Below are 112,130 nucleotides of genomic sequence, written 5' to 3' on the forward strand. Positions count from 1 at the left end.
CATGCCGTTGATCTCGGCGGTGGGACGGGACCACAGCATCTCCAGCGCGGTGCGGTCCTTCTCGCCAGCGGGAACGGACAGGCCGACCGCGCCAAGGAAGCCGGCGGCGTCGAAGCCGAGCCCTTCCCACTGCCGCCGCAGCGCATCGGGTAGTTCCGGCACGCCATCATAGAAGCCCGGGATGGTGACGCGCCCGTCCGCGTCATGAATGTCGGCCAGGATGCGCGCAAGGACGCGGTTCGGGTTGGCCGCGGCGGAGCCGAACATGCCTGAGTGCAGGTCCTGGTTGGCGGCGTGGATCACCACCTCCTCGCCACACAGGCCGCGCAGCATGGTAACGATGGCGGGGGTCTCGTTGTCCCACATGCCGGTGTCGCAGATCAGGCCGAGATCGGCCTTCAGTTCCGCCGCGTGCTCACGCAGGAAGGGCGGGAGGTTCACGCCGCCCGATTCCTCCTCGCCTTCCAGCAGGATGGTGAGCGGGATGGGCAGGCTGCCCGTCTCCTCGCGCCAGGCGCGGCAGGCTTCGAGGAAGGTCATCACCTGCCCCTTATCATCCGCTGCGCCGCGCGCGCGGATCACGGTGCGTCCATCCGGCAGCGTGTCCAGCGCCGGCTCGAAAGGGCCGCGCTGCCAGAGCGAGAGCGGGTCCACCGGCTGCACGTCGTAATGCCCGTAGAATAGCGCCGAGCGCCCGGGGGCCGAGCGGTCATGCCCCACCACGACGGGATGGCCGGGCGTCGGGTGCGACTTCGCTTCGAAGCCGAGATCGGCCAGTTCGCGCGCCAGATGCTCGGCGCAGCGTGCGCAGTCCGCGGCAAAGGCAGGGTCGGTGGAGATGGAGGGAATGCGCAGAAGCGCGAAGAGCCGCTCCAGCGCTGCCTCCGCATTCGCGTCCGCCCGCGCCAGCACCCGTTCCGTCACATCCATTCCATCATTCCCTGTTGCGCGCGTGATGATCCGTGACAGATGGGATGGGGCCAAGCCAATCGTCGCGCCGGATAGTCCAGAGTTCGTATGCCGGCGGCCAGAGGCTGGTCTCGTCGAAGGAGCCGTGGTGCAGCTCCATCTCCCCCGGCTCACTCTTCGCAAGGCGCCCGAAGACCTGGGAGCCGCAGCGCGGGCAGAAGGAGCGCACATAGCCGGGCTGGCTCTCGAAGCTGCTCGCCTCTCCGGTGATCGTGACCTTGCCCTCGGGAAAGACGACGAAGGCCATGAAGGGCGCCGCGTGCAGCTTGCGGCAGTCGAAACAGTGGCAGAGGCCCGAACGAATCGGCTCGCCCTCCGTGCGGAAGCGCAGCTGCCCGCAGCAGCACCCGCCCTCGCGGGTCATGCCGCTTCCTTCCGCGCCGCACGAGCCAGCTTGGCGAGGTTGGTCACGAGGCCGCGCGCCGCCTTCACGCGCTGGGCGAAGGGCATCTCCTTCAGCAGCATCACCTTGCCGTCGGGCCGCAGCGTGATGAGGCCCTTCTGGTTCTGGGACCACTCCACCAGCCCGACCGGGTTGTCGAAGCGCCCCCGGTGGAAGGTCACGACGATGCCCTTCGGCCCCGCATCCACCTTCTCCACATTCGCCTCCTTGCAGCGCAGCTTGATGGCGACGACGGCGAGGAGGTTCTCGACCTCCTCCGGCAAGGGGCCGAACCGGTCCACGAGCTCCGCGCCCATCGCATCCACCTCCGCCTCGCTGCCCAGTGCACCGATGCGGCGATAGAGGCCGAGGCGAACGGGCAGTTCCTGCACGTAATTCTCGGGGATCAGCACGGCGAGGCCAAGGTTGATCTGCGGCATCCAGGCGGTGTCCGACTCCTCGCGCTTGCGGGAGCCGGCGCGGAGGTCCGCCACCGCCTCTTCCAGCATCTCCTGGTAGAGCTCGATGCCCACTTCACGGATCTGACCCGACTGCTCCTCGCCCAGCAGGTTGCCCGCGCCGCGAATATCGAGGTCGTGCGAGGCCAGGGTGAAGCCGGCGCCGAGATTGTCCAGCGTCTGCATCACCTCCAGCCGCTTCTGCGAGGTGGGCGAGAGGCGGTGATGCGCCGGCCAGGTCAGATAGGCGTAGCCGCGCTGCTTGCCGCGACCGACGCGGCCGCGCAGCTGGTAGAGCTGACCCAGCCCGAACATGTCGGCGCGGTGGATGATGAGCGTGTTCACCGCCGGCATGTCGAGGCCGGATTCGACGATGTTGGTGGCCAGCAGGATGTCGTATTTTCCGTCGCCGAACTCCGTCATCACCTGCTCGAGCTCGGTGGCGGCGAGGCGGCCATGCGCCTGCACCATGCGCGCCTCGGGCGCGATTTCGGCCAGGCGCTCGGCCATCTTCGCCATGTCCTCGATGCGCGGGACGACGCAGAAGATCTGCCCGCCGCGGAAGCGCTCGCGCTGGATTGCCTCGCGCAGCACCAGCGGGTCCCATGGCATGATGAAGGTGCGGACTGCCAGGCGGTCCACGGGCGGCGTCGCGATCACGCTCATCTCCCGCACGCCGGACAGTGCGAGCTGCAACGTGCGCGGGATGGGCGTGGCGGTCAGCGTCAGCACATGGACGCCGGCCTGCAGCTCCTTCAGCCGCTCCTTATGCTTCACGCCGAAATGCTGCTCCTCGTCCACGATGACGAGGCCGAGATCGGCGAACTCGATCCCCTTGCCGAGCAGGGCATGGGTGCCGACCACGATGTCCACGTCGCCCCGCGCCAGGGCCTCGCGAGTCTCCTTCGCCTCCTTCGGCGTCACCATCCGGGATAGCTGGGCGATGCGGATCGGCAACCCGGCGAAGCGGGCGGTGAAGATGCGGTGGTGCTGGCGCGCCAGCAGCGTGGTCGGCACCACCACCGCCACCTGGGAGCCCGCCATGGCCACGGTGAAGGCGGCGCGCAGCGCTACCTCCGTCTTGCCGAAGCCCACGTCGCCGCAGATCAGCCGGTCCATCGGGCGGCCCGCCGCCAGATCCTCCAGCACGTCGGCGATGGCGCGGGACTGGTCCTCCGTCTCCACATAGGGGAAGCGGGCGCAGAACTCCTCCCAGGCGCCCTCGGGCGGGGCGATGACCGGGGCGTCGCGGGTCTTGCGCTGCGCCGCGATCTTGATGAGCTGCGCCGCCATGTCCGCGATGCGCTGCTTCGCCTTGGCCTTGCGCGCCTGCCAGGAGGCGCCGCCCAGCTTGTCCAGCGTGACGCCCGCCGTCTCCGAGCCGAAGCGCGACAGGATCTCGATATTCTCGACCGGGACGTAGAGCTTGGCGTCGCCGTCATAGGTCAGCTTCAGGCAGTCATGCGGCGCGCCGCCGGCCTGGACCGTTTCCAGCCCCTCGTAGCGGCCCACGCCGTGCTCGGCATGGACCAAGAGGTCTCCGACCTCGATCTGCGTGGCATCGGCCAGGAACTGGTCGGCGCGCTTGCGCTTGCGCGGCGGGCGGGCGATGCGCTCGCCCAGCAGATCCTGCTCCGCGGTGACGGAGATGCCGTCGCCGATGAAGCCGCGCTCCAGCCCCAGATGCGCGACGGCCACGACACCCGCGGGGAGCGAGCGCGCGGCATAGCCATCCTCGACCGGCTCCGCCGTGACTCGGTTCTCGCGCAGCAGCGTGACCAGACGCTCACGTGAGCCGCGAGTCCAGGCGGCGAGGACGGGACGGCGGCCACGGCCAATCTCGCTCTCCGCGTGGGCGGCATAGGCGTGGAACAGATTCTCGCCGGCCTGCCGTGCCTCGCTGAAGATGCGGCCCTGGCGGCCACCCGCGTCGATGCCGGGCGACCCTTCCGGCTTGTGGAAGGGTGAGAAGCGCAGGAGAGGCCCGCCGGCCAGCATCGCGTCCCAGGCCTTGCGGTCGAGGTAGAGGCGGTTTGGCGGAACGGGGCGGTAGGGAACCTCGCCTTCATTGATGCGGGCGGGGATGCGGCGCGCCTCGTAATGGTCGGCGATCATCTCCAGCCGCGCGGCCAGTGCATCCTCCGCTTGGTTGTCGAGGCTGACGGAGGCGCCGGGCAGGTAGTCCAGCAGCGTCTCCATCGTCTCGTGGAACAGCCCGGCCCAGTGCTCCATCCCCGGGTGGCGCCGCCCGGCGGAGACGCTGACATAGAGCGGGTCTTCCGAGGCGGCGGCGGTGAAGAGGTCCCGGTAGCCGGTGCGGAAGCGCTCGATGCTGGCGGGGTCGAGGAAGACCTCGCCCACCGGGCGCAGCACCAGGCGGTCCACGTGCTCGCGCGAGCGCTGGGTCTCGATGTCCAGGCGGCGGATACTCTCCACCTCGTCGCCGAAAAAGTCGAGGCGCAGCGGGTCGCTCATCCCTGCGGGGTAGAGGTCCAGGATGCCGCCGCGCACGGCATACTCGCCGGGCTCCATCACGGTCCCAGTGCGGCCATAGCCGTTGGATTCCAGGAACCCGACCACCTGCTCGATGCTGGCACGGCCGCCCTTGCGGAGCGAAAGCGCGGCCCCGGCGAAGGCGGCGCGAGGCGGCACCTTCTGAACGAGCGCATTCACCGTGGTCAGCACGATGCGCGGGCGGGTCGGCGCCTCCGTCAACTCCGCCAGGGTGGCGACGCGTTCGGCGATGATCTCGGGGTTGGGGGAGACGCGGTCATAGGGCAGCACGTCCCAGGCCGGCAGGCGGAGCACCTCCGCCTCGGGCATGAAGAAGGCCAGCGCCTCGGCCATTCGGGCCATGCGGGCATCGTCGCGGCAGACATGGAGGACGGGCGCCTGCGTCTCGGCCCGCCGGGCGCGCAGCAGGAGCGCGTCGAAGCCCTCGGGCGCGCCATAGACGTCGAGTGGCGCGCTCACCGGGCGTATCCGGGGCGTCCGGCGCCCGGGAGGGACATCTCGGCGGTGATGCGCTCCAGCAACGGGCCGCGCGCCTCCGCCGGGATAGGCCGGCGGCCGCTCAGCCAATCCGTGAGGTCCACATCGGGCATCTCGAGGATTGCCTCCAGCTCATCTAGCTCGGACTGGGAAAGCGTGGCGAGATGGCGCTGCACGAACCCCCCCAGCATCAGATCGCATTCCTTGGTCCCGCGGTGCAGGGCGCGGAACAGGAGGCGGCGGTGGCGAGGGGTCAGGTCGTCGTCTGCGGTCACGGGTGCCATATAGGATGCGTGAGCGGAACCGTCAGCCTCGAAGCCCTGCTGGAGCCCTTCTCCGGCCTGCCCGGAATCGGCCCGCGCCGTGCCGCCCTGCTAGCCAAGGCGACGGGCGGCACGCGCGTTGTGGACCTCCTGTTCCACCTGCCCGACCGCATTGCGGCGCGGGTGCGGGTGGACCATCCCGCCCGCGCACCCGCGGAGGTGGATGCCGTCCTGCCCGTCACGACCGTCTCGCTGCGCCCCAAGCGCGCCGCCAGCACCAACCGCCCCTATGTCGAGATCCGCACGGAAGAGGGCGTCACCATCCGCATCCTCAATGGCTGGCTGCAAACCGCCGAGCGGCAGTTCCCGCGCGGCGAGGTACGCTGGGTGTCGGGCAAGGTGAAGCCGGAGGGCGATGGCTGGTCCATGGCCAATCCGGATGTGGCGCGCGACCCGGATTCCTTGCCCGTGCTGGAACCCATCTGGCGCCTCACCGAGGGGCTGCACCGCGCCACCATGTCCGCTTCCATGCGGGAGGCCTTGGCGCGCCTGTCCAGCGGCTTGCCGGAATGGGCCGACCCACCCCTGCTGGCGCGCGAGGGTTGGCCGAGCTTTCCCGACGCGCTGCGCGCGCTTCATGTGCCCACCGTGCCCCCGGGTGCCGCGCCACGCGAACGCCTCGCCTATGACGAGGCCCTGGCCGGGCAGGTTGCCATGGGCCTATTGCGCCGGCGGCATCGCGCCTCCTCCGGCCGGGCGCTGCGCGGCGACGGGACGCTGCGCCGTGCCGCGCTGGCCGAGTTCGGCCTTGCCCTGACGCCCGACCAGGCCCATGCCCTGGCGGAGATCGAGGCCGACTTGGCCGCCCCGCACCGGATGCTGCGCCTGCTGCAGGGCGATGTCGGATCGGGCAAGACGCTGGTGGCGGTGCTGTCCATGCTGCAGGCGGTCGAGGCAGGTGCCCAGGCGGCGCTGATGGCACCGACCGAGATCCTGGCGCGGCAGCACCTCCGCACCCTCGCCCGGCTTTGCGGCGCGGCGGGGGTCGAGGTCGCCCTGCTGGCGGGCAGCGTGAAGGGGGCGGAACGGCGGCGCGTCCTCCAGGGCTTCGCCGACGGTTCCATTCCAATCGCCGTCGGCACCCATGCGCTCTTCCAGGAGGGGGTGGAGTTCCGCGACCTCGCCCTGGCCGTGGTGGATGAGCAGCACCGCTTCGGCGTGGCGCAGCGCCTGGAACTCGGCCGCAAGGGCGAGGATGCGGACATGCTGGTGATGACCGCCACCCCCATCCCCCGCACGCTGCAGCTGACGCAATGGGGCGAGATGCAGGTGAGCCGCATCGAGGGAAAGCCCGCCGGGCGCCAGCCCATCGCCACCCGCGTCGTGACCACCGCCCGGCATGCCGAGATCGTGGAACGCCTGGGTCAGGCCCTGGAGCGCGGCGAACGGGCCTATTGGGTGGTGCGTGCCATCACCGGCGGCGACCACGACGACAGCGTCGCCGCCGAGGACCGATTCGCGCAGCTGTCGCGCCGCTTCCCTGGCCAGGTGGGCTTGGCCCATGGCGAGCTCGACATGGAGGTGCGCGAGGGCGCGCTGCGCGACTTCGCGGAGGGACGCACGCGGCTTTTGGTCGCCACGACGGTGATCGAGGTCGGGGTGGATGTGCCGGAGGCGACGATCATCGTGATCGAGCAGGCGGAGCGATTCGGGCTTTCCGCCCTGCACCAGCTTCGCGGCCGCGTCGGGCGCGGCAGCCGGCCCTCCTCCTGCCTGCTCATTCATTCCGAGCATCTTTCGGAAAAGGAGAAGGAGCGCCTGCTGATCCTGCGCGACACGGAGGATGGCTTCCTCATCGCCGAGGAGGATCTGCGCCTGCGCGGCGGCGGAGAGGCGCTGGGAACGCGCCAGGCAGGGCAGGCACAGCTTCGCCTCGCCCTGCCGGAGGAGGACATTGCCCGGCAGAGCGACCTGATCGACATCGCCCATCGCGACGCGGAGGCGCTGCTGGAGCGAGACCCCGGCCTCGCCTCGCCGCGCGGGCGCGCGGTGCGCTTCCTGTTGCGGCTCTTCGGCAAGGAGGATGCGGCGGCCTATTTGAAGGCCGGCTGAGCCTTGCTATCCCGGTCGGCAGACCGGGAGTACAGCCGAACGTGAACGCGCTGATCGAGATCGAAGGCCTCTCCAGGCGCTTCGGCGCCTTCACCGCCGTGGACGGGGTGAGCTTCTCCGTTGAGCGGGGCGAGGTGGTCGGGTTCCTGGGGCCCAACGGGGCCGGGAAATCCACCACCATGCGGATGCTGGCGGGTTTCCTGCCGCCCAGCGCCGGGACGGCCCGAATCGCGGGGCATGACGTGCAGACGGACGGCGTGGCCGCCCGCCGCAAGCTGGGTTTCCTGCCCGAAGGCGCCCCCACCTATCCCGAGATGACCGTCGAAGCCTTCCTGCGCTTCTGCGCCCGGGTTCGCGGCTGCAATCTGGCCACCGTGCCCGCCGCCATGGCGATCACCCAATTGGAGGAGGTGCGGCTGCAACCCATCGAGACCCTCTCCAAGGGGTTCCGCCGCCGCGTCGGCCTTGCCTCCGCGCTGCTGCACGACCCGGACGTGCTGGTGCTGGACGAACCGACGGACGGGCTCGACCCCAACCAGAAGCACGAGGTCCGCAACCTGATCACCGCCATGGCGCCGCGCAAGGCGATCATCATCAGCACCCACATCCTGGAGGAGGTCTCGGCCGTCTGCACCCGCGCCATCATCATCGCGCGCGGGCGGGTGCTGGCCGATTCCACGCCAGAGGCGCTGACGGCGGATGGGCGCGACCTCGACACCGTGTTCCGCGCTCTGACCCTGGGCGAAGGAGAGGTCGCATGAGGGCGGTCTGGGCCATCGCGCGGCGGGAATTCGCGGGCTACTTCGCCACCCCCGTCGCCGCCGTATTCATCGTCATCTTCCTAGTGCTCGCAGGCGCACTCACCTTCACCCTGGGCGGGTTCTTCGGCCGCAACCAAGCGGATCTGCTGCCCTTCTTCGGCTTCGTGCCCTGGCTGCTGCTGTTCCTGGTGCCGGCGCTGACCATGCGCCTTTGGGCGGAGGAGCGTCGCCTGGGCACGATCGAGATGCTGCTGACCCTGCCCATCGCGCCCTGGCAGGCCGTTCTGGGCAAGTGGCTGGCCGCCTGGGTCTTCTGCGCGGTGGCGCTGGCGCTGACCTTCCCGCTGGTCATCACGGTGAACTGGCTGGGCGAGCCGGATAACGGCGCCATCCTCGCCGGGTATCTCGGCTGCGTGCTGGTGGCGGGGGCCTACCTGGCGCTGGGCGCCGCCGTCTCGGCGATGACGCGCAATCAGGTCATCGCCTTCGTGCTGGGCGTCGCGGGGTGCTTCGTCTTCGCCGCCGCCGGATCGCCCATCGTCTCGGACTTCCTGTCCAACCGGCTGCCAGTGCTGGGCGAGGTGGCGCGCGGCTTCTCCGTCGCAGAGCATTTCGGCAGCTTCGTCCGTGGGGTGATCGCCGTGCCGGACCTCGTCTTCTTCGCCGCCTTCACCGGTTTCTGGCTCTTCGCCAATGCCGTGATCCTCGAATGGCGGAGGGGTGCGTGATGCGTCGCGCCGCCTCGCTCCTCGCCCTCCTCTTCGCTGCCGCGTTGGCAATCGGGGCCGTCCTGCTGGCGCAGCGCGCCGTGCCGCAGGCGCGGCTCGACCTGACGGAAGACCAGCTCTACACGCTCGCCCCCGGCACGCGGCAGGTGCTGTCGGGCCTGCGCGAACCGGTGACGCTGCGTTTGTTCTACTCACGCCGCCTGGGGACGGAGGCGCCGCAATTCGGCGCCTATGCCGAGCGCGTGCGCGCCCTCCTGCGCGAATACGCCGCCGCCTCGGGCGGCAAGCTGCGGTTGGAGGTGCTGGACCCCGAGCCCTTCTCCGACACGGAGGACCGCGCCCTGGCGCTGGGGCTGCAAGGCGTGCCGCTGAACGAGGGCGGCGAGCAGGTCTTCTTCGGCCTAGCCGGCAGCAATGCCCGCGACGAGGAGCGGAACATCGCCTTCTTCCAGCCGGATCGCGAGCGCTTCCTTGAGGCCGATCTCACCCGCCTCGTCTTCGAGTTGTCCGCGCCGGAGAAGCCGGTGATCGGGCTGCTGACGCCGCTGCCGCTGAACGGCGATCCGCGCGCCATGATGCTGCGCCAGCCGGCCCTGGCGCGGCCGCAAGTGGTGATGCAGCAATTGCGCGATGCCTATGAGGTGCGCGAGGTCGCGCCCGATGCGGCCGTGATCCCCGCGGGCATCCGCATCCTGCTTCTCGCCCACCCGCAAGGGCTTTCCGACGCGACGCAATACGCGGTGGACCAGTTCGTGATGCGCGGCGGCCGCCTCCTCCTGCTCCTCGACCCGCAGAGCGAGATGCAGGCGACGCGGCCCGGCCCGGATGGGCGCCCGCCCGCCGATACGGCCTCCAGCCTCGACCGGATCCTCAATGCCTGGGGCATCGAGGCGCCGGCCAACGAGGTCGTGCTCGACCTGCGCGGCGCGTGGCGGGTGCGGGCGCGGCCCGGCGACCGGGTCCAGGCGGTGGATTTCCTGTCCTGGTATTCGCTGCAGGGGGACAGCCTGAACCGGAGCGAGGTGGCGACTGCCCAGCTCGATCAGGTCACCGTCGCCTCGGCCGGATATCTGCGTCGCCGGGAGAATGCGCCGGGCGAGTGGACGACGCTTCTGCAAAGCAGCGGGCAATCCATGATCGTCCCGGCCGCGCGCGTCGGGCGCGAGGCGGATCCGGTGCGGCTGCTGGCGGATTTCCGCGCCGATGGCGAGCGGCGGGTGATCGCCGCGCGGCTGCGCGGCGCCCTGCCCAGCGCCTTCCCCGACGGCCCGCCCGTCCAGGCCGAGGGGCTGCTGCCGCATCTCGCGCGCTCCGAGGGGCAGAGCAACCTCGTCGTCATCCATGACACGGACATCCTGGATGACCGGTTCTGGGTGCGGGTGCAGGAATTCTTCGGCCAGCCCGTCGCCACGCCCTTCGCGGGGAATGGCAGCCTGATCGTCAACCTGGCCGACACGCTCTCGGGCACGGATGCGATGATCTCGCTGCGCTCGCGCGGGGAGTCGCTGCGCCCCTTCACCCGCGTGGAGGAGATCCGCCGCGCCGCCGACGCGCAGTTCCGCGCCAGCGAGCGGCAATTGACCGAACGCCTTCAGGGCTCGGAGGCGCGGCTGCGCGAGTTGCGACAGGGCACGGGCGGCGAACGCAACGCGGCCCAGGCCGTCATCACGCCGGAGCAGCGCGCCGAGATCGACCGCGCGCGCGAGCAGATCGCCGCGACGCGGCGGGAGCTGCGCGCCGTGCAGCTCGATCTTCGCCGCGACATCGAATCGCTGGAGACCGCGTTGCGGGCCTTCAACATCCTGCTCGTTCCTGGGCTGCTGGTGCTGGCGGCGGCAGGGCTGGCCTTGGTGCGTGCGCGGCGTCGCGCGGCGGCGCGGCCGTGATCGGGCGGCGTGGACTCGCCGGGCTGGGCGCGGCGGCAGCGGCGACGCTGGGCGCGGGAATCTTCCTCGCCCCGCGCGAGGAAGCGGCACCGACAAGCGGCGCACTCGCCTTCCCCGGCCTGGCCGAACGCCTGGGCCGAGCCGCACGCGTGGAAATCCGGCGCCACGATGGCGGCGTGACCTTGTCGCGCGATGGCGAGACGTGGCGCATCGCCGAGCGTGCCGGCTGGCCCGCCCGCCCCGCCAAGGTGCACGAGACGCTGACCGCCCTCACCGAGCTTCGCCTCCTGGAACCGCGCGATGCCAGCGCCAGCTTCGGCACGGACGACCCGATGCGACCCGGCGCGACGGGGGCGCTGCTGCGCGTCCTGGACGCCTCCGGTGCGCCGCTCATCTCGGTGATTCTCGGCACGCGGCGTTCCCGCGCCCAGCCCGGTGTAACGGACTCCATCCATATCCGCCGCCCGGAGGAAGCGCAGGGCTGGCTCGCCGAAGGCAGGCTGACCGCCGAGGCCGATCCGGCGCTCTGGTTGCTGCGCGACCTTGTGGACCTGCCGGCCCAGCGCCTGCGCCGCGTGGAGGTGCGCCGCGCCGGTGACGAGCCTCTCGTGCTGGAACGGCCCGGCGAGGTGGACGCGCCGCTGGTGATCGTCGAGCCGCGCGACCCGCCCCGCCCCGATGCCGTGGCCCTGGACGAGGCCGGCCGCGTCTTCGAAGGCCTGACGCTGATCGAGGTGCGGCGCGACGACGACGCCCCTGGCGAAGCGCTCGGCGAGGCGCGCTTTACCTTCACCGACAACCTCGCGATCCAAGCCTGGGGCCGACGTCAGGAAAGCGAGTTCTGGGTCACCCTCCGCGCCGAAGGCGATGCCGAGGCGGCGCGGCTGAACGCACTCTGGAATGGCTACGCGTTTCAGCTTGGGCAGTGGAAGGAACGCGCCATGCTCCCGCGCCTCGAAGATTTGCTGGAGCAGGGATGAGCAACAGCCGCGAGTATCCCGACCGTCCCTGGATCGGCATCGGAGTCATTGCCTTCCGTGGTGATACCGTCCTGCTGGTCCGTCGCGGCCGGCCGCCGCGCATGGGTGCCTGGTCCCTTCCCGGTGGGGCGCAGCACGTGGGCGAGGGGGCGCAGGAAGCGGCACGCCGGGAGTTGCGCGAGGAAGCAGGCATCGAGGTCGGCCCGCTGCTCCTCGCCGACGTGATCGACTCCGTGACGCGAGACGAGAATGGACGCGTCCGGTTCCACTACACCATCGTGGATTTCTGCGGCGAATACCTCTCCGGCGAGACGGTGGCGGGCGACGACGCGGCCGAGGTTCGCTGGGCGCCTCTCGATGCGCTGGAACCCTTCGACCTGACGCCCGAAGCGCGCGCCGTGATCGCATTGTCCCGCCGCCGCCTGGACGAGGCGCGCGGCTGAGACCTCAGTAGATCGTCGCCCCGAGCGGGACACCCGAATGCGGCGAGAGCAGGATCACGCGCCCCCGCTCGTCCCGCGCGCCGAGGATCAGCACCTCCGACCGGAACCCGGCGATGTTGCGGGGCGCGAAGTTGCAGACGCACACGACTGCCGTCCCGACTAGCTCAGCAGCGTCGTAATTCGTGATCTGCGCGCTCGACCACCGCGTGCCGAGCGGCCCTAGATCCACCTGAACCTTGTATGAGGGGTTGCGGGCGCGCGGAAACGGCTCGACGGCGATGATCCGCCCGACGCGGATGTCGAGCTTGGCGAAGTCGTCATACGCGGCTTCCGGCTTCGCCGCCTGAAGGTCGCTCGTGGTCAATGCTCGACGCTCCCGAAGTGCCCGGGCGGACTAGCCGCCGGGCCCTGGGCTGTCGAGCCATCAGGCCCAGAGGCGCTCGCGCTCCATCCCCGTGTAGAGGCCGCCGACCCATTCGCCATAGCCGTTGAAGATCCGCGTCGGCACGCGCTCGCCGCTGCCCAGCAGCCGCTCGGTCGCCTGGCTCCAGCGCGGATGCGAGACCTCCGGATTCACGTTCGCCCAGAACCCATACTCGCTCGCCTGGATGGCGGGCCAGAAGGTGCGCGGGCGCTCCGCGGTCAGGGTGATCTTCACCACCGACTTGCCGGACTTGAAGCCGTATTTCCATGGGAAGACCACGCGCAGCGGGCCGCCATTGCTTTGCGGCAGCGGCTTGCTGAACAGCCCGACCGGCATGAAGGTCAGCTCGTTCGCCGCTTCCTGGATCGTGCAGGCCTCGACATGCGGCCAGGGATACCAGCTTTGCCGCAGCCCGGGCATGACGCCGGGAATGGCGGCGGTCTCGAAGGCGACGTAGCGGGCATTCGATTTCGGCTCCACCAGCTTCAGCAGCTCGGAAAGCTGGAAGCCGCTCCAGGGCACGGTCATCGCCCAGGCCTCGACGCAGCGCAGGCGATAGACGCGCTCCTCGATCGGCATCAGGCGCAGCAGGTCGTCGATCTCGAACTCGCGCGGCTTGTCCACCAGCCCGCCGACGGAAAGGCGCCAGGGCCGCACCGGCATGCGCGACGCGGCGGAGGAGATGCTCTTGCTCGTCCCGAATTCGTAGAAATTGTTGTAGGTGGAAACGTCGCGCTCGGGGCTGAGGGCGCGCTCGGGACGGTAGCGCATGTTGCGCGCGTGCTCGGGCAAGGGCGGGGCCTGGGTGATGCCCTGCGCCGCGGCGATGCCGGGCAGGAGCGCAGCACCCGCCCCCATCAGGGCACGGCGGTTCAGCACCAGCGCCTCGGGCGTGACCGCGCTTTCCGGGGCGTTCCAGGGTCGATGGCGGAGGATGCGCATCTGTTTTCACCTTCGGCTGTCCCCCGAATGTAGGACGCCACGGCGCTACGGGAAGCCTCAAGGCGTGGGCGGTACCACCCACAGCCCGTCCACTCGCCGCAGCGAGGCCGCCATGCCCTCCCGCGCCGCCTCCAGCGCGGCCTCGTCGCGCAGCACGTAGATCACCCCCGGCTCGGGATCGCCCCTCCGCAGCCGGTCGAGCACTGTCTCGGCCAGGCGGGCGGCGACGCCGGCATCGGCACGGGCGAGGTAGGCGGCATCGGTGGCCAGGCCGTGCCGCGCCGCCAGCACCGCCACCTCCTCCCAGAAGGGCCCCAGATTCGCGGCGGGGACGGCGCGGATGGCATGGGCGTTGCGCGTTGCCTCCGCCCAGAAGGGATTGGACAGGCGCAGGGGCAGCCTAGCCTCCGTGGGCGGGAAGAAGCCGCCCAGCCGCGCGATTCCGGGGCGCAGATCCACGGCCTGCACGACCAGCAGCGCGGCAAGCGCGAGGCCCGACTGGCGCAGCCCGAGCCAGCGCGCCAGACCGGCCATGCCGAGCAGCAGCAGCGCATAGGCGAGCGGCCAGAAGAACCGCTCCGAGGCGCGCAGCGCACCCGCGAGTTCAACCAGGGAGGGAGGAAGAGAAAGCAGCGTGACCTGCACCCCCGCGACGGAAGGCCGGTGCGTCACCGCGAAACCCAGCATCAGCAGCAGCACGATCGCGAGCGGCCCGGAGAAGCGCCGCCAGGGCGCGCGCAACAGGAAGGGCAGCAGCAGCAGGCCGCCCAGGCCGAGATAGGAGCCGCCCACCTCCGGATGCTCAGGCCCGGGCAGCGTGGGCAGGAGCGCGCTCCAGACCCCGCCATCGAAAGGAGCGAGGAGGTCTAGCTGCATCGCGCCATAGCCGGCGCCGCCATGCCCGGCCCGCAGAAGGAAGAATCCGGCCGCCCAGAGCGCAACCAGCGCGGCGCCGACCACCAGCGGCGTCTCAAGCCAGGCGCGGCGGCGCCATGCATCTGCGAGCCAGAGCGCCAGCACCATAGGCAGGATGTAGGAGTGGATCAGCGCGGCCGCCGCAGCCAGCAGTACCCATCCCCAGGGACGGCGCGTCGTCGGCGGGGCGAGGTGCAGCCAAAGCCCGGCCAGCAGCAGCCATTGCCCCGCCAGGGCGAAATGCCCGCCCATGCGGTTGAGCAGCATCGGTTGCAGGACCAGCAACCCCGCCCCCATCACTTGGCCCAGCGCGCCAAGGCCCAGGCGCCGCAGCGCCAACGCGCCGAACAGCCCCTGCAACGCGCCGCAGAGCAGCAGCCAGATCCCCCAATACTGGTCCACCGCCAGCACCGGTCGGAGCGCCTTGAACAGGAAGGCCAGCAGCGGGATGGAGTCGGTGAAGAAGATGGAGGAGCCAAGCTCCATCCCGAAGCGCGGCGAGAGGCCGGGCGGCAGGCGCCACGCATCGTCGCGAAAGAAGGCCCAGCCCAGCCAGTACTGCACCGGGTCCGGACCGAGCGTGCCCGAGAGCATCCAGTCAGTATGCCCGGGCGGCACGATGCCCCACCCGAACACCACCATCACCAGGGCCGCCCCCAGCAGCGCCGCGACGGGGGCCGCGCCCCGGTCCGGCCAGATCGGCGATTGCCCCGGCATCATCGCCGGAAAGAAACCGGCGATGATGGCAAGGTTGCGGCGGCTCAGCCTTCCTGCGGCACGTCCACCCAGCGCAGATAGGGGCGGTCGGCCTTCCAGCCCTGCGGGAAGCGGATCTTCGCGTCCTCGTCGGACAGGCTGGGGACGATGATGGCCTTGTCGCCCTTCTGCCAGTTCACCGGCGTCGCGACCTTGTGCTTGTCGGTGAGCTGCAGGCTGTCGATCACCCGCAGCACCTCTTGGAAGTTGCGGCCGGTGGAGGGCGGGTAGGTCAGCGTCAGCCGAACCTTCCGCGCCGGGTCGATCACATAGACGGTGCGAACGGTGATGGAGGGGTCGGCCTCCGGATGGATCATCCCGTAAAGCTTGGACACCGAACGGTCAGGGTCGGCGATCATGGGGAAGTTCAGCGTCGCACCCTGCGTCTCGCGGATGTCCTCAACCCAGGCGTCATGCCGGTCGAGCGGGTCCACGGACAGGCCGATCACCTTCACGCCGCGCTTGTCGAATTCTGGCTTCAGCTTCGCCGCCTCGCCCAGCTCGGTGGTGCAGACCGGGGTGAAGTCCTTCGGATGGGAGAAGAACACCACCCAGGAATCCTTGCCCCACTCGCTGAAACGGATGCGGCCTTGCGTGGTGTCGGCCTCAAAATCGGGCGCCACCTGCCCAAGGGAAAGCTGCTGCGACAAATTAGTCTCCTTCCAGTCTTCGATGATCAGATGAGCCGCGCCAGGAGCGCGACCAGGGCGAGGACGCCGAAGCCGATTCCGGCAACCTCTGGCGCCGGAGCCCAGGTCTCGTCAGCCAGTCCGCCGAACTCAGGCATGGGCGGCCTCCGCCGGCAAGGGGAGGTCCAGCGTACCGGCCAGCGCAGCCGCCTCGCCGATCACGACCAACGCGGGGGCGGGCACTCCGGCGCGGCGCGCATCGAGGGTGCAGGCGCCCAAATTCGTCCGCAGCACGCGCTGCGTCGGCAGGCTGGCCTCGGAGATGATGGCGACGGGCGTGGCAGGGGAGCGCCCGCCTGCAAGCATCCGCGTCGCGACCTCATCCAGCCGGGTCAGCGCCATGAAGGCGACCACCGTGCCGGGCAGCGCGCCCCATTCCAGCGCCGGCAGGCTGCCCGCCTCGTCATGCGCGGTGAGGAAGGTGACGGCCGAGGCGATGCCGCGCTGCGTCAGCGCGATCCCTGCCGCTGCCGGCGCCGCGAGTCCGGACGAGACGCCCGGCACCACGCGCCAAGTCACCCCGGCCGCGTCGCAGGCCGCCGCCTCCTCGCCACCGCGCCCGAAAATGAAGGGGTCACCGCCCTTCAGCCGCACCACGCGCAGCCCCGCGAGCGCACCCTGCACCAACCGCTGGTTGATGCGCGCCTGCGGCACCGGTGCGGCGCCCTTGCGCTTGCCGACGGCGATGATCTCGGCGCCGCGGCGGACGTGCCTCAGCACGGCGCGGCCCGGCAGCGCGTCGTGCAGCACGAGGTCGGCGGCCTCCAGCGCCTGGACCGCGCGCAGGGTCAGCAAGGACGGGTCGCCAGGGCCGGCGCCGACCAGCCACACCTCGCCACGGGCAAAGACGGGCCCGGCGAGGCGGCTCGCGGATTCCACTTTCATATCGCGGCCAACCCCCTCAGTAATGCTTGCGACGATCGTAGAATCATGTTTTCACTCTTGGCAAGCGCACTGAAAGGACGAAGCGATGAAGGCGAGCGAAGTCGAGGCCATCAAGTCCGAGAGCCAAGGGCTGCGCGGGTCCATCGCACAGGAAATCGGCAGCCGCGACACCGTCGGCGGGCTGAGCGAGGCCGCCTATACCTTGTTGAAATTCCACGGAACCTACGAGCAATCCGACCGCGACACCGCCACCGCACGCAAGCAGGCGGGGCAGGACAAGGACTGGTCCTTCATGGTGCGCGTGCGCGCCCCGGCGGGCCGCCTTACCGGCCCGCAATGGCTCGCCCTGGATGCGTTGGCGGAGAGCCACGCTGATTCCACGCTGCGAATTACCACGCGCCAAGGCGTGCAATTTCACGGTGTTCTGCGCGAAAACCTGCGCGGGACCATCGCCGGAATCCACGAAGCGCTGCTGACCACCCTGGCCGCTTGCGGCGATGTGGTCCGCAACGTCATCACCTCCCCCGCGCCGCGTCGCGACGCCATCCATGCGCGGCTGGAACAGGAGGCCTTCCGCCTCTCCTCCGCCTTGCTGCCGCGCAGCCGCGCCCATCACGAGATCTTCCTGGGCGAGGAGCAGGTGGCGGGCGAGGCGGAGGATTCGCTCTACGGCGCCGCCTACCTGCCGCGGAAATTCAAGATCGCTCTGGTCCACCCGGAGGACAACTCGGCGGACGTGCTGGCCAACGACCTCGGCTTCATCATGGTGCCGGAGGGGTGGATCGTGACGCTCGGCGGCGGCATGGGAATGACGCACAACAAGCCTTCCACCTTCCCGCGCCTCGCCGACCCTGTGGCGCTGATCGGTCCGGATGAGGTGTTGGAGGTGGCGGAGGCGGCCGTGCGCCTCCACCGCGATTTCGGGCGGCGTGACGACCGCAAGCAGGCGCGGCTGAAATACGTGCTGCACGAGAAGGGCGCGGATTGGGCACGGGCGCAGCTTTCCGCCGATCTGGGCCGCCCCCTCGCCCCGCCCCCTCCCCTGCCGAAGCTGCACGTGCCGGAGCATCTGGGCTGGCACGAGCAGGGCGATGGCAAGCTCTGGCTCGGCCTGTCCGTGCCTTCGGGCCGGGTCGCCGGACCCTGGCGGGAAGCTCTGCGCGAGGTGATCGCCCTCACCGGCGCAAACCCGATCGGGACGCCGCAGCAGGATCTGCTGCTGTCCGACATCGCGCCGGGGCAACGCGCGGCAGTGGAGGCGGTGCTGGCGCGGCACGGCATCCCCCTGCCCGAGTCCCTGTCGCCCCTCCGCCGGGCCACCCTGGCCTGCGTTGCCCTGCCCACTTGCGGCCAAGCCCTCGCGGAGGGCGAGCGCGTGCGGGAGGAGATCGTCACCGCCATCGAGGCCGAACTCGAAGCGCTGAAGCTGCGAGGCGAGCGGATCAGCCTGCGCATCACCGGCTGCCCCAATGGCTGCGCCCGGCCCTATCAAGCGGAGATCGGCGTAGTGGGCCGTGCACCTGGCCTCTACACCCTGTTCGTCGGCGGCGCCTTCGAGGGGACGCGGCTCAACGAGGCCATCGCGGACAAGGTCCCGCTCGACCGCATCGCCGAGACGCTGCGGCCCGTGCTGGAAGCCTGGGCGGCGTGGCGTCAGCCCGGTGAGGGCTTCGGTGATTTCTGCGCGAGGCTCGGCCGCCTGCCGGTCCAGCGCCTGCTGGAGCCGGCGGCGGCCTGACGCGGATCAGAACCGGTAGCGGACCGACGCCCCGATGACGAAGGGATTCACGTCGGCCCGCGCCCCGATCAGCCCGCTATTCACGCTGACATCCGGCTGCATCAGGATCCACTTGGCGTCGAAATTGAGCAGCCAGTTCGGCGCCACCTCGTAATCCAGGCCGATATTGGGCGCGACGCCAACGGTGTTGCGGACCCGCACGCGGTTCACCGGCGGCGTCATCGCACCGCCATGGCCGTAGAAAAAGGTCGCGTTGAGCCCGATGCCCACATAGGGGCTGAGGCGCGACTGCGGCAACGGGTGGTACTGCACGGTCAGCGTCGGCGGCAGCGCCCAGACACGGCCCAGCTTCAAATCGCCCAGCGCGGAGCCGGACACGCGCAGATCATGCCGGGTGGCGGCGGCTATCAGATTCGCCGAAAGGTTCGGCGTGAAGAAATAGGTGAAATCCAGCTGCGGACTGGCCGCGTTGCTCGCCTGCGGCGTGCCGCCGATGAGCCCCACGCGCCCGCCATTCGTGGGCAGCACGCCGATCGCCCCCAGCCCCACGGTGAAATCTCCGGCGCGCTTGCCGCGCGGCGCGTCCTGCGCTGCCGCCTGCGCCACGCTCAATGCCAGCAGCCCCGCTGCCAGCAAACCCAATTTTTTCATTACATCCTCGCGCGATCTGATTCGTGTTGCGCGAGGACAGGGCTATTCCCATTGATGCGACGCGTCGTTGCGCCGCATCAACGCTCTCAGCATGGAGTTGGGCCGCTACTCGGCGCGGATATTCGCGGCGCGCACCACCTCGCGCCACCGGCCGATCTCGGCCTCCTGGAAGCGGCGGTAATCCGCGGCGCTGCTCGCCACCACGTCGAAGCCGATGCCGTTCAGGCGCTGCACGCTTTCCGGGTGGCGCAGGCTTTCGCGGCACATCGTCTCCAGCCGCGCCAGCACCGGCGCAGGCACGGCGGCAGGCGCCATCACCGCCTGCCAGGAGGTGACGACGAAATCGTCGAGGCCGCACTCGCGCGCCGTCGGCACGTCGGGGATGGTCGGATGGCGCTCCGCGCTCGTCACCATCAGCGCGCGCATGCGCCCGGCCTGGATATGCGCCGCCACGGTGCCGAGGTTCTGGAAGGTCATCTGCACGTCGCCTGCCAGAAGCGCCGTCGCTGCCGCCGCGCCCCCCTGGTAGGGCACGTGCTGGATGTCGCTGCGCGTGCGGAGCTTGAACAGCTCCATCGTCATGTGCTCGGAGGAGCCAACGCCGGAGGTGGAGTAGGAGGCGCGGCCGGAATTGGCGCGCAGCCATTCCATCATGCCGTTGAAGTCGCGTGCCGGCATGGCGGTCGGGTTCGCGATCAGCACGTTGGGCGTGGTGACGGCCAGCGTGACCGGCGCGAAGTCACGCACGGGGTCATAGGGCAGGTTGGGCCGCAGCGCGGCGTTGATGGCAAAAACGCCGATGGAGCCCGTCAGCAGCGTGTGGCCGTCCGGCGCGGCGCGGGCCAGCGCCTGGGCGGCCACGGCGCCGTTCGCGCCCGGCCGGTTCTCCGCCACCACGGGCTGGCTCACCATGCCCGCCATGCGGGTCGCAATCAGCCGGGCGACGATGTCGGACGGGCCGCCCGCCACGAAGGGAACCAGCATGGTCACCGGCCGCGTCGGCCACGCCGCCTCCTGGGCGCGCGAGAGCGCCGGCGCGGCGATGAAAGGGGCGGCGAGAATCGCGCCGCGACGGGTGACCTGCATGGGTTTCCTCCGGACTCTTGTTTTCGGTGCGCGCATCCTGCCGCCGGGTCGCGCCGCTTGTCCAATCCCGCCGCCGCCGTATACCGGGATGGCTACGGGGGAAGCCGCGTCCATGTCCATTGACCTCGAAATCGCCCGCGCCGCGAAGCTGCGGCCCATCGCCGCCATCGCCGCGCGCGCCGGCATCCCGGATGAGGCGGTGGAACCCTACGGCAAGCACAAGGCCAAGATCTCCCTCAGCTTCGTGGAGGAGACGCGGCGGGAGCGCCCCAAGGGCAAGCTCGTCCTCGTCACCGGCATCAGCCCCACCCCGGCCGGCGAGGGCAAGACGACCACTACGGTCGGCCTGGGAGATGCGCTGAACCGCATCGGCCGCCGCGCGGTGATCTGCCTGCGCGAGCCCTCGCTCGGCCCCTGCTTCGGCGTGAAGGGTGGCGCGGCCGGGGGCGGACACGCCCAGGTCGTGCCAATGGAGGACATCAACCTCCACTTCACCGGCGACTTCCACGCCATCACGGCCGCCAACAACCTGCTGGCGGCGATGCTGGACAACCACATCCACTGGGGCAACGCGCTGGGCATCGACCCGCGCCGGGTCTCCTGGCGTCGCGCCCTCGACATGAACGACCGCGCGCTGCGGCAGGTGGTCCAGAGCATGGGCGGCGTGGGCAACGGCTTCCCGCGCGAGGACGGGTTCGACATCGTGGTGGCGAGCGAGGTGATGGCCGCCTTCTGTCTCGCCGACAGCCTGGACGACCTCCAAGCGCGGCTCGGCCGCATCATCGTGGCAGAGACGCGCGACCGCCGCCCAATCACGGCGCGCGACCTGAAGGCGGATGGCGCCATGGCCGTGCTGCTGCGCGACGCGCTGGCGCCCAACCTAGTGCAGACGCTGGAGGGCACGCCGGCACTCGTGCATGGCGGGCCCTTCGCCAACATCGCCCACGGCTGCAACAGCGTGATGGCCACGCGACTTGGCCTGCACCTGTCTGACGTGGTGGTGACGGAAGCCGGGTTCGGCGCCGACCTGGGCGCGGAGAAGTTCCTCGACATCAAATGCCGCCTCGCCGGCCTCGCCCCCGATGCCTGCGTGATCGTGGGCACGGTGCGGGCGCTGAAGATGCATGGCGGCGTCGCCAAGGCCGACCTCGGCCGGGAGGACCTGCAGGCGCTGCACCGGGGCGTTGCTAATCTCGCCCGCCATGTCGAGAACATCCGAAAATTCGGCCTCCCGCCCGTGGTCGCGATCAACCGCTTCACCTCCGACACCGAGGCGGAGCTTGCGGCGGTGCGCGAGGCGATGAAGGAGATCGGCGTCGAGGCAGTGCTGTGCACCCACTGGTCCGACGGCAGCGCGGGAACCGAGGCGCTGGCCCATGCCGTCACCCGCCGCCTCGATTCCGGGGAGGCGCATTTCGCCCCCCTCTACCCGGACCATCTTCCGCTCGCGGACAAGATCCGCGCCGTGGCACGGGAGATCTACCGCGCAACGGACATCGCCCTGCCCGATGCGGTGGCCGCCCGGCTGCGCCGCTTCGAGGAGCTGGGCTTCGGCCATGTCCCGGTCTGCATCGCCAAGACGCAATATTCCTTCAGCGCCGACCCGACCCTGCTGGGCGCCCCCACCGGTCATACCCTGCCGGTGCGGGAGGTTCGGCTTTCCGCCGGGGCTGGCTTCGTGGTAGCGATTTGCGGCGAGGTGATGACCATGCCCGGACTGCCACGTGTCCCGGCTGCGGAGGCAATCCGGCTTGACGCGAATGGACGGATCGAAGGCCTATTCTGACGGGAATCCCCGGCAACCGCCTTGCGTCGTTGGCTTTCCGTCCCTGATGTTTGCTATCGAATGGAAGGCCGCGCGCTCCCGACTCGGCGGCGGCCCGGAGGATTGCCGGCCCGCGCCATGACTGCCCATCGCCCCGCCCCCCTGTCCCGCCGCCGTGCCCTGCTCGCCGGGCTGATGCTGCCGCCCTCCCTCGCGGGATGCGGCGGCCCCGCCATCGCCCAGCGCGGCGGGGCTGCCGCCCTGCCCGATTTCGCCGACTTGGCGGAAAGGGTGCTGCCCGCCGTGGTCAACATCTCCGTCGCCTCGGAGACGCAGAGCGCCATCCCCCCGGAATTCCGTGGCACCCCGTTGGAGCGGTATTTCCGCGGCCGCCGCGAGCGGACGATGGGTGCCGGCAGCGGTTTCATCATCGATCCGGGCGGCTACATCGTCACCAACAACCACGTGGTCGGCAATGCCAGCCGCGTAACCGTCTCGATCCATGGCGGGCAGGAGCTGCAGGCCCGTGTCGTCGGCTCCGACGAGCTGATGGATCTTGCCCTGCTGCGCGTGGAGCCGCGTACCCCACTGGTTGCCGTCCCCTGGGGATCGAGCGGGGCGCTGCGCGTCGGCCAGTGGGTGCTGGCGGCGGGCAATCCCTTCGGACTCGGTGGCTCCGTCACCTCGGGCATCGTATCGGCCCGCGGCCGCGACATCGGTGCAGGGCCCTTCGACGACTTCATCCAGACCGACGCCGCGATCAACCCGGGCAATTCCGGCGGCCCGCTCTTCAACGTCGCGGGCGAGGTGGTCGGCATCAACACCGCCATCTACTCGCCCTCGGGCGCCAATGCCGGCATCGGCTTCGCCACTCCTTCCGATCTCGCGCGGCCCGTGATCGAGGGCCTGCGCCGTGATGGGCGGGTGGAGCGCGGCTGGCTCGGCGTGCAGGTGCAGGACTTGGTGGCGGAGGATCCGCGCGCCGGCCGCCGCGCCGTGCTGATCGCGGGAGTCGAGCGCAACGGGCCGGCCGCGCGGGCCGGGCTGCGCTCCGGCGACGTCGTCCTGTCCATCAACGGCCAGCCTGCCGAGACCTCGCGCATGCTGGTCCGCTCCATTGCTGCCGTGGCGCCTGGGCAGACCGTCCGGTTGACGGTGCTGCGCGACGGGCGCACGCAGGATCTCTCCGTGCAGGTCGGGCGGCGCCCCGGCGGCACTGGATGAGGTGCTGGAGCGGCATGGCGCTGGGGCATCCCGCCCCGATGGAAGGCAGGAGCGTATGATGCGAATCCTCCTCGTCGAGGACGATGTGGAAGTTGCCCGCTTCGTGAAGAAGGGCCTGCAGGAGGCTGGCCACACGGTCGAGCACGCTCCGAACGGGCGAGAGGGCCTGTTCCTGGCCGCCAGCGAGTCCTTCGACATGTTGGTGCTGGACCGGATGCTTCCTGGTGGCGTGGACGGGGTGCGCCTCGTCGAGACGCTGCGAGGCCAGGGGAACCGGACGCCCGTCCTGTTCCTTTCCGCTCTATCCGCCGTGGATGAGCGCGTGAAGGGACTGAAGGCGGGCGGTGACGACTATCTCGTGAAGCCCTTCGCCTTCGCCGAACTCCTGGCCCGCGTCGAGGCTCTGGGCCGCCGCCCCTCCTCCGAGGCCCCTGTCACCAAGCTCCGCGTCGCCGACCTGGAGCTGGACCTCTTGAGCCGCACCGTGACCCGGTCCGGCAAGCGCATCGACGTACAGCCGCGCGAGTTCCGCCTGCTGGAGCATTTGATGCGCCATGCCGGCCAAGTGGTCACGCGCACCATGCTGCTGGAAAAGGTGTGGGACTACCATTTCGACCCGCAGACCAACGTGATCGACGTCCATGTCTCGCGGCTGCGGCAGAAGCTGGACAAGGGCTTCGACAAACCGCTGATCCATACGGTCCGCAACGCGGGCTACATGATCCGCGCCGAGGGCTGAGCACGGCGAGGACGCGATGAGCGAACGCCTCGCTCGCCCCCCGCCGCCGCGCCTGCTGCAATCGGCGGCTTTCCGCTTCGCGTTGCTGTTCATGGTGATCTTCTCGGTCGCCGCCGGATTGCTCGTGGCGGTGCTCTGGTGGGGCACGGCGGGTGCCATCGACCGGCAGACCGTCGCCGCCATTCGTGCCGACACGCTGGCCCTGATGGACCGGCACCGCGATGCAGGCCCGCTGGGCCTCGTCGAGTCTATCGAAGACCGCATGGCCCAGGATGCCGAGGCGGTGACGATCTACCTCCTCGTGGACAGCGATGGCCGCAAGCTGGCTGGCAACCTGGAGCATTGGCCGGCGGGCATCGCTGGCGACGGCACCTGGTTCCGCACCGAGCTTCACCATGACGGCGCCACCTCCGAGGCGCGGATCCATCGCCGCGACCTGCCAGGCGGGCTGCGGCTCCTGGTCGGGCGGGACGAGAGCGAGCGCACGCAGCTGGACATCGTGATGGCGGAAGGCATGGCGTGGTCGCTGGGTGCTATCCTGATGGTCGGCGCCATCGGCGCCTCGCTGGTGCGGAACGCGCTGCAGCGGCGCATGGCCCCGGCCATGCTGACAGCTCAGGGCATCGCCGCGGGGGACCTGGCCCGGCGCGTGCCAGTCTCTCTACGCCACGACGAGTTCGATCAGCTGGGCGCGACCATGAATGCCATGCTCGATCGGATCGAGGCGCTGATGTCCGGCGTGCGCTCGGTGTCCGATGCCATCGCCCACGACCTCCGCACCCCCATCGCCCGCGCGCGCGGCAAGCTGGAGGAGGCGCTGGCAGCGGCGCGGAGCGAGGAAAGGCTGCGCGCGGCGGTGGAGGAGGGCATCGCCGACCTCGACAATATCAGCCGCATCTTCCAGGCCCTGCTGCGCATCGCCGAGGCCGAGGCCGGGGCGCGCCGCGCCGCCTTCGCGCCGCTCGACCTTTCCGCCGTGCTGTCTGACGCCGCCGAGTTCTATGAAGCGATGGCCGAGGCGCGGAACCAGCATTTCGAGACCAGCCTGCCGGAGCAGCTCGACCTCGTGGGGGACCGGGACCTCCTGCTCCAGGCGGTCGCCAATCTGCTCGACAATGCGATCAAGTTCACGCCGCCCGGTGGGGTGGTGCGGCTTTCCGCACGCTGTGACGCCGGGGTGGCCGAGATCGCCGTGGAGGATTCCGGCCCGGGCCTGTCGCCCAGCGACAGGGAGCGGGCGCTGGACCGCTTCTTCCGCGCCGACGTGTCGCGGAACACGCCCGGCTCCGGGCTCGGGCTCTCGCTGGTTCGTGCGGTGGCGCAGCTTCACGGCGGCGAGGTGCGGCTGGAGGATGCGCAGCCCGGCTTCACGCCTCCCGGGCTTCGTGTCTCGCTTCGGATGCCACTGCCCTGACCAAAGCTTCACCCCTGGCCAATTCACTCTTAGGGCATGAGGGTGCAGACACCGCCCATGCCCGCTGCGCCCGCTCCTTTCGCATTCGCTCTCGCCGTGCTGCTCGTCCTTCCGAATCCTGCGCGGGCGGAGCATCAGCCTCAGGATCTGCGCCTGACCACCGACACGCTCGAATACTGCCATGCCCTCGCGCGGCGTCTCGAATCCATGCCGGGCCACATGGAGCCGACGCCGCGCCTGCTTGGCCAGCAGGGTCGCCGGCTTTGCGCGCGCGGGCACGTCAAAACCGGAATCGCCCGCCTGCGCCGCGCCATCCGGATCACGGCAGGCAAGCAAAGCGACGGGGGCTGACCCCGGGACGCCAATGTCGCCCTTCCTGAGCTCCGCGCTTTCCGGGGCCGCGGCGACGGCAGCGGGAATTGGCCTTGCGCGCTTCGCCTTCGTGCCGCTGTTTCCCGCGCTGGTCGAGGCAGGCTGGGTGTCGGGCGCGGAGGCAGGTCTGCTCGGCGCCGCGGCGCTCGCGGGGTACCTGATCGGCGTCATGGGCGCGCAGTCGCTGGGACGGAGCTTCGGCACGCGCGGCGCACTACGCCTGGGCATGGCGGCCGTGTTCATGTCGCTGGCGCTCTGCGCCATTCCGGGTGGGGTGGCCTGGTTGCTGCCCTGGCGGTTGCTCGCCGGGGTGGCAGGGGGCGTGCTGATGTCGCTCGCCGGGCCTTCGGTGCAGCGCGCGGTGGAGGCGGGGCGGCGTGGCACAGCCTCGGGCATCGTCATCGCAGGGGTGGGCGGCGGCATCACGCTGGGGGCGCTCATCCTGCCCGCGCTGCTGCGAGGCGGGCCTTCGCCCGGTTGGCTGGGCGTCGCGGCGCTGGCGCTGGGGCTCGCCGTCTTCGCCCATCACCGCTTTCCCGAGGATGCAGGCGGCATCCCGCCCGGTGCGCCACCGGCGGCGCCGCGCCTCCTCCTTGCCTATGCGTTGTCCGGCGCGGGGATGGTGCCGCCCATGGTCTATCTGTCCGACCTCGCGGCGCGTGGTGTCGGGGTTGGGGTGCTGGCGGGGAGTGGCGTCTGGGCGTTGTTCGGGCTGGGCGCGCTGGCAGGCACGCTTCTGGGTGGGCGCGCCGCGGACCGGTTGGGCGGGGCGGAATCGGTCCGGCTCTGGCTCGGCGCGCAGGCGGCGGCGCTGGCGCTCGCCCTCGTGCCGCATGGCGCGGCGCTGGCAGGGTCGGCGGTGCTGGGCGGGTTTTCGGGTGTCGGGATTTCCGCTGTCACCCTGGCCTGGGCGCGGGAGATAGCGGGGCAGCAGGCCGGGGCGCTGTGGGTGCGGGCGACGCTCGTCTATGCGGCAGCGCAGGCGGGGGCGGCCTTCGCCCTGGCGGCGCTGTTCGGCGCCACCGGCGAAAGCCATGCCGCGGTCTTCGCGGCGGGCCTTGCCTTCTCGCTGGGCGCGCTCATTCCGGCCATGTCCCATCGGCCTTGAGTACTTCGCCGGCCAGATAGAGGCTGCCGCAGACCAGGATGCGGCCCGGCTTTTCCTCCGCCCTCAGCCTCGCCAGCGCTGTCACCACGTCCGGACCGGGACGCGCCACGGAGCCGCTCGCGGCGATGATCTCCTCCACTTCCATGGCGAGGTGCTGCCCGGGCTCGCGCACGGCATGGACCGTGTCCGCCAGGGGCAGGAGGGGCCGCAGGAAGCCCTCGGCCGTCTTGCCCTGCTTCATCCCGACCACGAGGTGCAGCGGAAGGTCGCGCCAGTCGCGCAGCGCCTCGGCCAGCGCCTCCCCTGCCCCTGCATTGTGGCCACCATCCAGCCACAGCTCCCACGGCGCGGCCGGTGCGAGGCGCCCGTGCAGGCGCTGGAGCCGTGCCGGCCAAGTGGCGTTGGCAACGCCCCCGGCAATGGCGGCATCGGATAGCCAAGATGGATTCCAGGCTCGCAGCGCGGCGATGGCGATGCCCGCATTGTCGTGCTGGTGCGGGCCGCGCAGGCCGAAGCGCGGCAGGGGGATACGCCCCGCCGCATCGGCGTAGGCGCCCTCCGCCACGTCCCAGTCACGGAAACGGGCCTGGAGCGGCGCGCCCCGTTCACGCGCCACGCGCTCCAGCACCGCCATGGCGTCCGGGTGCTGCGCGCCGGTCGCGCAGGGAACGCCGGGCTTGATGATGCCCGCCTTCTCGAAGGCGATCTCGGCGAGGTTGCTGCCTAGGAATTCCATGTGGTCCATGGAGATGGAGGCGATGGCGCAGGCGGCCGGGCGTTCGACGACGTTGGTCGCGTCGAAGCGCCCGCCCAGCCCCACTTCCAGCACCAGAAGCTCGGCTGGGACACGCGCAAAGAGCATCAAGGCGACGGCGGTGGTGATCTCGAAGACGGTGATGGGCTCGCCCGCATTCACCGCCTCCACCTCCTCCAGCGCGTCGGCCAGCGCCTCCTCGCCGACCAGCGTCCCGGCGAGGCGGATCCGCTCGTGGAAGCGCACGAGGTGCGGCGAGGTGTAGGCATGGACTCGCTGCCCCGCCGCCTCGGCAATGGCGCGCAGATGCGCGCAGGTGCTGCCCTTGCCGTTGGTGCCCGCAACATGGACCACGGGCGGCAAGGACCGCTCCGGATGGCCGAGCCGCGCGAGCAGCCCTTGCAGCCGCTCCAGCGACAGGTCGATCAGCCGCGGGTGCAGCCCATGTAGCCGGTCAACCAGCGCCTCGGCGCGGCCGGGTGTGGAGGCAGCCATCAAGCGGCGTCGGCGGCGGGTTCCGAACGCAGGAGGCGAATCAGGCGCCCCAGCGTGGCGCGCATCTCGCCGCGCTTCACCACCATGTCGAGAATCCCGTGCTCCAGCAGGTATTCTGCGCGCTGGAAGCCTTCGGGCAGCTTCTCGCGCACCGTCTGCTCGATGACGCGCGCACCAGCGAAGCCGATCATCGCCCCAGGCTCCGCTATCTGCACATCCCCAAGCATGGCGAAGGAGGCGGTGACGCCACCCGTAGTCGGGTCGCACAGCACGATGATGAAGGGCAGCCCCGCGTCCTTCACCATCTGCGAGGCGATGACGGTGCGCGGCATCTGCATCAGGCTGACCGCGCCTTCCTGCATCCGCGCCCCGCCGGAGGCGGCAAAGATGATCAGGGGCGAGTCCTGCAGCACGGCAAGCCGCGCGGCGGCCACTACCGCCTCGCCCACGCCGGCACCCATGGAGCCGCCCATGAAGGCGAACTCGAAGGCCGCGACGACGGCGCGCTGCCCTTCGATGGCGCCATGGCCGACCATCACCGCGTCATCCATGCCGGATTTCGTCTGCGCGTCCTTCAGCCGCTCGGCATAGCGGCGCTGATCCTTGAAGCGCAGCGGATCGGCCGGGGCGCGCGGTAGCTCGATGCGCTGCCAGCCCTCATCGAACGTGGCATCCAGCCGCGCCTTGGCCGAAAGCCTCATGTGGTGGCCGCAATGGGGGCAGACGCGCAGATTCTTCTCCAGATCGGTCTGGAAGATCATCTGCTCGCAGCTTGGGCATTTGTGCCAGAGGTTCTCCGGCACGTCGCGCGTCGCGCCGAAGAGCGTCTTGATCTTGGGCAGGGCCCATTCGCTGATCCAGTTCATCGCACATGCCCTCGCTTCGCGCCGGGCGGACCGGCCGGCGCGCGCAGAGCCATGGCGGCGCGCCCGCCGCCGGTCAAGCCGCCCCGCGCGTGGGTCAGCCCGGCGCCTCGGCCAGCAGGGCCGCGAGGTCGAGGTGGCGCGTGTGCATGGTCATCCGTCCTGCCTCGTCGCGCGGCCACTCCGCCTCCGGCCGGTCGCGGTAGAGTTCGACACCGTTGCCGTCCGGGTCGCGCAGGTAGATGGCCTCGCTCACCCCATGGTCGGAGGCGCCTTCCAGGGGCCAGCCTGCCTCGGTCACGCGGCGCACGGCAGCGGCCAGGGCGGTCCGGTCCGGATAGAGCAGGGCGACGTGGAATAGTCCGGTATGCCCGGCGGGAGGCGGCGTGCCGCCCGCGCTTTCCCAGGTGTTGAGGGCAATGTGGTGATGGTAGCCCCCCGCGGAGAGGAAGACGGCGCCTGGGCGCCGCAGCATCACCTCCAGCCCCAGCAGGTCACGCCAGAAGCCGAGGGCGCGGTCCAGATCCGCGACCTTGAGGTGGACATGCCCGATGCGGGCGGCGGGATGGATCGGCGTCATGGGGGTGTAGATGGCGCGCAGGAGGCCCGGGCGCCAATCACGTCTCCGGATGGGCTTCATCGCCACCCTTGATGGCAGCCCCACCGCCGCGCCATAGCTGAATTCGCATGACTGAGACCGAACTGGTCCCCCTCCGCCGCGACCCCCTGCTGCCGGCCAGCCCCTGCCCCGTCCTGTGGCGCCGCTCCGCGCGGGCGCGGCGCGTATCCCTGCGCGTGGATCCGGTTGCCGGGGCCGCCGTGGTGACCCTGCCCCGCCGCGCCAGCCGCGCCCAGGGGCTGCGTCTGCTTGAGGAGCATGCCGCCTGGGTGCTGCGGCAACTGGACGGGCTGACCCCAGCGCTGGAACTGCGCGACGGCGCCACCGTGCCGATCGGCGGGGTGCCGCACCTGATCCGCCACGCCCCGGACCGGACCGGCGGTGCCTTCCTGGAAGACGGGGTCCTGTTCGTCACGGGCGCCGCGGAGTTCCTCCCGCGCCGGACTGAGCGCTTCCTGCGGGCGGAGGCGCTGCGCCGCATCGGCGCGGCCGCCATGCGCTATGCCGGGCAGCTGGGGATGCGCCCGAAGGCCATCCGGCTGAAAGACACGCGCACGCGCTGGGGGAGCTGCGCGCCCGACCGCACCCTGTCCTTCACCTGGCGGCTAGTGATGGCACCGGACTGGGTGCTGGACTACGTGGTCGCGCACGAAGTGGCACATCTCAAGGAGATGAATCACTCCGACCGGTTCTGGGCGGTGTGCGAGGCGCTGACCCCCCATCGCGCCGAGGCGACGTCATGGCTGAAGCGCCACGGCCCCGCCCTGATGCGCGTGGGGTGAGACGGCGCCTCAGCCGACGTTGAGGCGACGCTCCGCGATCTGCTGCTTCATGGACTTCTGCAGCTTCTCGAAGGCGCGGACCTCGATCTGCCGCACCCGCTCGCGCGAGATGTTGTACTGCTGCGACAACTCCTCGAGCGTCGTCGGCTCGTCCTTCAGGCGCCGCTCGATCAGGATATGGCGTTCCCGTTCGTTCAGCGTCTTCAGGGCGCCGGCCAGCATGTCCTTGCGATTGGACATGTCCTGCGCTTCAGCAATGGTGGCTTCTTGCGTCTCGCTCTCATCCACCAGCCAATCCTGCCACTCGCCCTCGCTGTCGGCGCGGACGGGAGCATTCAGGCTGTTGTCGGGCGAGGCGAGGCGGCGATTCATGCTCACCACGTCCTGCTCGGGCACCTGCAGGGTCTTCGCGATCTTCGCCACGACCTCGGGCTGCAAGTCGCCATCCTCCAGCGCCGCCATCTGGCCCTTGAGCCGGCGGAGATTGAAGAACAGCTTCTTCTGCGCAGCCGTGGTGCCCATCTTCACCAGCGACCAAGAGTGCAGGATGTATTCCTGGATCGCAGCGCGGATCCACCACATGGCATAGGTGGCAAGGCGGAAGCCGCGGTCCGGATCGAACCGCTTCACCGCCTGCATCATGCCCACATTGCCCTCGGAGATCAGCTCGCCGACGGGCAGGCCATAGCCGCGATAACCCATCGCGATCTTGGCCACGAGGCGAAGATGCGAGGTGACCAGCTTGTGGGCCGCATTCTCGTCTCCCTCGTCGCGCCAGCGCTTGGCCAGCGAAAGCTCCTCCTCGGGGGAGAGCATGGGAAACTTGCGGATCTCCTGCAGATAGCGGGACAGGTTGCCTTCAGGCGCAATCGGGATGCTCAAGGACGCCATCGTGTTCACGAGCCTTCCATCTCTGCCCCCTTCATCCCAAGTAGGGCGATGAAGGGCGACGTTTTCCGACCGAACGCCCCCGGACCCGCGAGGCTGCATCCGCCCCCTTTCGGGCGGCAGGATTAAGCCTGCCCTTTGGCTATGGCATCCGGGTTTTCGGTCGGATTGAGAACATCCGTACCAGAAGTCTCACCTCCTGTCGAGCAAAACCGACCATTCTAGTCGGCTTAACCGGTGGTCGGACCGCGCAACAGCGACAGCAAGGTTTGGAAATCCTCGGGCGGGTCGGCGCGAAAGGCCAAGATCTCCCCCGAAACCGGGTGGCGGAAGGAGAGCGAGGCGGCGTGCAGCGCCTGGCGCGGGAAGGCCAGCGCGGCGTCGCGCACACTGTCCGGCAGCTCCCGTGCCGCGGCCGGAATTCGGCGCAGATAGACCGGGTCGCCGATCAGCGGATGCCCGATATGCGAAAGGTGGACGCGGATCTGATGCGTGCGGCCCGTGGCGAGGCGGCAGCGCAAGAGAGAGGCCGCGCCCCCGAAGCCTTCCAGGACGGCATAGCGCGTCAGGGCGTGCTTGCCGGCCCGTGCCCCGCCCCGGCCCACCACCGCCATGCGCTTGCGGTCCGTCGCGTGGCGGCCGATCGCCGCTTCCACCTCCCCTTCCCGCTTCTCCGGCACGCCCCAGGCCAGGGCGAAGTATTCGCGGTCGAGGTCGCGCTGGAGGAAGGCCTCGGACAGGGCGTTGTGGGCGCGTTGGCTCTTAGCAACCACCATGACGCCGGAAGTGTCCTTGTCGAGCCGGTGGACGATTCCCGGCCGCGCCTCGCCACCAATCCCTTCCAGCTCCTCCCCCGCATGGCCGAGCAGGGCATTGACCAGCGTTCCCTCTGCATGGCCGGGGGCCGGATGGACGACGAGGCCGGCGGGCTTGTCCAGGACGATCAGGTGCCGGTCCTCGAACAGGATCGTCAACGGAATGTCCTGCGCCACCGGCGCGGCAGGACGGGGCGGCGGCATCTCCAGCCGGTAGGTGGCGCCTGGGCGAACCGGCTGGGCTGGGTCCTCGATCACGGTTCCGTCGCGGGTCCCCTTCCCTTCCTCGAGCAGCGCCTTGACGCGGGAGCGAGACAGGCTGCCTATCCGTGCGGCGAGGAAGCGGTCCACGCGCTCGCCCCGGTCCGTTTCGGCGGCGGTGAAGGAATGGGTTTCGGAGGCCACGATGCGCGCGCTCAAGTTCCTGGTGGTGGCGATGGGGGTGCTGATCGTCGCTGGCACCGTGACGCTTGTCGTCCTGCTCGTCCAGCGCGCGGGCGGGCGCAGCGGCGATGCCGCGCGCCTCGCCCTCGACTTGCCCGCAGGGACGGAGATCGTGTCCGTCTCGGGTGCGGGGGACCGATTTGCCCTGTTGCTGCGCGACACGAATGGGCGAAGCCGCGTTCTGTTTGTGGATGGTCGGACCGGCCGCCCGGCTGGCGAGATCATCCCGGGCGCCAGCATCCCGACGCGATGAAGGGACAACGCGGCACCCCGCACCCGGAGAAGCTCTGCGCCCGCCCACTTGCTTGGCGACGCAAAGGGCACGGGACTGAGATGCAGTGCGCTACTGCTCCTCTGCCTGCCGCGAGGGGCGATATTCCCGCTCCCGCGGGCTTGCGCCCGGACGTGACGGGCGTTAGACACCCGCCCACAGGCCACGTCCCCTTCGTCTAGAGGCCTAGGACACCGCCCTCTCACGGCGGCAACACGGGTTCGAATCCCGTAGGGGACGCCAATCTTTTCAAGATATTAGGTCAGGCATGACGTGGGATCTCCAATCCCATGTCTAATACCATTCTCTACACCCCAACTCAGGCCGGCAGCTTTACCCCTTTGAGCAGCCAAGATCGAATGAACTTGTAGCAAACGGGTGTTTGGCCTGCGGGAAGCAGAGCCAGAGTGATGAAATGACCCTCCCACCCTCCTGCCTTGATAGGTGCAGCGCCGGATCTCATCTCCGGTCCATGATGTACCTTGACGAGATGGCGGAAGCGCTTGGCTTGGCTTGGCTCCGGCTTTCGGCGAGACGCGCGAGCGGCTGGAGCAGCTCTTTGCGGTGGCTGTCGCGGTGTGGAGCTCCGAGGGCGAGGCCCGGGCGTTTTTCTTTCGGCCCCACCCAATGCTGAACGACGATACGCCCTTCCATGTCGCCTTTCGCTCAGAGGAGGGCGCGCGTCTCGTGGAACGCATCTTCGGGCGCCTCCAGCACGGCACGACGTCCTGATCGACCAGAAAGCCGGGCGCCCTATTCCTCTTGCATCACGGGCATCGGTCCACCCCGCTCCACGATATCCGGCGACCGCGGGTGACCCGCGCTCCTGGGCGCCGACATGGGCCTTTTCGGCGCGTCCCGCCTGCTGCAACAATTTCGCGTCGGTGGCCTCGAACTCGTTCATCCCACGGTCGGCACGGAACTGCCTCGCGTAGATAAGCCGCTCATGGGCAAGCCCCTTCAAACTCACGCCACCCGGCCAGAACCGGATTCAAGCGCCGGGCGAGATCGCGCTGCGCCGGCGACATGCGCTGCCACGCCAGGGCAAGCGTCGGGCATTCATCTGGGAGCAGCAGCGGCATATCCAGCGCGACCCCGAGGGTGCATCGGTCGCTCACGCTCAAAAGCACGCCCCGCATAGCCTCGGTGGCTGCGGTGCCTTGCTGGATCGCCCAGAAAACGCGCTCGATCTTGTCCATGCTCCACGCCTCCGCGAACAAAAAAGGAACATCAAAGGCGCATTGGATGCAAGTCCCACCCGCGACGGGATCGCTGATGAGCAAAGCGGCACGGCCCGGGCGCTTGGGCAGATGGCGGAGCGCCGTTGGGAAGTGGCCCCGGACGTACCGACCTTTCGCGAGCAAGGCTAGACATTGTGGAGGGCTCGATGCGCGGCGTTGCGGGCCCTGCCGGGCTTGCCCCAGGACGTGCTGGACCGGCTTGTCGCGGCCGTTCGGGGGCGGTCGAGAACCCCGAGTTCAAACAACTGGCGGCGCAGCAGGCCCTGCCGCTACGCTTCCTCGCCCCGGACGCCTATCGGACGGAGCTGTTCGCCATCCGCACCCGTCTCCAGGCGCTCGGCACCGCTAAGCCCTGGCGCGAATGATCCGGCAACGAAGAGGAGAAGATGGAATGATGCGGACCCCCCTCAACCCGGGCCGTCGGGCCGTCCTGGCTGGCGCCGCCTCCACCTTGACCCTCGCTGCCCTTGCTCCGGCGGCCCGTGCCGCGCAAGGCGTCGAGACGACGGTCAAGTTCTCCACCGGCACCGCTCCGCCACGCACGGCGGCGCCGGATGGGGCGACGGACTGTCATCACCATGTCTACGACGCCCGCTTCCCGCCCGACCCGCGCGCCGCGCTGCGTCCGCCCGATGCCTCGCCAGAGGACTACCGCGCGCTCCAGCGGCGCCTTGGCCTGTCGCGCAGCGTGCTGGTGCAGCCCTCGACCTTCGGAACCGACAACCGCCTGCACCTCCAGGCCATGGCCGAACTCGGCCCCTCGCAGACCCGCATGGTTGCGGTGGTGGACACCTCCGTAACGGACGAGGAACTGCGCCGCATGCACGGCCTCGGCGTGCGTGGCATCCGCTTCAATCTCGTCCAGGCGGGTGCGACCACGATCGACATGCTGGAACCGCTGTCGCGCCGCGTCCACGAACTCGGCTGGCACTGCCAGATTCATATGCTCGGCAACCAGATTGTTGAGAACGCTGCCCTGTTCGAGCGCCTGCCCTCGCGACTGGTCTTCGACCATCTAGGCCGCATCCCCGCGGAGGCGGGCACGAACCATCCGGGCTATGTTGCGATCCGTCGCCTGATGGACCGGGGCAACACCTGGGTGAAGCTGTCGGGGGCCTACATGGACACGAAGGTCGGCGCGGCCGGGAACTACGCGGACACGGTGCCGATCGCGCGCGGCTACGCGACAGGCGCGCCGGAGCGCTGCGTCTGGGCGAGCGATTGGCCGCACGTCACCGAGCGCGGGGAGAAGCCGGACGACGCCCAGCTCTTCGACTTGCTGGCCGAGTGGGTGCCGGACGAGCGTGCCCGCGCCCGCATCCTCGTAGACAACCCGACGGCACTCTACGACTTCCCGCAGGGGTGACCCTCCTGTCTGGCGAGCGCCGTCCCCGCCGTCGACGCCGGGGCGGGGCTGGCGGCCGGTGGCATGGCCACAGGCTATATGGGGGTGGAGGACGAGTTGTTCTTCCGCCTTAACATCACGATGCTGTTCAGGAACGCCAAGAAGGTCACCCAGCAAATCGTCCAGGCCCTGCAGGCGGGCCAGGGCCAGCAAACAAAGCGACGGCTGCACTGCGGCCTATAAACAACGAAGACGAAAGGAGACACCGTGGACCCCTTCCGTGATCCCGACCCCGTCGAAACCCAGGAGTGGCTCGAATCCCTGGAAGGGGTGATCGAGGTCGAGGGCCAGGACCGCGCCGCGTACCTGCTCGACAAGCTGAACCGCACGGCCCGGCGCTGGGGCACCCCTGTCCCCTACTCCGTCAACACGCCCTACCTGAACACCATCCCGCCCGACCGCCAGGAGCGGCACCCCGGCAATCGCGAGATCGAGCACCGCATCCGCTCTTACATCCGCTGGAACGCGCTCGCGATCGTCCTGCGAGCCAACAAGGTCAGCAGCGAGTTGGGCGGCCACATCGCCTCCTTCCAGTCGGCGGCCACGCTGTATGACACGGGCTTCCAGCACTTCTGGCACGCACCGCACGAGGGGCATGGCGGCGACCTGATCTACGTCCAGGGCCACTCTTCGCCCGGCGTCTACGCCCGCTCCTTCCTGGAAGGCCGGCTGACCGAGGAGCAGTTGCTGAACTTCCGGCAGGAGGTGGACGGCAAGGGCCTCTCCTCCTACCCGCACCCCTGGCTGATGCCGGATTACTGGCAGTTCCCGACCGTCTCCATGGGCCTCGGCCCGCTGATGGCGATCTACCAGGCGCGGTTCCTGAAATACCTCCAGGGCCGCGGACTGGCGCAGACAGAGGAACGCAAGGTCTGGGCATTCCTCGGTGATGGTGAGACGGACGAGCCGGAGTCGCTCGGTGCCATCTCGCTGGCGGGCCGGGAGCGGCTGGACAACCTCGTATTCGTCATCAACTGCAACCTCCAGCGCCTCGACGGTCCGGTGCGCGGCAACGGCAAGATCATCCAGGAGCTGGAGGGCATCTTCCGCGGCGCCGGCTGGAACGTCATCAAGGTGCTCTGGGGCACCGGCTGGGACCGGCTACTGGCGAAGGACACCTCCGGCATCCTGCTCAAGCGGATGGAGGAGGTGGTCGACGGCGAGTACCAGGATTTCAAGTCGAAGAACGGCGCCTATGTCCGCGAGCACTTCTTCGGCACGTATCCCGAGCTGAAAGCGATGGTCGCCGACATGTCGGACGACCAGATCTGGGCGCTGACTCGCGGCGGCCACGACCCGCTAAAGGTCTTCGCCGCCTACTCGGCGGCGGTGCGGCACAAGGGCCAGCCCACCGTCATCCTCGCCAAGACCGTCAAGGGCTACGGCATGGGCGAGGCCGGTGAAGGTCAGAACATCACCCACCAGCAGAAGAAGATGGGGGAGTCGCACCTCAAGGAATTCCGCGACCGGTTCGGCCTGCCTCTGACTGACGAGCAGATCAAGGAGGTACCCTTCCTGCGCTTCGAGGAAGGGTCGCCGGAGCACAAGTACCTGCACGAGCGGCGTCGCGCCCTCGGCGGCTACCTGCCGCAGCGGCGGACGAAGTCCACCCCCCTGCAGATCCCAACTCTTTCAGCTTTCGACGCGCTGCTCAAGGGCTCGGGCGAGGGACGTGAGATCTCCACCACCATGGCCTTCGTGCGCGTGCTCAATACGCTGCTCCGCGACAAGAACATCGGCAAGCGCGTGGTCCCGATCGTGCCGGACGAGAGCCGCACCTTCGGCATGGAGGGCATGTTCCGCCAATTCGGCATCTTCAGCCAGGTGGGCCAGCTCTACCGCCCGCAGGATGCCGACCAGCTGATGTTCTACAAGGAGGACAAGTCCGGCCAGTTGCTGCAGGAGGGGATCAACGAGCCGGGGGCGATGTCCTCCTGGATCGCGGCGGCGACCTCCTACTCCCACTCCGACACGCCGATGATCCCGTTCTACATCTACTACTCGATGTTCGGGTTCCAGCGCGTCGGCGATCTCGCCTGGGCGGCGGGCGACCTTCGCGCTCGCGGCTTCCTCATCGGCGGCACCGCCGGTCGCACGACGCTGAATGGCGAGGGCCTGCAACACGAGGACGGGCACAGCCACATCCAATCCGCCCTCATCCCGACCTGCGTCTCCTACGACCCCACCTTCGCCTATGAGGTCGCGGTGATCGTCCAGGATGGGCTGCGCCGCATGTATGCGGAGCAGGAGGACGTCTTCTACTACCTCACCGTCATGAACGAGAATTACGAGCACCCCCCGATGCCCGAGGGCGCGGCGGAGGGCATCGTCAAGGGGATGTACCTCTTCCGCTCCACGGAGGGTGCCGGGCCGCGGGTCCAGTTGATGGGCAGCGGCACTATCCTGCGGGAGGTGATCGCCGGCGCCGAGTTGCTGGAGCGCGACTTCGGCATCAAGTCCGACATCTGGAGCGTGACGAGCTTCACCGAACTGGCGCGCGACGCGCAGGCGGTGGAGCGCTGGAACCTGCTGCACCCGCAGGAGGAGCCGCGCGTCAGCTACGTGGAGCACATGCTGCGCGGTCGGGAGGGGCCGGTGATCGCCTCCACCGACTACATCCGCATGTTCGCCGAGCAGATCCGGCCCCACGTCCCAGGCCGCTACCGCGTGCTCGGCACGGACGGGTTCGGGCGCTCCGATTTCCGCCGCAAGCTGCGCCACCACTTCGAGGTGGACCGGCATTGGGTGGCGCTGGCCGCGCTGGATGGCCTTGCGCGCGACCAGAAGTTACCGCGCGCGAAGGTTGCCGAGGCGATCAAGCGCTACGGTCTTGACCCCGAGAAGGCAAACCCCGCCACCGTCTGAGGAAACAATTGCCCTTCCCCGCCGCTGCGCGGGAAGGGCCATGGGAGAAGCCGAACATGGCCGCAGCGAACGCGATCACCGTCCCCGACATCGGGGACTTCAAGGACATCCCGATCATCGAGGTGCTTGTCGGCCCGGGCAGCGAGGTGAAGGCCGACGATCCGCTGATCACCCTCGAGTCCGACAAGGCGACGATGGAGGTCCCGGCCCCGCGCGACGGCGTGGTGGACCAGGTGCTGGTCAAGGTCGGGGACCGCGTAAGCCAGGGTTCCCCGGTCGTGACCTTCCGCGGCGGCGAGGGTGCCGAGCCCGCGCCGCCCTCCGCGCCCTCCGTCCTCGCGATGCAGGAGCCGCCGGAGCCGAAGCACCAAGTGCCAGCCCCGCCGCCCGCGCTCACCCCGGCTTCCCAGCCCGCCTCGGGCGGCGCGGCGGATGGCTTCGCGGGCGTCCACGCCAGCCCCGCCGTGCGGCGCCTCGCGCGCGAACTCGACGTGGACCTGACGAAGGTCAGGGGCAGTGGCGAGAAGGGTCGCGTCACAAAGGAGGACGTGCGCGCCTCCTTCAGCGGGCCGGGGGCCGCCCCCGCCGCGGCGCCCGCCGCCCCGGCCGGCGCGGGCATCCCGGAGATCCCGGCGCAGGACTTCTCGAAATTCGGTCCGATCGAGACCCGACCGCTGTCGCGCATCAAGCGCCTCTCCGGGCCGCACCTGCACCGCGCCTGGCTGAACGTGCCGCACGTCACGCATAACGACGAGGCGGACGTGACGGAGACCGAGGCCTACCGGAAGGAGCTGGACGGGGCGGCCAAGGGCGAGGGCTACCGGGTCACCATGCTCGCCTTCCTGCTGAAGGCGAGCGTCTCGGCGCTGCGGAAGTTCCCGGAGTTCAACGCCTCCCTCTCCCCGGACAAGGACGCGCTGATCCTGAAGAAGTTCTACCACGTCGGCATCGCGGTGGACACGCCGGATGGGCTGGTCGTCCCCGTCATCCGCGACGTGGACCGTAAGGGGATCACCGAACTGAGCCAGGAGATGGGCTCCATCTCCAAGAAGGCGCGGGACGGGAAGCTCTCGGCCGCCGACATGTCGGGCGGGACCTTCACCATCTCCTCGCTCGGCGGCATCGGCGGCACCGCCTTCACCCCGATCGTCAACGCGCCAGAGGTGGCGATCCTGGGCGTCGTGCGGTCGAAGATGGCACCGGTTTGGAACGGCGCGGAGTTCAAGCCACGGATGATGCTGCCGCTCTGCCTCTCTTACGACCACCGTGTCATTGACGGGGCGCTCGCCGCCCGCTTCGCCAGGCATCTCTGCACCGTCCTCGAGGACGTGCGGAAGCTGGTGCTCTGAGGAGGACGGGACGATGAGCACGATCGAGATCCGCGTCCCCGACATTGGGGACTTCAAGGACGTGCCGGTGATCGACGTCCACGCCACCCCCGGCGCGACGGTTGCGCCCGAGGAGCCGCTGATCACGCTGGAGAGCGACAAGGCGACGATGGAGGTGCCGGCGCCCCAGGGCGGCAAAGTCGTCGAGGTGAAGGTGAAGGTCGGCGACCGGGTCGCGGAGGGCAGCCTCATCCTGACCCTGGAGGTCGCGGGCGCTGCCGCCGGGGCGGGTGCGCCCGCAGGCGGCGCCGTGGGTCACGCGCCGGGCGAGGGGCAGGCGGGCTACGGCTCCTCCTCGCGGGACGCGGGCCCCGGGCCGGCCTCCGGCGACACTGCGGCCCCATCCGACCCGGTGCCGGGCGCGAAGCCCGCGGCCGGCTCCAGCGACCTGCACGCGGAGGTGCTGGTGCTCGGCGCCGGCCCCGGCGGCTACACCGCCGCTTTCCGCGCCGCGGATCTCGGCAAGAAAGTGATCATGGTGGAGCGATGGCCCACCCTCGGCGGCGTCTGCCTGAACGTCGGCTGCATCCCCTCCAAGGCGCTGCTGCACGCGGCGAAGGTGATCTCCGAGACGGAGGAGATGGGTGCCCACGGAATCCGCTTCACCGCGCCCGAGGTGGACCTGGACAAGCTGCGCGGCTGGAAGGACGGGGTGGTCAAGAAGCTGACCGGCGGCCTCTCCGGCCTCGCACGCCAGCGCAAAGTGCAGGTCGTCACCGGCACCGGCCGCTTCACCGCACCGAACCAGGTGATGGTGGAGGGCGCGGACGGCAAGCGCACCACGATCGGCTTCGACCACGCGATCATCGCGGCGGGGTCGGAGCCGGTGACTCTGCCCTTCATCCCGCATGACGACCCGCGAGTGATCGACTCCACCGGCGCGCTGGCGCTGGACGGCGTGCCCGGGCGACTGCTGGTGATCGGCGGCGGCATCATCGGGCTGGAGATGGCGACCGTCTATCACGCGCTCGGCACCAAGGTGACGATCGTGGAGCTGATGGACCAGATCATCCCCGGCGCCGACAAGGACATCGTCACCCCGTTGGCGAAGCGGATCGGCAAGCAGTATGAGGCCATCCACCTGAAGGCGAAGGTGACGAAGGTGGAGGCTGGGCCGGATGGCCTGACCGCGCATTTCGAGGGCGGCAGCGCCCCCGCCAGTGCGACCTTCGACAAGGTCCTCGTCTCGGTCGGCCGCAGGCCGAACGGCAGGCTGATCGGCGCGGAGAACGCGGGCGTTCGGGTGGACGAGCGCGGCTTCATCCCTGTGGACAGGCAGATGCGGACGAACATGCCCAACATCTTCGCCATCGGCGACGTGGTGGGCCAGCCGATGCTCGCCCACAAGGCGGTGCACGAGGGCAAGGTCGCGGCCGAAGTGGCGGCGGGCCGCAACAGCGCCTTCGACGCCCGCGTCATCCCCTCCGTCGCCTACACCGACCCTGAGGTGGCCTGGGTCGGGCTGACGGAGAACGAGGCGAAAGCGAAGGGCGTCAAATACGGCAAAGGCGTCTTTCCCTGGGCCGCCAGTGGCCGCTCGCTTTCGCTCGGCCGCGACGAAGGTATCACCAAGGTGCTGTTCGAGGAGGGCACGGAGCGGATCATCGGCTGCGGCATTGTCGGCCCCTCCGCCGGCGACCTGATCGCAGAGGCGGCGCTGGCCATCGAGATGGGCGCGGAGGCCGCCGACATCGGCGCAACCATCCACCCCCACCCCACCCTCTCTGAGACCGTCGGCATGGCAGCCGAGGCCTTCGAGGGCACGATCACCGACCTCTACATGCCGAAGAAGCCGCATTAGCCTCCGGCGCAATCAGGTTCATCCGATGAGGATGGCGCATGGTCTAGCCGGCCCGGCTAGAATGGGGCACCGGCACCGAATTTTCTGTTCCTAGCGACCAGCCGAGGCGCAGGATCAGCACCCCCGGCGCCAAAAGCAACGGCGCCTTAAGTCGTTAAGCCCCCCGGCGGCTGTAGCACACGGGAGTTGGCCATGCGCGTCCTTGTCCTCGGCGCCGGCGCGGTCGGCGGATACTTCGGCAGGCGTCCGCTCGAGGCCGGCGTGGCCGAGGAGGTCGCCTTCCTTGTGCGGCCCGGCCCCACGGCGCAGCTCGAGCGCGATGGTCCTTTGACCGAGGACCCCGCAGGCGACTTCCGCCGCCCCGAGTCGGTGCTGGTCCCCGGCGAGGGAGTCAGGGTCGGGCGGATCCTGCTTGGGGGCCGCGCGCCCCGCCCACGTCCTCACGCCCACCAGCAACGTCCGGCGCATCGTCAACATGACGGCGCTGTACAGCGTCGATGCCGACGGGCCGGGGGCCGCCGCCGAGACGACGGCGATCGATATGGTCCTCGGCACCCAGGCGGCGAATTGACCAGGTCGCGGCGCGGTCGAAGGAACCGCAACAGCCGCATCAGAGGAGACCCAGCATGGCTGCTCCAGCAAGCACCGGCCCGGCGGGACTAGCGGCCGTTCCACGCCACAAGTGGTACCAGCACCTCTATGCCCAGGTGCTGGCAGCCATCGCCGTCGGCATCCTGCTTGGACACTTTTGGCCCGAGATCGGAGCTTCGATGAAGCCGTTCGGGGACGCCTTCATCAAGCTGATCAAGATGCTGATCGCGCCGATCATCTTCTGCACCGTGGTGCACGGCATCGCCAGTATGGAGGACATGAAGAAGGTCGGGCGTGTCGGCATCAAGGCGCTGATCTACTTCGAGGTGATGACCACCATCGCCCTCATTATCGGCCTCTTGGTCGTCAACATCTGGCAACCCGGCGCGGGCATGAACGTGGATCCAGCCTCGCTCGACACGCGGGGCATCGCCGCCTACACGGCGCGCGCCGGGCAGCAATCCACCGTGGACTTCCTCATGCATATCATCCCGGCCACGGTGGTGGGCGCCTTCGCCGAGGGCGAGATCCTCCAGGTCCTGCTGATTGCCGTGCTGTTCGCCTTCGCCCTGCAGGCGCTCGGCGAATACGGCAAGCCGCTCCTGCACATGATCGACCTCACCGCGCATGCCTTCTTCAAGATCGTCGGCTTCGTGATGAAGTTCGCCTGGCTGGGCGCCTTCGGCGCCATGGCCTTCACGATCGGGCGCTACGGACTGGGCACGCTGGTGTCCCTCGCCTCGCTGATGGCGGCTTTCTACACGACCTGCCTGCTCTTCGTCGCTGGCGTGCTCGGCATCACCGCCTGGCTGACAGGGTTCAGCATCTTCAAGTTCATCCGGTACATCAAGGAAGAGCTGCTCATCGTGCTCGGCACCAGCTCCTCCGAGACAGTGCTGCCTCGCATGCTCGCCAAAATGGAGAATCTGGGGTGCGAGAAGTCTGTGGTCGGGCTGGTGATTCCGACGGGCTACTCCTTCAACCTGGACGGCACTTGCATCTACCTGACCATGGCCGCCGTCTTCCTGGCCCAGGCGACCAACACGCCGCTGTCTCTCGGGCAGGAACTCGCGCTGATCGGAATCCTGCTGCTGACCTCGAAGGGAGCCGCGGGCGTGACCGGCTCTGGCTTCATCGTGCTGGCCGCTACGCTGTCCTCGCTCGGGACGGTGCCGGTCGCAGGCATCGCCGTGATCCTCGGCGTGGACCGCTTCATGTCGGAGGCACGGGCGCTGACCAACCTAATCGGCAACGGCGTCGCGACAGTGGTCGTGGCGAGGTGGGAAGGCGCCCTCGACCGAAACCGGCTGCGGCAGCAGCTCGACGGCGAGACGGACCTCGAGGCCGACAATCCCGAGGACGTGCTCGTGGGCGGCGACATCGCCGAGGAGATAGGCGCGACAACGCAGCCCGGGCGCCCCGGCGTTCTGAGGCCGCGCCCGGCAGAGTAGCGCGCCGGGGTCCGCTTCGGGCACCCGGCAAGGAACGCCGCCGAGCCCGGCGACGGCGAAGGGAGGCGAAGGATGGTGCAGCAGGCCACCGAGGAACCGCAGCCGAAGGACGAGGCCGCCGCCGGGCTCGCGGCGGAGCATCCGGCGTCGAAGCCCGCCCGCAGGAACCTGACCGCAACACCGCTGCACAAGGTCGTCGTCGTGGGCGGCGGCGCCGCCGGGCTGGAACTGGCGACCAAGCTCGGCGACAGCCTCGGCCGACGGGGCCAGGCTTCGATCGCCCTGGTCGAGCGTGCGCGCAGCCATCTCTGGAAGCCGCTGTTGCACGAAGTGGCGGCCGGAAGCATGGACCCAGACGAGCACGAACTCGACTACCTCGCCCAGGCGCACTGGCACCATTTCCGCTTCCGCTTCGGGGAGATGACCGGCCTGGACCGCGTGCGAAAGGAGGTGCTGCTCGCCCCGACTTTCGACGAGGAAGGGCGCGAGATCACTCCGCGTCGCTCCTTTCCCTACGACACGCTGGTGATCGCCGTCGGCAGCGTCACCAATGACTTCGGCACGCCGGGCGTGAGGGAGCACGCCATCGCGCTGGAGACCTCGGAGCAGGCGATGCGCTTTCACCGGCGCCTCGTGAATGCCTGCCTGCGCGCGCACACCCAGCCTGGGCCGGTGCGGCCGGGCCAGTTGCACGTCGCGATCATCGGTGCCGGCGCTACCGGCACCGAGCTTGCCGCCGAGCTTCACCGCACTGCCCGCGCGGTGATCGCGTATGGGCTCGACCGAATTGACCCGGAGAAGGATATCCGGATCACCCTGATCGAGGCCGCCGACCGGGTCCTGCCGGGCCTGCCGCCCCGCATCTCGGAGGCGGCGACGCGCCTGCTTCAGAAGCTCGGCGTTGAGATCTGCACCGGCGGCCGCGTGAACGAGGTGGGGCCGGATGGCGTGCAGCTCGCCGACGGGCGCTTCGTGCCCGCGGAGCTGGTGGTCTGGGCCGCCGGAGTGAAAGGACCGGAGGTGCTCAAGGACCTTGATGGTCTGGAGGTGAGCCGGAGCAACCAGCTGGTGGTGCTGCCGACGCTCCAGACCACCCGTGATCCGGATGTCTTCGCCCTCGGCGACTGTGCCTGGTGCCCGCGCGACCCGGAGAGGCCAGAGGCCGGGCCCGTGCCGCCGCGCGCCCAGGCCGCGCACCAGCAGGCGAGCCACATGGTCCGGCAGGTCCGCCGGCGGCTGCTTGGCGAACCGTTGCGCCCCTTCGCCTACCAGGATTTCGGCTCGCTGGTCTCCTTCGGGGAGTACTCGACGGTCGGAAACCTGATGGGCTTCCTCTCCGGCAAGAGCATGATGATCGAGGGCTGGTTCGCCCGGCTGATGTATCGCTCGCTCTACAAAATGCATGAGCGCGCGCTGCACGGCACGGCTAAGACCGCGCTCAGCACCCTCGCCCGCACGCTCACGCGCCGCACCGAGCCGCGCGTCAAGCTCCACTAAATGAGGAGAGTGCTGGCCATGCCCCAGTCCTTCCTCCCCACCGCTGTGATCCTGACCAAGGCATCCGGCGCACGGGTGCTGAACATGCTGCCCTTCGCGATGCAGCGGCGCGAAGCGCGGACTGGCGACGCTGTGCATTGGCGGCGGCATGGGTGTGGCGATGTGCGTCAAGCGCATGTGACAAGTGACTGACGACTGCAGCGAACAAGCCTTCGGAGGAGAGGCGCTATGGCGAGCGGAAGCAGGGACAGCGGCGGTCACCCGGATGAATCTTCGCAGCCGGGCGGCGCGGACCGTGGCGGGAGCGACGCCTCCGCCCCGCCGGGTGCGTCCAACTCCGGAATCGCCATCGGGCCCGACCTCATGCTCGGCATCTGGGCGTCCTTGATGGAGGGCGGTTTGAAGGGGGCACGTGAGCCCTGGTGGCAGATGACGCCAGCCGAACTGGCGGGAGAGATGCTCGCCGGCGGGATGCGACAGCTGAACGAGTTGATGCGGCAGGATCCTGTGCTGCGCACGCTGGACCAGATGTGGAACGCCAATCCGTTCCGCGATATCGTGCCGGTCGACTGGGCGGAAGTCGCGCGAGCGCTGCGCAGCGTCTGGCTGCGGCGCCTCGCCCGGCCTGCATCTCTGGCGGCGGCCACAGCGGAGCTGAACGCCTCGCTCCTGCGCTCCGCCTTCGAGATCTGGAACGAGGCCGGCCGGCGCTGGTGGGAAGGCACTTCGGCCACGCGGCCCGGCGCGAGCTCCGACAAGCGCTTTGTCGCACCAGAATGGGACAACAACCCCGTCTACCGTGTGCTCAAGGAGACCTACCTGCTCGCCTCGGACTGGCTGCTCAGGCAGAACCGGGCCGAGGACCTCGATGAGAAGGAGCGGCTTCGGCTCGACTTCCATCTGCGGCAGTTCGTCGACGCGATGAGCCCGACGCTGCTGCTGGCCTCCAACCCCGCGGCGCTGCGCCGGGCCATGGAGACCGGTGGCGCCAGCCTGTCCGCCGGGCTGCGCAATCTGCAGGAGGACCTGAAGGCCGGCCGCCTTTCCATGACAGACCTCAGCGCGTTCGCGCCGGGGCGCAACCTTGCGCTCAGCCCGGGGAAGATCGTGCTCCGCAACAATCTCATCGAACTGATCCAGTACGCACCGGTCACGCCGGAGGTGCACGCGACGCCGATCCTCATCGTGCCGCCCTGGATCAACAAGTTCTACATCCTCGACATGCAGCCGAAGAGCAGCATGGTGAGATACCTCGTCGGCCAGGGCTTCACCGTCTTCCTCATCTCCTGGAAGAATCCCGACGCCGCGATGGAGGACATCGGGATCGAGGATTACATGGACCTCGGCCCGCTCGCCGCGAGCGACGCGATCCGCGAAATCGCAGGCAGCCCGACGCTGAACGTGATGGGCTACTGCATCGGCGGCACCCTGTTGGCGATGACGTTGGCCTGGCTCGCCGCCAGGGGCGACGCGCGCTTCAATGCAGCGACGTTCATGGTGTCGCTGCAGGACTTCTCGCGTGTCGGGGACACCGCGGTTTTCATGGACGAGCCTGCGGTCGATCTGGTCGAGCAGCAGATGATGGAACGCGGCTATCTCGACAGCCGCGAGATGTCCAACATGTTCAACCTGCTGCGATCAAACGACCTCATCTGGTCGAACGTGGTCAATAACTACCTGATGGGAGAGAAGCCACCCGCCTTCGATCTGCTCTACTGGAACAGCGACGGCACCCGCATGTGCCGCGCCGCGCATGCCTGGTATCTGCGCAATACCTATGTCGAGAACAACCTGATCGAGCCGGGCAAGGTCGCGCTCGAGGGCGAGAGGCTCGACCTTGGCCGGATCGCGCTCGATACCTACGCCGTCGGGGCGGAGAAGGACCATATCGTGCCCTGGGACGCTGCTTGGCGGATCACCCGTCTGGTCGGTGGCAAGGTGCGCTACGTGCTCGCCTCGTCCGGCCACATCGCCGGCATCATCAACCCCCCCGGCGGCAAGGGAAGCTATTGGACCAACGACGCCGCGCCGCCGCCCCTCACGCCTGTGGCCTGGCTAAAGGGCGCGACGAAGCACGATGGAAGCTGGTGGACGGATTGGGCGACTTGGCTGTCGGCACGGTCCGGCGCGCGGGTCCGCCCTCCCCCGCTCGGCAGCGCTGCCCACCCGCCGCTGCAGGACGCCCCAGGCAGCTACGTGCTGGAGCGGTGAGCTGTGCCCAAGCGGAAGGAGGCAGACACGATGGCGACCGATATAGATGCGGCGGCCGGCATGCTAGCGGAGCCCAGGGGTGAGCTGGCGGTGCGGACCCTGGCCATGCCCGCGGATACCAACCCCGCTGGGGACATTTTTGGCGGATGGCTGATGTCCCTGATGGACGTTGCCGGCGGCATCGCGGCCGGTGCTCGCGCGCAGGGCCGCGTGGCCACCGTCGCCGTGACCGACATGACGTTCCTGCGCCCGGTGAAGGTGGGCGATGTCGTCTGCTGCTACACCGACCTCACGCGCACGGGCAGCACCTCGATGACCTTCCGCGTCGAGGCCTGGGTGCTACGCCAGCGCTTCGGCGACCGCATCCAGGTGACCTCGGCCGACTTCACGTATGTTGCTCTGGATGGAGAAGGCAGGTCGCGCCCCATCCCGCGCCAGGACGCCAGCGCCAGATCCTGTGAAGCTCCCGTTCCAAGCGCCTCGACAGGCACAGAAGAAGGAGACGCGAGATGAAACCACGGCGGTTCTGGATTGCGGCGCCGATCGTTGCCGCGGGGCTGGCCTGCGGTGCATCGCCCGCCCGCTCCGCGGAGCCGCATTGGCCCCGCGCGCTCCTCATCGCCACGGCCTCACCCGGCGGCACATACCACGCCTACGGGATCGGCCTTGCCCGCATCCTGACGCGCGAACTCGGCGTCGCGGTCTCGATACGGGAGACGGATGGCCCGAGCGAGAACATCAGGCTGATCGAGAACGGCATCGCGCAGATTGGGTTCGTGACGAAGGGCGCCGCCCTCGAAGGTTGGACCGGCTCGGGCGAATGGACCGGCGGCAGGCAGTTGCGGGCGATCAGGGCGATGTTCGCGATGTACGACACGCCCTTCCACTTCGTGGTGCGCCAGGACTCCGGCGTGGCGCAGATCTCCGCGCTGGAGGGCAAGCGGGTCGGCGTCGGCCCGGAGGGCGGCACCGCCGCCACATACGTTCCGCGCTTGCTGCCCAGGCTCGGCGTGCAGGCCCGCTTCGTTCACGGCACATGGGCCGACCTCGCCACCGCCCTGCGCTCGCGGGAAGTCGACGGGCTGGCCGTGGCGGCTGGGGCGCCGTTTCCCGCGATCGCCGAACTCGAGGCGCAGCGCGCCATCCGGTACCTCCCGCTCACACGGGACATGGTAGCGACACTGCGCATAGCGGTGCCGGAACTGGCCGCATCCGTGATCCCGCCAGGTACCTATCCATCTCTCAACTCGAGTTACGAGACTGTTGGAATCTACAACCTCGCAGTGGCGCAGCGGGACCTGCCGGCGGATCTTGTTTATCAGATCGTCAGGCTGGTCTTCGACTTTCATGCCGAGATGGTGGAGGCGCATCCGGCGGCCGTGGCGACCGTGCCGGCCAACTTCGTGCACAACACCCTGCTGCCGTGGCACCCGGGGGCAGCGCGGTACTACGAGAACAGAGCTGTGCGCGGCATCCTCCGCGGGGACTGAAAGCCCGCTTTGCTCTGTAGAAATCTCAGTAGTCTCGGCAAGAAGCATGAGGTTGTGAGTGAGGACGCGCAGGACGAGTTCACGAGCCTGCGATGCGTCGCCACGTTGGGTGAGTGCTCAGCCGAGGCGTCGCTTGTGCTGGCTAAAGCCGCTCTCAGCATGCCATCGCTGATTGTAAGTGGCTTTCGGAAAACGACGGCGCATGGCGCGACGGTAGGGCGTTTTCGACCATCGGCGGCCAGCGTTTCGGCGGTTGAGGCGGATGACCGCTTCCCGCACGCCAAGATCCTCGCGGCAGAGTCGGCGGTAGTGTTCGGCCTCGTCGGCCGCATCGCCCAAGGCGGTGTCGACCCGGACAAGTGCTGCGGCCTGCCGCAGGGTCGGCGCGAAGTCCGGCAAGTCCTGGCTCGGGCCGGCCCCCGGCGCGGCCCGCGGGCAAGCCGTCAGCTGGACCAGCGAGCCTCCTTCACCCGGCCCGAGGTATGCGCGGCGGCGTGCATCAGGATCTGTGCACGGGTCAGGCCCCAGGCACTGGCCAGCTAGCGGATCATGGGCAAGCCTAGGCCTATCAGGTGCGTCATGCGCTGCGCCTGAGGATCTTCGTGTAGCCACCCCTCACTTCCTGCACCACGCGATCAGTCGCCGTCGGCGCCTGCCTGCTCAATCAGAGCAAGATGGGTTGGTAGGCAGCTGCAAGCCACATGCAAAAGCGGCTCTGGCTCGTGGGAGCCAGGGGCGCCCTTGTTTCACATCGCTAGAGAATGCGGATCGTGCTCAGGCCACGACCTTGCGGCGAATAGCCGCGAGGCCGAGCAGGCCAATGCCCAGGAAGACGAGGCCCTCAGGCGCCGGCACGGCTACCTCGGACGCGCTCGCATTGCCGCTCACGCTCGCGGTGAAGCTGCAGATCGTCGAGCCGCAGATGCCAAGTGCCTCAGAGAGGGCCGTGAAGGTGAAGCCGACGGAGGACGGGTCACCCAACTGAGAAGCCGGGATCTGGTCGGAGGTGAAGCTCACGGAGCCCGGCGGCTGGCTCGCGACCAGGCTGGTCTGGAAGCCCCCCGCTGGTCCTGCCAGACGCGAGCCGGCCAGTGCGATGTCGGCGAAGCTGCCCGACAGGTAGTTGATGCCGGTGCCCCCCGGGCCCGAGGTGATAGTGAAGGTGCCAGCGAAGGGCTGGAAGATATCGGTTCCCATGACAAGCGACGCGGCGCCCGTGCTGGTCGCAGTCAGGTTCAGGAAGGCGTCGAAGGGCACTGGCGTGCTGTCCGCGTAGCCCGACACCGTCACCGCGACATTCATCCCGGTCACGGTGGTGGACATGCCGCCGTTGGCGGTGACGAAGATGGTGTTGTTCGTCGCATCCTGCGCGAAGGTGATGATCGTCGTCGGCGCCGCCTGGGCGATGGCACTCAGGCCAAGAAAGGAGGCGGTCATCGCCAGAAGTGCCAGCTTCCTCATATTGGGTCCTCCTCAGACCGGCAGTCTGTTGGCGCTTCCAACCTTTCCAGGAGAGAGACCTTATCCCTGAAAGTGTCGCAACGAGCGCTAGGCAGTCTCAGACCACCAAGCAATTCCCATGCCACGCAGCTAAGTGTATGTTAGGGCATCTTCTTTTTCAGGCTGCTTCCGCGTGACGCCGCCAATCTGTAAAGGAACCCGACAAAAATTTTAGTTCCAGCAGACAAGTCTCCGGCCCTAAATCGGCGGATTTTCTTCTGTAGCTTTGAAATCGAAGCCTGCGTCGGCAACCCCTGTCCCCGTTACGGGCAGTCATTCCGGAATACATAGCCACAGGCGTAGTTTTAAGGCAGGAAGAAAAATTGGCCTGTGGTACCAAAGAGCCAGCGTCTCACTCAGCACCTGAAGCCGAACTGCTTGCGCTTCTACTGTAGGACCAATGCATTTGCTCCAATTCAGACGCCTCGCGAAGCCGATTGTCGTTTTGCGCGGCAAACCCTGCCATACAGCGCGGAACGCACTCACACTGTTCGATCAGGTCATGCACGTGAAAGGTTGGTGCACCTCGTTCACGAAGGCACTGCACGGTTGGGTGTTACGGCCGCCATCAGGTCCGGGATGCCCTCCGTCACTTCAGGCGACACTGCCCCCCACCATGAGCACTGGCAGCCTTGGCTCAGGAGCGCCGTGACGTCAGCAACGATACTGCGTAACCCGGATGGTTCCCTGGCCTCATTCTCGTCGAACCGAACGTGTCATCCGTGGGTCGCGACGAAGAACAGCCGGGGAAAGGGCAGCAGAACAGTGCCGTCTGCAAGTGCAGGATAGGCCTGCGCCACTTCCGCTACATAGCGATCTAGAAACTCCACACGCTCCTCGTCGTCCAGTCGGTCGAGGAAGGGCCGCAATCCGCTGCCCTTGAACCACTCCACAATGGCTGACGCGCCTCCGGCCAAGGGATGATGATAGATAGTCACCCAGACGTCGGCCCGCGCTCCCAACTGGCGCAGCATGTTGAAGTACCAGCTTGGCTGACGACGTGGTTCACGGGAGGCTCCGACTGCGGCCAGTTTTGCGGCCCACTTCCCCTCGGCCGCGACCTTCCGAATCAGGTGATGCGCAGGTTCGTCGTAGTTGTCGGGCATCTGCACCGCGAGCACGCCATTCGGCGCCAAGCGCTGCATCAGGGCCGGCATGAGCGTGGCGTGATCCGGTACCCAATGCAGCGAGGCATTGGCCAGGATCACGTCGTACAGCTCCGGGCCGCGCCACACCGCGATATCGCCGAGGACGAACTCGACTTCCGGCAGGCGCTTCCGCGCGGCGGCCAGCATGTCGGCCGAGCTGTCGAGGCCGGATACTGCAGCGCCGGGGTAGCGCGCCAGCAGCAGCTCGGTGGAGTTCCCGGGGCCGCAGCCAAGATCCATCACCGCTGCCACTCGCCGCTCGGGAAGCTGCGCCAGAAGGTCCCGCACCGGTCGGGTGCGCTCATCCTCGAACTGGGTGTACTGAGCCGCTGACCAACTCATGTCACTTCTCCGTCCTTCGCGCGGCGCACCTCACGGTCTCCGGTGGAATGTGCGGCCGATGCGGCATAGGTACTAGACCGGCGCAAGGTGCTCCACCCGGTGCCGAGAGGAGCGTCAGTCTGCGGTGATGCGTGCCTCCCTGATCAGGGTGGCTGGCTTCCGCTGCCCTTCGCCCATCCAGGGTGCGAACACGCTGGGCGGGCTGCCGGCGTGGAGGCAACCAGGGTCTCAAGCCTGCATCGCAAAGCAAATTCTTAGGCCACCTCCATTGGTCCGCTTCGATCTCATGCACATGCTAACCGGACCCTCATGTTCGAGCCGTACTTTTCCGCCGAGGCCTCGTTCCCGACAGCGATCTGATCACAACCCCTGCCGCTCGGCTGCTGCCGGTCATCTGGAGCAGCGAGCCGGCCATGCTCAAGCTTTCCGTCATGGAGGATGAATGATCCGGCAGCGCGCTGATGGAATGGTGGGAAGGCGATGGAGCGGCGCGTGTGTTGGCCCAGGACGGCGGAGCCCTCCTGTTGGAACGCGCCACGGGGCCGTGCTCCCTGGCCGAGATGTCGCGCTCGGGACAGGATGACGAGGCCTTCCGCGTCCTGCGCGGCGTGGCCGCTCGGCTGCACGCGCCTCGGACGAGACCGCGGCCGGATCTGGTCCCCCTCCCGCTCTGGTTCCACGAGCTGGAGCCGGCGGCACGGACCCACGGCGGCATCCTCGTTCGCTTGCGCCGAGGCTGCGCGCGCCCTCCTGGCCGAGCCGCACGAGGTCGGCGTGCTACACGGCGATCTGCGCCACGGCAACGTGCTGGACTTCGGCCACGCAGCCGGCTGGCGATCGACCCCAAGTGCCTTGTGGGCGAGCGTGGCTTCGACTTCACCAACATCCTCACCAACCCGGGCTTGGCCGACCCGACCCGGCCCGACCGGTGGCCATCAGCCCGACCGCTTAGTGCGGCGCGTGGGGATCATGGCCGAGGCTGAGGGGCTGGAGCGGTGGCGCCTCCTGCTCTGGGTGCTGGCCTGGACCGGGCTGTCGGCGGCGTGGTTCCTCACTGACGGCGATTCAGCCCGAACTGACCTGCTGGTGGCGGAACTGGCAGCAGCGGAGTTGGACCGGTGACGATCGAGCCCGGGGATACGTCCCTCCTGAAGGAGGTACGGGCATGCGGCTTGTTGTTCATCGTGACCCGCGAAGCCGTGCCACCGTTCAACGGACCGGGCCTTGAACGGTGCCTTGTGCGCTCCGTGTGAGTTCAAAGGCAGGCACACAAAGCAGACAGTGACGGACAGCGCTGAAACTTGCCGCGGTAAATACCGGCACGGCGAGCAGTTTCCTCCGCCACCTCGCGGAAGCTGAGCGCCGCGACGCGGCGCCACGCTCTCCGGAGCCGCGGATCAAGCCTGAATGCTCTCACAGCGCGCGAGGTAGTCCATGTTCGGCTCGATCCCCAAGCCGGGGCGGGTGGGCAGCGCCATCTGGCCGCGCTCGATACGGCGCTCATACGGATCGTCCACCAGGTCCAGCCGGTCATCCTCTGGCCAGACCGGGAAGACTTCCTGGATCAAGAAGTTGGGGATGGAAAAGGAGAGATGAATGCAGGCCGCGGTGGAGACCGGCCCGCCGCAATTGTGCGGCTGGATGTAAATGCTATGCGCATGCGCCAGCGCGGCGATGGCGCGGACGCCGGTGAAGCCGCCGGCGATGCCCATGTCGGGCTGCGCGACGTTGATGGCGCGCAACTCGAAGAAGCGGCGGAATTCCACCGGCGTGCAGAGCCGCTCGCCGGCTGCGATCGGCAGGCCGGTGCCTTCCGCGACCTGACGCGCGGCCTCGGCATCCTCGGCATCCGCGACCTCCTCCAGGAAGAAGGGATCGAAGCGCGCGACCTGCTTGCCGAAATGGATGGAATCCATCGGCCACATGTTGCCGTGCATCTCCACCAGGATGTCCACGTCCGGCCCAACTGCCTCCCGCACCGCCTCGACACGGGAGATCGCCAGGCGCTCGTGGCTGCGCTCGATACGGCGGTTCGGATAGGCGCCCTTCCCGCCACGGTCGAGCTTCATGGGGTCGAACTTCATGGCGTCGAAACCGCGCGCCACGACGCCACGCGCGGCTTCCGCATAGGCCTCTGGCTCACCCAGGCTGCGGTACCAGCCATTGCAGTACATCCGCAGCGCGTCCCGGCAGGCACCACCGAGCAGCACGTGTACAGGCTGGTTCAGCGCCTTGCCCTTGATGTCCCAGAGCGCTTGGTCGATGGCGCTGATCGCCGCACCAAAGATCGGCCCAGGGACGTGGCCCCAGAAGGTCTTACGGCGCATCGCATCGTGGATCGCCTCGGTGCGGAAAGGATCCTTGCCGATGACGTAGCCGCGAGCCAGTTCCAGAACGATCTCCGCTGCGCCGCGGCCACCAGCGCCATAAGCCAGGCCGATCTCCCCCACCCCGGCGATGCCCACATCCGTCTCCACCCGCACCATCAAGATGGCATGCGCCGCCGCTTCCTTCATCGCGGCGAGTTGCGCGCGATACACTGTGACCGACCTGACCTTCATCGCAATTCTCCCCCTCAGCGCCGCATCCGCGCATAGGCGGCGCGGAAGCCCTCGAACATCTCTGACACAGCGGTCTCCAATTCCGGGCCGTGAATGCCATCGGCCAGGAAGGCATCGGCCGCGGCATGGGCCTGGAACTCCGGCGAGAGCACCGCATCGCGGAACAGCGTGACCAGGCCGGCACGGATCGGTTCCGGCATGCCGGCGGGGCCGACGGCGTAGGTCATCTGTAGCATGCGGCCATTAGGGAAGACGTTGATGCCCTTCTCCGCCGCGGTCGGTACGTCCGGCAGTTGCGCCAGCCGCGCCTCGCCCAGCACCGCCAGAGTGCGCAGTTCGCCGTTCCGCACCTGGCCGAAAACATCGGCCGGCTTCACCAGGCCGAGCCCGAGGTGATTGCCCAGAAGCTCCGTCGCCACGCGGGACGCGCCGGGATAGGCGACATAGATATACTCGGCACCGACCGCCTCCGCGAAGGCATTGAGAGAGAGATGGCCGAGCGTGCCCTCCGGTCCCGCGGCGCCAGCCGAGAAGGTCCCGCGACCCGCCCGCATCGCCTCCACCAGATCTTCCAGCGTACGGATCGGGCTGTTGTGGCCCACCACGAGGATCGCCGGGTCCTGCGAAATACGCACGAGGTTGACGAACTGAGAAAAGCGCAGCGGGACCTCGTTGCTGGCGATCAGGGAGATCAGACCGCCGGAGGCGAAGCCCAGCGTGCGCCCGTCCGGCCGCGCCTGCGCCACGCGGGCCAACGCGATGGCGGAGCCGCCGCCGGGGATGTTCTCCACGATCAGCCGGTGACCGCGCCGGTCGAATAGCGGTTGCAGGCGGCGGGCCAGCATGTCGGTGGCGCCACCTGCGGCAAAGCCGACGAGGAGGCGGATCTCGGCCGGCAGGTCCTGGGCGGACGCGATACGGACCAGCGGGCAAGCGAGGCCGGCGGCCAGCATGTGACGACGCTTCATTGGCAGTTCCTCCTCCACACTGCGCCGCCGGCTTGGCTGCCGGCTGACGGGTCTTCAGGCTGCTTGCTGCTGGCGGGCGAGCAGGGCAAGCATGTCGTCGCGTGCAGCCCGCACATGAGCGGCCTGGACTGTCCTGGCCGTTTCGCCGTCACCGCGCGCGAGCGCCTCGATCAGCGCCAAGTGCTCCCCTCGAATGGCGTCCGGACGGCCCGGCGCATAGCCGAGGCCGATGCGCAGTGCGCCGATCAGGGCGGCGTGCTGATCCAGAAGGCGGACGGCTTCCTCATTGCCGGCGGCGCAATGCACGACGCGGTGCAGCGCCTTGTTCAGCCGGACCATGGCTGGCACCTCGCCCTCCCTGGTAGCGGCGTCGTAGTCCTCGTGAATTTTGCGCAGGGTGGCGATTGTGGCGGGCGTGATGGAAGCCGCCGCTTCCGCGGCAAGATGGCCTTCCAGCGCTTCCCGGATGCCGAAGAGATTGCGGATCAGCGTGGCATCCACAGCGCGGACGCTGGCGCCACGGTTCGGCGAGAGGGTGACTAGCCCCTCCCCCTGCAGGGCCTGCAGCGCCTCGCGTACCGGCATGTGGCTGAGACCGTAGCGCGCCGCGAGATCGGCAATCTTGATCCTTGAGCCCGGCGGCATGCGCCCGGCGAGGATCTCCTCCCGCAGCTTCTCCTGCACGCGCTGAGTGATGGTGCTCGCCAGGGGCAGGTCCCGCTGCAGGTCTGGCACGAATTGCGCCTCCTGCTCATCCATTGGGAGCGCTACCGTGCCGCAGCGCGAACTGTCGATCATGGATTTGATCATATCGATAGGGGCGGGGCGGTTGCAAGTCTTGCGCGCGAAAACCTGAAGCCTGAGGGGCAATGGATTAGGCGGATTTGGGACGAACCTGCGAAGGCCGATCAGGCTGAGTCCGGGTCGGAACTGTCGGTGCCTTGGAAAGTGCGGGGAAACTGACCGACGTGAGGGCGCTCAACTTCCACTGCGCAGCGCCGTTTGCGCCCAGATGGTCAGCGCCGGCTTCGTTAGCTGATGCCACTCCGACGGACGCTTCCCGGCTCGTTAGCATTCAGAAGGATATGGGCTGCCGGCCGCGATGATTGGCGCAGACCGCCGATGGAGATGATCTGCGCCTGCAAGACGCCAGCTTGGCGTGACCCGTGAGGACGCCGTTGCTGCCATGATCCCGCGCCATCGTCGCCAAGCACGCGACGCACGCACCGGCACCTCGACCGACTCCCCTTTTTAGCCAGTCGCACAGCTCTGGCCCGGTGGTCTGCGTCGTTCCCAGTGCCGTCTCGTCAGCGGTCCGCGGGAGAACCGACGACACCCGCGCGCTCCAGCACGGCAGCCACGCGGAACAGGGCCTGCTCGTTCCAGGGCGCGCCAATGAGCTGCACGCCAATCGGCAAGCCACCGGGCGCGCCAGCCGCGCTTGGATCGGCCAGAGGTACGGCCAGCGCAGGCAGTCCGATGCAGGAGATCGGCTGCGTAAAGATGCCAAGGTTTGGGCGCACCGGGATCTCTTCCCCATCCACCTCGACCATCTGCTGCCCAATGAGCGGGGCGACATAGGGGGCGGCTGGAGTGATCACCACATCCACCTCGTCGAACACCTTCAGTGCAGCGGCGCGGTAGGCGGCGCGCACCCGTTGCGCCTGCATCAGCCAGTGGGCCGGTAGCAGCGCGCCGGCGAGGAAGCGGTCTCGCGTCATCGGGTCGAAGTCGTCGGGCCGCATACGCAAGTCGGGCATGTGCAGGTTGCCGCCCTCGGCCATGGTGATCAGAAATGCCGCAGCGCGACCTGTTGCGGCGTGCGGGATCTCGATCTTGGCTGTCACGTTGAGCGCGCGGGCCACCACTTCCACCGCGCCAAAGGCCTCCTTGTGGCCATTACAAGCGAAGTGCCCACCCGCCACGGCGATGCGTAGCCCCGCAACCCCTGCCTCCAGTATCGGAGACGCAGGCTCGATGGGTCGCCACTGCTGTGCATGGTCCTCCGCGTCCACGCCCTGCAACACGTCGTAGACCAGGGCGAGGTCACGAACATCGCGCGCAAAAGGGCCGAGATGGTCGAAGCTGCCGGCGAACAGATAGGACCCAGCGCGCGAGAGCCGGCCATACGTCGGCTTCAGCCCGAAGATTCCACAGAGCGAAGCGGGCACGCGGATCGACCCATTCGTGTCGGACCCAAGCGAGAGCGGCACCAGTCCAGCCGCGACCGCCGCCGCCGAGCCGCCCGAGGAGCCGCCTGTCATCCGCGCCGTATCATGTGGATTTCGCGACGGCCCGTAGTGGCTGTTCTCCGTCGTGAAGCCGTAAGCGTACTCATCCATGTTAAGCGCGCCGAGGCATACCGCACCCGCCGCCTGGAGCTGCCGCACAAGGAAGGCGTCGCGCGCCGCCGGCGCGCGATCCTTCTCAATCACCGAGCCAGCGAGGGTGGTGATTCCCTCAAGGTCGAAGAGGTTCTTCACCGCATAGGGCACGCCTGCGAGAGGCCCTGGGTCACGACCTGCGGCGATGGCGGCATCGACACTGGCAGCCTCGGCGCGTGCACGGGACGCTGTCACCTCTGTGAAGGCGTTATAGCTTCCGTCCCGCGCGGCGATATCGGCCAGCGCGCGCTCAACAAGCTCGGTGGCCGTGACCTCGCCAGCGCGGACCGACTGGGCGCTCGTTGCGGCGGAGATCACTTCGGCACCTCGCGCGCGACGACGTAGACCGGCGCCGCCTCGTCCGCGGGGGTGATCGGCATGGCTTCGACGATCTCCGCCATCCGGGCCGCGAGTCTCAGATTGAGGGCAACACCCGGAAGGTGTCGCGGGTCCAGCGGCAGTCCAGCAGCGGCCGCCGCAGCCTTCGCGTAGGCCTCGGCATCAAACTCATGTTCCATGCGCGGCGGGTCCCTCATTGCTCAGCGGAAATGGCGCAGACGAGACGTCGGTCCTGCCCCGTAGACGATCGACGCGGTTCAGCCCTACCTCATCTACGCCTGCATTGGTCGAGAGGCGGCAGACCGAAAAGTTGCTGCAACCCCCGCCGAAGCGGCGGGGAACGCATGCAAGGCTTCGCGCATCCACAGCGACACGCTGCAAGGCAGGTACCCAGGAGCCCGGAGCGTGAGCACGGAAGCGGGAGCCACGCGGCACGGACTGAGCCGGCTCGTCAGCGCTGGCCTTTGAACACCATCCAGCTCCCGCTCTCCGAAGCCGCGAAGAGTTCGGCAAGCGCAGCATTCACGGCCGCTGGCTCCTCCGTGGTGATGGTATGACCGGCGCGCGCGATCACGGTCAGACCCGCCGTCGGCACGGCTCGCTTGAGGAAGAATGACCCTTCGAGGCACGGCGCGTCCTCGTCCCCGACAATCACAAGCAGGGGCGGGACGAAGCTGCGCAGTTCGTCCTGCAGGTCCCACAGGGTCGGCCGGGTCATTTGCAGGTTCAGCATCGTCATCGCCGAGCCGTGGCCGGAGTGCTCGGCCAGCATACTGACGAACTCCGCGAAGCCGCGTGGATCCTTTGCCTTGAAGGTGAGGCGCATCGGGAAATGCGCGTAGGCCTCTGCCGCCTCCTGGATGGGCTTCTCGTGGAACAGAGCGGCGATGTCGCGGCAGGCCTCGGCTGCGGCGTCGCGCTCGGCGGGGTTCGAGCCCCAGCCGCAGCCCAAGGCAGCGACGGAAAGGCACCGCTCCGAATGGCGCAGCCCGACATGCAGCGCGGTATAGGCGCCCATGGAGTGGCCGACGACATGGGCGCGCTCGATCCCGAGCGCATCCATGACCGCGACCACATCGAGCCGCGCAATGTCCTGCCCATAGCGGTCTGCCGCCTCCGGCACATCGGAAGGCGGATAGCCGCGCGAAGAGAAGGCGACGCAGCGGTGCGAGCGCGAAAAGTGCCGCATCTGCGGCTCCCAGGAGCGGAGGTCGCCGGCAAATTCGTGCACGAAGACGATCGGCGTCCCCGATCCAGCTTCCTCATAGGCCAAGCGGGTGCCGTCATGGCTGGTGACGAAGGGCATGTGCTCAATCCAATTGGAAGAGGGTGCGCGCATTTCCCTCGCGGATGAGGGTAGCCTCCGCTTCAGGCAACGCCGCAGCTGCGAGCGTCGCCAGCGGATTACGGTCCATGGGCGGAAATGCGTCGTCGGTGCCGAGCAGCACGCGGTCAGCGCCAACCATGCCCACCAAACTCCGCACGAGGTCGCCGCCGTGCAAAATGGTGTCGTAATGGCAGCGCTGGAGGTAGTACGAGGGAGGGTGCTTAGCACCGCTTCCACCCGCCGCGGCCGGCAGGCGCTCATACATCACATCGAAGCGGCCACTCAGCCAGAGCAGCGCGCCGCCGCCGTGCGGCAGGAACAGCTTCATCTCGGGAAACCGATCGAGCACCCCGGCGTGGATCAGGCTACCGACCGCCAGGGTCGTGTCGAAGGTGTAGCCGGCCACCTGCGTCAGCCCCCAACGCCGGACCCTCGGCCCAGGCGCGAGGTCCACAGGGTGGATCAGCAACGGCACGCCGAGTTCCTGCACCGCCGCCCAGTAGGGATCGAGCTCCATCTCGCCCAGGTTGACGCCACCGAAATTGGCAGGCGCCGCGGCGCCCTTTGCTCCGCCTTCCCGGACGGCGCGACGCAGCTCAGCTGCTGCCTCCGCCGGATCCTGCAAGGCGCCGGAGGCGAGCCAAGCGAAATGTCCAGGCCGCCGGCAGCACAAATCGGACAGCGCGTCATTCATCACGCGGTGCCAGCGTGTCGCCTTCTCGGCGGGAAGGCCAAAGCCGAACATGTCGGTCCAGACGGAGAGTACCTGCATGGACAGGCCCATCCCTTCCATGGCGGCGATGCGCGCTTCCTCCGTCTCGATCAGGCGCGGAAAGAACGGGCGGAGCCGCGTGCCGTCCATGTAGGTCAGGGCAGGCGGGCCCTCTCCGGGGGAGATGGACACGCCCAGAGCCTCGCCCTCGTGCCGCACGGCCTCCAGGACGGCGGCCGGGATGTAGTGGGCATGCGCGTCAATGGCGGTCATGGGGCGGGTTTCTCTGGAATGAGTCGCAGCAGCCGGTCCGGCCCCAGCGGCAGGTGGTTGATCTCGACGCCGAGCGGACGGAGAGCATCGGCAATGGCATTGGCGATGGCGGCGGCGCAGGCGACCACGCCCCCCTCCCCTGCCCCTTTGGCGCCGAGCGGGTTCAGCGTGGAGGGCGAATTCTCGAGCGTGATGGACTCGATGTTCGGAAAACAGGAGGAAGTGGCGACGAGGTAGTCCGCCAGGCTGCCGGTCAGCAGCTGGCCATTCTCGTCGTAGACGAGCTCGTCCAGGAAGACGGCGCCGATGCCCTGTACCGCCGCGCCGATCGCCTGGCCATGAACCATGAGGGGGTTGATGGCACGCCCCACATCCTCGCTCGCGATGTAGCGCAGCACCTCGACCTGACCTGTCTCGGTGTCCACGGCGACATGCGCAGCGTGGGCGCCACAGGTATATGTGCGCCCGTCCGGCTTGAAGGTCTCGGTGGCGTCGGGAGTCTCACCGGCTTCGCGCATCCAGCCACGGACTTCCGCGAGGGCGGCCAGCTTCTGCACGCTCCCCTCGCGTCGAAGGTGGCCTTCGGCAAGCACGAGGTCCTCTGCGCGGAGCTGAAGCCGGGCGGCGGCCACGCGCAGCAGCTTTGCTCGCAGGCTCCGCGCGGCGAGGTGGATCGCGCTGCCGCCGACCACCACGGCCCGGCTGTGATAGGTTCCGAAGCCGCCCTCGATCAGCGAGGCCGTGCCGTTCAAAAGCTCGATCTCGGAGGGCGGCACGCCGCCATCGAAGGCATCGGCAGCGATCTGCGAGAGCACGGTCTGATGCCCCTGCCCCTGGGTGGAGACGCCCGAGATGACCCGCAGCCCACCATCTTCGCGCAGTTCCACCCGCGCCGTCTCGGACGGGCCGGCACCGCTGCTCTCCACGAAGCAAGCGAGGCCGATGCCGTGCAGCCTTCCATCGGGCTGGGGTTTGCGGACCTCCCATCGCAGTTCTTCGTAGCCGATCGCGTCCGTCACGGCGTCGAAGGCGGCGGGAACGTCGCTGCTGTCAACGGCGCTCGGCGGCTCGTAGGGCACGAGGTGGCCGATGGACCAGGGCATGTCCTCCGGACGCAGCAGGTTGCGCCGGCGGATCTCCGCGGGGTCGAGGCCGAGTTCTTCGGCGGCAAGGTCGATGAGCCGCTCGCGGAAGAAATGCGCCTCGTAGCGGCCGGGGCCCCGCAGCGTGCCGACCGGCGTCTTGTTGGTCAGAAGCGCCTCGACATCGAGCGCCACATCCTTCATGCGGTAAGGGCCAGGGAGGAACTGTGCCGCCTTGGCCGGAACCACGCCGCCATTGGTGCGCACATAGGCGCCCATGTCGGCGGAAACCTTGGCACGCATGCCCAGCATGGTGCCGTCGCGCGCGAAGGCAATGGCGACGGTTGCCTCCATCTCGCGCGAATGATTGGTGGTCAGGAGATGCTCCCGCCGGTCCTCGATCCATTTCACCGGCGCGCCGAAACGCAGCGCGGCAAAGGGAATCAGGAAGTCCTCGGGATAGAATTCGCCCTTGGCGCCGAACCCGCCGCCGACATCCACTTCGATGAGGTCCATGGAGTGTTCAGGCCGTCCCAGCATGACGGCGAGCGCCCTGCGGTTCCACTGCGTGACCTTGGTGGCCCCCCAGCAGCGCAGAATTCCATCCGCCTCCTCATGGGCAATCAGACCGCGCGTCTCGAGCGGGAGGGCGGTATGGCGGTGCGCCGTCATGTGGCGCTCGATGACGAGGTCGGCGCGCGCAAACGCAGCATCGGCGTCGCCCATGGACGCGCTGTAGCGGGTTGCCACGTTGGTGCCAGCCTCGGGAAAAAGGAGCTCCGCGCCTTCTCGTGCCGCGTCGTAGGTGACGACCGCCGGCAGGGGCTCGTACTCCACCTCCAGCTGCTCCAGCGCGTCCTCGGCCGCGTGGCGGCTGGTGGCGACGATCAACGCCACCGCCTCACCCACGAAGCGGACACGATCCGACGCGAGCGGCCGCTGGAGAAAACGCTGGAATCCCTCGAGCGGCGCCAAGCGGATCGGGATCTCCGCGGGGAGATGTGCGATGTCGTCCGCGGCGATCACGCCGACGATGCCCGGCAACCCCTCGATCGATGCCTTGTTGACCCCAAGCAAGCGCGCGTGGCCGTAAGGGCTTCGCGCGATGACGGCGTGCAGCGCGCCCTCGGGCCGGATGTCGTCAACGTAGCGCGCGCGACCAGTGAGGAAGCGAACATCCTCCGCACGGGGGACCGGCTGGCCGACAAAGGGCGCGTTCATGCCTCGGCTCCCGCCGCCGCGTCCATGACCGCCTCGACGATCTGAACATACCCAGTGCAACGGCAGATATTGCCCGAAAGGGCATCGCGGACCTGCTCGGCAGAGGGGCTGGGGTTGCCAGCGAGCAGCGCGGTGGCCGTCATCAGCATCCCAGGCGTGCAGAAGCCGCACTGCACGGCGTGGTGGCGCTGAAACGCGGCCTGCAAGGGCGTCAGCCCGCCACCCGCAGGGGTCAGCCCCTCGACGGTGGTCACGCTGTGCCCACGGGCCTGCACCGCGAGCATGAGGCAGGCGCGGACCGGCTCGCCATCCAGGAGGACAGTGCAGGCGCCGCACACTCCGTGCTCACAGCCGAGATGCGTGCCGGTGAGTCGCAGCTCCTCGCGAAGGAAGTCCGCAAGCGAGAGGCGCGCGGGAACCTCGCGGGCAACCGTCGCGCCATTGACACTGAGGGTGATGGACAGGCTTTCGGTGGGCGTCATGAGGCGAGACGGGCTTCCGGCAGGGAAAGGGCATCCGCGAGGGCCCGGCGGACCATTACGGGCGCGACGCGGCGGCGGTACTCGGCGGAGGCGTGCAGGTCCGAGGGGGGATCGATCCCCTGCGCCGCCAGGGATGCGGCCTCGCGCAGCAGCGCTGCGCCCGGCACCTGACCTCGGAGCCGCGCCTCCGCCTCCCGCCGGCGGACGGGGCGGCTAGACGCGCCGAAAAGGACGATCCGCGCATCGGTGCAAGTACCGTCGGCGCCGAGATCCACCGTCACGGCGGCCCCGACCATGGCGAAGTCGCCGTCGCGCCGCGCCACTTCCGCGAAGCCGGCACGGCGCGAAGCTGGCCAAGCAGGAAACCGGATAGCGACCAACAGCTCCCCGGGTTCGATCGCCGTGGTGAAGATGCCGAGGGAAAACTCCTCGGCCGGCACGTCGCGCCCACCACCAGGTCCGCGAACCTCCATGACAGCATCCGAAGCGAGGCAGACGGCGGGCCACTCGGCAGAGGGATCAGCATGAGCCAGGCTGCCGCCGATGGTGCCGCGCGTGCGGACCGGGCCATGTGCGATGTGCGGGTAGGCAAGGCCGAGCAAGGGCACCGCACCGGCGATCGCAGAATTCGTGCCGATGCGACTATGCCGCACCAGCGCCCCCAGCCTGAGGCCTGCGGGCGTGATCGACACCTCGGACAGCTCGGGAATGGCGTTGATGTCCACCAGCACGCTGGGTGCTGCAAGACGCAGATTCAGTGCCGGCATCAGGCTTTGTCCGCCCGCCAGCACCTTTGCATCCTCATGCGCCGCGAGCAGCGCTAGCGCGCCTTCGATGCTGGCTGGCGCGGCATAGGCGAAGGGGGGCGCCTTCATGTCATCCTCACGCCGGTGATCCGCACGATCTCGGCCCAGCGCGCCACCTCGGCGCGGAAGAACTCGCCGAAGCGATCCGGCCCCCAACCCAACGCTTCCAGCCCTTGCGCGGGCAGGGCCGCGCGCAGCGCTTCGGAACTGACCGCCGCCTGCATCGCCGCGTTCAAACGCTCGAGGATCGGGCGCGGCGTCCGTGCCGGGCAGAAAGTGCCGAACCAAGCGGAGAAGTCGAAGTCTTGGTCGCCCAGTTGCTCGCCCACGGTCGGCAAGTTGGGAAGCAGCGCCACGCGCTCCTGCGTGGAGGCCGCGAGCGGACGCAGCGCACCGTTCGCCACATGCGGCAGCGTCGCCGGGATCTGATAGGAAAGCATGTCGATCGTGCCGTTGAGCACATCCGCCAGGGCTGGTCCGAATGCACGGTAGGGCACGTGCTGCAGCGGAACATTGTGCCGAATGCGAAGCATCTCGCCCACCAGGTGGGACGTCGTACCATTCCCGCCGGAGACGAAGGTCGAGCGGCCGCGCTGCCGGGCCCAGGCGAGATATTCGGGCAGCGTCGTCGCGGGAATACGGCTGTTGACCAGGATGATGTTCGGCGCATTCACCAAGTTGGTGAGCGGCTCGAAATCATTCAGCAGGTTGTAGGGTAGCGGGTCCGTCGCCATGGCGGCCGAGACGGCATGGGAAGCGACGGTGCCCAGGCAGATCGTGTGCCCATCGGGCGGCGCCTTGGCGACGAGGTCGGCCCCGATGATGCCGCCCGCCCCTGGCCGGTTGTCGATCACCAGGGGCTGGCCGAGGCGCTCGCCGGCCTGCGCCGCGACGATGCGGGCCAGGGCATCGGCGGTGGAGCCCGGGCCGAATGGCACCACGAAGCGGATCGGCCGGCTCGGGAAGCCATCCTGCGCGAAGGCCGGAGCAACGAGGCAAGAGGTCGCCGCCCCCATGAGGGTGCGGCGCGTGGTCCCGAAGCGTCTCATCGGCTTCTATCTCCCGGTCATCATGGGCGATCGCGCAGGCGGTCCATCAGGGCCTTCTCTTGCCCCCCATCGATCTCGATCATCGTGCCGTTGACCATGTGCATCAGCGGCGAGGCGAGCATGGCAACAAGCTTGCCGCACTCCTCGCTTTCCGCGATGCGGCCCAGCGGGATCGAGGCCGGCGCGAGCTTGTCGGCCTCCTCGTAAGGAAGGCCCATGTCACGCGACATGGCCGCGACCAGCCCGGCCCAGCGCTCCGTGCGAACGGGGCCCGGGTTCACCGCGACGAAGCTGATATTGTGCTTGCCGTACTGGCCTGCGAGCGCCTTGGTCAGGTTCTGACCGGCAGCATTGGCCGCGCCGGGAACGACCTCCCAGTAGGAGGGCTTCACGCCGTCATTGCCGATGAGGTTCACGACGCGCCCGCCGCCCTGCTTCACCATGATCGGCAGCGCGTGACGGAGGCAGCGGACGTAGCCCATGAACTTGAGCTGAAGCCCCTTCTCCCAATCCTCCTCGCTCAAGGTCTCGATCACGCCGCCAGGGGCCGAGCCCGCATTGTTCACCAGGATGTCGATGCGCCCCAGGGTCTCATGACCCTTGCGGATGAAGTTCGCCGCGTCCGCATCCTTGGTCAGATCCGCCGCAACGGGAACGATCTTACGGCCAGTCTCCGCCGCCAGCTCCTTGGCGGCCGCTTCCAGCACATCCGGACGGCGTGCGCAGATCACGACATCGCAGCCCTCTCGCGCCAGGGCGCGGGTGATCGCCTTGCCGATGCCCTCGCTGCCGCCGGTGACGAGCGCCTTCTTGCCGCTGAGCTCCAGATCCATGAATCGTTTTTCCCTTTCGACGTTGCGCTCAGTGCGGCGCGATTTGAGTGACGTTAAACACGGTGCAGAACTTCTGCAACCGGCGCTGCGTCAGCAAGGAGCGAAGCGCCGGCCGCAAAATGGGCCCTCAAGCCCGCGCGTCCGCCTCACGCCCGTTGCGGATCTGCACGACAGGCGAGACCAGTGTCGGATCGCCGGTCTGGTCGAAGCGCAGCCGCCCACGCGTGCTGTCCATGTCGGTCTGGCGCAGCGCGTCGCGGATCGCGCGGCGGTCGGCGCGCCCTGCCCGCTCGATCGCGGCGTAGGCGGCATTCGCAGCGTCATAGGCCAGGGCGTGGGTGCCGTCGGGCACCTTGTTGTGGGCGGAGTGAAGCTCCGCCGTCAGGCGCTGCGCCACCGGGTTGCTCGCCGCGGTCGCGATGCTGAAGGGGGTGACGTAGGTGACGCCCTCTGCCGCCTGCCCGGCGAGTTCGACATAGGCCGGCACAGCATAGCCGTCGGAGCCGAAGACTGGCAGGTTGGACTGCATCTGCCGGAGCTGCCGCACAATCAGCGCACCTTCCGTATAGCGTGACCAGTCGAGGATCGCATCGGGGTTCGCGCCGCGAAGCCGCGTGAGCTGCGCCGTGAAGTCGATGTCGCCGCGCGCATAGCGCTCCTCCGCCACGGTGCTCAGCCCCTTGGCGCGGGCAAGCTCGTTGAATGCCTCGACGCCGCCGCGGCCGAAGTCATCGTTCACGCAGATCGCCGCGAAGCGTTTGACCTGCGGGTGCCGCTCGGCGATGAAGTCCACGAGGTCAGCGACCTGCTTCCGGTCGGGCACGGTCGAGCGGAAGATCCACTCATTGCCAACGCGCGTCAGCCGCTGCGACGTCGCCGTGATGGCGATCTGCGGAACCTCCTCCTCCCGGAAGACCTGCGAGGCGGAGAGGCTCGCGGGGCTGCTCACGCTGCCGAAGGCCAGCAGCACCCGGTCGCGCGTCGCGAAGCGGCGGGCGATCGTCGCCGCCTCCTCCGGCCGGCCGCCATCGTCGGCGAAGGTCACCTCGATGCGCTGCCCGCGAATCCCGCCCGCCCGGTTGCGCGCCTCGGTGACGAGTTCGATCCCCTCGCGCATGCTCTGCCCGAAAGCGGCAGCGCTGCCGGAGTAGGGCCCGAAGGCGCCGACCCGCAGGGGTTCCCCACGGCTTTGCGCGACGGCAAGGGCCGGTGCTGTGATGAAGGGGATGGAGGCCAGAAGGCTTCGGCGTCGGATGGTCATGGAGGATTCCCTTCCAGTGTTGAGGCGCCAACATGCTGGGGTTCGGAGCGGGCCCCGGCGCCGAGGTAGCTCGCCCTTACATCCGGATCGCGGAGCAGGCTGGCGGCCGCCCCCTGCGCGACGATTCGCCCAGTCTCCATGACATAGCCGCGGTCTGCGAGGCCGAGCGCGAGGTTGGCGTTCTGCTCCACGAGCAGGATCGTGATGCCCTCGGCGCGGAAGGCGCGCACGGCCCGCGCCACCTCGACCACCATCAGCGGCGCAAGGCCGAGTGTCGGCTCATCCAGCATCAGCAGGCGCGGGCGCGCCATCATGGCGCGGCCGAAGGCCAGCATCTGCTGCTCCCCGCCCGACAGCGTGCCAGCGCGCTGCCGATGGCGGTCCTTCAGCCGAGGGAAGCGGTGATAGGCCGCCTCGAGCCCATCGCGCATCTCCGTCGCGCGGCGCCGCGCGTGCCCGCCGACGCGCAAATTCTCCTCCACCGTCAGCTCCGGGAATATCCGCCGCCCTTCGGGGACATGCACCAAGCCCTGTGCGGCGATGCGGTCCGGCGTCATCCCGGCGAGACTCTGGCCGTCGAACCAGATGCCGCCCTCCCTGGCCCGAAGCAGACCGGAGATGGCGCGCAATGTTGTGCTCTTTCCCGCGCCATTGGCGCCGATGAGGGTGACGACCTCTCCGGCCCCGACCTCAAGCGACACGCCCCGCAGGCAGGTCACATCCCCGTAGCCAGCGACAAGGCCCTTGACGCTCAGCATGCCAGCGCCTCCGCGAGCGCATCCTGGCCGAGATACGCCTCGACCACGCTTGCGTCAGCCTGAATCTCCGCCGGAGTGCCGGTGGCGAGGTGCCGGCCATGGTTCAGCACCGTGATCCGGTCGCAGACGCGCATCACCACATCCATGTGATGCTCGACCAGGATGACCGTCGTCCCTGCGTCGCGGATGCGCGCGATCAGGCCCGTCAGGGAGGCGGCTTCCGTCGGATTCAGCCCGGCCGCCGGCTCGTCCAGCAGCAGCAGCTTCGGGCGTGGCGCGATGGCGCGGGCAATTTCCAGGAGGCGCCTGTGTCCATAGGCCAGCGTCCCGGCCACGTGCTGCGCGTGGGCCGCGAGGCCGACGAATTCCAGGGCCTCGGCAGCACGGGCCATGATCGCCCGCTCCTCGCGCCGCTGGCCCGGCGGGCGAAACAGGGCGGCCAGCACACCCGCCCTCGAATCCGTGTGCAGCCCGATGGCGGCATTCTCCAGCGCCGTCATCTCCGCGAAGAGCTTGAGGTTCTGAAAGGTCCGCCGGATGCCGAGGCGCGCGCGCTCCGCCCCGGCCAAGGATGTGATGTCCCGCCCCTCAAGCAGAAGCCGGCCGCCGCTGGGCGGAAAGGCACCGGCGATCACGTTGAGGAAGGTGGTCTTTCCTGCGCCATTCGGGCCGATCAGCCCGTGCACCGTGCCTGAAGCCACCTGCATATGTACGGCCTCGAGCGCCACCAAACCGCCGAAGCGGCGCGTCACGGCTTGGACCTCGAGCAGCGGCGTCACGGCGCGGCCCCGCGTGGACGGCGAATCGCCCCCCAGAGCCCTGCGAGTCCGCCGGAGCCGAACAGCATCAGGACCACCACCGTGGCACCGAAGACGAGCAGGCGGTAGTCGCCGATCAAGCGCAGCCATTCCGGCAGCAACACCACAACGGCTGCACCCAGCACCGCGCCGGCCGCGCTGCCCACGCCGCCGATCACCACCATGATCAGCACCTCGACCGACTTCCAGAAGGAGAAGTCGGCAGGACCGAGATAGCGGATGTGGTGGGCGAAAAGCGCCCCCGCGAGACCGGAGATAACGGCAGAGACGACGAAGCACTGGGTCTTGATCAGCGTGACCCGAAGCCCGCTGGCGCGCGCCGCGTCCTCGTCCTGGCGTATGGCGTGGGCGGCGCGGCCGAAGCGCGAATCCGCAAGCCGGCACAGTCCCAGCCAGACCAGCGCCGCGAGGCCGGCACAGAGCCAGTAGACATGAGCGGGATCACGCAGCCGCAGGCCGAAGAGTGTGGGGCGCGATATGCCCATCAGCCCGAGTGAGCCCCCGGTCAGCCACTCCTCGTTCTTGATGACGAGATAGGCGGCGATGCTGAAGCCAAGTGTCGCCACCGCCAAATAGGGTCCACGCAGCCGCGTTACGGGGATCAGAATGAGGCTGGAAGCACCGGCAGCCATCGCTGCCAGCGGCACGGCCACCAAAAAGGGCACGCCCGCCCCGGTCATCAGCGCCGAGCCATAGGCGCCCACCCCATAGAAGGCTGCCTGGCCGAGCGAGAGCTGCCCCGAGATGCCGAGAAGAAACTGCAGCCCGAGGGCGAGGATGGCCGCGATCGCGACCGAGGTCATGAGATGAAGCAGGAAAGGGTCGGGTAGAACGAAGGGCAGCAACGCCAGGGCAAGGAATGCCAAGGCCGGTGCAACGCGGATCATCGCAGGCGCCGCCACAGCCCTGCCAGCCCCTGCGGCAGCACCAGAAGGATGGCTATCAGCAACATCATGCCGATCGCATCCTTATAGGCGGATGAAATGAAGACCGCGCCGAAGGTCTCGATCAGCCCGAACAGGATGCCCCCGAGCATCGCACCCCCGATGCTTCCCAAGCCTCCGAGAGTGGCCGCGACGAAGGCTTTAAGGCCGGTGATGAAGCCCATCTCGAAGAAGGAGAAGAAGAGCGATCCGAGCATCACCCCTGCCGCCCCCGCCATGGCGCCCGCCACCGCAAAGGTGGCGGCCATGCTTCTCGACAGGTTCACGCCCATGAGCTGCGCAGCGTCCGGGTCCTGGGCCACAGCCTGCATGGCCAGGCCCGGTCGCGTCTTCGAAAGGAAGATCTGCAGCGCCACCATGATCACGAAGCCCGAGGCGGCGACCCACAGCAATTGCGGGGAGATGCGAATGCCGCTGACCTCCACTGCGCCACGGAACATGTCGGGATAGCGCAGCGGCTCCGACCCCCAGCCGAGGCGCGCCGCGTTCATCAGGAAGATGGAGAAGCCGACCGTGGCGGTGATGATGCTCACCAACGGCACGCCGCGCCGCCGCAGGGTGCGGTAGACCAGAAGCTCCATCGCGCCCGCCAGGGCACCGCCCGCCAGCATGCCGACGAGAAGCACGAGGGCCGGGTGCAGGGACGGCGCGACCCAGAGCGCGGAAAGGCCGCACATGCTGCCCAGCATCATCACCTCGCCCTGGGCGAAGTGGATGATGCCGCTCGCACGGATGATCATGGAGTACCCAAGCGCCAGCAGGGAGTACACGCATCCAACGGCGACGCCGCCGACCGTGACTTCCAGCAAGGCGGTCATGTTCATGTCTGGTGGTCCCAGCCCGCCCGCCGGCGCGCGGCGCATCGATGCATCATCGCGGTCACGTCCTCGTCGGGCCCTCGTGGCGGAGAGTATGGGCGCGACACCTTGCGGCCGGCAACTGATTTTGAGTGTGGTTGAAATTCCTGTCGGCAGCGGCAATGATGACCGAACCGCGAGGAGGAAGCACATGGACCAGGACGCGATCAGCCGGCAGAGGATCGTGGAGCTGCTCAACAACTGGGTCGTGTGGCGCGACGCCGGGGACTGGACGCGGTTCCGCAGCTGCTGGCACGCGGATGGGCAGATGTTCGCCACTTGGTGCCAAGCCCCCGCCGAGGAATTCGCGCGCCAGACTGAAGCCGCGTGGGACCGCGGGATCACGATCCTCCATTTCCTCGGCGGGATTTCGGTGGATGTGGCGGGCCGCAGGGCGGTGAGCCAGACCAAGATGACGATCAACCAGCGCGCCCCCGTGGGCGGCGTTCCGGTGGATGTCGTGTGCACCGGCCGCTTCTACGACTTGCTGGAGGAGCGCGACGGCAAGTGGGGCATCGTACTGCGCCAGCCCATCTACGAGAAGGACCGCCTCGACCCAGTGGTCCCTGGAACACCCGTGCCTCTCGAGCAGGACCTGCTTGAGCGCTTCCCTGCGGAATACCGGCACCTCGCCTATGTACAGACCAAGGCAGGCTTCACGGTGAAGACCGATATGCCCCTGCTCCGGGGCGAAAAGGTGCAGCGCCTCTATGCATGCGGCGCCGCTTGGCTGAAGGGCGGGGACCACGGCTGGACGGGTTGAGGCCCGTCCCCCTCATTCCGACAGCCGCTGCACCCTCCCCGCGCGGAGCAGGGAGGCCCAGCGTTCGACGTCCTCATTGAAATAGGCGCTGAAGCTCGCAGCGCTGGTCGGAATGGGGATCGCCCCACCTTGGCGCAGCCGTTCCTGCACCGGCGGCGTGGCGAGCGCGCGGAGGCAGGCCTCCTCCAGTCGGGCGCGGGCCGCCTGCGGCGTCGCCGCATGGACGAAGAAGCCGAACCACGTGGCAAAAGAGAATCCGGGCAGGCCCTGTTCTGCAATGGTCGGGAGGTCAGCAAACTCTGCCACGCGCTCGGCAGAGGTGACGCCAAGGCCGCGGGCCTGACCTTGACGCGCGCGGGCCGCGCCAGCGCCCAGAATGTCGAGCATGGCATCGAGGCGTCCGGCGATCAGGTCAGTGTAGATCGCCGCCGAACCACCTCGATAGGGAACATGGGTCATCTGCACACCCGCCGCCGCCGCCAGCAACTCCATGCCGAGATGCGTGCCGGTCCCAGGGCCGGAGGAACCATAAGTGAGCGGTCGCGCCCGTGCCGCAGCCAGGAACTCGGCGAGGTTTCGGATCGGGGAGTTCGGCGGAACGATCAGGATGGAGGGGATGGCACCCACCCCGGCCACGGCCGCCAGGTCGCGCACCGGGTCGAAGCTCAGCGACGCCAGCGAGACGGAGGAGGCGAGGCCCGAGGCGGTGAAGAGAAGAGTGTGGCCATCAGGCCGGGCCTGCTGCGCGACGTAGGCGGCACCAATATTGCCGCCGGCGCCGGGCCGGTTCTCCACCACCACGGGCTGGCCCAGCACCGCCGCCATCTCCGGCGCCATTGCACGGCCGAGCACGTCGTTGTTCCCGCCAGCGCCATATGGGACGATCATGGTCACGGCCCGGTCGGGGAAGGCCAGGGCCGGGCTCGCCAACGCTGCGGCCGCCACGAGCGGCGTGGCGAAAAGAGGCCGGCGCGCGATCATCCGAAGCGCCGAGTGAAGATGGCCTTCGCGACGTCACCCACTGCTTCGACCTTCTCTTCCGTATCCTGGATGACAAGGATGCGGCATGGGCAGGCCTCGAGCCCTTCGTAGCGCCAGGGGAAGGCGCCAATGAGGCCGCGCTGGTTCAGCACCAGCTCGATGTCGCCACCCACATTCTCGGCGTGGATCAGCCCCTCCTGGAACCCGTAGGCGTGGAAGGGGAAGATATCCTCTTGCACCTTGCGGCCGGATTTCTTGTGTTCGTACTCGTAGGTTCCGAAATACTCCGCGCAGCTCATGCCGACCTTGTCCTCGAAGCGCTTCGCCAGATCGGGTCGCATGTGGCGGATGGACGTGTTCATGGCGTGGTCGCCAGACCCGCAATCGACCCCGAACCACTTGATCTTCTTTTTCAGCATCCACTCGAGCAGCTCGATCCCGCCCCCTGGGTGCATGCAGAAATAGCGGACGAGGTCCTGCTGGGGCTTGCCCTCCCAGTAGCGTTGCCAGCCCGTGTGGATGATGAGGATGTCGCCCTCGCGTATCTCGACCGGTGCCGCCTCGAGCATGGCCGGCGTGATCATCGCCCAGTCGTCCATGTGCTGTGAGACGTCCACGACGCAGCCAGGACCAATCAGGAAGTCGAGCGGGTAGGAAGCCATGTCGCCCATGCCGTCCGTACCGTGCATGGCGCCGTCGATATGCGTGCCGACATGCAGCGCCGTGTCGATGCGCTGCGCGACGATCATCTTCGTCTGCAGATTCTGCGCGTAATACATCTGGTTGCCGGCATAGCCGACCCAACCGGGCGTGTGCACATTCATCAGATGAGAGAGGTCGGTGATCTTCATTCGCTCGTTTCGTCCTTTTCCGGTCTCAATTCATGCGCGCGCCCGACGCGCGAACCACCTCGCCCCATTTCGTGTGTTCGGTGCGAAGAAATTCATTCAGTTCCTGCGGCGTGCTGGCCTGCACGACGCCACCGAGGTTCGCCAGCGCCCGCCGCGTCTCATCCTGAGCCAGACCCTCGACGATCGCGCGATTGAGCGTGGCGATGCGGGCGGCGGGCACACCAGCTGGTGCGTAAATCGCATACCAGCCCTCGGCGATGACGCCGGGCACGCCGGCCTCGATGATGGTCGGCACATCCGGCAGCACGCCGATCCGCTGTTCGGCGGCCAGACCCAGCGCGCGGAAGGCGCCGCTCTGCACATGTGCCATCACCACGGGAATATCCACGAGCAACATGTCGATCTCGCCCGCCAGCAGCGCGGTCACGGCTGGAGCGCCTCCGCGATAGGGCACGTGCAGGATGTCCACGCCGGCGCGCATCTTGAAGAGCTCGCCGGCCAGATGGAGTGTGCTTCCGCTGCCGGTGGAACCGAAGGTGAGCCGCCCAGGCCGCTCACGGGCGAGCCGTACGAGGTCCTGGACGGATTGCGCCGGCACTTGCCTCCCGGCCACCAGGAGCTGAGGCGTGGACACCGTCCGTGTGACTGGGAGGAGGTCTCGGAACGGGTCATAGGGCATGCTCGCCTGCATGTGCGGGATGACGGCAAGCGCGCCTGCCGAGGCGAGGACGAGGGTGTGTCCATCTGCCGGGGCGCGCGCCGCCATTTCCACGGCCAGCACCCCCGCTGCGCCGCCGCGGTTCTCGATTACAAGTGGCTGACCGAGTCTGGCGGAAATCGGCGGCGCGATGATGCGCGCGATGGTGTCGGCCGTTCCGCCAGGCGGAAAGCCGACGAGCAGCCGCACGGGCCGGTCAGGAAAAGCCGGCGTCTGAGCGGAGGCGGCGCGTGCAGCGCCGAATCCTGCCAGAGCCACGCTGAGACTGCGCCTCGTCAGCATCCTTTTGGAGCCTCCTGTGCCCGCGTAGTCCGATCTGAGGGAGCATAGAGAGATTTTTGAGTGACATTCAACTACCATCGCCGCATGCTCCGCTGAGATCTTGGATGGTGGTGCGCATGACGGACGATCCGGTGCTCTATCAGCGGCATGGCCGCGTCGGCTGCGTGGTGCTGAATCGCCCTTCCAAGTTGAATGCCATCAGCGACAGCATGAAGGGCCTCCTCGTCGAGGCCTTCCTCTGTGCGGATCGCGACAAGGAAGCCAGCGTCATCCTGCTCCGCGGCGAAGGTCGCAGCTTTTGCGCCGGACACGACCTCGACAACGAGGAGGACGAGGCGGGCGGCACGAATGCCTGGCTCTGGTGGTCGCAGCTCAACGAAAGCCTGCGCTCCGAGCTCATGCCCTTCGAGGTGTCGAAGCCCGTGGTCGCCGCGGTTCAGGGGCATGTGCTGGGTGGCGGCTGCCAGATGGCGATGGTCTCCGACCTCGTCATCGCCGCCGAGGATGCAAGATTCGCCGAGCCCGAGGTGCGCTTCTCCAACACCGGCCCGCTTTTCGTCATGCCGTGGCTCGCCGGCTTTCGCCGCGCGCGCGAATTCCTCTACTTCGGCGACGCAATCGACGCGCGCACGGCGCTCGAATGGGGCATGGTGAACCGCGTCGTCCCAACGGCTGAGCTGCAGGACACCGCCATGGCCTATGCCGAGCGGCTGGCGAACATCTCACCCGAGGCGCTGACGCGGACGAAGCTCGCCCTGAAGCGCGGGCTGGAAGCCGCCGGGTTCCGCAATGCGCTCCATGCGGGTCTCGACGTCATCTCCACCCTTTATGCGACCGAGACAGACATCGGCGCGGAGTTCAACCGCATCGCCGAGAGCGAAGGGCTGAAGGCAGCGCTCGCCTGGCGTGCCTCCCACTTCAAGGTCGCTTCCGGCACCAAGGCAAAGGAAGGGTGAGCCATGCCGCGGCTTCAGCCGCTTCTCGCTCCGCGCTCCATCGCGGTCGTTGGCGCCTCCGAGCGCCCCTCACCCGGGCGCGCGATCATGGCGTCACTGGCCCGCATGGGATTCGAGGGGAAGATCTGGCCGGTGCATCCGCGGCTGCCCGCCGTGCTGGGCGTGCCCTGCTTCGCCTCCATCGCCGATCTGCCCGAGCCGCCCGATGTCGTCGCCATCTGCCTCGGTGTGGACAATGCGGTGGAGGCATTCCGCCAGGCAGCGGCGCGGGGAGCACGGGCAGCCGTCATCTACTCCGCGGGCTTTGCCGAGGCGGGCAGCGAGGAGGGGCGCCGCCGCGCCTCGATGGTCACGGCTGCTGCGCGCGAGCACGGCACCCTTCTTTGCGGCCCGAACGGCATGGGCATCCTCAGCCCGCACACGCGCAGCAGCACCTATCTGCACGAGGTGTTCGATCTTAAGCGGGTGCGCGGCAACGTGGCCCTCATCTCGCAAAGCGGGTCCATCTGCATCAGCATGGCCGCCGATTGCCGACGCTTCGGCTTCAGCTACATCATCTCGACAGGCAACGAGATGGTGCTGACCGCCGAGGCCTTCCTTGAAAGCGTCATCGAGGACCCGAACACGCGGGTGGCGGCGATGTTCCTCGAAACGGCAAGGCAGCCGGAAAGGCTGGTCGCGGCCCTCGACCGCGCCGCGACTCTTGGTAAGCCGGTCATCGTGCTGAAGGCGGGCAAGTCAGCGCGCGCAGCCCATGCCGTCGCCAGCCACACGGGCGGGCTAGCGGGCGAGGCGCCGGCCTTCTCTGCCCTCCTGCGCGCCCATCGCGCCATCGAGGTCGCGGACCTTTCGGAGCTTACGGAGGTGCTGGCCGCCGCACAGGGCCGCCATATGCCCGCTGGGCCGCGCCTCGCCATCGTCACCGGCTCGGGGGGTCAGGCGGAGTTGCTGCTCGACCTTGCCGAGGCGACCGGCATTCGCCTCGACCCCATGGCCGAGGCCGACCGCGCCTCGGTGAATTCCGTCATCGGCGACGTGCCAGGTGACGGCAACCCGCTCGATGCCTGGGGCAACGGGCAGGCAGAGGTGAACTACCCCCATGCGCTGCGGGTCCTTGGAGCCTCAGCCCATTACGATGCAGTCGCCTTCACCATGGACGGGATGGACGGGCATCCGCTCGACGCCCCCGAGGAGGACCTGCCCTATGCCGAGATGCTGGCCGAGGCGGCGCTTGCCTCGCCCAAGCCCTTCTATGGGCTGAGCACGCGCGCCGGCACCTTCCGCACCGATCAGGAGCGCGTGCTGCGCGCGGCTGGCGTGGGGCTGGTCAGCGGTGCGTCCCAGGGCCTCCGCGCCATCGCGAAGCTCGCGCAGTGGGCGCAAACGCCGCTGCAACCCCGCCCTCCGCGCGCCTTGGCGGCTGAGACGCCGGGCCGAGAGCGGCCGACGATCCACGAGCACGATGCCAAGCAGATGCTCGCCGCGGCGGGCCTCCCCGTGCCGCCGGAGCGCCTGGTGCACACCCTGCCTGAGGCATTGGCCGCCGCCGAGGCGCTGGGCTTCCCGGTGGTTCTCAAGGCCGTCTCCGACGTCATTCCTCACAAGACCGAGCATGGCCTCGTTGCGCTCGACTTGAGCGATGCCGAGGCCCTCCGGACTGCCTGGGCGACCCTGCAGGAACGGCTCGCGGGCCATGGTCAGGTGGCAGGCATCCTTGTCCAGCCCATGCTGCGCGGGGGCGTGGAGGTGATCGCCGGAGTCAAGCAGCACGAGGGCATCGGCCCGGTCATGGCCTTCGGCGTCGGCGGGACCTTGGTGGAGGTGATCGGCGAGGTCGCGCTGCGCGCTCTCCCGCTGCGGCAAGGCGAGGCCGAGGCGCTGATCGCTGAGGCCCGCCTCGCTTCAGCCCTGCTCGCCGGGGTACGTGGCGCTCCGCCCTCCGATCTCCCTTCCCTCGCGGCAGCGCTCTACGCGCTTAGCGACTTCGCGGTAGCGAATGCCGGCTGGATCGCGGAGGTGGACGTGAATCCCATCAAGGTCTTCGCGCGCGGCCAGGGATGCCTCGCGCTCGATGCCATCATCATCCCCCGGAGCTGAGTCCGCCGAATGAGCCAGATGCACCTTGGCCTCTTTGTCCTCGGCAGCGGACACCATGTCGCAGGCTGGCGAATGCCGGGGGCGGAGGCTGGGGCCGAGAACTTCCCACTCATTCAGCGCATTACCCGCACCGCCGAGCGAGCCCGATTTGACTTCGTGTTCTTCGCCGATGCTCTGAACGCTGCCCCGGGGATGCACCCCTCCGTGCTGGTGCGGCTCGAGCCCCTCACTCTGCTCGCCGCGCTGGCTGCCAGCACGACGCATATCGGCCTCGCCGCGACTTGCAACACCACCTACACCGAGCCCTACAATCTGGCTCGCCTGTTCGGCTCGCTCGACCACATCAGCGGTGGGCGTGCAGCTTGGAACGTCGTCACCGGCGCCTTCGCGGAGGCCTCGCAGAATTTCGGAACCCGCCCGCACCCGCCGCACGAGGAGCGCTACGCCATCGCGGCAGAATTCGTCCGCGTCGTCCGCGGCCTTTGGGATAGCTGGGAGGACGGCGCCATCACGATGGACCGCGCCACGGGGCAGTTTGCCGATGCTTCCCGTCTGCATGTGCTGAATCACCGCGGGGCGCATTTCGAGGTAAAGGGGCCGCTCAACCTGTCACGCCCTCCGCAGGGCCACCCGGTCCTGATCCAGGCGGGCGCCTCCGACACGGGCCGCGACCTCGCAGCCTCAATCGCCGAGGTGGTGTTCGCGGTGCAGCAGGATGTGGAAAGTGCGCGCGCCTTTGCCGAGGATATCAAGGCGCGTGCCGCGCGGATGGGCCGCGATCCCGCCCATGTGAAGGTCATGCCCGGCGTCAGCCCGATCCTGGGCGGCAGCGTAGCCGAGGCGCGCGCGAAGCTGGACCAACTCGGCGAGTTCCTCGATCCGGTGGCGGCGCTGACTGTGCTTTCGGAGCGGCTCGGGCAGGATCTTTCGGGCTACGACCTCGACGGGCCGGTGCCGGAGCTGCCGGAATCCACGATCATGCGGGGCCACGCCGCGGTGCTGACGGCGCTGGCGCGGCGTGAAGGGCTGACGCTCCGTCAGCTTCGCAACGTGGCTGCGGGAGCGATGGGGCACCGGTTGCTGCTTGGCACCCCGGAGCAGGTGGCCGACGATCTGGAAGCCTGGTTCCGGGCTGGCGCCGCAGATGGCTTCAACATCATGCCGCCGTGGTTTCCCGGCGCCTTCGACGACTTCGCCAATGAGGTCGTGCCCATCCTCCAGAAGCGCGGCCTGTTCCGTGAGGATTACTCCGGCACCATGTTGCGCGACCATCTCGGCCTGCCACGGCCGACGCATCCGACCGCGCTCTAGGAGTGCCCGTTCCGTACGCGCCGCGGATAGGAAGTTCTAAGCGCTATCCCCCATCCAGCGCCGCAGCTGCGCCGGCGAGATGGGGAGCTTGCTGACGAAGACTCTGCCGCCGAGCGCCGCATCCACCGCCGCAGCGATAGCCGCGCCCACGGCGGTCGTGCCTCCCTCCCCTGCGCCCTTCACGCCCAGCAGGCCGATGCCGCTCGGCGCATCCTCGGTCAGAAGCACGTCTATCTCTGGCGTCTCATTGGCAGTGGGCATCAGGTAGTCGGCCAAGGTGATGGAGAGAGGCTGGCCTTCGGCGTCGTAGCGGAACTCCTCCAGCAGCGCGCCGCCCAGCCCCTGCGCGAGGCCACCCGCAATCTGCCCTTCGACGAGCATGGGGTTCACCGCGCGGCCCATGTCGTAGCCAGCCATTAGCCGCTCAAGCACGACGCCACCGGTTTCCACGTCCACCCGCGCCACGGCCATGTGCACGCCGTAGGGATAGGTCATGTGGTGGGATTCAAAGCTCGCCTCCTCGCACAGCGCATCGCCCCCTGTCTCGGCAAGGCATGCCGCCACCGCGTCGCCGATTGCGACAGAGGCGCCAGAGCCGTCGGTGGCGCGGATGACGCCGCCGACCAATTCGAGCCTGTCGGCGGGGCGCTGCAGCAAAAGGGCGACCTGTGCTATGAGCTTCTGCCGCAGCTTCTCCCCGGCCATGGCAATGGCCGTCCCGGTCATTACCGTCACGCGGGTCGCGAAGGCGCCCATGCCGCGCGAAACCGCATCGGTCTGACCGTGGATGACGCGAATGTTGGCGGCGGGAATCCCAAGCGCCTCCGCACCCACCTGTGCCAGCGCCGTCGCGACCCCCTGCCCCACCGAGGCCGCGCCGGTAGCGATGGTCGCGCGGCCTGCCCGGTCGAGTTCGATCCGCACATCGTCAAAGGGACCAAGGCCACTCTTCTCCACGAAGAGGGCAAGACCGGCGCCGACCCTTTCGCCCCTCGCGCGGCGTTCAGCCAGGCGGGCCTGCAGCGCCTCCCAGCCGACGTGGCGGAGCGTTTTGTCGAGCAGCTTCTCGTAGTCGCCGCTGTCATAGACGAGCGGCGTCCCCAGCGTGTCTATGCCGCGGTCGAAGGGCATCGCTTCGCGCGGGATAAGATTGATCCGCCGGATCTCGACAGGATCCCGGCCGAGGCGTTCAGCGACGGCGTCCATCAGCCGCTCGCGCACGAAGGAACTCTCGTAGCGTCCCGGCGCGCGGTAGGTGCCGCCCGGCGTCTTGTTGGTCAGGCGCACATGCCCAACGGCGCGATAGGCGGGAAATACATAGGGCCCGGGAAGCATCGCCGCCGCGAGGTCAGGCACGGTCACGGCGTGGGTACGGACATAGCCGCCCTGGTCGTGGAAGAACTCCACATCGGCGCCGAGCACGAAGCCCACCGCATCCACGGCTGCGCGGATGCGGTGGGTCTGCTGCCTGGAATGGTTCGCGGCCATCAGGTGCTCGCGCCGGTCCTCGATCCACTTGACAGGGCGGCCAAGGCGGAGCGTCGCGAGGCAGGCCAACGCGTCCTCCGGGTAGAGTTCTCCGCGGATCCCGAAGCCTCCACCGACATGGCCCTCGTGCAGGTGGATTTGCGCCGGGTCGAGGCCGAGCATCCGCGCGAGGGCAAGGCGGTTCGCATGCGGCACCTTGGCGGCGCCCAGCATGCGCAGCACACCCTCCTCGTCGAGATAGGCGAGTGCCCCCCGGGTTTCGAGCGGCACTCCGGAGTGACGCCCGACCGAGAGCTCCAGCTCTACCACATGGGCCGCCGCGGCGAAGGCGGCGTCGAGGTCACCATAGCTCTTGCGGAGGACCGCGGCCTCCGTGCCGTGGGTCGCGCTGAAGTCGCGCGGCGCCTCGGTAGCCGAGAGCAGGACCGGCAGCGGCTCGATCTCGGCGAGGACGAGTTCCTCGGCATCCTCGGCCAGGTAGGGGTCCTCGGCGAAGACGACGGCCACCGGCTCACCGACATAGCGGACGCGATCCTGCGCCAGGATCGGCTGACGATAAGGTTCGAGGTGGGTAAGCCCCATCATGCGGAAGCCGATACGCGGGATGTCGGCGACGTCGCGCTCTGTCCACACCGCGGCGACGCCCGGCAGGGCGAGTGCGGCGGACGCGTCCACCCCACGCAGCAGGCCATGGGCGATGCTGGAGCGCACGACACGCATATGGAGTTGGCCCGGGCGGTCGAGGTCGGCGGCGAAACGCCCCTCCCCGCGCAGCAGCGCGGGGTCCTCGAAGCGCTTCAGGCGGGCGCCGATTCCGTCCATCGGTCCAGTTCCCGCGCAGCGGCGCGCACGGCAGCCAGGATGTTCTGATAGCCCGTGCAGCGGCAAAGGTTGGAGGAGAGGACGTGTCGCAGCTCTTCCTCATCGAGTGGCGTCGGGCGCTCCAGCAGCCACGTCGCGAGCATGAGGAAGCCCGGCGTGCAATAGCCGCACTGCAGCCCGTGATTCTCCCAGAAGGCGCGCTGAAGCGGATTCAGCGTGCCATCGGGTGCCGCGAGGCCTTCGACCGTGCGGATGGAGGCGCCTTCTGCCTGAACCCCGAACATCAGGCAGGAGCGTGTCGGCTGCCCATCCACCAGCACGGTGCAGGCACCGCAGACGCCGTGCTCGCAGCCGAGATGCGTCCCGGTCAGGCCGCACTCCTCGCGAAGCGTGTCGGCCAGGGTTCGACGTGGCTCGACGAGGACGCGGCGCGTCTCGCCGTTGACGGTGAAGACGACCTCTCGCTTGTTCATGCGGCCTCCCACACGGCCCGACGGCCGCGGATCAGCGCGAGGATGCGCGGCGGCGTGGCCGGGAACTCGGCGATGTCCACCCCGAAGGGGGCGAGCGCGTCGCTGATGGCGTTGCAAAGCGCCGCCGGCGCCCCGATCGTCCCGCCCTCCCCAAGGCCCTTGGCGCCCGTCAGCGTGGCGCTGCTGATGGTTTCGAGGTGGTGGATCTCGATCTCGGGAATTTCGGCGCAGGTGGGTGGGATATAGTCCGCCAGCGTGGCGGACAGGCAGTTGCCATCGGGCGCGTAGTGGATCTCTTCGAGAAGCGCGTTGGCAATGCCTTGGGCCACGCCACCCCGCACCTGCCCGTCCGCAATCATGGGATTGATGATGCGTCCTGCATCCTCGACCACGAGATAGCGGAGAATACGCACTGCCCCCGTTTCCCTTTCCACCTCGACGATGCAGCCGTGGCAGGCATTGGAGAAGGTGCCGGGCGGGTCGTAGCTGCCGCTTTCGGCGAGGTTGAAACCCACTTCGTCGGCAAGCAACTCGCTGCGCTGGTGGACGATGCGGGCGACTTCGCGCAGCGGGATCGAGGCACCGGCCCCGGTGACGGCGAGGCCGTCCCGTAACACCACCTCCTCCTCCCCACACTGGAGCAGCCGCGCGGCCCCGCGCCGCAGCTTCGCGGCGAGCCGGTCCGCCGCGATCTGGCAGGCACCGCCGCCCACCACGAGGGAGCGGGACGCGAAGGTGCCCCAGCCATAAGGCGTGCGGTCGGTGTCGCCATGGATGATACGGACCGCCAAGGGGTCGATCCCCAGCCGGTCGGCGATGATCTGGGCCAGGGTGGTTCGGAGGCCCTGCCCGTGCGGCGAGGCGCCGATGCGGGCCTCGACTTCGCCCGTCGGTGTCATGGCGATGTCCACGACCTCGTACCCCGGCACGATTTCCATGGAGCGTGCGGCGAAGGCGGGGGTGCCGTAGCCCGTGCGCTCGTTGAACACGGCAAGGCCGAGGCCCAGAAGGCGTCCGCCCCGGCGCGCCTCCGCCTGCGCTTCCCGAAAAGCGGGGATGTCGAGGTGCCGCGCGGCCTCGTCCAACGCCTCGATGTAGGAGCCTTCGTCTAGCGTGAAGCCGGTCGGGCTTTTTGCCGGGAACACGTCGTGCAGGTTGCGGCGCCGGATCTCGACCGGGTCAAGGCCGATGGCGGCTGCGGCGCGGTCCATCAGCCGCTCGATACCGAAGGTGATGACCGGGCGTGACACGCCGCGATAGGGCGCGGCCGGGCAGGAATGCGTCAGCACGCCGCGCGCCCGCACCGAATAGCTCGGGATCTTGTAGGGGCCGGGATACTCGGCCAGCGCCATGAGTGGCTCGACGGCGCAGGTGGTCGGGTAACAGGAGAAGGCGCCGATATCGGCCAGGATGTCTGCCTCCAGCGCGACCATCTGCCCCTGGGCGTTGAAGCCGGCGCGCAGGATGTGCTTCTGGTCGCGGGAATGGGCGGAGGCGATGAGGTTCTCGTACCGGTCCTCGATCCAGGCGAAGCGGCCGCGGTAACGGCGCGCGAGCCACACGAGCGCCGGGTATTCCGGGAAGAGCGACATTTTCTGCCCGAAGCCGCCGCCCACATCGGGCGCCACCACCTGCAGGTCGGCCTCTGGCAGGCCAAGCACCTCGCAAATTCCCGAACGCAGCATATGCGGCATCTGGCAGGAGGCCGCGAGGCGAAGCCGGCCGGTGGCGCGATCATACTCCGCCACGCCGCCTCGCCCCTCCAGCGGCGTCGCGTTCTGCCGGCGCGAGCGGAAGGCGAACTCGACGACATGGACGGCGCCGGCCATGGCGTCGGCGAAACCATCGGGCCGGATCGCGCCTTCGACTATGACGTTGTTGGGCGCCAGGGCGTGCACCGCGGGCGCCCCGGGGGCGAGGGCCGCCTCAAGCCCCACCACCGGGTCCTCCGCTTCGATCTCCAGCTCGACCTGCTCGAGCAGATCCTCGGCCAGCTCGGCGCTCTCGGCGGCGATCAGGGCGATGGGCTGACCCATGAAGTGCACGCGCTCGCGGGGAAGGATGGGCTGCTCCACCGCACGATACTCGAAGCGGCGCAGCGCCGGCCGGATGCCGCGCGCCTCGGGCATGTCGGCGGCTGTCACGAAGAGCGCGCCCGGCGGCAGTCCCGCCGGCGCGCGCAGCGAGACGATGCGGCCAGACGCCACCGGACTGCGGAGGAACCGTACGGCTCGAGCACCCAGCGCGATATCCGGGACGTAGCGGCCTTCGCCCCGAAGCAGAGGTGGATCCTCGGTGCGCGGCAGCCGCCGCCCGACCCAATTCACGCGACGCCCGCCTGGGCGAGGGCGCGCCGCGCCATGGCGCGCACGAGGTCGCGCCGGTACTCCGCAGGGGCGTGCACGTCGCTATGCGGATCGCAATGCGCGGCGGCGGCCTCCGCTGCGGCGCTTGCGGCCTCGGCAGAGGGCACCTGCCCGAGCAGCGTCGCTGCTGCCTCCAGCGCAAGGACCGGCCGTCCACCCAGCCCACCGAGAGCGATGGACGCTTCGCGGATCAGCCCACGGTCCAGGCGAAGCGCGCAGACCGCCATCGCGAGTGCGAAATCCCCGGCGCGCCGGCTGAACTCCGCGAAGCCGCAGCTCCACTCGGGGCCGAGCACTGGCAGGCGGACCTCCACCAGCATCTCCCCCGGCCTGATCGCTGTGGTGAAGACACCCTGGAACCAGTCGCGGGCCGCGACCTCCCGCGTGTCGGCACCGGCCGAGCGCAGGACCAGGGTGCCGCCCAGCGCGAGGGTCGTGGCGCACCACTCGGAGGCAGGGTCGGCGTGGGCGAGGCTGCCGCAAAATGTGCCGCGCATCCGGATTGGTGGGTGTGCGATGTGGCGCACTACGCGGGCGAGCAGCGCGCCGAGCGGGCCCGGCGTCACCGCCGACTCGAAATGCGCGTGGCGTGCCAGCGCACCGATGCGGAGCTGGCCTTCCTGCGCCGAGAGGTGTCCCAACCCTTCGATGCGGTTGATGTCCACGAGGACCGCCGGGCGCGCCATGCGGAAAGCCATGGTGGGAACAAGGCTCTGGCCGCCGGCGAGGACGCGCCCGTCCTCGCCATGCTTAGCCAGGAGTGCGACGGCCTCATCGAGGTTGCGTGGCGCGAAATAATCGAAGGCGGCTGGCTTCATGCGGGTGGAGAATCCCCGAGGGCGACCTTGAGTGTGATTAAAACCGCAGGCTTCCCCTTGTGCAAGCCGCCATGTCAGCTTTGCAGCAAGTTGACCCAGAGCGCGCGGGCCGGAAGCCTCTTTCGGTTGACGATGCGGTGTGGATCGGTCGAGCCGTAGGAGACGAGGTCGCCTTCCTTGAGGGTGAATACCTTGCCGCGCACCGTTACCTCCAGCGCACCGGCGACCACCACGCCGAACTCGTAGCCGCCATGGGCAGTGGGGCGGGGGGCGCTCGCCGTGCCGGGGCCGAACTCCACCATCGAGATCTCGATGCCATTGCCGGGGTCACTGCAAAGGATGCGTCGCTGCACCCCATCCGGCGTCGCATGGACAGTCTGGTCTGCGCGCCGCGAAACCGAGGGCGTGGACCCGGAGCTCGGAGGGCCCGCCAGGACCTCAGCCGTCCGCACACCGAGCGCCGAACCGATGGCAACCAGCGTGCCGATGGAAGGTGCGGCCTTCCCGCGTTCCAGCAGGCTGAGCATGGAGGATGACAGCCCGGTGCGCCCGGCGAGGTCGTGCAGCGTCATCTCCTTGGCCTGGCGCAGGGCCCGAAGCTTCGCGCCGATCGCCAGGATAAGGGCCCCGGTCTCGTGCGCGATGCCGGCCGCCTCAGGCCCCCGCGCGGCACTCCCTTTCGCTGCCGGCGCCGCCTCTTTCGCAGCGCTCAACTTCCCGCCTTCGGGGCGCGGCTTTCCTGCCGGCCGCGACCTTTCTGCACCCTGACGGCGCGTACCAGCCTTGCCCAATGCCGTCCGCATATCCTCTCCTTGATGGGTGCCGAACCATATCTTGATGGGTGCCGAACCTTATTGAGTCGCCAATGCCGCAGATCGCCTCGCCGCGCCAGCATCCGCTGATTCCAACCGGGCATCGGACCCGTACGGGGCGCGCAAAGTGACCCCGCCCTACTTGGCGCCAAGCCGGATTGGCTCGCTATCGCTGCGCAACCGCCTGGTCCGCGCTCCGACCTCAGAGACAATGGCGACCGAGGACGGGGCTGCGACGGCGGGTCTCATCCGCCTTTATGGCGATCTGGCCCGAGGCGGCGCAGGGCTGCTGCTCACCGGCCACATCTTCGTGCGGCCCGAAGGGCAGTGCTCGCCGCGGCAGATGGCGTTGCACCACGACCGCTTTATCGAGGGGCTGTCGCAATTGACCGCGGAAGTACATGCGGCCGGCGCCCGGATCTTCGCCGAACTCTCCCATGCCGGCAGCCAGACTATGATGCCAGGGCTGACTCCTCTGGCCCCTTCCGGCGTCGCGAGCGCGATCTATCCCGGCGCGCCGCGTGAGATCACCGAAGCAGAGATCGAAGAGGTGGTGGCCGCCTTCGGCGAGGCCGCGCGCCGGGCCGTAGCAGCCGGCTTCGACGGCATCCATATCCACGGGGGCAATGGCTACCTGGCGGCGCAATTCGCCTCGCCCTTGAGCAATCGGCGCAAGGATGGCTGGGGAGGCGATAGCGAGCGGCGCGGCCGCTTCCTTCTTGCGGTGTACGACGCCATTCGCAAAGCGGTCGGACCCGGGGTGCCGATCACCGCGCGCTATGGCGTGGCGGACAGCGCTGAGAGCGGGCTGACGCTGGAGGAAGGGCTTGCGCGGCTCGAAACTCTTGTGGCGCGGGGGCTGGACGGCGTGGAGCCCAGCTTGAACCTGATGCGGAGCTACAAGGAGAATATCCGCCCCTATGTCGGCGTCAGTGCCGGGCGAGCCCTGCGCGATTGGGTCGTGCCGCGCCTCTGGGAACCGGAAGGCGAGCAAGCCTACTATCTGCCCCTTGCCCATGCCATCAAGGCACGGGTCGGCATCCCGGTGATCCTGGTGGGCGGCGTGCGCAGCACGGACCGGATGGCAGAAATCCTTGATTCCGGTGCCGCCGATTTCCTTTCCCTGGCCCGTCCGCTGGTTCGCGAGCCCGACCTGCCCAACCAGATCGCGGCAGGGCGCCGCGGAATGGTGGATTGCGTCTCCTGCAACATCTGCCTCATGCATGATGGCTACGACGCGTTGAAGTGCTGGAGGCGAGATCCGCGCGACCTCATGCGACACGCGCTTTGGCGGCTGCGACAGGCTACAGGCTCCTGATCATGGTGCTCACATCCACGCGCTCCCGCACCACGCCCTGCTCGACCGCGACGTTGATGAAGCGCTGGAAGTCCTGGATATCCGTGGGCGTGAGGTCCTGTGCCATGCGGAAGTCCAGCATGGGGATGGCATCCGCGAGATCGGCCGGGGTGTTCATGTGGCTCGCGAAGAGGGGCCGGACCGAGGCAGGGTCGCGCCGGATGAGGTCCAGCGCGTCGCGCCATGCGGCGACGTAGCGCTGCGCGGCCTCCGGCCGGCGCTGAAGGAAAACCTCGGTCACGGCCGGGCCGGAAGCCCAGGTCAGCGCGTCGGATCGGCCAAGGAGGTGGGTGGAGATGACGCCCGCCTCGAGCAGGCGCGCCGCGCCCTGCCTGAGCGCGATGCTCGCCACCGGTTCGATCGTGTAGGCGGCGTCAAAGGTTCCGGCCTGGAGCGCGCCGACATGCACGCCCATCGGTTGCTCGGTCAGGGTGAAGTCGCGCCCTTCCGTCAGCCCGACGGAACGCAGCACGAAGCGTGCGGCGTTGACATTGGCCGGCCCGGGTGGGGTGAGGATACGCGCGCCCCGCAGGTCGCGCAGCGTTTGCGCGGAAGAGTTGGGCCGCACCAGGAACTGCTCCATCCGGTGCGCGGCGTTCTGGCCGTTCAGCGAGAAGAACAGCGCGGTGCCCGCGCGGCGGGCGTTGATGTTGGCGCCTTCAATGGTGACGAGGTTCGAGGTGGCATCGGCCTCCCCGGCGATCATGGCCTGGACGATGAGGGGCGGCGCCTGGAGCATGATAGGCTGCGCTTCGATGCCATGCCGGGCAAAGAGGCCACGCTCCTGCGCTATGTGGAATGGCAGGGTGGTCGTTACATTGAAGATGGCGACGCGCACGCGCTCGGCCGCCTGGGCCCTGGAGAGGCGCGGAATGGCCAAAGGGAGCGTGGCGGTGGCGACCATGAGGCAGCGGCGGCGCATCGTACGGTGTTCCCCTCTCTTCAATCCCACTCAACAAGAGTTCAGCACGCTGCGCCGGCCGAGAGCAAGCGAATGTGCCCGCCTCGACTCTGTGCTGCGCTTGTCACTGCGGGCGAGGCAGCTTTAATCTGGCTCAAGTTGCGCAATCGGAGCCGGTGATGGACGACGGGGTCAGGAGCGAGGCGGCAACCGGCGAGAGCGCGATCACCGTTCGCGGTCTGCGCAAGTCCTTCGGCGGCCTGCCCGTCTATTCCGGCTTCGACCTGGACGTGCGGCGCGGCGATATCCTGGCGATCTTTGGTCCCAATGGCTGCGGCAAATCCACCTTCATCAACATGGCCGCGGGCCTCATGCCGATCGATGGCGGCAGCATCCTCTACGGCGGGCGCACCGTGCGGCAGACCCGCATCGGCTACGTCTTCCAGAACTACCGCGAAGCTCTGTTCCCGTGGTTGCGTGCCGAGGAGAACATCCGCTACCCGCTGCGGCGCCTGGGCCTGCCGAGACGGGAGATCGATCGGCGTCTTCAGCAACTGGCCACTGATTTCCAGGTTCGCTTCGACCTCCGACGCTACCCTTATGAGCTTTCAGGGGGACAGCAGCAGCTCGTCTCGGTCATGCGCGCGCTGGCGGTGGAGCCGGAGGTGCTGTTTCTGGACGAGCCCTTCTCGGCGCTCGACTACGAGACGACGCTCGACCTCCGCGCCCTGCTCCAGGATGTGCTGAAGCGGCTTCGGGTGACGACGATCCTCGTCTCGCACGATCTCGAGGAAAGCATTGCCCTTTCTGACCGGCTGCTGATGCTGACACGCCGGCCCACCGCGGTCGCCGATGACGTAGCGGTGGATTTGCCCTGGCCGCGTACCTCTCACACCTTGTCGGAGCCGTCTTTCGTCGCGCTGAAGCGGCGCTGCCTCGATGTGTTCGAGGCAGCGGTGGCGGGCCGGGTATGAGGGCGTTTCTCCATCCCGTGCTCGGGGCGGCTGGGTTTGTCGCAGTCTGGTGGCTTGCCACTTGGCTGCGCGTTGCCGACCCCGTGCTGCTTCCTTCCCCGGTTGATACTTGGCGCGACACCGTGGCCGAGTTCGCGCGTGGGCCGCTGTGGAACGACTTGTTGCGCACTGTCTGGCGGACCGTGCAGGCCTTCGCCATCGCGACCGCCATTGGCGTGCCGCTTGGCTTGGCCTTGGGCGCGCGGGAGCGGGTCTACCGCGCGGTGGAGTTCGTGGTGGATTTCTTCCGCTCGACCCCCGCCTCCGCTCTGTTTCCCCTCTTCCTCATCCTGTTTGGTGTTGGCGAGGGCACAAAGGTGGCCGTCGCCGCTTTCGGGGCGACGCTCGTCATCCTGTTCAACGCGGCCTACGGGGTGATCAATGCGCGCCGCACGCGGGTGCTCGCGGCGCGCGTCATGGGCGCGGGAGAGGCACGCATCGTCTGGGACGTGCTGCTCTGGGAGGCGATGCCGCAGATCCTGGTCGGGATGCGGCAAGGCGTGTCACTTGCGCTCGTCATCGTCGTGGTGGCGGAGATGTTCATCGGCAGCACCGACGGGCTGGGCCAACGCGTGATCGTTGCGCAGGCGCTGTTCGAGAGCGGCCTGATGTACGGGGTGATCTTCCTCACCGGGGCACTCGGTTACGCTTTCAACCTGCTGTTCCTCGTAGCCGAGAAGCGGCTTGTCCGTTGGGGCGGCAAGTAGATTTCGCTGCTTGATGAGGAATGTCCGTGGCTTTGCCGTAGCCCTGGCCGGAGACGGCCGGCAGCGTAGGCACCACCTGGGCGGACCGTCTGGGCCCAATGCGCTGACGACAGGAACCGAGCCCGAGGAGTTTGCTTGCCAAACTCCTGCTTGTTGGCCGTACCCTCCTCGGATCTCAAGCGAGAGGAGCGAACCATGCGCCCTACGTCAGGCTTTGCCGCCGCGCTTGTGGCGTCCGTAATCGGCCTATCGGGTGTCGCATCGGCGCAGCAGCAGCCCCCCGCACGGCCGGACATGCTGTTGCGCGAGGTCGTGCAGGGCATGCCGCGCGGCGAAGGGCAGGAGGTACGCGTATTCGTCGCGACCATCCAGCCTGGGCAGGCGACACCGTTCCACACGCACCGGTTCCCGGTCACGGTCTACATCCTGGAGGGCGCCTTCACCCTCGAGATGGAGGGGCGAGAGACAGTCATTGCCAGGGCGGGCGAAGCGATGGTCGAACCGCCGAATGTGCGGATGACGGGTTATAACCGGGGATCAGAACCGACCCGGGTGGTGATCTTCTATGTCAGCGATCCCGGCACGCCGTTTCTCGACCCGGCTCACTAGCAAACGCGATCATGCGCTGCTCATGGCAAAGCCGAATTGGATTGGTCCTGGCGGCAGCGCCTGGGGGCAAAGCGAAGGAGAAGGCGCGATGCAATTGCATGGCATCCATCACCTGACCGCCGTCTCGGCGGATGCGGGCGGCAATCACGACTTCTATACGCGCGTGCTCGGGATGCGGCTCGTCAAGAAGACCGTCAACCAGGACGACACCAGCGCCTACCACCTATTCTACGCGGATGGCATCGGCAGTCCCGGCACCGATCTTACCTTCTTCGATTGGCCCGTAGAGCGCGAGCAACGCGGCACCAACTCCATCGTGCGCACCGCACTCCGGGTGGCTGGTGAAGACGCGCTGGAATACTGGGCCGAACGCCTCGAAGAGGCAGGCGTGCGGCGAGGTCCCGTGCGCGAGGTGGATGGGCGGCGGCAGCTCGACTTCGAGGATCCGGAAGGGCAGCGCCTGTCCCTGCTGGATGATGGCGGCGCCGGCCCTGCCCACCCCTGGAGCCGCAGTCCGGTGCCGGAAGCCCACCAGATCCGCGGTCTCGGGCCCATCACCATCAGCGTCCCGGAGCTTGGCCCATCCGACCGCTTCCTCAGGGAAGTGATGGCCATGCGCCCGGTCCGCAGCCACGCGGCGCCGGATACACTGGCCGTGACCGTCCAGGTCTATGAGATGGGCGAGGGAGGCCCAGGGGCAGAGCTTCACGTTCGGGTCGAACCGGACCTGCCGCCCGCGCAGCAAGGTGCGGGCGGCGTTCACCACGTCGCCTTCCGCGTGCGGGATGAGGAGTACGCAGCCTGGGTCGAAAGGCTGCAGCGCCTGGGCATCCGCTCGAGCGGGCCGGTGGACCGTTTCTGGTTCCGCAGCCTCTACACGCGCGAACCGAACGGAATCCTCTATGAGATCGCGACCGAAGGCCCCGGCTTCACCGCCGACGAGTCGCTTGAGACCTTGGGCGACCGCCTGGTCCTCCCGCCTTTCCTGGAGCCGCAGCGCGCCGCCATCGAGCGCCGATTGAAGCCGATTGGGTGAGCGAAGGAGCCGAGCGCCCCTTGGTCAGGACAGGGAGTTTTGCCCCGCTGTCCGAAGGGAGTCGAAGTTTTCCTCCAGACCTAAGTTTCGAGCGACTTTGCGATCCCGCAATCGCGCGGCCGCGTTGAGCATGGGCATCCACGACGGCCAGGGCGGCTCCGAACTGGCCCTTTCCGCACGCCCCGACCAAAGGCAGGGAAACAGCCCCATGCAAGAGACAGCCACTGATCACCATGCCGTAGGGGCGCCAGCCAATCCGCGCTCCCGCGTGATCTTCGCCAGTCTCGTCGGCACAACGGTCGAATTCTACGACTTCTATGTCTATGCGACGGCGGCAGTGCTGGTGTTCCCCCACCTTTTCTTCCCAACCGGAAATGAGACGACTGCGCTCCTGTCCTCCTTCGCTGTCTTCGGCGCCGCCATGATTGCGCGGCCACTGGGTGCGGTCTTCTTTGGTCATCTGGGCGACAGGCGCGGTCGCAAGGCGACCCTCGTGGGTGCATTGCTGACCATGGGCATCGCGACCTTCCTCATCGGCCTGCTGCCGACCTATGAGACGGTGGGGTGGGTGGCCCCGGCAATGCTTGTGATGCTTCGCCTGGCTCAGGGTTTTGCGCTTGGCGGCGAGTGGAGCGGCGCCGCACTCGTCGCGACGGAGAACGCCCCAGCCGGAAAGCGTGCCGTTTTCGGCACCTTCCCGCAGCTTGGCGCGCCGCTTGGCTTCATTATTGCCAATGGCCTGTTCCTCGTGATCGCGGCGTTGCTTCCTTCCGCGGACCCGTCCCGGCCGTCCGCGGCGTTCCTTGAATGGGGCTGGCGCATCCCGTTCCTGTTCTCAGCCATCATGGTTGTGGTGGGGCTCTGGGTGCGGCTCAATCTTGTGGAAAGCTCGGCCTTCGCGAAGACAGTGAAGCGCGGGTGCGTCACGAAGCTGCCCCTTGCCGAGGTTTTCCGGACCCATGGCAAGGAGATGGTGCTCGGCACCTTCTATATGCTCGCCACCTACGTGCTCTTTTACTTGATGACCACCTTCTCGCTCAGCTACGGCCGCGCGCCGGCGGAGGGCGCGGTCCCCGGCCTCGGCTACGACTACACCACCTTCGTGCTGATGATGATCGTCGGCGTCGTCTTCTTCGGTGTCTTCACGCTCGTCTCGGGCCATGGGCCGACCGATGGGGCCGTCGCAGAACCCTGATCTGGACCACCTTGGCCATCGCGCTCTTCGGGCTGCTCTGGGTGCCGATACTGTCGGCTGGGTTCGCTGGCGTGATGGCTTGGTTGGTCCTCGGCTTCACCCTGATGGGCTTGACCTTCGGCCCGATGGGCGCGCTGCTTCCAGAGTTGTTCCCGGCTAATGTGCGCTACACGGGCTCCGGGATCTCCTACAACGTGTCGTCGATCCTCGGAGCGGCGGTGGCGCCGTTTATCGCCGTGGCACTGTGGCGTGCCGGCGATGGCAGCCCGTTCTGGGTAGGAGTCTATCTTTCGGTGATGGCAGCGCTGACGCTCATCGCGCTCCTGCTCGGAACGGAAACCAAGGATGTCGACATCGAAGCGTGAGCCTGTGGCGCTTTGGGATGTATTTGCTCTCCCACAGGCAAGTCCCAGATACCGCCATCGCTATGCAGGCATTGGACCAAGCTGGTTCCTTTAATCGCCGAGGAGGCTGCCGCGCACAGCCCAGGGGGGCACCTTGGCCTCGCGGCTCCCCTGCCCTCTCCGGTCCAGTATCCTCCAGGCTCCTGCCCCAAACTGGCAGCCTGCCTTGGACACCAGAGGAGGAAGCGACTCGACTCCGAGCCCTCTCAAACAACCGATGGATAGGTCAGGACGCCCTCATGGATGACCGCGGCCGGCGTCATCTTCGCTGGTTCGATCCGGCCATTGTCCATCAGGTGCAGAACCGTCCGGCCATTGGCCAAAAGGTAGTCTGCGATGATGCGGCGATGGCAGCGCCACCAGACTGCCTCCGAGCACATGATCGCACAAGGAGCTTCGACACTGAGGTCCATCAGAAGATTCAAGCCTCGGAGGAATGCCTCGGACATGGCGTAATCGGCATAGTTGTGAAAGCTCTGGTTCTCCCAGAAGCCGTTCACGTCCGGCGGCACCTCCCGCAGCCGGCTGCGGCGGCCCCCAAGTTCTGGAATGATGGTGTGGCGGATCTGCCGCTCAGCAAGCGTGGCCGGCAGAGTGTCGAGGTTGTACTGCGGATTGGTGCGCGATCGGGGGATGCTTCGCACGTCCACCAGATGCTGCACGTTGCCGGCACTCAACAGCTCGACGAACTCATCGATCGAACGAGTGGAATGGCCGATGGTGTAGACCGGATATGCATCCTCAATCCGGCCCATGTTGCCAACTCACCTCATAGCTCACCCTTCAGCACAAGCAAAACTTCCGCAGCGAGCCGGCGGTTGAGCTGCAGCAGACTTGCGCATGAGGCTCGACGAACTGGGGATCGGGAGCCTGTGCGCCGACCGGGCGGCAAGTCGGTGGTCGCCTCCCGATCCTCGCTGGGCGTCCCAACGTCATGGCGGCATCCTTTCGTTCAGGCTTGCTGACCAAGCGCGGTGCCTAACCCGGTTGTTCACGGGGCCAGAATAAGCCTCAATTGACCGGAGTGGCTTCCCATCATCCATGGAGCAATGCCGTGACGCCGATTGTGAGATACCTCTTTGCGGCTGGTTTGCTGATGCCGCTTCTGTCCCCTGCACAATCCCAGGTGCTCAGATTCGAGCCGGCCGGGCCCGCAGAGATCATCCTGGACGGCCGTGAGTTCGGCGCGGCCGGCCGGTACGAACGTATCACGGCTCGCGCCACCATAGCGCTCGATCCGGCCAACCCGCGCAATGGCGTCATCGCCGACCTCGCGCTCGCACCCCGCAATGCGCAAGGACAGGTTGAGGCCGTTGCCGACGTCACGATCCTCCGCCCTGCGGATCCAGCGCGTGGCAACGGCACGATGCTCCTTGAAGTTCCAAATCGCGGCCGCAAGCTTGCGCTTCCGCTCTTCAACGGAAGCCCGACCGCGGCCAGCGAACGCGAAGCCGGCAATGGCTTCCTGTTCCGCCAGGGCTACACCTTGGTCTGGGTCGGCTGGCAAGGTGATTTCAGGCCTGCGCCGGGCCAGCTGGGGATTACGCTGCCTGTTCTGCAGGGCGTCTCAGGGTCTATGCGGGAGGAGCTGCAGGTTGATGCCAACCGCCCCAGCACGGTAGCCGCCCTGCATTACCCGGCTGCGAACCCGTCCGACGCACGGCTTACCGTGCGCCATCGGTGGGATGGCCCGCGCGAGACTCCCCCGGATCTTTCCTTCCGCTTCACCGCGCAGGACCGTGTCGAAGTGATGCGCCCCGCAGGCTTCGACGCGGGCGCCATCTACGAACTCACCTATACCGCGCGTGATCCGCAGGTCCTTGGCCTCGGATTCGCAGCAATACGTGATGTGGCCAGCTTCCTCCGGCACGAAACGGGTGGGACGAACCCGCTGGCAGGCCAGGTCTGGCGCAGCATTGGCTTCGGTGTTTCCCAGTCCGGGCGCTTCCTGCGGGATTTTCTTTATCTTGGCTTCAACGAGGACACGCAGGGACGCGCAGTCTTTGACGGGCTGATGCCCCACGTCGCGGGTGGCCGCCGCCTGTTCATGAACACGCGTTTTGCGCGTCCCGACAAGGCACCACGGCACCTCCAGGACCCGGCTTGGCCCGCCGATGCGTTTCCCTTCACGTACAGCGAAGTCCTGAATCCCTTCACCGGCGAGCGGGACAGCTTGATGAGGCGCTGCCGCCTTTCCTCGACCTGCCCTCGCGTGATGCACACCGATACGGAGTACGAGTGGTGGGGCGCCCGGGCCTCCCTTGTTGTCACGGACCTTGGAGGAAGGCATCTGGACCTTCCAGGCGACGTGCGGACCTACATGGTCACCGGCGCGCCGCACTTTGCCGAGCCTGGAGCCGCAACCCGTACGCTTGCGAGTTGTGCGTTGCCCGTCAGCCCCGTCCATGCTGGCGCGCCGATGCGGGCGTTGCTCGGGCACCTAGAGGCATGGGTGCGCGGCGAGAGCGAACCGCCTGCGAACCGCGCCCCGAGCCTGGCGGCCGGCACGCTGGTGGATCCTGCGCAGGCGCTGCCAGTTGCTTTGCGGAGCATCCCCTACTCGGGGATACACGTGCCTGCGGCGCAGTCCGATCATTCCGTGGTACCGCCGCGCGAACTGGGACGATTCCCTGTCTACGTGCCGCGCCTTGACCTCGATGGGATGGCAATCGCTGGCATCCGCCTGCCGGCGGTCGAAGCACCACGGGCTTCGCTTCTGGCCTGGAACCCGCGCGCGAGCGGCTATGGAGAGGGGATGCTTTGCCCGCTTCAGGGGAGCGTCGTTCCCTTTGCAGCAAGCGCGTCCGCCCGCGAAGCGGCGGGTGACCTGCGGCCTTCCCTCGAGGAACGCTATGAGACGCCGGCCGCCTATGTCGCTGCGGTGCGGCAGGCCGCGGAACGCCTCGTCGGCGAGCGCCTCCTTTTGCCCGAGGATGCCGCCGCCATGGTCACTGCGGCAGAGAATGGAGCGCTCTCGCCCTGAGCGTGCACCTGCGCGGCAAGCTCGCCTCTCGGTGCCAGCGGGTCGTCGGATCCGACCTGCTGGCGGCCACCATCATGGCGGTTTGACCATCCGGCGGCGAACCGAATGCGCCGAGCTTTTGAGGGGGTGGGTAGTTTTTTGATGCGAAGGAAAGTAAGCAGCACTACGATCCATGACGCCTGATCGATTCGGATCTGAAAGCCGGTCGGGGTACTCTAGGGGACTGGAAGGCGGCCGTGCGGGAGGGGGAATCCCGCACGGCCTCACCTCAGCCGCCGGGGTTGGGGGAAAGAAGCGGCAAAGGCTTGAATCCCTTAAACATTACTTGTCGCGATACTCGAACAAATACTTCGTTACGACATGTAACAGCACATGCACAAAGTGGTATGCTTTCATCGCGACTGCTCAGTCCCGAATAGCGGTTTGCCGCACCAAATTATGAGGCGGGCGGACGGACCCCGCTGCAAGATCGAGGACGAGGAGTGCCCGTCCATCATCAAGCAGGAGCGGTCCTTCCTGCCGGCCGGTTCATCTCCACTCGACGCAGGGAATGGCGCACAAGCGGTAGGCTTGTCCGCATTAATCCGGGCGGATGTTATTCTCCCGCACCACGCGCCCCCAGGTGGCGATCTGGTTGGCCAGCAAGCGTGCAAAGACCGGCTCGCCTTGTGGGTCCAGGTCGATCCCAAGCGCCTGCACACGCTGGCCCACCTCAGGCTTGGCAAGTGCCGCCCGCAATTCGGCCTCCATCCGTTGCTTGATGGGAACCGGCAGGTTGGCCGGGCCGAGAAATCCCCAGAAGGCGCGAGCATCGATGCCGTTCACGCCTGCCTCGGCGAGCGTCGGCACATCCCGCATGGTGGGCGAACGACTTGCGCTTGTCTGTGCAAGTGGCACGAGTGCGCCCGAGTCCACATGGGCCCCGATGGCGGGTCGCGTCGCGATCGGCAGGTCCACCTCACCCGCGACCGCAGCCACGGCAAGCGGACCACCCCCGCGATAAGGCACGTGCACGAGCTGGATGCCAGCCGCCTTGGACACGAGCGCCATGGTCAGATGCGCGAGCGAGCCATTGCCGATGGTGCCGAAGGTGATGGTATCAGGGCGCGCCTTGGCGGCGGCCACGACCTCCGCGAAGTTGCCCCAGGGCCGGGCGCGGTGCTTCGTCAATGCCATCGGCGCGGTGCCGAACATCAGCAGGGGCGTCAGGTCGCGCTCGGTATCGAAGCCCATATTGGGGATGAGCGCTGGGTTCACCGCATGCGTATCGAAGACTAACACCCAGGTGTTTCCGTCCGGTGCGCTGCGCGCCACGCTAGCTGTGCCGATGGCTCCCGAGGCCCCGGTGCGGTTCTCCACCACGATGGGCACGCCGAGCGCCTGTTGCAGATGGGGCTGGAAGATGCGCGCCAACGCGTCCGTGGACCCGCCGGGGGGAAAAGGTGCGACGAGGCGGATGGGCCCGTTCGGCCAGGACGGCTGGGCAAGTGCGGGCGCGGCGAGTGATGCGGCAGTGGCAGCAAGCAGGCTGCGGCGCAGGCTGGTCATGTCTCCCCCTTATTCCTTTGCATTCCGGGCATCATGACTGGCCAACACCCGACAGGTCCAGGGATGTCAAAAGTCCCTCCTCCACACGGGCGTGGTGAGGAGGTTTGAAAAGCGCAGAGTCGAGAGATCACTCCGCGGATCGCCGGTCCAATGCTGAGACGATAAGCATCGCCATGGCGGCGGATTGCAACGCGCGTCACATCCGGTTCGGCTCGGCGTGACAGTCCATCTGGCCACTGCAGGCTGCCGATCGGCATCGGGGCGCGGCTCAAAGCCTCGACGCCCGAGGCCCTCGAGCCCCGGCTGCGCGCCGAAGTTCCGCGATGGGCCGAGATGGTCCGGATTTCGGGAGCGCGGGCCGGCTCACCTCGCCCTTATGAAGGAGGTTTGCACTACGCAGCGGAACCCAAGGCAGAGGGGGAAGCGTTGTCCCGGCAGATCGGATCCCAGGGAGCGCCCCCTTCGTGACGGACAGCATCGCCACCATTGGCTATGAGGATGCGACACCAGACCAACTAGTCGCTGCGCTGCGGGACGGCGGCGTGCGGATGGTCGTGGATGTTCGTGCTCTCGCCAATAGCCGTCGTCCGGGCTTCGCCAAGACAGCCCTTTCGGCGGCGCTGGCCGAGGCGGGGATCGGATACCGTCACCTCCGTGCCCTGGGCACACCGCCCGCCGGCCGGCAGGCGTCCCGGGAGGGACGACCCGAGGAGATGCGCCGCATCTTCCGCGCCCATCTAGAGGGAGTGGAAGCTCAGGCGGCCTTGGCTGACCTTGCAGAGCAGGCACGGCGCGAGCCCGTCTGCCTTCTCTGCCTGGAGGCAGATCCCGCTCGTTGCCACCGCACCCTCGTAGCCGAGGCGGTCGGCTTGCCGGTGAAGCACCTTCGGTCATCGTGATGAGGGCAGCCGGCTGCCCAATGCCAATGCCGCAAGCCGCTAGATGCCCTCGTAACATCGAATTCACGCTGCACGCGCCACGCCCGCGCATAGGGTTCCTGCGTCGGCCACGCCTGACGACGCGGCCAGGGAGGAAGTGCCGGTATGGCCGAAACGAAGGCCCGCGCTCACGCTGCAGAGTCGGAAGTGGAGATGGCCGATGTCGTCATCGTCGGCGCCGGCATGTCCGGCATCGGCGCGGCGTGGCACTTGGCTCAACGTCTTCCGGGACTGCGCTTCATCGTACTGGAGGCGCTGGAGAGCTTCGGTGGCACTTGGCGGGTCCATCGCTATCCGGGCATCCGTTCAGACAGCGACCTCTATACCTACGGCTACAGCTTCAAGCCCTGGACGGGGGCCCCGCTGGCGACCGCGGAGGAAATCCTGGGCTACATGGGAGAGGTGATCGAGGAGAACGACCTCGGCCGCTTCATCCGCTACCGGCACCGCATCACCGCCGCACGCTGGGACAGCGCGGCGGCCAGCTGGATGCTCGAAGGGTGCCGGACCGGCACTGGCCAGCCATTCCGGATCGCGGCGGGCTTCCTTTGGATGTGCCAGGGCTATTATCGCCACGCTGAAGGCCACCTGCCCGAATGGCCCGGCATGGAGCGTTTTGGTGGACGCATCGTTCATGCCCAGAACTGGCCCGAGGATCTGGACCTCGCCAACCAGCGTGTCGTCGTCATCGGTGCCGGCGCGACGGCGGCGACGCTGGTCCCGGCAATCGCAGGGCAATGCGCGCATGTCACGCTGCTGCAGCGCTCGCCGATCTACTACCGCAGCGGCCGCATCGCCCTGCCCATCGCCGAAGAGCTGCGCGAGCTGCGCGTTCCGCAGGAATGGATCCACGAGATCGTCCGCCGCAAGATCCAGCACGAGCAGGCCAAATTCGCGCGGCGCTGCGTCACGGAGCCGGAAGCGGTGAAGGCCGAGCTGCTGTCACAGGCGCGCGAGCATCTCGGCCCCGACCATCCCCTCGAACCCCACTTCATGCCGCGCCATCGGCCATGGCAGCAGCGCATCGCCTACATCCCTGATGGGGATCTGTTCCGCTGCATCCGCGAGGGCACGGCCTCGGTCGTCACCGACACGGTGGAGAGCTTCACCGAGCGCGGCATCCGCCTCGCTTCGGGGCAGGAGTTGGAAGCCGACATCGTCGTGGCGGCGACGGGCTTCCACCTCAGCGTCCTCGGCGACATTCCCTTCGAGGTGGACGGGCGGAAGCTGGACCTGGCGCAGACCGTGACCTACCGGGGCATGATGTTGACCGGTGTGCCGAACCTCGCTTGGGTCTTCGGCTACTTTCGGGCGGCCTGGACCCTGCGGGTGGATCTCGTGGCGGATTTCGTCTGCCGGCTTCTGGAGCACATGCGGCAAACCGGCGCGCGGCAGGTGGAGGTCTCGCTGCGGCCCGAGGATGCAGAGATGCCGCTGCAGCCCTGGACGGATCCTGAGGACTTTAACCCTGGCTATCTGACCCGCGGCCTGCACCTGCTGCCGAAGCGCGGCGCCAAGCCGGAATGGGGGCACAGCCAGGACCACTGGGAGGACGGAAAGTCCTTCCCCGCCATCGCGATGACCGACCCGATCTTCGTCTATCGCTAGGCTGGGCCTCAAGAACCCCGACACGTGGATGAGCGGAGCTGCTCTGCCAGCGGAAACGGCGGCGAAGCGGAGGAACGAGACCGGCTCGGCCGCTCACTCGCCAAAAACCCGAGAAGGCAGCGAGAGGATGACCTGACAGCGCGCCTCCAGATGGGTGCGCATGGCTGCATCTGCGGCGGTGGGATCTTGCGCCAGGATCGCATCCACGATGCGGCGGTGATCCTCGGCCGACTCACGATGGAAGCCAGTGTCGAGCGACCCGCGCAGTTCCACCATGTGCGCCGGCAACCAGAGCTGGCGGATGAGGGCGGCGAGTTGCGGGTTGCCCGACAGATCAGCGATGGTCTCGTGCAGGCGGTAATTGTCCCGCCGGTACTCCTCAACGGACGGCGCCCCAGATGAAGCCGGGGGTGCCGCGGACAGCAGGCGGTCCCGGTGGTCCGCCTCGTGCAGACGTTCTGCCGCGAGCGCTGCGGCCAGACCCTCGAGCCGGGCGCGGATCTGGTACCGGTCTGCGACCTCCTTGCGGCTGAGGCGCCGGACCACGGCACCACGGTTCGGCACGATCTCCACGAGTCCAGCCGTCGAGAGCCGGTTCAGTGCCTCGCGAAGGGAGCCGCGGCTGACGCCGAGTTCGCGGGCCAAGTCCGCCTCGATCAACCTTTGGCCGAGGGCAAGGCGGCCCGACCGGATCGCCTCCTGCACATCATTGACGATGTAGTTCACGGTCCCACCGCTCCGCCGCTCCGTCGCGGTGGGCGACGCAACAGCAGGACGCGGAGCGTGATGTTTCGCTGGTGCGGCTTTGGCGTGCGGCATGCCTGGGCAGGATTGTTTGACAATTTCGTCTAACATTCCTTGACTGACCGCAGCAAGCGCCAGATGCTCGCTGCAAGGCGATCAGGGCCATCCGCATTTGCTGCCGTGATGCGGTGCATGGTCGAATTGGGAAGGAAACAAGATGAACCAAGCCAGCCATCTGCGCACCAAGCTGCGCGAGGAAGGGATGATCGTGGCGCCCGGTGCGTATGACTGCATCACCGCCCGCCTCATCAACCAAGCCGGATTCCCCGCCGTCTACATGACCGGCGCCGGTACGGCCGCAGCCGCTGGCTTCCCCGATCTCGGCCTGGTGACCATGACCGAGATGGCGGAGAATGCCGGGCGGATCGCGGCGACGGTGGACATCCCCGTGATCGCTGACGCTGACACCGGCTTCGGGACCGAGATGCACGCGTACCGCACCGTCCGCGAGTACGAGCGGCGCGGCATCGCAGCCCTCCACATCGAGGACCAGGTGTTTCCCAAGCGCTGCGGCCACCTGGACGGCAAGGAGATCGTGCCGCGTGAGGAGTTCCTGTCTAAGATCCGCGCGGCTACCGCAGCGCGGCGCTCGCCCGACTTCCTGATCATCGCCCGTACCGACGCGCGCGCCGTTGCGGGTATGGACGAGGCGATTCACCGCGCCAACGCAGCGCTGGAAGCGGGCGCCGACATCGCCTTCGTGGAGGCACCCCAGTCGCAGGAAGAGGCCGGCGCCATCCCAAGGCTGGTGCGCGGGCCTTGCCTGCTGAACTTCCACCGCGGAGGGAAGACCCCCAACCTGGATCTGAAATGGGCCGAGGCCGTCGGCTACAAGGTCGCGATCGTCCCGGGCGTGCTGCTTCGTTCCGTGGTTGCGATCTGTGACCAGATGCTGGCGGAGCTGAAGGAGACCCACCGGCATCCGCTGACGGTGCGGGAGTTCACCACGCCGGAACTGTTCGATCGCCTCGGCCGCAAGGAGTGGGAAGCGCTGCGCCAGCGATTCAGCGCCCCCCCCCCCTCGGCAGCCGCTGAGTAGCGAGGCGGAGGTCATGGCCGCGCCGCCGGTGATGCTCCACCTGCGAACCGGCCTGGACGACATCGAGCTGACGCTCCGCCAGAACGCCGCCATCGGGACAGTAGCGGAGGACTTCGCGCGAGGTGGAATTCACTGTTCCGCCACGCTGCATTCAACCAACGGACAATACCGGGAAACGCGCCATGACAATAATCAGCCGTCGCACGATCCTCGTGTCGGCCCTCGCGGCCGGCGCCGCTGGCCAGGGCCGGGCGCAGGGTGCATGGCCATCGCGGCCGGTGCGCCTGGTGGTGCCCTACAGCGCAGGCGGCGTGGCGGACACTGTTGCGCGCCTTCTGCAATCGAGCATCACGGAGCACCTCGGCCAACCGCTTATCATCGAGAACCGCACCGGCGCCTCTGGCGCGATCGCGGCGCAGACGGTCGCGCAATCGCCCGCTGACGGCCACACGTTGCTCTTTGACGGTCCGACCTTCGCGACGCTGCCGGAAGTGCGACGCGACTTGCCAATCGACTATGCGACGGCCTTCGTGCCCGTCGTGCAGGTGTCGGCGATGCCCTACATCCTCGGCCTTCGCCCGGGCTTCCCGGCGCAGGATATGGCCGGCTTCCTTGCGGAGGCGAAGCGGCGCCCGGGGGAGGTCACCTATGGCACGCCTGGGATCGCGCAGACGGGCCACCTCATGGGCGAGCAGTTGCAGTTGCTGGCTGGAATCAAGCTGGAGCACGTCCCCTTCCGCGGCGGCGCCGACGTGGCGAGGGAGTTGGCGGCCGGGCGGATTGATGCGGGCCTCATCTCCTATTCCAGCCTTCGCCCAGCCGTTGAGCGCGGCGGGCGGCTGGTGGGCAGCACGGGAGGGCGGCGTCAGGCATCGCTGTCTGACATCCCCGCGATCGCGGAAACCGTTCCGGGCTACGACATGACATCCTGGATCGGCGTCTTCGCTCCCGCCGGTACGCCAGCATCGGCCATTGACCGGCTAGGCCAATCGGTGCGGACTGCGCTGACGGATCCGGAGGTGCGGCGTCGCCTCGAGGCGAGCGGCTCCGAACCTGTGGAGTCGGACGCGGCGTCCTTCGCTGAGCTGGTCCGGCGCGAAAGAGAGACGGCGCGAAGAATCGTCACCGCGACGGGCTTGAGAAGCGGCTGATCGTTTGACGGCCCTTTCGCAAAGGCCAGGTCTCCCCGCAGCTCGGCATTCGGAAGGGCCCTGAGGCAGCTGCTGATGGGATCAAGCGCGCCCGTGCCGTCCCTAAGAGGCTGGTCTGGCCCCCTCTCAGCGGTGATGGCTCCATCAGGCTCGCCAAAATTCGGCGCACGTTCAAGAAAATAGAACTGCGCGTTGTCAGCGCACGTCTGGATCGGGGCATTAACCGCGGCGCTCTTGGAACGACCGGATGTCGTGGGTCCGCCCCGCGGGGCAGGACGCCTGGGGTCAGCAAGCGCGAACTCGGTCAAGCCTTCTGTAGAAATTTTGCGAATTGGTCGCGATAGGCTCCGAACCGCGATGACCATGTCGGCCCATGCCACCGCATGATTACCAAATCATCGATAACGGCTAGGTCAGGCATCGGGTCTCGCGCCATCTGCTGCAGGCTTCTCCGCGCTGTTGGTAATCGCTGTCGGCCGGAGGTTCGTGCGGATGTTCACGCCGGGGGCGCCCCGGCAAGCAGAATTGCAGCACCGACCGCGGACAGGCTTCTCACTCTGTCAACTACCCCCTTGGCTGTGACAGAATAGGCCGCTAACGTGATAATTAAGAAGAACATCATAATTTGGAGGCGCACGGGGGCGGGAGAGGCAAGTGGCAGATCAGACGACAATTCGCCGCTGGAATGAGACGTTGCGCATGCCGTGCCTTGATGGCTGGCGTGGCATCTCCATCCTGGTCGTCCTCTTCGGACACTTCACGCCGCTGCCCTGGATCAATATGGGGCGCGTTGGCGTAGAGCTGTTTTTTGTTCTGAGCGGCCGGCTCATGGCTGAGATGCTGTTCATTCAGAAGCAGGCGCTCGGTCCCTTCTTCCGTCGGCGCATCGCGCGGGTTTGGCCTGCCTTGGCTGCGTTTGTGGCGGTCATCAGCGCAAATCCTTTGGGGATCGCGGCTTGGCGCGTTGAAGCTTCGGACATCGCTGCCACGCTCAGCTTCACCGTCAACTACGTCAATCTGATGACCAATATCGCGACTGTCTTCGACCATGTCTGGTCTCTCTCGGTCGAGGAGCACAGCTACGTCCTGTTGGCATTGCTGGCCTTGGCTGCGCGACGCTGGGTGCTGAATGTCCCCCTCCTGCTGGGCGCGCTCGCCCTCGCAGCCATCCTGAACGGAACGGTACAGACGCTCCTGGGGGGGTTGAGCTACTTTCAGGTCTACTGGCGCACGGATGTACGCATCGCCTCCATCCTGATGGCCGGCGCCGTCTATCTCCATGTTCGCGAGAAGAACTATGTACTGTCCGGCTGGCAGGGCTATGCACCGCTCTTTCTTGCAGTGCTGGGCGTGGCGCTCAACGCCAACGTGGTTCCCGACTGGGTCAAGTACAGCTTCGGTACGGCGTGCATGGCGCTTGCCATTGGCACAGTTGATCGCGCCAATCCGCGGCTGATCAAGCTGCTGGAGCACCCCATCCTTGTCCACTTCGGGCTGTGGTCATTCTCGCTGTATGTGTGGCAACAAGCCTTTTACGTGCTGAAGGAAGACCTTCCGAGTACTGTCGTGGCACGGCTGCTTCTCCTGAGCTGCGCTATCGCCTGCGGGTTGCTGAGCTTCTACATCGTCGAGCAGCCATGCCGACGTTTCCTGAATCGTCACTGGGGACGTCCCCTACGTCAGGTGTCTTCGACGGGAGCCTCGGCGCACTGATCGACTTCTGACTCGCCATTGAGCGTGGTGCGGGTCGCACGCTCCCTTTCCTCAGGCGCCACCCCCATTCAGCGCCTGCCACGATCTGTCAGGCCATTCCGATAGCGATAGCTTCAATCGCTAGGCAACCTCGCGCAAAGGCGCTCGAGCCTCCCCGAGGAACGCCCCTCAGAACGCAGGCGCCTCACGCGGATCGAGGAAGCGCGAGATATAGGCTGCCTGTTGCGTCCGGTAGCGCTCCCAAAGGCTCCGCAGCGCAGCCACCGGCGCGTCGTCCCAGTCCACGCGCAGATCCACCACCGGCCAGTCATGTACCTCGCTGACCAGCAGGCCGGCTCCATGCTCATCGTCGAACTCGCCGCCGGCCTCCAGCCCCGCCTCCAGGGCGCGGACGAGACGCTCGGCCAGGGGTTCGTCGGGCGAGGCGGTGAAGGCCGCCACCATGGCCGCCGGCACCCCCTCCTCGGCGAGGAGGTTGCCCATGGCGACGCAGTCCGTCCCGCTCGCCTGGCCTGTCTCGGGCATCCCGCTCTCGCCCATATGGAAGGCGCAGCGCCCATGCCGGTCCACCACCGCCACCTGCCGGTGTTCCGGCGCCGTGGTGCTTTCGAGCAGGAGGCGCAGCACCGCCTGCGCGCCAAGTCCCTGGCGCAGCAGGGTAAGCCCCAGCGGCGCCAGGGCGGGGTCGGAGAAATTCTGCGTCGCCACCGCCCCCATCGGCCCGGTGCGGATGCAACGCGCCGCCGTGGCGACGGAGGAAGAGGTGACGACCGCCCCAAAGGCGCCCGTACGGGCGCAGCGGCCGATCAGCGAATAGGTCATGCAGGTTCCTCGGCGGGAAAGGCGGCGCAGCAGGATGGCCCCGCCAGTTCGAGCACCCGCCCCGCGGCAAGGCCCGAGGCGAGCATGGGCGCAAGGCGTGCCATGGCACGCCCCCCGGCAGCTTCGGCGCAGTCCAGGTGCACGTCCACGTGCCCGCCCTGGAACACGACGGAGCGCACCTCGCCGGACAGCAGCGCGGGGCCGCCGGGGGAAAGGGTCTCGGGTCGCAGGAAGGCGTCTACCGGCGCGCCCTGCGACAGGCCGCGCAGCGGCGTGGCATCGGCCTCCAGTACCGCCTGCCCCACCTCGATCCCCGCCGTCGTGCCCATCAGCCCGCGCAGACGGCCGCGCAGGACCGTGGCATCGCCCACGAAACCGGCCACGAAGCGGTCGGCCGGATGGGCGTAGACCTCCTCCGGCGTGCCGGCCTGATGGATGCGGCCACCGCACATCACGGCGATGCGGTCGCTCATCGCCAGCGCCTCGTGCTGGTCATGGGTGACGAAGAGCGTCGCGACGCCCGCCGCCCGCTGGATCTCGCGCACCTCCACCTGCAGGCCGCCGCGCAGCGCGCGGTCGAGGGCCGAGAAGGGCTCGTCCAGTAGGAGGATGCGCGGGCGGATCACCAGGGCGCGTGCCAGCGCCGCGCGCTGCTGCTGCCCGCCCGAAAGCTGGCGCGGGCGCCGGTCCTCCAGCCCGGAAAGGCGGACCATGCGCAGCGCCTCGGCCACGCGGTCCATCGCTTCGGCCTTGCCGATGCCACGGGCGCGCAGACCATAGGCCACGTTCTCCGCCACGCTCATGTGCGGGAACAGCGCATAGGACTGGAACACCATGCCGATGTCGCGCTTCCACACCGGCACACGCGTCACGCTCTCGCCGCCCAGGAAGATCTCGCCCTCATCCGGAGTCTGAAAGCCAGCAACGAGGTTCAGCAGCGTCGTCTTGCCGCAGCCCGAGGGGCCGAGCAGCGTGACGAACTCTCCGGGCGCCACCACCAGCGACGCGCCGTGCAGCGCCGTCACCGCGCCGAAGCGGCGCGTCACGCCATCCAGGCGCAGCGCCTCAACGGCCACCCGGCACCTCCGTCCCCAGGACGCGCGATAGGCCGAGCCATCGGTCGGCGGCGAGGATGAGCAGCATGGTCGTCACGATCCAGATGGCGGAAAGCGCCGCGATGGAAGGGTCGGCATATTCACGCACGTAGTTGTACATGGCCACAGGCAATGTCTGCGTGCGCTGCGTCGAGACGAAGAGGCTGGCCGAGAACTCGGTGAAGGACAGGATGGCAGCGAAGAGCCAGCCCCCCGCCAGCCCCGGCAGCAGCAGGGGCAACGTCACCTGTCGCAGCACCCGCCCCGGCGGTGCGCCGAGCGACAGGGCCGCGTCCTCCAGCCGCCCATCCAGCGACTTCAGCGAGATCCAGACCGAGCGCACCACGAAGGGCAGCACCAGCACCACGTGGCACAGCACCAGCAGCGGCAGGCCGCGCGGCAGGCCGGATTGCGCGAAAAGGGTCAGGAAGCCGAGCCCGACCACGAAATGCGGCACCACCAGCGGCGCCATCACCAGCGCCTCCAGCGTGCGCTTGCCGCGGAACTCCAGCTTCTCCAGCGTCAGCGCCGCCCCTGCTCCGAGCAGCGTGGCGATGACGGAAGCGGAGAGCATGACGAGGAGGCTGTTCCAGGCCCCGTCGCGGAAATCCGGATAGCTCAGCGCCCGCTCGAACCAGCGGGTGGACCATGCCTGTGGCGGGAAGTTCAGGATGGAGCGCGCGTCGAAGGCGACAATGCAGGCGACGATCGCCGGCATGGCGATGAAGCCCAGCAGCAGCAGCACCAGGATACGGAGCCACCACCTCACAGGCGCTGCTCCACCCGCCGCGTCAGCAGCGACAATGCCGCCAGGGTGACGGCGGTGAGCGCGAGGCCAGATACCGCCAGCGCCGCCGCGAAGGGAAAGTTGAAGGAAGCGAAGCCGAGTTGATAGACGAGGTTCGAGATCATGTTCACCTTCCCCCCGCCCACGAGCTGCGGCGTGGCGAAGGCCGAGAAGGTCCAGGCGAAGGCCGTCGTTCCCGCCGCGAGGATGCCCGGCAGGCTGAGCGGCAAGGTGACGGTGAAGAAGCCGCGCGCCGGCGTGGCGCCGAGCGACTGCGCCGCGCGCTCCAGCTCCGGCTCGATATGGGCGAGGCCGGCCGCCAGCATGATAACGACGATCGGCAGTGTCACATGCACCAGCGCCGCCAGCACGCCGCCCGTGGTGAAGAGCATCTCTGCCCTTCCGAGGCCGAACCAGGCCAGCGCCGCGTTCAGGAAGCCGCTATTTCCGAGCACCACGATCCAGCCATAGGTCCGCACGATTTCGCCGAGGAAGAGCGGCGTGATGACGATGGCGAGGATGAAGGATCGCGCGAGGCGCGAACGCGTCCGCAGGATCGCCCAGGCCAGCGGATAACCGGCCAATAGCGAAAGGATCGCCGTTCCGGCGCAGAGCAGCAGCGTGTCCCAGAACACGCCGATATAAAGCGGGTGCGCCTGGGCCACGAAGTTCTGGAAGGTGAAGCCACCCGGCTCCAGCTCGCCCGGGACATGGGCGCGCAGCGCGTACTGGAAGATCGCCAGCAGCGCTGCCGCGAAGGCCAAGCCGCATAGCCAGGCGGGCAGCGCCAAGCCCCGAAGGAGGCCCGGTGCGCCATGGCCCAGCGCGGTGGAGTTCTCGCCAGCCATGCGTCAGCGGGCGATGATGTTCTCCTGGAACCAGCGCCGCCATTCATTCGTCTTCTCGGCGCGCAGGCGGTGATCGATGATCAGGGCCTGGGTGCTCCATTGCTCCGGCGTGGTGAAGACGCCGGGCAGGCTGGCGACGTTCTGCGGAAGCTGCACGCCGGAGACGGTCGGGCTGCCCTTCTTGTCGGCGGCGATGGCGGCCTGCACCGCGGGGTCGAGCGCCATGTCGATGAAGCGCCACGCCGCCTCCTGGTTCCGGCTGCCCTTCATCACGGCCACCGTGTCCACGCCCAGTACTGCGCCCTCGCGCGGAATGGCGAGGCGCAGATTGACCCCCTGCCCTGCGATGTGGTGCGCATTCATCGACAGGATGACCTGCACCGGGGTGTCGCCGCTGGCGATCAGCTGCTGGCTGTTGGCGTCATTGGTGTAGAAGGCGCGGAAATTAGGGCGCAGCGCGCGGAGCCGGTCCTGCCCACGCTCCCAATTCGCCGCATCGGCGCCTTCCAGCTTGGCGGCGACAGCGATGAGATGCGAGGGATCGAAGTCGGGCGCGGCGATGCGGTTGCGCAGCTCGGGCTTCCAAAGGTCCGCCCAGCTTTCGAAATTCATGTTGGGCAGCAGGTCGGGACGCCAGCCGATGGTGTAGACATAGGCCCAGGTGCCGATGTGGAAGGGCGAAATGCGCGCCTGCTCCACCAGCCGCGACGCGTTCGGCACCTTGGAGGCGTCGAAGCGCTCGTAGAGATCGTCATTCGCGTAGAGCCAGCCGATATGGCTCGTCGTGAAGGTGATGTCGCTCTCGGGGGCGGAGCGGGTGAGGCGGGCGCGGTTCAGGCGGTCAATGGTGCCGCCCGTCTGGTATTCCACGGGTATGCCGGTGGCCTGGGTGTAGCGACGACCGATCTGCTCGCTCACCAGGTCGCGCCAGGAACCACCCCAGACGCTGATCCGCAGTGGCTGGCGGGACTGCGCCAGGGCGGGCGCGGCAAGCGCGGTGGCCCCGAGGGCCATCATTCCGCGGCGAGTGGTCTTCACATGGCTCATCTCACGCCTCCGTTGGCAACCCTGCGGGGGATTATGCTTGGCCCCGCCGCCCTTCCCCCTTTTGTGGGCGGCGGAGCAAACTGGATCCTAGCCGGCGGTCACGCCCGCCACGCGCACGACCTCGCGCCAGCGCGCGACCTCGCCGGCGACGAAGGTGGCGTATTCGGCGGCGCTGGGCCCACCCTCGGCCTGGAGGCCGAGGCCAAGCAGGCGCTCCCGCATCGCAGCCTCGACGAGAATGGTGCGCAGCGCGGAATTCAGGCGCTCCACCACCGGCGCAGGCAGCCCGGCGGGGCCACAGACGCCGAACCAGGCCGCGGCGACGAGGTCGGGGTGACCCTGCTCGGAATAGGTCGGCACGTCGGGGAAATTCGGCAGCCGCGCGCGCGAGGCGACGGCCAGGGCGCGCAGGCTGCCCGTGCGCACGAGTTCCGCATGAGCAGACAGATTATCCGACACGGCAGCGATGGTCCCGGCGAGAAGGTCGGCCTGTGCCGGGGCGGAGCCGCGATAGGGCACGTGCTGCATCGGCAGGTCGAGCGACCGTGCTGCGAGCTCTCCCGTCAGGTGGCCCAGGCTGCCATTGCCGCCGGAGCCGAAGGGCACCGGGCGCACCGAGGCGCGCCCGGCCGCGACGAAATCGGCCAAAGTCCGGAAGGGAGAGTTGGCCGCCACCAGCAGCGCCACCGGCCCGCTGGCGACCAAGCCGACATGCGCGAAATCGCGCACCGCGTCATAAGGCTGGCTGGGGTTGAGGGCTGGGCCGACGCCATGCGCGGCGGAGGAGGTGAAGAGCAACGTGTGCCCGTCCGGCTGCGCGCGGGCCACGTACTCGGTGCCGATCTGCCCGCCCGCACCGGCGCGATTCTCCACGACGACAGGCTGGCCAAGCGCAGGCTCGAGCCGCGCCGCGACGATGCGCGCGACGAGGTCGGCCGGCCCGCCCGCGGCGAAGGCGACGACGAGGCGCACCGGGCGTGCGGGCCAGGCAGGCTGCGCGCGTGCCGGCATGGCAAGCGCTGCCGCGCCCGCCACTAGGAGGCCACGCCTCGACCCTGCCAACTTCCTCATACCCATCTCCCGTCCTCGCCCTCGTTGGGGCAGCACCGCCGCGCGCCCCCTGCGCGGCGAAGCAATCCTCATGCCGCGGGCGAGATTTCCGCCACGATGTCGATCTCCATCAGGTATTCGGGCTTCGCGAGGCCCTGGACGATCAGGCCGGTGGAGACGGGAAACACGCCCTTCAGCCACCGTCCGACCACACGATACACCGGTTCGCGAAAGGCGCGATCGGTGATGTAGATGCGGATGCTCACCACGTCCTGCAGCGTGGCGCCTGCCTCCTCCAGCAGCACCTTGGCGCAGCGCATGGCATTCTCGGCCTGCGCCGCCGGGTCACCGATGCCGACGATGGTGCCGTCGAAATCCATCGCCGTCTGGCCGCGCAGATAGACCGTGTTCCCTGCACGCACCGCCATGCACACGTCATTGTCGAGCGTCTGCTCGGGATAGGCGTCCTTGGTATTGAACTTGCGAAAACGCTGGACGTGCATCAGGCGGCGGCCTTCCCGACAGGTTTCACGGACGTGCCATCCACCTTGTCGGAAAGGCTGGCGGCGCGCTTCACGAAGTCCAGTGGACCCGAAAAATCGAAGCTCTTGTAGACCGCCGCGAGGTGATTGAAGTGCGGCGCCTGCGCGAATTGCACAAAGGCGAGGCGGTGCCCTGCATATCCGCTGTTCAGGAGGTCACGCGCATAGGCCAGCAGCTTGCGCCGGTCATCCGCATCCCAGGAATCGTTCAGAGTGTAGAACTTCCGCAGCCACTGTCCGGCCTCGCCATCGAACTGCGCGGCGTCGGGGGTGACGCAGATCTGCCCGCCGATGAGCTCGCGCGCCGCATGCATCATCACGGGAAGCTGCGAGCAGGCGAGGACGCGGCCGGCATAGAGGATGGACTGATTCGGCATCAACAGCCCCGCCGGCGAAGGCTCGGCCAGCGCGATGGATGCGGCGAGATGCGCGCGGATGCCCTCGCGATAGCAGACGAGGTCGGCGAGCTTCTCCTGCACGGCCTGGAGCTTCTCCAGCCCGGTCTGCCGCGCATTCCACATCGCCACGCCGATCATGGCGTCGGCGACGTAGAGCAGGCGCAGGACGTAGGGGAAGGCGCTGTAGCGGTGCAGCGTGGCCCGCACCTGCTGCGCGGCACGGGTGTGGCGGTAGAAGAACACGTCCTCCCAAGGGATCAGCACGTCGTCGAACACGACCAGCGCCTCCACCTCGTCGAAGCGGGACGCGATGGGGTTGTCGCGCGGATCGCCCACATGGGCGAAGCCGGCGCGGCAGATGTGCTTCACCCCCGGCGCGCCCATGCGGACGATGCAGCCGACGGCGTGGATGCTTTCCTTCTCATCCGTCCAGGCGCCGACGGTCGGCTTCAGATAGGCCTGGTCGGCATAGGGCGCCGCGGTCTCGAACTTGGCGCCGCGGATGATGACGCCCTTGTCCGTTTCCTTGGTGACACGGATCATCATGTCCGGGTCGCGCTGGTCGATGGGACGCGAGCGGTCGCCCTTCGGGTCGGTGTTGGCCGAGACGTGGAAGGGATCCTTCACGATCACGTCGCGGATGTGCCGGTCGATATTGTCTGCGAAGCGCGGATCGATTCCAGCCAGGATGTCGCGCCCGTCCTGGAGCGACCACATCTCGCCGATCGTCTCGTCGCCCATGCGGGTGGCGATGCCGCCGAGATCCTGCAGCAGCACGTCCACCGCCGCCCACTTGCGGTGCCAGTCCTCCTGCGTGCGGGGGGGCTGCTGGAAGACGCTGTGGGTGCCGTCCGCGTCGCTGAAGGTCAGCTTGGGCGCGGTCGCCGCTTCATGGTGCAGGTCGTACATGCGGGCCTTGGCGGCCACGATGGGCGCGAGGGCGGGGTGGGACGCGACGTCCTTTACCCGTTCGCCATCGATATAGACCTCGCGGCCATCCTTGAGCCCTTCCAGGTATTGCGCGCCGGTACGAATCATCGCGGCCTCCAGTCCATTGGTCGGGGCGGAGCATGGCAGCCCGCCTGCATCGGCGAAACCAGTTTATTCCGGGGCAAGGCATCGGTTATTCCGATACTCCATGCGCCTCTCCCTCCGTGCCCTGCGCTATGCCGTCGCCGTCGCCGACCATGGCTCCGTCTCCGCCGCGGCGCGGCGCCTCCATGTCTCCCAGCCCTCGGTGAGCGAGGCGGTGGCGGCGCTCGAAGCCGATTTCGGCTTTCCCCTCTTCGTCCGTCACCATGCGCGCGGTGTGACGCCCACTGTGGCCGGGGCGCGCGTGCTGGCGGAAGGTCGTGCCCTGCTCACCCACGCCGAAGCCTTCGACGCCCAGGCCCGCGCCATGGGGCAGGAACCGGCGGGCGAGGTCACGCTGGGTTGCTTCCTCACCGTCGCGCCGCGCTTCATCCCGACCCTGCTGGCCGGGTTCGGGCAGAGCTTCCCGCAGGTCACGGTGCGTCTGGAGGAAGCGGACCATGCCGGAATGCTGGACGCGCTGGCCGAGGGGCGGACCGAACTCGCCCT

Annotated in this window: 105 protein-coding genes, 1 tRNA gene and 1 pseudogene (2 of these 107 running past the window's edge); 50 read left to right on the top strand and 57 right to left on the bottom strand. The window is 68.3% G+C overall.

The annotated features are described in order from the left end of the window. The 4 genes in view from JTJ31_RS09450 to JTJ31_RS09465 are tightly spaced (at most 4 nt apart) and all read right to left on the bottom strand, a layout consistent with a single transcriptional unit that may run on beyond the window. Nucleotides 1-930, bottom strand: the 5' portion of a protein-coding gene (locus JTJ31_RS09450; RefSeq protein WP_207538399.1) for a M20/M25/M40 family metallo-hydrolase. Its footprint begins 465 nt before the window's first position; only the first 930 of its 1,395 coding nucleotides appear in the window; it begins with the start codon at nt 928-930; the stop codon falls past the left edge of the window. Between the two features lie 4 nt (nt 931-934). Then, nucleotides 935-1,333 carry a GFA family protein gene (locus JTJ31_RS09455; protein WP_207538400.1) on the bottom strand — a complete coding sequence of 133 codons (399 nt, stop codon included), beginning with the start codon at nt 1,331-1,333 and terminating at the stop codon, nt 935-937. After that, the gene (gene mfd, locus JTJ31_RS09460; protein ID WP_207538401.1) at nt 1,330-4,782 is read right to left on the bottom strand and encodes a transcription-repair coupling factor; all 3,453 of its coding nucleotides are present in this window, start codon (nt 4,780-4,782) and stop codon (nt 1,330-1,332) included. Before mfd ends, JTJ31_RS09455 begins: the two co-directional genes overlap by 4 nt. After that, nucleotides 4,779-5,075, bottom strand: coding sequence for a succinate dehydrogenase assembly factor 2 (locus tag JTJ31_RS09465; protein ID WP_408015401.1), 297 nt, complete (start codon nt 5,073-5,075; stop codon nt 4,779-4,781). Before JTJ31_RS09465 ends, mfd begins: the two co-directional genes overlap by 4 nt. Nucleotides 5,076-5,093: 18 nt before the next feature. Here JTJ31_RS09465 and recG point away from each other — a divergent pair, with 18 nt between their 5' ends. The 6 genes from recG to JTJ31_RS09495 are packed head-to-tail and all read left to right on the top strand — an operon-like array spanning nt 5,094 to nt 11,973. Beyond that, nucleotides 5,094-7,175: an ATP-dependent DNA helicase RecG gene (gene recG / locus JTJ31_RS09470; protein ID WP_328805712.1), complete on the top strand. Its 2,082-nt coding sequence runs from the start codon at nt 5,094-5,096 to the stop codon at nt 7,173-7,175. A gap of 41 nt (nt 7,176-7,216) precedes the next feature. Continuing rightward, nucleotides 7,217-7,936, top strand: a complete 720-nt coding sequence (locus JTJ31_RS09475) for an ABC transporter ATP-binding protein (RefSeq protein ID WP_207538404.1) — start codon at nt 7,217-7,219, stop codon at nt 7,934-7,936. Next, nucleotides 7,933-8,664 (top strand): ABC transporter permease subunit, encoded by a 732-nt coding sequence (locus JTJ31_RS09480; protein WP_207538405.1) that lies wholly within the window; start codon nt 7,933-7,935, stop codon nt 8,662-8,664. Before JTJ31_RS09475 ends, JTJ31_RS09480 begins: the two co-directional genes overlap by 4 nt. Next, nucleotides 8,664-10,550, top strand: a complete 1,887-nt coding sequence (locus tag JTJ31_RS09485) for a Gldg family protein (protein WP_236020074.1) — start codon at nt 8,664-8,666, stop codon at nt 10,548-10,550. Before JTJ31_RS09480 ends, JTJ31_RS09485 begins: the two co-directional genes overlap by 1 nt. Continuing rightward, on the top strand, nt 10,547-11,530 hold the full coding sequence (locus JTJ31_RS09490) for a DUF4340 domain-containing protein (RefSeq protein ID WP_207538407.1): 984 nt from the start codon (nt 10,547-10,549) through the stop codon (nt 11,528-11,530). The genes JTJ31_RS09485 and JTJ31_RS09490 overlap by 4 nt, the downstream gene beginning before the upstream one ends. Continuing rightward, entirely contained in the window at nt 11,527-11,973 is a 447-nt protein-coding gene (locus JTJ31_RS09495) for an NUDIX hydrolase (protein ID WP_207538408.1), read from the top strand. The genes JTJ31_RS09490 and JTJ31_RS09495 overlap by 4 nt, the downstream gene beginning before the upstream one ends. A gap of 4 nt (nt 11,974-11,977) precedes the next feature. Here JTJ31_RS09495 and JTJ31_RS09500 read toward each other — a convergent pair whose 3' ends face one another. The 5 genes from JTJ31_RS09500 to cobA form a co-directional block, all read right to left on the bottom strand. Further along, nucleotides 11,978-12,337, bottom strand: a complete 360-nt coding sequence (locus JTJ31_RS09500; RefSeq protein WP_207538409.1) for a tRNA-binding protein — start codon at nt 12,335-12,337, stop codon at nt 11,978-11,980. Nucleotides 12,338-12,397: 60 nt separating this feature from the next. Beyond that, nucleotides 12,398-13,339, bottom strand: coding sequence for a protein-methionine-sulfoxide reductase catalytic subunit MsrP (gene msrP / locus JTJ31_RS09505; protein WP_207538410.1), 942 nt, complete (start codon nt 13,337-13,339; stop codon nt 12,398-12,400). 57 nt (nt 13,340-13,396) lie between these two features. After that, a complete protein-coding gene (locus JTJ31_RS09510; RefSeq protein WP_207538411.1) occupies nt 13,397-14,974 on the bottom strand; it encodes a DUF6311 domain-containing protein in 1,578 nt (525 codons plus the stop codon). Nucleotides 14,975-15,015: 41 nt separating this feature from the next. Continuing rightward, on the bottom strand, nt 15,016-15,660 hold the full coding sequence (locus JTJ31_RS09515; RefSeq protein ID WP_207538412.1) for a peroxiredoxin: 645 nt from the start codon (nt 15,658-15,660) through the stop codon (nt 15,016-15,018). A 129-nt stretch (nt 15,661-15,789) separates the two neighbouring features. After that, complete coding sequence (cobA, locus tag JTJ31_RS09520; RefSeq protein ID WP_207538413.1) at nt 15,790-16,584, bottom strand: uroporphyrinogen-III C-methyltransferase; 795 nt, start codon at nt 16,582-16,584, stop codon at nt 15,790-15,792. An 85-nt stretch (nt 16,585-16,669) separates the two neighbouring features. Between cobA and JTJ31_RS09525 the strand changes: the two genes are divergently transcribed. Further along, a complete protein-coding gene (locus JTJ31_RS09525; RefSeq protein WP_207538414.1) occupies nt 16,670-18,322 on the top strand; it encodes an NADPH-dependent assimilatory sulfite reductase hemoprotein subunit in 1,653 nt (550 codons plus the stop codon). A gap of 6 nt (nt 18,323-18,328) precedes the next feature. On the opposite strand, the gene JTJ31_RS09530 is transcribed toward JTJ31_RS09525, so the two are convergent. Together JTJ31_RS09530 and JTJ31_RS09535 are read right to left on the bottom strand one after the other, a co-directional pair. After that, nucleotides 18,329-18,973: an OmpW/AlkL family protein gene (locus tag JTJ31_RS09530; protein ID WP_207538415.1), complete on the bottom strand. Its 645-nt coding sequence runs from the start codon at nt 18,971-18,973 to the stop codon at nt 18,329-18,331. Nucleotides 18,974-19,078: 105 nt separating this feature from the next. Then, nucleotides 19,079-20,059 carry a Bug family tripartite tricarboxylate transporter substrate binding protein gene (locus JTJ31_RS09535; protein WP_207538416.1) on the bottom strand — a complete coding sequence of 327 codons (981 nt, stop codon included), beginning with the start codon at nt 20,057-20,059 and terminating at the stop codon, nt 19,079-19,081. A gap of 112 nt (nt 20,060-20,171) precedes the next feature. Between JTJ31_RS09535 and JTJ31_RS09540 the strand changes: the two genes are divergently transcribed. The 6 genes from JTJ31_RS09540 (at nt 20,172) to JTJ31_RS09565 (ending at nt 26,681) form a co-directional block, all read left to right on the top strand. Continuing rightward, nucleotides 20,172-21,845, top strand: coding sequence for a formate--tetrahydrofolate ligase (locus JTJ31_RS09540; protein ID WP_207538417.1), 1,674 nt, complete (start codon nt 20,172-20,174; stop codon nt 21,843-21,845). Between the two features lie 117 nt (nt 21,846-21,962). Beyond that, entirely contained in the window at nt 21,963-23,048 is a 1,086-nt protein-coding gene (locus JTJ31_RS09545) for a trypsin-like peptidase domain-containing protein (RefSeq protein ID WP_207538418.1), read from the top strand. Between the two features lie 58 nt (nt 23,049-23,106). After that, entirely contained in the window at nt 23,107-23,787 is a 681-nt protein-coding gene (locus JTJ31_RS09550) for a response regulator transcription factor (RefSeq protein ID WP_207538419.1), read from the top strand. A gap of 16 nt (nt 23,788-23,803) precedes the next feature. Continuing rightward, on the top strand, nt 23,804-25,201 hold the full coding sequence (locus JTJ31_RS09555) for a sensor histidine kinase (RefSeq protein ID WP_207538420.1): 1,398 nt from the start codon (nt 23,804-23,806) through the stop codon (nt 25,199-25,201). A gap of 57 nt (nt 25,202-25,258) precedes the next feature. After that, nucleotides 25,259-25,552, top strand: a complete 294-nt coding sequence (locus JTJ31_RS09560) for a hypothetical protein (RefSeq protein WP_207538421.1) — start codon at nt 25,259-25,261, stop codon at nt 25,550-25,552. Nucleotides 25,553-25,565: 13 nt separating this feature from the next. Continuing rightward, entirely contained in the window at nt 25,566-26,681 is a 1,116-nt protein-coding gene (locus JTJ31_RS09565) for a YbfB/YjiJ family MFS transporter (protein ID WP_207538422.1), read from the top strand. On the opposite strand, the gene JTJ31_RS09570 is transcribed toward JTJ31_RS09565, so the two are convergent. The 3 genes from JTJ31_RS09570 to JTJ31_RS09580 all read right to left on the bottom strand — a co-directional run bounded on the left by JTJ31_RS09570 (nt 26,653) and on the right by JTJ31_RS09580 (nt 29,433). Next, nucleotides 26,653-27,930 carry a bifunctional folylpolyglutamate synthase/dihydrofolate synthase gene (locus JTJ31_RS09570; RefSeq protein ID WP_207538423.1) on the bottom strand — a complete coding sequence of 426 codons (1,278 nt, stop codon included), beginning with the start codon at nt 27,928-27,930 and terminating at the stop codon, nt 26,653-26,655. The two genes, JTJ31_RS09565 and JTJ31_RS09570, sit on opposite strands and share 29 nt — an antisense overlap. Beyond that, complete coding sequence (gene accD / locus JTJ31_RS09575) at nt 27,930-28,796, bottom strand: acetyl-CoA carboxylase, carboxyltransferase subunit beta (RefSeq protein ID WP_207538424.1); 867 nt, start codon at nt 28,794-28,796, stop codon at nt 27,930-27,932. Before accD ends, JTJ31_RS09570 begins: the two co-directional genes overlap by 1 nt. 94 nt (nt 28,797-28,890) lie before the next feature. After that, nucleotides 28,891-29,433 (bottom strand): VOC family protein, encoded by a 543-nt coding sequence (locus JTJ31_RS09580; RefSeq protein ID WP_207538425.1) that lies wholly within the window; start codon nt 29,431-29,433, stop codon nt 28,891-28,893. A gap of 47 nt (nt 29,434-29,480) precedes the next feature. On the opposite strand from JTJ31_RS09580, the gene JTJ31_RS09585 reads away from it, so the two are divergent. Next, nucleotides 29,481-30,194, top strand: a complete 714-nt coding sequence (locus tag JTJ31_RS09585; RefSeq protein ID WP_207538426.1) for a M48 family metallopeptidase — start codon at nt 29,481-29,483, stop codon at nt 30,192-30,194. A gap of 9 nt (nt 30,195-30,203) precedes the next feature. Here the strand turns inward: JTJ31_RS09585 and rpoH are convergent, their stop codons facing one another. Then, nucleotides 30,204-31,085, bottom strand: coding sequence for an RNA polymerase sigma factor RpoH (gene rpoH / locus JTJ31_RS09590; protein ID WP_207538576.1), 882 nt, complete (start codon nt 31,083-31,085; stop codon nt 30,204-30,206). A 227-nt stretch (nt 31,086-31,312) separates the two neighbouring features. After that, nucleotides 31,313-32,302 carry an RluA family pseudouridine synthase gene (locus JTJ31_RS09595; RefSeq protein ID WP_328805713.1) on the bottom strand — a complete coding sequence of 330 codons (990 nt, stop codon included), beginning with the start codon at nt 32,300-32,302 and terminating at the stop codon, nt 31,313-31,315. Nucleotide 32,303: 1 nt separating this feature from the next. Between JTJ31_RS09595 and JTJ31_RS09600 the strand changes: the two genes are divergently transcribed. From JTJ31_RS09600 to JTJ31_RS09610, 3 genes are all read left to right on the top strand, one after another. Then, nucleotides 32,304-32,594 carry a DUF6476 family protein gene (locus tag JTJ31_RS09600; protein ID WP_207538427.1) on the top strand — a complete coding sequence of 97 codons (291 nt, stop codon included), beginning with the start codon at nt 32,304-32,306 and terminating at the stop codon, nt 32,592-32,594. Nucleotides 32,595-32,779: 185 nt separating this feature from the next. Continuing rightward, nucleotides 32,780-32,855, top strand: a tRNA-Glu gene (locus JTJ31_RS09605). A gap of 270 nt (nt 32,856-33,125) precedes the next feature. Continuing rightward, nucleotides 33,126-33,344, top strand: a complete 219-nt coding sequence (locus tag JTJ31_RS09610; protein ID WP_207538428.1) for an antitoxin Xre/MbcA/ParS toxin-binding domain-containing protein — start codon at nt 33,126-33,128, stop codon at nt 33,342-33,344. A 212-nt stretch (nt 33,345-33,556) separates the two neighbouring features. On the opposite strand, the gene JTJ31_RS09615 is transcribed toward JTJ31_RS09610, so the two are convergent. Further along, on the bottom strand, nt 33,557-33,811 hold the full coding sequence (locus tag JTJ31_RS09615; RefSeq protein WP_207538429.1) for a hypothetical protein: 255 nt from the start codon (nt 33,809-33,811) through the stop codon (nt 33,557-33,559). A 188-nt stretch (nt 33,812-33,999) separates the two neighbouring features. On the opposite strand from JTJ31_RS09615, the gene JTJ31_RS09620 reads away from it, so the two are divergent. The 13 genes from JTJ31_RS09620 (at nt 34,000) to JTJ31_RS09680 (ending at nt 48,552) form a co-directional block, all read left to right on the top strand. Further along, nucleotides 34,000-34,218 carry a hypothetical protein gene (locus JTJ31_RS09620; protein WP_207538430.1) on the top strand — a complete coding sequence of 73 codons (219 nt, stop codon included), beginning with the start codon at nt 34,000-34,002 and terminating at the stop codon, nt 34,216-34,218. Nucleotides 34,219-34,244: 26 nt separating this feature from the next. Continuing rightward, nucleotides 34,245-35,219, top strand: coding sequence for an amidohydrolase family protein (locus JTJ31_RS09625; protein ID WP_236020045.1), 975 nt, complete (start codon nt 34,245-34,247; stop codon nt 35,217-35,219). Between the two features lie 63 nt (nt 35,220-35,282). After that, nucleotides 35,283-35,441, top strand: coding sequence for an NAD(P)(+) transhydrogenase (Re/Si-specific) subunit beta (locus JTJ31_RS09630; RefSeq protein ID WP_207538431.1), 159 nt, complete (start codon nt 35,283-35,285; stop codon nt 35,439-35,441). A gap of 24 nt (nt 35,442-35,465) precedes the next feature. Further along, nucleotides 35,466-38,123, top strand: a complete 2,658-nt coding sequence (gene aceE, locus JTJ31_RS09635; protein ID WP_207538432.1) for a pyruvate dehydrogenase (acetyl-transferring), homodimeric type — start codon at nt 35,466-35,468, stop codon at nt 38,121-38,123. 8 nt (nt 38,124-38,131) lie between these two features. After that, complete coding sequence (gene aceF, locus JTJ31_RS09640) at nt 38,132-39,472, top strand: dihydrolipoyllysine-residue acetyltransferase (protein ID WP_268957035.1); 1,341 nt, start codon at nt 38,132-38,134, stop codon at nt 39,470-39,472. 13 nt (nt 39,473-39,485) lie between these two features. Further along, a complete protein-coding gene (gene lpdA / locus JTJ31_RS09645) occupies nt 39,486-41,312 on the top strand; it encodes a dihydrolipoyl dehydrogenase (protein ID WP_408015403.1) in 1,827 nt (608 codons plus the stop codon). 412 nt (nt 41,313-41,724) lie between these two features. Continuing rightward, complete coding sequence (locus tag JTJ31_RS09650) at nt 41,725-41,883, top strand: hypothetical protein (protein ID WP_207538434.1); 159 nt, start codon at nt 41,725-41,727, stop codon at nt 41,881-41,883. A gap of 55 nt (nt 41,884-41,938) precedes the next feature. Beyond that, on the top strand, nt 41,939-43,354 hold the full coding sequence (locus JTJ31_RS09655) for a dicarboxylate/amino acid:cation symporter (protein WP_207538435.1): 1,416 nt from the start codon (nt 41,939-41,941) through the stop codon (nt 43,352-43,354). A 72-nt stretch (nt 43,355-43,426) separates the two neighbouring features. Continuing rightward, entirely contained in the window at nt 43,427-44,851 is a 1,425-nt protein-coding gene (locus JTJ31_RS09660; protein ID WP_207538436.1) for an NAD(P)/FAD-dependent oxidoreductase, read from the top strand. Nucleotides 44,852-44,869: 18 nt separating this feature from the next. Beyond that, nucleotides 44,870-45,043 (top strand): hypothetical protein, encoded by a 174-nt coding sequence (locus tag JTJ31_RS09665; RefSeq protein WP_457852407.1) that lies wholly within the window; start codon nt 44,870-44,872, stop codon nt 45,041-45,043. 264 nt (nt 45,044-45,307) lie between these two features. Then, complete coding sequence (locus JTJ31_RS09670) at nt 45,308-47,062, top strand: PHA/PHB synthase family protein (RefSeq protein WP_207538437.1); 1,755 nt, start codon at nt 45,308-45,310, stop codon at nt 47,060-47,062. Nucleotides 47,063-47,167: 105 nt separating this feature from the next. Beyond that, a complete protein-coding gene (locus tag JTJ31_RS09675) occupies nt 47,168-47,575 on the top strand; it encodes an acyl-CoA thioesterase (RefSeq protein WP_328805714.1) in 408 nt (135 codons plus the stop codon). After that, a complete protein-coding gene (locus JTJ31_RS09680; protein ID WP_207538439.1) occupies nt 47,572-48,552 on the top strand; it encodes a TAXI family TRAP transporter solute-binding subunit in 981 nt (326 codons plus the stop codon). Before JTJ31_RS09675 ends, JTJ31_RS09680 begins: the two co-directional genes overlap by 4 nt. Before the next feature lie 117 nt (nt 48,553-48,669). Here JTJ31_RS09680 and JTJ31_RS09685 read toward each other — a convergent pair whose 3' ends face one another. The 3 genes from JTJ31_RS09685 to tam form a co-directional block, all read right to left on the bottom strand. Next, nucleotides 48,670-48,951, bottom strand: coding sequence for a hypothetical protein (locus JTJ31_RS09685; RefSeq protein WP_207538440.1), 282 nt, complete (start codon nt 48,949-48,951; stop codon nt 48,670-48,672). 375 nt (nt 48,952-49,326) lie between these two features. Continuing rightward, entirely contained in the window at nt 49,327-50,013 is a 687-nt protein-coding gene (locus JTJ31_RS09690; protein ID WP_207538441.1) for a hypothetical protein, read from the bottom strand. 755 nt (nt 50,014-50,768) lie between these two features. Further along, nucleotides 50,769-51,542 (bottom strand): trans-aconitate 2-methyltransferase, encoded by a 774-nt coding sequence (gene tam, locus JTJ31_RS09695; RefSeq protein ID WP_207538442.1) that lies wholly within the window; start codon nt 51,540-51,542, stop codon nt 50,769-50,771. A gap of 461 nt (nt 51,543-52,003) precedes the next feature. On the opposite strand from tam, the pseudogene JTJ31_RS25350 reads away from it, so the two are divergent. Beyond that, nucleotides 52,004-52,243, top strand: a pseudogene (locus JTJ31_RS25350) (aminoglycoside phosphotransferase family protein); the annotation flags it as partial. Continuing rightward, nucleotides 52,194-52,664 (top strand): aminoglycoside phosphotransferase family protein, encoded by a 471-nt coding sequence (locus JTJ31_RS24605; protein ID WP_457852408.1) that lies wholly within the window; start codon nt 52,194-52,196, stop codon nt 52,662-52,664. The pseudogene JTJ31_RS25350 and the gene JTJ31_RS24605, both read left to right, overlap by 50 nt. Before the next feature lie 275 nt (nt 52,665-52,939). Here the strand turns inward: JTJ31_RS24605 and JTJ31_RS09710 are convergent, their stop codons facing one another. From JTJ31_RS09710 to JTJ31_RS09785, 17 genes are all read right to left on the bottom strand, one after another. After that, nucleotides 52,940-54,103, bottom strand: a complete 1,164-nt coding sequence (locus JTJ31_RS09710) for a mandelate racemase/muconate lactonizing enzyme family protein (RefSeq protein WP_207538443.1) — start codon at nt 54,101-54,103, stop codon at nt 52,940-52,942. A gap of 14 nt (nt 54,104-54,117) precedes the next feature. Beyond that, a complete protein-coding gene (locus JTJ31_RS09715) occupies nt 54,118-55,071 on the bottom strand; it encodes a Bug family tripartite tricarboxylate transporter substrate binding protein (RefSeq protein ID WP_207538444.1) in 954 nt (317 codons plus the stop codon). A gap of 54 nt (nt 55,072-55,125) precedes the next feature. Next, nucleotides 55,126-55,869 carry a GntR family transcriptional regulator gene (locus tag JTJ31_RS09720; RefSeq protein ID WP_207538445.1) on the bottom strand — a complete coding sequence of 248 codons (744 nt, stop codon included), beginning with the start codon at nt 55,867-55,869 and terminating at the stop codon, nt 55,126-55,128. Between the two features lie 509 nt (nt 55,870-56,378). Beyond that, nucleotides 56,379-57,773 (bottom strand): AtzE family amidohydrolase, encoded by a 1,395-nt coding sequence (locus tag JTJ31_RS09725; RefSeq protein ID WP_207538446.1) that lies wholly within the window; start codon nt 57,771-57,773, stop codon nt 56,379-56,381. Further along, a complete protein-coding gene (locus JTJ31_RS09730; RefSeq protein ID WP_207538447.1) occupies nt 57,770-57,973 on the bottom strand; it encodes a DUF4089 domain-containing protein in 204 nt (67 codons plus the stop codon). The genes JTJ31_RS09725 and JTJ31_RS09730 overlap by 4 nt, the downstream gene beginning before the upstream one ends. 272 nt (nt 57,974-58,245) lie before the next feature. Further along, a complete protein-coding gene (locus JTJ31_RS09735) occupies nt 58,246-59,100 on the bottom strand; it encodes an alpha/beta fold hydrolase (RefSeq protein ID WP_207538448.1) in 855 nt (284 codons plus the stop codon). A 4-nt stretch (nt 59,101-59,104) separates the two neighbouring features. Continuing rightward, nucleotides 59,105-60,106: an amidohydrolase family protein gene (locus tag JTJ31_RS09740; RefSeq protein WP_207538449.1), complete on the bottom strand. Its 1,002-nt coding sequence runs from the start codon at nt 60,104-60,106 to the stop codon at nt 59,105-59,107. Further along, complete coding sequence (locus JTJ31_RS09745; RefSeq protein ID WP_207538450.1) at nt 60,103-62,409, bottom strand: xanthine dehydrogenase family protein molybdopterin-binding subunit; 2,307 nt, start codon at nt 62,407-62,409, stop codon at nt 60,103-60,105. Before JTJ31_RS09745 ends, JTJ31_RS09740 begins: the two co-directional genes overlap by 4 nt. Then, entirely contained in the window at nt 62,406-62,891 is a 486-nt protein-coding gene (locus tag JTJ31_RS09750) for a (2Fe-2S)-binding protein (protein WP_207538451.1), read from the bottom strand. Before JTJ31_RS09750 ends, JTJ31_RS09745 begins: the two co-directional genes overlap by 4 nt. Further along, the gene (locus JTJ31_RS09755; protein ID WP_207538452.1) at nt 62,888-63,766 is read right to left on the bottom strand and encodes an FAD binding domain-containing protein; all 879 of its coding nucleotides are present in this window, start codon (nt 63,764-63,766) and stop codon (nt 62,888-62,890) included. The genes JTJ31_RS09750 and JTJ31_RS09755 overlap by 4 nt, the downstream gene beginning before the upstream one ends. Beyond that, the gene (locus JTJ31_RS09760) at nt 63,763-64,746 is read right to left on the bottom strand and encodes a Bug family tripartite tricarboxylate transporter substrate binding protein (RefSeq protein ID WP_207538453.1); all 984 of its coding nucleotides are present in this window, start codon (nt 64,744-64,746) and stop codon (nt 63,763-63,765) included. The genes JTJ31_RS09755 and JTJ31_RS09760 overlap by 4 nt, the downstream gene beginning before the upstream one ends. A 20-nt stretch (nt 64,747-64,766) precedes the next feature. Next, nucleotides 64,767-65,579 (bottom strand): SDR family NAD(P)-dependent oxidoreductase, encoded by an 813-nt coding sequence (locus JTJ31_RS09765; protein WP_207538454.1) that lies wholly within the window; start codon nt 65,577-65,579, stop codon nt 64,767-64,769. 127 nt (nt 65,580-65,706) lie between these two features. Then, nucleotides 65,707-66,840: an ABC transporter substrate-binding protein gene (locus JTJ31_RS09770; protein ID WP_207538455.1), complete on the bottom strand. Its 1,134-nt coding sequence runs from the start codon at nt 66,838-66,840 to the stop codon at nt 65,707-65,709. Next, nucleotides 66,837-67,598, bottom strand: coding sequence for an ABC transporter ATP-binding protein (locus JTJ31_RS09775; RefSeq protein WP_207538456.1), 762 nt, complete (start codon nt 67,596-67,598; stop codon nt 66,837-66,839). Before JTJ31_RS09775 ends, JTJ31_RS09770 begins: the two co-directional genes overlap by 4 nt. Continuing rightward, a complete protein-coding gene (locus tag JTJ31_RS09780) occupies nt 67,592-68,377 on the bottom strand; it encodes an ABC transporter ATP-binding protein (protein WP_328805715.1) in 786 nt (261 codons plus the stop codon). The genes JTJ31_RS09775 and JTJ31_RS09780 overlap by 7 nt, the downstream gene beginning before the upstream one ends. After that, entirely contained in the window at nt 68,374-69,303 is a 930-nt protein-coding gene (locus JTJ31_RS24610; protein WP_236020046.1) for a branched-chain amino acid ABC transporter permease, read from the bottom strand. Before JTJ31_RS24610 ends, JTJ31_RS09780 begins: the two co-directional genes overlap by 4 nt. Beyond that, on the bottom strand, nt 69,300-70,184 hold the full coding sequence (locus tag JTJ31_RS09785) for a branched-chain amino acid ABC transporter permease (protein ID WP_207538458.1): 885 nt from the start codon (nt 70,182-70,184) through the stop codon (nt 69,300-69,302). The genes JTJ31_RS24610 and JTJ31_RS09785 overlap by 4 nt, the downstream gene beginning before the upstream one ends. Before the next feature lie 184 nt (nt 70,185-70,368). Here JTJ31_RS09785 and JTJ31_RS09790 point away from each other — a divergent pair, with 184 nt between their 5' ends. After that, nucleotides 70,369-70,980 carry a nuclear transport factor 2 family protein gene (locus JTJ31_RS09790; RefSeq protein ID WP_207538459.1) on the top strand — a complete coding sequence of 204 codons (612 nt, stop codon included), beginning with the start codon at nt 70,369-70,371 and terminating at the stop codon, nt 70,978-70,980. A 12-nt stretch (nt 70,981-70,992) separates the two neighbouring features. Here JTJ31_RS09790 and JTJ31_RS09795 read toward each other — a convergent pair whose 3' ends face one another. The 3 genes from JTJ31_RS09795 to JTJ31_RS09805 are packed head-to-tail and all read right to left on the bottom strand — an operon-like array spanning nt 70,993 to nt 73,812. Then, nucleotides 70,993-71,961, bottom strand: coding sequence for a tripartite tricarboxylate transporter substrate binding protein (locus JTJ31_RS09795; protein ID WP_207538460.1), 969 nt, complete (start codon nt 71,959-71,961; stop codon nt 70,993-70,995). Further along, the gene (locus JTJ31_RS09800) at nt 71,958-72,812 is read right to left on the bottom strand and encodes a cyclase family protein (protein WP_207538461.1); all 855 of its coding nucleotides are present in this window, start codon (nt 72,810-72,812) and stop codon (nt 71,958-71,960) included. Before JTJ31_RS09800 ends, JTJ31_RS09795 begins: the two co-directional genes overlap by 4 nt. Nucleotides 72,813-72,837: 25 nt before the next feature. Then, complete coding sequence (locus JTJ31_RS09805) at nt 72,838-73,812, bottom strand: Bug family tripartite tricarboxylate transporter substrate binding protein (RefSeq protein ID WP_207538462.1); 975 nt, start codon at nt 73,810-73,812, stop codon at nt 72,838-72,840. Nucleotides 73,813-73,928: 116 nt separating this feature from the next. Between JTJ31_RS09805 and JTJ31_RS09810 the strand changes: the two genes are divergently transcribed. From JTJ31_RS09810 to JTJ31_RS09820, 3 genes are read left to right on the top strand one after another with little or no spacing between them, the layout of a single operon-like run. Then, nucleotides 73,929-74,768, top strand: coding sequence for an enoyl-CoA hydratase/isomerase family protein (locus JTJ31_RS09810; RefSeq protein ID WP_207538463.1), 840 nt, complete (start codon nt 73,929-73,931; stop codon nt 74,766-74,768). Between the two features lie 3 nt (nt 74,769-74,771). Then, a complete protein-coding gene (locus tag JTJ31_RS09815; RefSeq protein WP_207538464.1) occupies nt 74,772-76,865 on the top strand; it encodes an acetate--CoA ligase family protein in 2,094 nt (697 codons plus the stop codon). A gap of 9 nt (nt 76,866-76,874) precedes the next feature. Next, nucleotides 76,875-78,176 (top strand): LLM class flavin-dependent oxidoreductase, encoded by a 1,302-nt coding sequence (locus JTJ31_RS09820; protein WP_207538465.1) that lies wholly within the window; start codon nt 76,875-76,877, stop codon nt 78,174-78,176. Between the two features lie 36 nt (nt 78,177-78,212). Here the strand turns inward: JTJ31_RS09820 and JTJ31_RS09825 are convergent, their stop codons facing one another. The 5 genes from JTJ31_RS09825 to JTJ31_RS09845 form a co-directional block, all read right to left on the bottom strand. Beyond that, entirely contained in the window at nt 78,213-80,486 is a 2,274-nt protein-coding gene (locus JTJ31_RS09825) for a xanthine dehydrogenase family protein molybdopterin-binding subunit (protein ID WP_207538466.1), read from the bottom strand. Further along, complete coding sequence (locus JTJ31_RS09830; RefSeq protein ID WP_207538467.1) at nt 80,462-80,959, bottom strand: (2Fe-2S)-binding protein; 498 nt, start codon at nt 80,957-80,959, stop codon at nt 80,462-80,464. Before JTJ31_RS09830 ends, JTJ31_RS09825 begins: the two co-directional genes overlap by 25 nt. Beyond that, nucleotides 80,956-83,286 carry a xanthine dehydrogenase family protein molybdopterin-binding subunit gene (locus tag JTJ31_RS09835; protein WP_207538468.1) on the bottom strand — a complete coding sequence of 777 codons (2,331 nt, stop codon included), beginning with the start codon at nt 83,284-83,286 and terminating at the stop codon, nt 80,956-80,958. The genes JTJ31_RS09830 and JTJ31_RS09835 overlap by 4 nt, the downstream gene beginning before the upstream one ends. Then, nucleotides 83,283-84,143 carry an FAD binding domain-containing protein gene (locus JTJ31_RS09840; protein ID WP_207538469.1) on the bottom strand — a complete coding sequence of 287 codons (861 nt, stop codon included), beginning with the start codon at nt 84,141-84,143 and terminating at the stop codon, nt 83,283-83,285. Before JTJ31_RS09840 ends, JTJ31_RS09835 begins: the two co-directional genes overlap by 4 nt. Before the next feature lie 74 nt (nt 84,144-84,217). Then, the gene (locus JTJ31_RS09845; protein WP_207538470.1) at nt 84,218-84,856 is read right to left on the bottom strand and encodes a cupin domain-containing protein; all 639 of its coding nucleotides are present in this window, start codon (nt 84,854-84,856) and stop codon (nt 84,218-84,220) included. Between the two features lie 226 nt (nt 84,857-85,082). Between JTJ31_RS09845 and JTJ31_RS09850 the strand changes: the two genes are divergently transcribed. Then, nucleotides 85,083-86,273, top strand: a complete 1,191-nt coding sequence (locus JTJ31_RS09850) for an oxidoreductase (protein ID WP_207538471.1) — start codon at nt 85,083-85,085, stop codon at nt 86,271-86,273. Here JTJ31_RS09850 and JTJ31_RS09855 read toward each other — a convergent pair. Next, the gene (locus JTJ31_RS09855) at nt 86,260-87,234 is read right to left on the bottom strand and encodes an ABC transporter substrate-binding protein (RefSeq protein WP_207538472.1); all 975 of its coding nucleotides are present in this window, start codon (nt 87,232-87,234) and stop codon (nt 86,260-86,262) included. The genes JTJ31_RS09850 and JTJ31_RS09855 overlap by 14 nt on opposite strands. 158 nt (nt 87,235-87,392) lie before the next feature. Here JTJ31_RS09855 and JTJ31_RS09860 point away from each other — a divergent pair, with 158 nt between their 5' ends. The 6 genes from JTJ31_RS09860 (at nt 87,393) to JTJ31_RS09885 (ending at nt 92,138) form a co-directional block, all read left to right on the top strand. Further along, a complete protein-coding gene (locus tag JTJ31_RS09860; protein ID WP_207538473.1) occupies nt 87,393-88,187 on the top strand; it encodes an ABC transporter ATP-binding protein in 795 nt (264 codons plus the stop codon). Beyond that, nucleotides 88,184-88,933 carry an ABC transporter permease gene (locus tag JTJ31_RS09865; RefSeq protein ID WP_207538474.1) on the top strand — a complete coding sequence of 250 codons (750 nt, stop codon included), beginning with the start codon at nt 88,184-88,186 and terminating at the stop codon, nt 88,931-88,933. The genes JTJ31_RS09860 and JTJ31_RS09865 overlap by 4 nt, the downstream gene beginning before the upstream one ends. 195 nt (nt 88,934-89,128) lie before the next feature. After that, on the top strand, nt 89,129-89,542 hold the full coding sequence (locus JTJ31_RS09870) for a cupin domain-containing protein (RefSeq protein WP_207538475.1): 414 nt from the start codon (nt 89,129-89,131) through the stop codon (nt 89,540-89,542). 88 nt (nt 89,543-89,630) lie between these two features. After that, the gene (locus tag JTJ31_RS09875) at nt 89,631-90,578 is read left to right on the top strand and encodes a ring-cleaving dioxygenase (protein WP_207538476.1); all 948 of its coding nucleotides are present in this window, start codon (nt 89,631-89,633) and stop codon (nt 90,576-90,578) included. Further along, nucleotides 90,571-91,773, top strand: a complete 1,203-nt coding sequence (locus JTJ31_RS09880; RefSeq protein ID WP_207538477.1) for an MFS transporter — start codon at nt 90,571-90,573, stop codon at nt 91,771-91,773. The genes JTJ31_RS09875 and JTJ31_RS09880 overlap by 8 nt, the downstream gene beginning before the upstream one ends. An 11-nt stretch (nt 91,774-91,784) precedes the next feature. Then, nucleotides 91,785-92,138, top strand: a complete 354-nt coding sequence (locus tag JTJ31_RS09885) for an MFS transporter (protein ID WP_207538591.1) — start codon at nt 91,785-91,787, stop codon at nt 92,136-92,138. A 245-nt stretch (nt 92,139-92,383) separates the two neighbouring features. Here the strand turns inward: JTJ31_RS09885 and JTJ31_RS09890 are convergent, their stop codons facing one another. Next, a complete protein-coding gene (locus JTJ31_RS09890) occupies nt 92,384-92,932 on the bottom strand; it encodes a DUF488 domain-containing protein (RefSeq protein ID WP_207538478.1) in 549 nt (182 codons plus the stop codon). A gap of 341 nt (nt 92,933-93,273) precedes the next feature. Between JTJ31_RS09890 and JTJ31_RS09895 the strand changes: the two genes are divergently transcribed. Then, on the top strand, nt 93,274-95,160 hold the full coding sequence (locus tag JTJ31_RS09895) for an alpha/beta hydrolase domain-containing protein (protein WP_207538479.1): 1,887 nt from the start codon (nt 93,274-93,276) through the stop codon (nt 95,158-95,160). Nucleotides 95,161-95,739: 579 nt separating this feature from the next. Here the strand turns inward: JTJ31_RS09895 and JTJ31_RS09900 are convergent. Beyond that, nucleotides 95,740-96,708: a tripartite tricarboxylate transporter substrate binding protein gene (locus tag JTJ31_RS09900; RefSeq protein WP_207538480.1), complete on the bottom strand. Its 969-nt coding sequence runs from the start codon at nt 96,706-96,708 to the stop codon at nt 95,740-95,742. Between the two features lie 464 nt (nt 96,709-97,172). Here JTJ31_RS09900 and JTJ31_RS09905 point away from each other — a divergent pair, with 464 nt between their 5' ends. Next, the gene (locus JTJ31_RS09905) at nt 97,173-97,607 is read left to right on the top strand and encodes a DUF488 domain-containing protein (RefSeq protein ID WP_207538481.1); all 435 of its coding nucleotides are present in this window, start codon (nt 97,173-97,175) and stop codon (nt 97,605-97,607) included. A 144-nt stretch (nt 97,608-97,751) separates the two neighbouring features. Then, nucleotides 97,752-99,254, top strand: a complete 1,503-nt coding sequence (locus JTJ31_RS09910; RefSeq protein WP_207538482.1) for a flavin-containing monooxygenase — start codon at nt 97,752-97,754, stop codon at nt 99,252-99,254. A gap of 93 nt (nt 99,255-99,347) precedes the next feature. Here the strand turns inward: JTJ31_RS09910 and JTJ31_RS09915 are convergent, their stop codons facing one another. Beyond that, nucleotides 99,348-99,980 (bottom strand): GntR family transcriptional regulator, encoded by a 633-nt coding sequence (locus JTJ31_RS09915; RefSeq protein ID WP_207538483.1) that lies wholly within the window; start codon nt 99,978-99,980, stop codon nt 99,348-99,350. Between the two features lie 235 nt (nt 99,981-100,215). Here JTJ31_RS09915 and JTJ31_RS09920 point away from each other — a divergent pair, with 235 nt between their 5' ends. From JTJ31_RS09920 to JTJ31_RS09930, 3 genes are all read left to right on the top strand, one after another. After that, complete coding sequence (locus JTJ31_RS09920) at nt 100,216-101,097, top strand: isocitrate lyase/PEP mutase family protein (protein WP_207538484.1); 882 nt, start codon at nt 100,216-100,218, stop codon at nt 101,095-101,097. A 182-nt stretch (nt 101,098-101,279) separates the two neighbouring features. Continuing rightward, nucleotides 101,280-102,248, top strand: a complete 969-nt coding sequence (locus JTJ31_RS09925) for a Bug family tripartite tricarboxylate transporter substrate binding protein (RefSeq protein WP_207538485.1) — start codon at nt 101,280-101,282, stop codon at nt 102,246-102,248. A 654-nt stretch (nt 102,249-102,902) separates the two neighbouring features. Further along, nucleotides 102,903-103,961: an acyltransferase family protein gene (locus JTJ31_RS09930; protein WP_207538486.1), complete on the top strand. Its 1,059-nt coding sequence runs from the start codon at nt 102,903-102,905 to the stop codon at nt 103,959-103,961. Nucleotides 103,962-104,129: 168 nt separating this feature from the next. On the opposite strand, the gene JTJ31_RS09935 is transcribed toward JTJ31_RS09930, so the two are convergent. From JTJ31_RS09935 to JTJ31_RS09970, 8 genes are all read right to left on the bottom strand, one after another. Beyond that, on the bottom strand, nt 104,130-104,783 hold the full coding sequence (locus JTJ31_RS09935; RefSeq protein ID WP_207538487.1) for a DUF1028 domain-containing protein: 654 nt from the start codon (nt 104,781-104,783) through the stop codon (nt 104,130-104,132). Further along, on the bottom strand, nt 104,780-105,859 hold the full coding sequence (locus JTJ31_RS09940) for an ABC transporter ATP-binding protein (protein WP_207538488.1): 1,080 nt from the start codon (nt 105,857-105,859) through the stop codon (nt 104,780-104,782). Before JTJ31_RS09940 ends, JTJ31_RS09935 begins: the two co-directional genes overlap by 4 nt. Next, a complete protein-coding gene (locus JTJ31_RS09945; protein WP_207538489.1) occupies nt 105,849-106,646 on the bottom strand; it encodes an ABC transporter permease in 798 nt (265 codons plus the stop codon). The genes JTJ31_RS09940 and JTJ31_RS09945 overlap by 11 nt, the downstream gene beginning before the upstream one ends. Beyond that, complete coding sequence (locus JTJ31_RS09950) at nt 106,643-107,512, bottom strand: ABC transporter permease (RefSeq protein ID WP_207538490.1); 870 nt, start codon at nt 107,510-107,512, stop codon at nt 106,643-106,645. The genes JTJ31_RS09945 and JTJ31_RS09950 overlap by 4 nt, the downstream gene beginning before the upstream one ends. Nucleotides 107,513-107,515: 3 nt before the next feature. Next, complete coding sequence (locus JTJ31_RS09955; protein WP_207538491.1) at nt 107,516-108,559, bottom strand: ABC transporter substrate-binding protein; 1,044 nt, start codon at nt 108,557-108,559, stop codon at nt 107,516-107,518. A gap of 87 nt (nt 108,560-108,646) precedes the next feature. Then, nucleotides 108,647-109,630, bottom strand: coding sequence for a Bug family tripartite tricarboxylate transporter substrate binding protein (locus JTJ31_RS09960; protein WP_207538492.1), 984 nt, complete (start codon nt 109,628-109,630; stop codon nt 108,647-108,649). Nucleotides 109,631-109,698: 68 nt separating this feature from the next. Then, nucleotides 109,699-110,112, bottom strand: a complete 414-nt coding sequence (locus JTJ31_RS09965; protein WP_207538493.1) for a Rid family hydrolase — start codon at nt 110,110-110,112, stop codon at nt 109,699-109,701. Continuing rightward, nucleotides 110,112-111,587: a 4-hydroxyphenylacetate 3-hydroxylase family protein gene (locus JTJ31_RS09970; protein WP_207538494.1), complete on the bottom strand. Its 1,476-nt coding sequence runs from the start codon at nt 111,585-111,587 to the stop codon at nt 110,112-110,114. Before JTJ31_RS09970 ends, JTJ31_RS09965 begins: the two co-directional genes overlap by 1 nt. Nucleotides 111,588-111,687: 100 nt before the next feature. Here JTJ31_RS09970 and JTJ31_RS09975 point away from each other — a divergent pair, with 100 nt between their 5' ends. After that, on the top strand, nt 111,688-112,130 hold the 5' end (the start) of the coding sequence (locus JTJ31_RS09975; RefSeq protein WP_207538495.1) for a LysR family transcriptional regulator. The gene runs 475 nt beyond the window's last position; only the first 443 of its 918 coding nucleotides appear in the window; its start codon is at nt 111,688-111,690; its stop codon lies beyond the right edge, outside the window.

This window comes from Sabulicella rubraurantiaca, from assembly GCF_017355885.1.
Classification (GTDB): Bacteria; Pseudomonadota; Alphaproteobacteria; order Acetobacterales; family Acetobacteraceae; genus Roseococcus; species Roseococcus rubraurantiacus.

Excerpts from the sequence above, each read along its gene's own strand:
- JTJ31_RS09580 (WP_207538425.1), bottom strand. The coding sequence starts at position 29,433 with ATGAAGCCCATCCGGAGACGTGATTGGCGCCCGGGCCTCCTGCGCGCC.
- JTJ31_RS09960 (WP_207538492.1), bottom strand. The coding sequence starts at position 109,630 with ATGAGGAAGTTGGCAGGGTCGAGGCGTGGCCTCCTAGTGGCGGGCGCG.
- JTJ31_RS09950 (WP_207538490.1), bottom strand. The coding sequence starts at position 107,512 with ATGGCTGGCGAGAACTCCACCGCGCTGGGCCATGGCGCACCGGGCCTC.
- JTJ31_RS09910 (WP_207538482.1), top strand. The coding sequence starts at position 97,752 with ATGGCCGAAACGAAGGCCCGCGCTCACGCTGCAGAGTCGGAAGTGGAG.
- JTJ31_RS24610 (WP_236020046.1), bottom strand. The coding sequence starts at position 69,303 with ATGATCCGCGTTGCACCGGCCTTGGCATTCCTTGCCCTGGCGTTGCTG.
- JTJ31_RS09480 (WP_207538405.1), top strand. The coding sequence starts at position 7,933 with ATGAGGGCGGTCTGGGCCATCGCGCGGCGGGAATTCGCGGGCTACTTC.
- JTJ31_RS09765 (WP_207538454.1), bottom strand. The coding sequence starts at position 65,579 with ATGGATCTGGAGCTCAGCGGCAAGAAGGCGCTCGTCACCGGCGGCAGC.
- JTJ31_RS09530 (WP_207538415.1), bottom strand. The coding sequence starts at position 18,973 with ATGAAAAAATTGGGTTTGCTGGCAGCGGGGCTGCTGGCATTGAGCGTG.
- JTJ31_RS09585 (WP_207538426.1), top strand. The coding sequence starts at position 29,481 with ATGACTGAGACCGAACTGGTCCCCCTCCGCCGCGACCCCCTGCTGCCG.
- JTJ31_RS09715 (WP_207538444.1), bottom strand. The coding sequence starts at position 55,071 with ATGAAGCGTCGTCACATGCTGGCCGCCGGCCTCGCTTGCCCGCTGGTC.
- JTJ31_RS09550 (WP_207538419.1), top strand. The coding sequence starts at position 23,107 with ATGCGAATCCTCCTCGTCGAGGACGATGTGGAAGTTGCCCGCTTCGTG.
- JTJ31_RS09795 (WP_207538460.1), bottom strand. The coding sequence starts at position 71,961 with ATGATCGCGCGCCGGCCTCTTTTCGCCACGCCGCTCGTGGCGGCCGCA.
- JTJ31_RS09955 (WP_207538491.1), bottom strand. The coding sequence starts at position 108,559 with ATGAGCCATGTGAAGACCACTCGCCGCGGAATGATGGCCCTCGGGGCC.
- JTJ31_RS09535 (WP_207538416.1), bottom strand. The coding sequence starts at position 20,059 with ATGCAGGTCACCCGTCGCGGCGCGATTCTCGCCGCCCCTTTCATCGCC.
- JTJ31_RS09785 (WP_207538458.1), bottom strand. The coding sequence starts at position 70,184 with ATGAACATGACCGCCTTGCTGGAAGTCACGGTCGGCGGCGTCGCCGTT.
- JTJ31_RS09800 (WP_207538461.1), bottom strand. The coding sequence starts at position 72,812 with ATGAAGATCACCGACCTCTCTCATCTGATGAATGTGCACACGCCCGGT.
- JTJ31_RS09675 (WP_328805714.1), top strand. The coding sequence starts at position 47,168 with ATGCCCGCGGATACCAACCCCGCTGGGGACATTTTTGGCGGATGGCTG.
- JTJ31_RS09760 (WP_207538453.1), bottom strand. The coding sequence starts at position 64,746 with ATGAGACGCTTCGGGACCACGCGCCGCACCCTCATGGGGGCGGCGACC.
- JTJ31_RS09860 (WP_207538473.1), top strand. The coding sequence starts at position 87,393 with ATGGACGACGGGGTCAGGAGCGAGGCGGCAACCGGCGAGAGCGCGATC.
- JTJ31_RS09805 (WP_207538462.1), bottom strand. The coding sequence starts at position 73,812 with ATGCTGACGAGGCGCAGTCTCAGCGTGGCTCTGGCAGGATTCGGCGCT.
- JTJ31_RS09810 (WP_207538463.1), top strand. The coding sequence starts at position 73,929 with ATGACGGACGATCCGGTGCTCTATCAGCGGCATGGCCGCGTCGGCTGC.
- tam (WP_207538442.1), bottom strand. The coding sequence starts at position 51,542 with ATGAGTTGGTCAGCGGCTCAGTACACCCAGTTCGAGGATGAGCGCACC.
- JTJ31_RS09720 (WP_207538445.1), bottom strand. The coding sequence starts at position 55,869 with ATGATCGACAGTTCGCGCTGCGGCACGGTAGCGCTCCCAATGGATGAG.
- JTJ31_RS09670 (WP_207538437.1), top strand. The coding sequence starts at position 45,308 with ATGCTCGCCGGCGGGATGCGACAGCTGAACGAGTTGATGCGGCAGGAT.
- JTJ31_RS09875 (WP_207538476.1), top strand. The coding sequence starts at position 89,631 with ATGCAATTGCATGGCATCCATCACCTGACCGCCGTCTCGGCGGATGCG.
- JTJ31_RS09555 (WP_207538420.1), top strand. The coding sequence starts at position 23,804 with ATGAGCGAACGCCTCGCTCGCCCCCCGCCGCCGCGCCTGCTGCAATCG.
- JTJ31_RS09680 (WP_207538439.1), top strand. The coding sequence starts at position 47,572 with ATGAAACCACGGCGGTTCTGGATTGCGGCGCCGATCGTTGCCGCGGGG.
- rpoH (WP_207538576.1), bottom strand. The coding sequence starts at position 31,085 with ATGGCGTCCTTGAGCATCCCGATTGCGCCTGAAGGCAACCTGTCCCGC.
- JTJ31_RS09920 (WP_207538484.1), top strand. The coding sequence starts at position 100,216 with ATGAACCAAGCCAGCCATCTGCGCACCAAGCTGCGCGAGGAAGGGATG.
- JTJ31_RS09935 (WP_207538487.1), bottom strand. The coding sequence starts at position 104,783 with ATGACCTATTCGCTGATCGGCCGCTGCGCCCGTACGGGCGCCTTTGGG.
- JTJ31_RS09735 (WP_207538448.1), bottom strand. The coding sequence starts at position 59,100 with ATGCCCTTCGTCACCAGCCATGACGGCACCCGCTTGGCCTATGAGGAA.
- JTJ31_RS09545 (WP_207538418.1), top strand. The coding sequence starts at position 21,963 with ATGACTGCCCATCGCCCCGCCCCCCTGTCCCGCCGCCGTGCCCTGCTC.
- JTJ31_RS09815 (WP_207538464.1), top strand. The coding sequence starts at position 74,772 with ATGCCGCGGCTTCAGCCGCTTCTCGCTCCGCGCTCCATCGCGGTCGTT.
- JTJ31_RS09730 (WP_207538447.1), bottom strand. The coding sequence starts at position 57,973 with ATGGAACATGAGTTTGATGCCGAGGCCTACGCGAAGGCTGCGGCGGCC.
- JTJ31_RS09900 (WP_207538480.1), bottom strand. The coding sequence starts at position 96,708 with ATGACCAGCCTGCGCCGCAGCCTGCTTGCTGCCACTGCCGCATCACTC.
- JTJ31_RS09660 (WP_207538436.1), top strand. The coding sequence starts at position 43,427 with ATGGTGCAGCAGGCCACCGAGGAACCGCAGCCGAAGGACGAGGCCGCC.
- JTJ31_RS09565 (WP_207538422.1), top strand. The coding sequence starts at position 25,566 with ATGTCGCCCTTCCTGAGCTCCGCGCTTTCCGGGGCCGCGGCGACGGCA.
- JTJ31_RS09665 (WP_457852407.1), top strand. The coding sequence starts at position 44,870 with ATGCCCCAGTCCTTCCTCCCCACCGCTGTGATCCTGACCAAGGCATCC.
- JTJ31_RS09690 (WP_207538441.1), bottom strand. The coding sequence starts at position 50,013 with ATGAGGAAGCTGGCACTTCTGGCGATGACCGCCTCCTTTCTTGGCCTG.
- JTJ31_RS09570 (WP_207538423.1), bottom strand. The coding sequence starts at position 27,930 with ATGGCTGCCTCCACACCCGGCCGCGCCGAGGCGCTGGTTGACCGGCTA.
- JTJ31_RS09895 (WP_207538479.1), top strand. The coding sequence starts at position 93,274 with ATGCCGCTTCTGTCCCCTGCACAATCCCAGGTGCTCAGATTCGAGCCG.
- JTJ31_RS09630 (WP_207538431.1), top strand. The coding sequence starts at position 35,283 with ATGGCCACAGGCTATATGGGGGTGGAGGACGAGTTGTTCTTCCGCCTT.
- JTJ31_RS09830 (WP_207538467.1), bottom strand. The coding sequence starts at position 80,959 with ATGAACAAGCGAGAGGTCGTCTTCACCGTCAACGGCGAGACGCGCCGC.
- JTJ31_RS09890 (WP_207538478.1), bottom strand. The coding sequence starts at position 92,932 with ATGGGCCGGATTGAGGATGCATATCCGGTCTACACCATCGGCCATTCC.
- JTJ31_RS09740 (WP_207538449.1), bottom strand. The coding sequence starts at position 60,106 with ATGACCGCCATTGACGCGCATGCCCACTACATCCCGGCCGCCGTCCTG.
- JTJ31_RS09790 (WP_207538459.1), top strand. The coding sequence starts at position 70,369 with ATGGACCAGGACGCGATCAGCCGGCAGAGGATCGTGGAGCTGCTCAAC.
- JTJ31_RS09455 (WP_207538400.1), bottom strand. The coding sequence starts at position 1,333 with ATGACCCGCGAGGGCGGGTGCTGCTGCGGGCAGCTGCGCTTCCGCACG.
- JTJ31_RS09525 (WP_207538414.1), top strand. The coding sequence starts at position 16,670 with ATGAAGGCGAGCGAAGTCGAGGCCATCAAGTCCGAGAGCCAAGGGCTG.
- JTJ31_RS09840 (WP_207538469.1), bottom strand. The coding sequence starts at position 84,143 with ATGAAGCCAGCCGCCTTCGATTATTTCGCGCCACGCAACCTCGATGAG.
- JTJ31_RS09560 (WP_207538421.1), top strand. The coding sequence starts at position 25,259 with ATGCCCGCTGCGCCCGCTCCTTTCGCATTCGCTCTCGCCGTGCTGCTC.
- accD (WP_207538424.1), bottom strand. The coding sequence starts at position 28,796 with ATGAACTGGATCAGCGAATGGGCCCTGCCCAAGATCAAGACGCTCTTC.
- lpdA (WP_408015403.1), top strand. The coding sequence starts at position 39,486 with ATGAGCACGATCGAGATCCGCGTCCCCGACATTGGGGACTTCAAGGAC.
- JTJ31_RS09965 (WP_207538493.1), bottom strand. The coding sequence starts at position 110,112 with ATGCACGTCCAGCGTTTTCGCAAGTTCAATACCAAGGACGCCTATCCC.
- JTJ31_RS09600 (WP_207538427.1), top strand. The coding sequence starts at position 32,304 with ATGCGCGCGCTCAAGTTCCTGGTGGTGGCGATGGGGGTGCTGATCGTC.
- JTJ31_RS09540 (WP_207538417.1), top strand. The coding sequence starts at position 20,172 with ATGTCCATTGACCTCGAAATCGCCCGCGCCGCGAAGCTGCGGCCCATC.
- JTJ31_RS09775 (WP_207538456.1), bottom strand. The coding sequence starts at position 67,598 with ATGCTGAGCGTCAAGGGCCTTGTCGCTGGCTACGGGGATGTGACCTGC.
- JTJ31_RS09970 (WP_207538494.1), bottom strand. The coding sequence starts at position 111,587 with ATGATTCGTACCGGCGCGCAATACCTGGAAGGGCTCAAGGATGGCCGC.
- JTJ31_RS09870 (WP_207538475.1), top strand. The coding sequence starts at position 89,129 with ATGCGCCCTACGTCAGGCTTTGCCGCCGCGCTTGTGGCGTCCGTAATC.
- JTJ31_RS09755 (WP_207538452.1), bottom strand. The coding sequence starts at position 63,766 with ATGAAGGCGCCCCCCTTCGCCTATGCCGCGCCAGCCAGCATCGAAGGC.
- JTJ31_RS09625 (WP_236020045.1), top strand. The coding sequence starts at position 34,245 with ATGATGCGGACCCCCCTCAACCCGGGCCGTCGGGCCGTCCTGGCTGGC.
- JTJ31_RS09655 (WP_207538435.1), top strand. The coding sequence starts at position 41,939 with ATGGCTGCTCCAGCAAGCACCGGCCCGGCGGGACTAGCGGCCGTTCCA.
- JTJ31_RS09865 (WP_207538474.1), top strand. The coding sequence starts at position 88,184 with ATGAGGGCGTTTCTCCATCCCGTGCTCGGGGCGGCTGGGTTTGTCGCA.
- JTJ31_RS09770 (WP_207538455.1), bottom strand. The coding sequence starts at position 66,840 with ATGACCATCCGACGCCGAAGCCTTCTGGCCTCCATCCCCTTCATCACA.
- JTJ31_RS09855 (WP_207538472.1), bottom strand. The coding sequence starts at position 87,234 with ATGCGCCGCCGCTGCCTCATGGTCGCCACCGCCACGCTCCCTTTGGCC.
- JTJ31_RS09495 (WP_207538408.1), top strand. The coding sequence starts at position 11,527 with ATGAGCAACAGCCGCGAGTATCCCGACCGTCCCTGGATCGGCATCGGA.
- JTJ31_RS09820 (WP_207538465.1), top strand. The coding sequence starts at position 76,875 with ATGAGCCAGATGCACCTTGGCCTCTTTGTCCTCGGCAGCGGACACCAT.
- JTJ31_RS09485 (WP_236020074.1), top strand. The coding sequence starts at position 8,664 with ATGCGTCGCGCCGCCTCGCTCCTCGCCCTCCTCTTCGCTGCCGCGTTG.
- msrP (WP_207538410.1), bottom strand. The coding sequence starts at position 13,339 with ATGCGCATCCTCCGCCATCGACCCTGGAACGCCCCGGAAAGCGCGGTC.
- JTJ31_RS09925 (WP_207538485.1), top strand. The coding sequence starts at position 101,280 with ATGACAATAATCAGCCGTCGCACGATCCTCGTGTCGGCCCTCGCGGCC.
- JTJ31_RS09750 (WP_207538451.1), bottom strand. The coding sequence starts at position 62,891 with ATGACGCCCACCGAAAGCCTGTCCATCACCCTCAGTGTCAATGGCGCG.
- cobA (WP_207538413.1), bottom strand. The coding sequence starts at position 16,584 with ATGAAAGTGGAATCCGCGAGCCGCCTCGCCGGGCCCGTCTTTGCCCGT.
- JTJ31_RS09510 (WP_207538411.1), bottom strand. The coding sequence starts at position 14,974 with ATGATGCCGGGGCAATCGCCGATCTGGCCGGACCGGGGCGCGGCCCCC.
- JTJ31_RS09710 (WP_207538443.1), bottom strand. The coding sequence starts at position 54,103 with ATGAAGGTCAGGTCGGTCACAGTGTATCGCGCGCAACTCGCCGCGATG.
- JTJ31_RS09825 (WP_207538466.1), bottom strand. The coding sequence starts at position 80,486 with ATGGACGGAATCGGCGCCCGCCTGAAGCGCTTCGAGGACCCCGCGCTG.
- JTJ31_RS09745 (WP_207538450.1), bottom strand. The coding sequence starts at position 62,409 with ATGAACGCGCCCTTTGTCGGCCAGCCGGTCCCCCGTGCGGAGGATGTT.
- JTJ31_RS09615 (WP_207538429.1), bottom strand. The coding sequence starts at position 33,811 with ATGGACAAGATCGAGCGCGTTTTCTGGGCGATCCAGCAAGGCACCGCA.
- JTJ31_RS09620 (WP_207538430.1), top strand. The coding sequence starts at position 34,000 with ATGCGCGGCGTTGCGGGCCCTGCCGGGCTTGCCCCAGGACGTGCTGGA.